The sequence below is a fragment of the Mesorhizobium sp. M0633 genome (assembly GCF_040320645.1).
Taxonomy (GTDB): domain Bacteria; phylum Pseudomonadota; class Alphaproteobacteria; order Rhizobiales; family Rhizobiaceae; genus Mesorhizobium.
On record NZ_JAMYQC010000012.1, the window covers coordinates 1 to 115,343 of the forward strand.

Annotated in this window: 95 protein-coding genes and 4 pseudogenes (1 of these 99 running past the window's edge); 51 read left to right on the forward strand and 48 right to left on the reverse strand. The window is 63.6% G+C overall.

Going from position 1 to position 115,343, the window contains the following annotated elements; all coding sequences use genetic code 11:
* A pseudogene (locus tag NKI47_RS14875) lies at positions 1-479 on the forward strand (ATP-binding protein); the annotation flags it as partial.
* A 232-nt stretch (positions 480-711) separates the two neighbouring features.
* Here NKI47_RS14875 and NKI47_RS14880 read toward each other — a convergent pair.
* The 3 genes and pseudogenes from NKI47_RS14880 to NKI47_RS14890 all read right to left on the reverse strand — a co-directional run.
* Positions 712-3,216, reverse strand: coding sequence for an adenylate/guanylate cyclase domain-containing protein (locus tag NKI47_RS14880; RefSeq protein WP_352591062.1), 2,505 nt, complete (start codon positions 3,214-3,216; stop codon positions 712-714).
* Positions 3,217-3,258: 42 nt separating this feature from the next.
* Positions 3,259-4,353: a branched-chain amino acid ABC transporter substrate-binding protein gene (locus NKI47_RS14885; protein WP_352591065.1), complete on the reverse strand. Its 1,095-nt coding sequence runs from the start codon at positions 4,351-4,353 to the stop codon at positions 3,259-3,261.
* A 283-nt stretch (positions 4,354-4,636) separates the two neighbouring features.
* Positions 4,637-4,942 (reverse strand): annotated as a pseudogene (locus NKI47_RS14890) (ABC transporter permease); the annotation flags it as partial.
* Positions 4,943-5,059: 117 nt separating this feature from the next.
* Between NKI47_RS14890 and NKI47_RS14895 the strand changes: the two are divergent.
* Both NKI47_RS14895 and NKI47_RS14900 read left to right on the forward strand, forming a co-directional pair.
* Entirely contained in the window at positions 5,060-5,659 is a 600-nt protein-coding gene (locus NKI47_RS14895; RefSeq protein WP_023676288.1) for an ANTAR domain-containing response regulator, read from the forward strand.
* 2 nt (positions 5,660-5,661) lie between these two features.
* The gene (locus tag NKI47_RS14900; protein WP_352591068.1) at positions 5,662-6,900 is read left to right on the forward strand and encodes a CmpA/NrtA family ABC transporter substrate-binding protein; all 1,239 of its coding nucleotides are present in this window, start codon (positions 5,662-5,664) and stop codon (positions 6,898-6,900) included.
* 243 nt (positions 6,901-7,143) lie between these two features.
* On the opposite strand, the gene NKI47_RS14905 is transcribed toward NKI47_RS14900, so the two are convergent.
* Positions 7,144-7,272 (reverse strand): hypothetical protein, encoded by a 129-nt coding sequence (locus NKI47_RS14905; protein ID WP_352448433.1) that lies wholly within the window; start codon positions 7,270-7,272, stop codon positions 7,144-7,146.
* Between NKI47_RS14905 and NKI47_RS14910 the strand changes: the two genes are divergently transcribed.
* The 9 genes from NKI47_RS14910 (at position 7,259) to NKI47_RS14950 (ending at position 18,728) form a co-directional block, all read left to right on the forward strand.
* Positions 7,259-8,575 (forward strand): CmpA/NrtA family ABC transporter substrate-binding protein, encoded by a 1,317-nt coding sequence (locus NKI47_RS14910; protein WP_352591070.1) that lies wholly within the window; start codon positions 7,259-7,261, stop codon positions 8,573-8,575. The two genes, NKI47_RS14905 and NKI47_RS14910, sit on opposite strands and share 14 nt — an antisense overlap.
* An 84-nt stretch (positions 8,576-8,659) precedes the next feature.
* A complete protein-coding gene (gene ntrB, locus NKI47_RS14915) occupies positions 8,660-9,556 on the forward strand; it encodes a nitrate ABC transporter permease (RefSeq protein WP_352591073.1) in 897 nt (298 codons plus the stop codon).
* An 11-nt stretch (positions 9,557-9,567) separates the two neighbouring features.
* A complete protein-coding gene (locus tag NKI47_RS14920; RefSeq protein ID WP_352591076.1) occupies positions 9,568-10,365 on the forward strand; it encodes an ABC transporter ATP-binding protein in 798 nt (265 codons plus the stop codon).
* Between the two features lie 393 nt (positions 10,366-10,758).
* Positions 10,759-10,956: a twin-arginine translocation signal domain-containing protein gene (locus NKI47_RS14925; RefSeq protein WP_352591079.1), complete on the forward strand. Its 198-nt coding sequence runs from the start codon at positions 10,759-10,761 to the stop codon at positions 10,954-10,956.
* A gap of 58 nt (positions 10,957-11,014) precedes the next feature.
* The gene (locus NKI47_RS14930; protein WP_352591082.1) at positions 11,015-12,316 is read left to right on the forward strand and encodes an MFS transporter; all 1,302 of its coding nucleotides are present in this window, start codon (positions 11,015-11,017) and stop codon (positions 12,314-12,316) included.
* Between the two features lie 19 nt (positions 12,317-12,335).
* Positions 12,336-14,786, forward strand: a complete 2,451-nt coding sequence (gene nirB, locus NKI47_RS14935) for a nitrite reductase large subunit NirB (RefSeq protein ID WP_023676296.1) — start codon at positions 12,336-12,338, stop codon at positions 14,784-14,786.
* A gap of 65 nt (positions 14,787-14,851) precedes the next feature.
* A complete protein-coding gene (gene nirD / locus NKI47_RS14940) occupies positions 14,852-15,181 on the forward strand; it encodes a nitrite reductase small subunit NirD (protein WP_023676297.1) in 330 nt (109 codons plus the stop codon).
* Positions 15,182-15,184: 3 nt separating this feature from the next.
* Positions 15,185-18,139 (forward strand): nitrate reductase, encoded by a 2,955-nt coding sequence (locus NKI47_RS14945; protein WP_352591085.1) that lies wholly within the window; start codon positions 15,185-15,187, stop codon positions 18,137-18,139.
* Between the two features lie 103 nt (positions 18,140-18,242).
* Positions 18,243-18,728 carry a hypothetical protein gene (locus tag NKI47_RS14950; RefSeq protein WP_023676299.1) on the forward strand — a complete coding sequence of 162 codons (486 nt, stop codon included), beginning with the start codon at positions 18,243-18,245 and terminating at the stop codon, positions 18,726-18,728.
* Between the two features lie 25 nt (positions 18,729-18,753).
* On the opposite strand, the gene NKI47_RS14955 is transcribed toward NKI47_RS14950, so the two are convergent.
* Complete coding sequence (locus tag NKI47_RS14955; RefSeq protein ID WP_352591088.1) at positions 18,754-19,785, reverse strand: hydroxyacid dehydrogenase; 1,032 nt, start codon at positions 19,783-19,785, stop codon at positions 18,754-18,756.
* 177 nt (positions 19,786-19,962) lie between these two features.
* Between NKI47_RS14955 and NKI47_RS14960 the strand changes: the two genes are divergently transcribed.
* Together NKI47_RS14960 and NKI47_RS14965 are read left to right on the forward strand one after the other, a co-directional pair.
* Positions 19,963-21,399 (forward strand): aldehyde dehydrogenase family protein, encoded by a 1,437-nt coding sequence (locus tag NKI47_RS14960; protein ID WP_352568562.1) that lies wholly within the window; start codon positions 19,963-19,965, stop codon positions 21,397-21,399.
* Positions 21,400-21,436: 37 nt separating this feature from the next.
* Positions 21,437-22,018 (forward strand): DUF1349 domain-containing protein, encoded by a 582-nt coding sequence (locus NKI47_RS14965; protein WP_023676303.1) that lies wholly within the window; start codon positions 21,437-21,439, stop codon positions 22,016-22,018.
* Positions 22,019-22,059: 41 nt separating this feature from the next.
* Here NKI47_RS14965 and NKI47_RS14970 read toward each other — a convergent pair whose 3' ends face one another.
* A complete protein-coding gene (locus NKI47_RS14970) occupies positions 22,060-22,812 on the reverse strand; it encodes an SDR family NAD(P)-dependent oxidoreductase (RefSeq protein ID WP_023676304.1) in 753 nt (250 codons plus the stop codon).
* Between the two features lie 328 nt (positions 22,813-23,140).
* On the opposite strand from NKI47_RS14970, the gene NKI47_RS14975 reads away from it, so the two are divergent.
* The gene (locus tag NKI47_RS14975) at positions 23,141-24,412 is read left to right on the forward strand and encodes an O-antigen ligase family protein (protein WP_023676305.1); all 1,272 of its coding nucleotides are present in this window, start codon (positions 23,141-23,143) and stop codon (positions 24,410-24,412) included.
* 127 nt (positions 24,413-24,539) lie between these two features.
* Here NKI47_RS14975 and NKI47_RS14980 read toward each other — a convergent pair whose 3' ends face one another.
* Positions 24,540-25,751 (reverse strand): polysaccharide biosynthesis/export family protein, encoded by a 1,212-nt coding sequence (locus NKI47_RS14980; protein ID WP_084641075.1) that lies wholly within the window; start codon positions 25,749-25,751, stop codon positions 24,540-24,542.
* 207 nt (positions 25,752-25,958) lie between these two features.
* Positions 25,959-26,636: a sugar transferase gene (locus NKI47_RS14985; protein WP_023676307.1), complete on the reverse strand. Its 678-nt coding sequence runs from the start codon at positions 26,634-26,636 to the stop codon at positions 25,959-25,961.
* A 549-nt stretch (positions 26,637-27,185) separates the two neighbouring features.
* Between NKI47_RS14985 and NKI47_RS14990 the strand changes: the two genes are divergently transcribed.
* From NKI47_RS14990 to NKI47_RS15025, 8 genes are all read left to right on the forward strand, one after another.
* A complete protein-coding gene (locus NKI47_RS14990) occupies positions 27,186-27,515 on the forward strand; it encodes an exopolysaccharide production repressor protein (protein ID WP_245274682.1) in 330 nt (109 codons plus the stop codon).
* 455 nt (positions 27,516-27,970) lie between these two features.
* Complete coding sequence (locus NKI47_RS14995) at positions 27,971-28,993, forward strand: glycosyltransferase family 2 protein (protein WP_023676309.1); 1,023 nt, start codon at positions 27,971-27,973, stop codon at positions 28,991-28,993.
* Between the two features lie 269 nt (positions 28,994-29,262).
* Positions 29,263-29,664, forward strand: coding sequence for a hypothetical protein (locus tag NKI47_RS15000; RefSeq protein ID WP_352591091.1), 402 nt, complete (start codon positions 29,263-29,265; stop codon positions 29,662-29,664).
* Between the two features lie 132 nt (positions 29,665-29,796).
* The gene (gene exoK / locus NKI47_RS15005) at positions 29,797-30,663 is read left to right on the forward strand and encodes an endo-1,3-1,4-beta-glycanase ExoK (RefSeq protein WP_023676311.1); all 867 of its coding nucleotides are present in this window, start codon (positions 29,797-29,799) and stop codon (positions 30,661-30,663) included.
* 85 nt (positions 30,664-30,748) lie between these two features.
* Positions 30,749-32,080 (forward strand): UDP-glucose dehydrogenase family protein, encoded by a 1,332-nt coding sequence (locus tag NKI47_RS15010; RefSeq protein ID WP_023676312.1) that lies wholly within the window; start codon positions 30,749-30,751, stop codon positions 32,078-32,080.
* Between the two features lie 31 nt (positions 32,081-32,111).
* Positions 32,112-33,191 (forward strand): glycosyltransferase, encoded by a 1,080-nt coding sequence (locus NKI47_RS15015; RefSeq protein WP_023676313.1) that lies wholly within the window; start codon positions 32,112-32,114, stop codon positions 33,189-33,191.
* A gap of 70 nt (positions 33,192-33,261) precedes the next feature.
* Positions 33,262-34,548, forward strand: a complete 1,287-nt coding sequence (locus NKI47_RS15020) for a glycosyltransferase (RefSeq protein ID WP_352591094.1) — start codon at positions 33,262-33,264, stop codon at positions 34,546-34,548.
* Positions 34,545-36,008, forward strand: coding sequence for a lipopolysaccharide biosynthesis protein (locus NKI47_RS15025; protein WP_023676315.1), 1,464 nt, complete (start codon positions 34,545-34,547; stop codon positions 36,006-36,008). Before NKI47_RS15020 ends, NKI47_RS15025 begins: the two co-directional genes overlap by 4 nt.
* A 222-nt stretch (positions 36,009-36,230) precedes the next feature.
* Here the strand turns inward: NKI47_RS15025 and NKI47_RS15030 are convergent.
* Positions 36,231-37,283, reverse strand: a pseudogene (locus NKI47_RS15030) (polysaccharide pyruvyl transferase family protein); the annotation flags it as partial.
* A gap of 302 nt (positions 37,284-37,585) precedes the next feature.
* Here NKI47_RS15030 and NKI47_RS15035 point away from each other — a divergent pair.
* The 6 genes from NKI47_RS15035 (at position 37,586) to NKI47_RS15060 (ending at position 45,194) form a co-directional block, all read left to right on the forward strand.
* Complete coding sequence (locus NKI47_RS15035) at positions 37,586-38,758, forward strand: glycosyltransferase family protein (protein WP_352591097.1); 1,173 nt, start codon at positions 37,586-37,588, stop codon at positions 38,756-38,758.
* A gap of 11 nt (positions 38,759-38,769) precedes the next feature.
* Complete coding sequence (locus NKI47_RS15040; RefSeq protein WP_352591100.1) at positions 38,770-39,762, forward strand: glycosyltransferase family 2 protein; 993 nt, start codon at positions 38,770-38,772, stop codon at positions 39,760-39,762.
* On the forward strand, positions 39,762-40,712 hold the full coding sequence (locus tag NKI47_RS15045; RefSeq protein ID WP_352577813.1) for a glycosyltransferase family 2 protein: 951 nt from the start codon (positions 39,762-39,764) through the stop codon (positions 40,710-40,712). The genes NKI47_RS15040 and NKI47_RS15045 overlap by 1 nt, the downstream gene beginning before the upstream one ends.
* Positions 40,702-41,652, forward strand: a complete 951-nt coding sequence (locus NKI47_RS15050) for a glycosyltransferase family 2 protein (protein ID WP_352591104.1) — start codon at positions 40,702-40,704, stop codon at positions 41,650-41,652. The genes NKI47_RS15045 and NKI47_RS15050 overlap by 11 nt, the downstream gene beginning before the upstream one ends.
* A 75-nt stretch (positions 41,653-41,727) precedes the next feature.
* The gene (locus tag NKI47_RS15055) at positions 41,728-42,624 is read left to right on the forward strand and encodes a UTP--glucose-1-phosphate uridylyltransferase (protein WP_023676320.1); all 897 of its coding nucleotides are present in this window, start codon (positions 41,728-41,730) and stop codon (positions 42,622-42,624) included.
* Positions 42,625-42,773: 149 nt separating this feature from the next.
* Positions 42,774-45,194, forward strand: coding sequence for a polysaccharide biosynthesis tyrosine autokinase (locus NKI47_RS15060; protein ID WP_352591107.1), 2,421 nt, complete (start codon positions 42,774-42,776; stop codon positions 45,192-45,194).
* Positions 45,195-45,209: 15 nt separating this feature from the next.
* On the opposite strand, the gene NKI47_RS15065 is transcribed toward NKI47_RS15060, so the two are convergent.
* Together NKI47_RS15065 and NKI47_RS15070 are read right to left on the reverse strand one after the other, a co-directional pair.
* On the reverse strand, positions 45,210-45,911 hold the full coding sequence (locus NKI47_RS15065) for a metallophosphoesterase family protein (RefSeq protein ID WP_352591110.1): 702 nt from the start codon (positions 45,909-45,911) through the stop codon (positions 45,210-45,212).
* A 193-nt stretch (positions 45,912-46,104) separates the two neighbouring features.
* Positions 46,105-48,012, reverse strand: coding sequence for a propionyl-CoA synthetase (locus NKI47_RS15070; RefSeq protein ID WP_352591113.1), 1,908 nt, complete (start codon positions 48,010-48,012; stop codon positions 46,105-46,107).
* Between the two features lie 170 nt (positions 48,013-48,182).
* Between NKI47_RS15070 and NKI47_RS15075 the strand changes: the two genes are divergently transcribed.
* A complete protein-coding gene (locus NKI47_RS15075; protein ID WP_023676324.1) occupies positions 48,183-48,974 on the forward strand; it encodes a DUF2259 domain-containing protein in 792 nt (263 codons plus the stop codon).
* Positions 48,975-49,258: 284 nt separating this feature from the next.
* On the opposite strand, the gene dhaK is transcribed toward NKI47_RS15075, so the two are convergent.
* From dhaK to NKI47_RS15145, 14 genes are all read right to left on the reverse strand, one after another.
* Positions 49,259-50,245, reverse strand: a complete 987-nt coding sequence (dhaK, locus tag NKI47_RS15080) for a dihydroxyacetone kinase subunit DhaK (RefSeq protein WP_023676326.1) — start codon at positions 50,243-50,245, stop codon at positions 49,259-49,261.
* Positions 50,246-50,271: 26 nt separating this feature from the next.
* The gene (locus tag NKI47_RS15085) at positions 50,272-50,694 is read right to left on the reverse strand and encodes a hypothetical protein (RefSeq protein ID WP_023676327.1); all 423 of its coding nucleotides are present in this window, start codon (positions 50,692-50,694) and stop codon (positions 50,272-50,274) included.
* Positions 50,695-50,702: 8 nt separating this feature from the next.
* Positions 50,703-52,319, reverse strand: coding sequence for a phosphoenolpyruvate--protein phosphotransferase (ptsP, locus tag NKI47_RS15090; protein WP_352591116.1), 1,617 nt, complete (start codon positions 52,317-52,319; stop codon positions 50,703-50,705).
* Positions 52,303-52,605, reverse strand: a complete 303-nt coding sequence (locus tag NKI47_RS15095) for an HPr family phosphocarrier protein (protein WP_023676329.1) — start codon at positions 52,603-52,605, stop codon at positions 52,303-52,305. The genes ptsP and NKI47_RS15095 overlap by 17 nt, the downstream gene beginning before the upstream one ends.
* 22 nt (positions 52,606-52,627) lie before the next feature.
* Complete coding sequence (gene dhaM / locus NKI47_RS15100) at positions 52,628-53,017, reverse strand: dihydroxyacetone kinase phosphoryl donor subunit DhaM (RefSeq protein ID WP_352448466.1); 390 nt, start codon at positions 53,015-53,017, stop codon at positions 52,628-52,630.
* Positions 53,014-53,616 carry a dihydroxyacetone kinase subunit DhaL gene (dhaL, locus tag NKI47_RS15105; protein ID WP_023676330.1) on the reverse strand — a complete coding sequence of 201 codons (603 nt, stop codon included), beginning with the start codon at positions 53,614-53,616 and terminating at the stop codon, positions 53,014-53,016. The genes dhaM and dhaL overlap by 4 nt, the downstream gene beginning before the upstream one ends.
* Positions 53,617-53,697: 81 nt before the next feature.
* A complete protein-coding gene (locus NKI47_RS15110; protein WP_352591120.1) occupies positions 53,698-55,341 on the reverse strand; it encodes a dihydroxyacetone kinase subunit DhaK in 1,644 nt (547 codons plus the stop codon).
* A 67-nt stretch (positions 55,342-55,408) separates the two neighbouring features.
* Entirely contained in the window at positions 55,409-56,422 is a 1,014-nt protein-coding gene (locus tag NKI47_RS15115; RefSeq protein ID WP_352591123.1) for an ABC transporter ATP-binding protein, read from the reverse strand.
* The gene (locus NKI47_RS15120; RefSeq protein WP_352591126.1) at positions 56,415-57,527 is read right to left on the reverse strand and encodes an ABC transporter ATP-binding protein; all 1,113 of its coding nucleotides are present in this window, start codon (positions 57,525-57,527) and stop codon (positions 56,415-56,417) included. The genes NKI47_RS15115 and NKI47_RS15120 overlap by 8 nt, the downstream gene beginning before the upstream one ends.
* Positions 57,528-57,530: 3 nt before the next feature.
* Complete coding sequence (locus NKI47_RS15125; RefSeq protein WP_023676334.1) at positions 57,531-57,731, reverse strand: hypothetical protein; 201 nt, start codon at positions 57,729-57,731, stop codon at positions 57,531-57,533.
* Positions 57,728-58,678 carry a carbohydrate ABC transporter permease gene (locus NKI47_RS15130; RefSeq protein WP_352591129.1) on the reverse strand — a complete coding sequence of 317 codons (951 nt, stop codon included), beginning with the start codon at positions 58,676-58,678 and terminating at the stop codon, positions 57,728-57,730. Before NKI47_RS15130 ends, NKI47_RS15125 begins: the two co-directional genes overlap by 4 nt.
* Positions 58,675-59,622: a carbohydrate ABC transporter permease gene (locus NKI47_RS15135; protein ID WP_031211681.1), complete on the reverse strand. Its 948-nt coding sequence runs from the start codon at positions 59,620-59,622 to the stop codon at positions 58,675-58,677. The genes NKI47_RS15130 and NKI47_RS15135 overlap by 4 nt, the downstream gene beginning before the upstream one ends.
* A gap of 110 nt (positions 59,623-59,732) precedes the next feature.
* Positions 59,733-61,064, reverse strand: a complete 1,332-nt coding sequence (locus tag NKI47_RS15140) for an ABC transporter substrate-binding protein (RefSeq protein WP_352454682.1) — start codon at positions 61,062-61,064, stop codon at positions 59,733-59,735.
* A gap of 212 nt (positions 61,065-61,276) precedes the next feature.
* On the reverse strand, positions 61,277-61,966 hold the full coding sequence (locus tag NKI47_RS15145) for a PIG-L deacetylase family protein (protein ID WP_352591132.1): 690 nt from the start codon (positions 61,964-61,966) through the stop codon (positions 61,277-61,279).
* 27 nt (positions 61,967-61,993) lie between these two features.
* Here NKI47_RS15145 and NKI47_RS15150 point away from each other — a divergent pair, with 27 nt between their 5' ends.
* The 5 genes from NKI47_RS15150 (at position 61,994) to nhaA (ending at position 68,905) form a co-directional block, all read left to right on the forward strand.
* Entirely contained in the window at positions 61,994-62,884 is an 891-nt protein-coding gene (locus tag NKI47_RS15150; protein WP_352591135.1) for a DMT family transporter, read from the forward strand.
* A gap of 75 nt (positions 62,885-62,959) precedes the next feature.
* Positions 62,960-65,578, forward strand: coding sequence for an ATP-dependent helicase HrpB (gene hrpB / locus NKI47_RS15155; RefSeq protein WP_352591138.1), 2,619 nt, complete (start codon positions 62,960-62,962; stop codon positions 65,576-65,578).
* Between the two features lie 89 nt (positions 65,579-65,667).
* Positions 65,668-66,993 (forward strand): ActS/PrrB/RegB family redox-sensitive histidine kinase, encoded by a 1,326-nt coding sequence (locus NKI47_RS15160; RefSeq protein WP_352448476.1) that lies wholly within the window; start codon positions 65,668-65,670, stop codon positions 66,991-66,993.
* A gap of 63 nt (positions 66,994-67,056) precedes the next feature.
* Positions 67,057-67,620 carry an ActR/PrrA/RegA family redox response regulator transcription factor gene (locus tag NKI47_RS15165; RefSeq protein ID WP_023676342.1) on the forward strand — a complete coding sequence of 188 codons (564 nt, stop codon included), beginning with the start codon at positions 67,057-67,059 and terminating at the stop codon, positions 67,618-67,620.
* 91 nt (positions 67,621-67,711) lie between these two features.
* The gene (gene nhaA, locus NKI47_RS15170; protein WP_352591142.1) at positions 67,712-68,905 is read left to right on the forward strand and encodes a Na+/H+ antiporter NhaA; all 1,194 of its coding nucleotides are present in this window, start codon (positions 67,712-67,714) and stop codon (positions 68,903-68,905) included.
* Positions 68,906-68,922: 17 nt separating this feature from the next.
* On the opposite strand, the gene NKI47_RS15175 is transcribed toward nhaA, so the two are convergent.
* The 7 genes from NKI47_RS15175 to NKI47_RS15205 form a co-directional block, all read right to left on the reverse strand.
* Positions 68,923-70,350, reverse strand: a complete 1,428-nt coding sequence (locus NKI47_RS15175; protein WP_352448478.1) for a gamma-aminobutyraldehyde dehydrogenase — start codon at positions 70,348-70,350, stop codon at positions 68,923-68,925.
* Between the two features lie 25 nt (positions 70,351-70,375).
* Entirely contained in the window at positions 70,376-71,191 is an 816-nt protein-coding gene (locus NKI47_RS15180; RefSeq protein ID WP_023676345.1) for an ABC transporter permease, read from the reverse strand.
* Positions 71,181-72,131 carry an ABC transporter permease gene (locus NKI47_RS15185; RefSeq protein WP_352454675.1) on the reverse strand — a complete coding sequence of 317 codons (951 nt, stop codon included), beginning with the start codon at positions 72,129-72,131 and terminating at the stop codon, positions 71,181-71,183. Before NKI47_RS15185 ends, NKI47_RS15180 begins: the two co-directional genes overlap by 11 nt.
* Before the next feature lie 14 nt (positions 72,132-72,145).
* On the reverse strand, positions 72,146-73,141 hold the full coding sequence (locus tag NKI47_RS15190; protein WP_352591146.1) for an ABC transporter ATP-binding protein: 996 nt from the start codon (positions 73,139-73,141) through the stop codon (positions 72,146-72,148).
* A gap of 188 nt (positions 73,142-73,329) precedes the next feature.
* Positions 73,330-74,484, reverse strand: a complete 1,155-nt coding sequence (locus NKI47_RS15195) for an ABC transporter substrate-binding protein (protein ID WP_352591149.1) — start codon at positions 74,482-74,484, stop codon at positions 73,330-73,332.
* Positions 74,485-74,776: 292 nt separating this feature from the next.
* Positions 74,777-75,703, reverse strand: a complete 927-nt coding sequence (locus NKI47_RS15200) for a LysR family transcriptional regulator (protein WP_023676350.1) — start codon at positions 75,701-75,703, stop codon at positions 74,777-74,779.
* Positions 75,704-75,781: 78 nt separating this feature from the next.
* Entirely contained in the window at positions 75,782-76,558 is a 777-nt protein-coding gene (locus NKI47_RS15205; RefSeq protein WP_352448483.1) for a DeoR/GlpR family DNA-binding transcription regulator, read from the reverse strand.
* A 435-nt stretch (positions 76,559-76,993) separates the two neighbouring features.
* Between NKI47_RS15205 and NKI47_RS15210 the strand changes: the two genes are divergently transcribed.
* Positions 76,994-77,878, forward strand: a complete 885-nt coding sequence (locus NKI47_RS15210; protein ID WP_352591294.1) for a phosphotransferase — start codon at positions 76,994-76,996, stop codon at positions 77,876-77,878.
* On the forward strand, positions 77,875-80,328 hold the full coding sequence (locus tag NKI47_RS15215) for a GcvT family protein (RefSeq protein ID WP_352591152.1): 2,454 nt from the start codon (positions 77,875-77,877) through the stop codon (positions 80,326-80,328). The genes NKI47_RS15210 and NKI47_RS15215 overlap by 4 nt, the downstream gene beginning before the upstream one ends.
* Before the next feature lie 18 nt (positions 80,329-80,346).
* On the opposite strand, the gene NKI47_RS15220 is transcribed toward NKI47_RS15215, so the two are convergent.
* Positions 80,347-80,979, reverse strand: a complete 633-nt coding sequence (locus NKI47_RS15220) for a class I SAM-dependent DNA methyltransferase (RefSeq protein ID WP_352568327.1) — start codon at positions 80,977-80,979, stop codon at positions 80,347-80,349.
* Positions 80,980-81,082: 103 nt separating this feature from the next.
* On the opposite strand from NKI47_RS15220, the gene NKI47_RS15225 reads away from it, so the two are divergent.
* The gene (locus tag NKI47_RS15225) at positions 81,083-81,985 is read left to right on the forward strand and encodes a phosphotransferase (RefSeq protein WP_352591155.1); all 903 of its coding nucleotides are present in this window, start codon (positions 81,083-81,085) and stop codon (positions 81,983-81,985) included.
* On the opposite strand, the gene NKI47_RS15230 is transcribed toward NKI47_RS15225, so the two are convergent.
* The 3 genes from NKI47_RS15230 to ilvD all read right to left on the reverse strand — a co-directional run bounded on the left by NKI47_RS15230 (position 81,982) and on the right by ilvD (position 86,367).
* Positions 81,982-82,902, reverse strand: coding sequence for a DMT family transporter (locus NKI47_RS15230; protein ID WP_352591158.1), 921 nt, complete (start codon positions 82,900-82,902; stop codon positions 81,982-81,984). The two genes, NKI47_RS15225 and NKI47_RS15230, sit on opposite strands and share 4 nt — an antisense overlap.
* Positions 82,903-83,017: 115 nt before the next feature.
* Positions 83,018-84,292 (reverse strand): amidohydrolase family protein, encoded by a 1,275-nt coding sequence (locus NKI47_RS15235; protein ID WP_352568322.1) that lies wholly within the window; start codon positions 84,290-84,292, stop codon positions 83,018-83,020.
* 230 nt (positions 84,293-84,522) lie between these two features.
* A complete protein-coding gene (ilvD, locus tag NKI47_RS15240; protein ID WP_352591161.1) occupies positions 84,523-86,367 on the reverse strand; it encodes a dihydroxy-acid dehydratase in 1,845 nt (614 codons plus the stop codon).
* A 288-nt stretch (positions 86,368-86,655) separates the two neighbouring features.
* On the opposite strand from ilvD, the gene NKI47_RS15245 reads away from it, so the two are divergent.
* Positions 86,656-87,129: a VOC family protein gene (locus NKI47_RS15245; protein WP_352591164.1), complete on the forward strand. Its 474-nt coding sequence runs from the start codon at positions 86,656-86,658 to the stop codon at positions 87,127-87,129.
* Between the two features lie 169 nt (positions 87,130-87,298).
* Here NKI47_RS15245 and NKI47_RS15250 read toward each other — a convergent pair whose 3' ends face one another.
* From NKI47_RS15250 to NKI47_RS15265, 4 genes and pseudogenes are all read right to left on the reverse strand, one after another.
* Positions 87,299-88,897 (reverse strand): peptide chain release factor 3, encoded by a 1,599-nt coding sequence (locus tag NKI47_RS15250; protein ID WP_502893745.1) that lies wholly within the window; start codon positions 88,895-88,897, stop codon positions 87,299-87,301.
* Between the two features lie 83 nt (positions 88,898-88,980).
* Complete coding sequence (locus tag NKI47_RS15255) at positions 88,981-89,343, reverse strand: hypothetical protein (protein WP_352458662.1); 363 nt, start codon at positions 89,341-89,343, stop codon at positions 88,981-88,983.
* Positions 89,344-89,609: 266 nt separating this feature from the next.
* Positions 89,610-90,527 (reverse strand): annotated as a pseudogene (locus NKI47_RS15260) (haloalkane dehalogenase).
* Positions 90,528-90,531: 4 nt separating this feature from the next.
* Positions 90,532-91,122 (reverse strand): TetR family transcriptional regulator C-terminal domain-containing protein, encoded by a 591-nt coding sequence (locus NKI47_RS15265; protein WP_352591167.1) that lies wholly within the window; start codon positions 91,120-91,122, stop codon positions 90,532-90,534.
* A gap of 117 nt (positions 91,123-91,239) precedes the next feature.
* On the opposite strand from NKI47_RS15265, the gene NKI47_RS15270 reads away from it, so the two are divergent.
* Positions 91,240-92,316 carry an NAD(P)/FAD-dependent oxidoreductase gene (locus tag NKI47_RS15270; RefSeq protein WP_352591170.1) on the forward strand — a complete coding sequence of 359 codons (1,077 nt, stop codon included), beginning with the start codon at positions 91,240-91,242 and terminating at the stop codon, positions 92,314-92,316.
* Here NKI47_RS15270 and NKI47_RS15275 read toward each other — a convergent pair.
* Together NKI47_RS15275 and NKI47_RS15280 are read right to left on the reverse strand one after the other, a co-directional pair.
* On the reverse strand, positions 92,310-93,683 hold the full coding sequence (locus NKI47_RS15275) for an amidase (protein WP_352591173.1): 1,374 nt from the start codon (positions 93,681-93,683) through the stop codon (positions 92,310-92,312). The genes NKI47_RS15270 and NKI47_RS15275 overlap by 7 nt on opposite strands.
* A gap of 172 nt (positions 93,684-93,855) precedes the next feature.
* On the reverse strand, positions 93,856-94,071 hold the full coding sequence (locus NKI47_RS15280) for a DUF6356 family protein (protein ID WP_023717932.1): 216 nt from the start codon (positions 94,069-94,071) through the stop codon (positions 93,856-93,858).
* A 115-nt stretch (positions 94,072-94,186) separates the two neighbouring features.
* Here NKI47_RS15280 and NKI47_RS15285 point away from each other — a divergent pair, with 115 nt between their 5' ends.
* The 3 genes from NKI47_RS15285 to NKI47_RS15295 all read left to right on the forward strand — a co-directional run bounded on the left by NKI47_RS15285 (position 94,187) and on the right by NKI47_RS15295 (position 95,883).
* Complete coding sequence (locus tag NKI47_RS15285) at positions 94,187-94,657, forward strand: Lrp/AsnC family transcriptional regulator (RefSeq protein WP_352591176.1); 471 nt, start codon at positions 94,187-94,189, stop codon at positions 94,655-94,657.
* Between the two features lie 84 nt (positions 94,658-94,741).
* On the forward strand, positions 94,742-95,227 hold the full coding sequence (gene dut / locus NKI47_RS15290; protein WP_023717930.1) for a dUTP diphosphatase: 486 nt from the start codon (positions 94,742-94,744) through the stop codon (positions 95,225-95,227).
* Positions 95,227-95,883 (forward strand): HAD family hydrolase, encoded by a 657-nt coding sequence (locus tag NKI47_RS15295; protein WP_352570216.1) that lies wholly within the window; start codon positions 95,227-95,229, stop codon positions 95,881-95,883. The genes dut and NKI47_RS15295 overlap by 1 nt, the downstream gene beginning before the upstream one ends.
* Positions 95,884-95,916: 33 nt before the next feature.
* Here the strand turns inward: NKI47_RS15295 and NKI47_RS15300 are convergent, their stop codons facing one another.
* The gene (locus NKI47_RS15300) at positions 95,917-96,501 is read right to left on the reverse strand and encodes a TetR/AcrR family transcriptional regulator (RefSeq protein ID WP_352591179.1); all 585 of its coding nucleotides are present in this window, start codon (positions 96,499-96,501) and stop codon (positions 95,917-95,919) included.
* Positions 96,502-96,583: 82 nt separating this feature from the next.
* Between NKI47_RS15300 and NKI47_RS15305 the strand changes: the two genes are divergently transcribed.
* The 4 genes from NKI47_RS15305 (at position 96,584) to NKI47_RS15320 (ending at position 99,820) form a co-directional block, all read left to right on the forward strand.
* Entirely contained in the window at positions 96,584-96,994 is a 411-nt protein-coding gene (locus NKI47_RS15305) for an SRPBCC family protein (RefSeq protein ID WP_352591182.1), read from the forward strand.
* A gap of 77 nt (positions 96,995-97,071) precedes the next feature.
* Positions 97,072-97,929, forward strand: a complete 858-nt coding sequence (locus NKI47_RS15310) for a hypothetical protein (RefSeq protein WP_352591185.1) — start codon at positions 97,072-97,074, stop codon at positions 97,927-97,929.
* Positions 97,930-98,006: 77 nt separating this feature from the next.
* Complete coding sequence (locus tag NKI47_RS15315; protein WP_352591188.1) at positions 98,007-98,807, forward strand: isocitrate lyase/PEP mutase family protein; 801 nt, start codon at positions 98,007-98,009, stop codon at positions 98,805-98,807.
* Between the two features lie 14 nt (positions 98,808-98,821).
* On the forward strand, positions 98,822-99,820 hold the full coding sequence (locus tag NKI47_RS15320; RefSeq protein ID WP_352591191.1) for a proline racemase family protein: 999 nt from the start codon (positions 98,822-98,824) through the stop codon (positions 99,818-99,820).
* Here NKI47_RS15320 and NKI47_RS15325 read toward each other — a convergent pair.
* Positions 99,751-100,512 carry a sulfate transporter family protein gene (locus NKI47_RS15325; RefSeq protein WP_352591194.1) on the reverse strand — a complete coding sequence of 254 codons (762 nt, stop codon included), beginning with the start codon at positions 100,510-100,512 and terminating at the stop codon, positions 99,751-99,753. The two genes, NKI47_RS15320 and NKI47_RS15325, sit on opposite strands and share 70 nt — an antisense overlap.
* Before the next feature lie 213 nt (positions 100,513-100,725).
* On the opposite strand from NKI47_RS15325, the gene NKI47_RS15330 reads away from it, so the two are divergent.
* Positions 100,726-101,718 (forward strand): adenosine kinase, encoded by a 993-nt coding sequence (locus tag NKI47_RS15330; RefSeq protein ID WP_352591197.1) that lies wholly within the window; start codon positions 100,726-100,728, stop codon positions 101,716-101,718.
* 183 nt (positions 101,719-101,901) lie between these two features.
* Here NKI47_RS15330 and NKI47_RS15335 read toward each other — a convergent pair whose 3' ends face one another.
* The gene (locus NKI47_RS15335) at positions 101,902-104,181 is read right to left on the reverse strand and encodes an NADP-dependent malic enzyme (RefSeq protein ID WP_023676376.1); all 2,280 of its coding nucleotides are present in this window, start codon (positions 104,179-104,181) and stop codon (positions 101,902-101,904) included.
* Between the two features lie 203 nt (positions 104,182-104,384).
* On the opposite strand from NKI47_RS15335, the gene mutS reads away from it, so the two are divergent.
* Positions 104,385-107,072 carry a DNA mismatch repair protein MutS gene (gene mutS / locus NKI47_RS15340; RefSeq protein WP_352591297.1) on the forward strand — a complete coding sequence of 896 codons (2,688 nt, stop codon included), beginning with the start codon at positions 104,385-104,387 and terminating at the stop codon, positions 107,070-107,072.
* Positions 107,073-107,167: 95 nt separating this feature from the next.
* Here the strand turns inward: mutS and NKI47_RS15345 are convergent, their stop codons facing one another.
* The 3 genes from NKI47_RS15345 to NKI47_RS15355 form a co-directional block, all read right to left on the reverse strand.
* Positions 107,168-108,013, reverse strand: coding sequence for an aldo/keto reductase (locus NKI47_RS15345; protein WP_352591200.1), 846 nt, complete (start codon positions 108,011-108,013; stop codon positions 107,168-107,170).
* A gap of 109 nt (positions 108,014-108,122) precedes the next feature.
* Entirely contained in the window at positions 108,123-108,509 is a 387-nt protein-coding gene (gene copM, locus NKI47_RS15350) for a CopM family metallochaperone (RefSeq protein WP_352591202.1), read from the reverse strand.
* A 43-nt stretch (positions 108,510-108,552) separates the two neighbouring features.
* Entirely contained in the window at positions 108,553-111,057 is a 2,505-nt protein-coding gene (locus NKI47_RS15355; RefSeq protein WP_352591205.1) for a heavy metal translocating P-type ATPase, read from the reverse strand.
* Positions 111,058-111,284: 227 nt separating this feature from the next.
* On the opposite strand from NKI47_RS15355, the gene NKI47_RS15360 reads away from it, so the two are divergent.
* The gene (locus NKI47_RS15360) at positions 111,285-114,083 is read left to right on the forward strand and encodes a [protein-PII] uridylyltransferase (RefSeq protein ID WP_352591208.1); all 2,799 of its coding nucleotides are present in this window, start codon (positions 111,285-111,287) and stop codon (positions 114,081-114,083) included.
* Positions 114,084-114,129: 46 nt separating this feature from the next.
* Positions 114,130-115,343, forward strand: partial view of a murein biosynthesis integral membrane protein MurJ gene (gene murJ, locus NKI47_RS15365; RefSeq protein WP_352591211.1) — the 5' portion only. 385 nt of this gene lie beyond the right edge of the window; 1,214 of the gene's 1,599 nt are visible here — the first part of the coding sequence; it begins with the start codon at positions 114,130-114,132; the stop codon falls past the right edge of the window.

Below are 115,343 nucleotides of genomic sequence, written 5' to 3' on the forward strand. Positions count from 1 at the left end.
TGCTGGCGCAACCCGACGCCGGGTTCCGCGTCATCGGCGTGCTCTATCAGGAGTTCGTGGTCCGCTGCCGCATAGAGGGCCTCGCCGCGGTCGTGCCGGATCTGCCCGCGTTCCGCCGCATGCTGACGCGCGCCCGCGCCGGCCTCGGCTCCGACATGGCAGGCGACGATGCCTGGCAGGACGTCTCGACGCGCGCCTCGCTGCTGCCCGAGGATATGCAGGGTGTGTTCATGATGATCGCCCGCGCCGCTAAGGAGGGCTGGCCCTGCCCGAGCGACGCGGCAATCGCCCGCGCCTACGGCTCGCACTCGCTACGCCGCGCGCGGCGCCTGCTGACCTATATCGAGGAGCAGGGGCTGATCGTCTGCCAGCTCGACGGAGCCGGACGGCGGACGGTGACGCTGGTGGAGCTGGCCTGGGCGACGGCGCCGGGCGATCCGAATGCGGCGGAGGCGGAGCAGGGGAGGGTGGCTGTTTGATTGGGATGGTTTAGGCCAAAACTGACGTTACTCAACATCAGCAAAGCGCCATATCCGGACCTTGCCAGTGATGCCGTGAATGTTAAGTCTCGGCTCCGATGCGGACGTTCCGCCCGAGTTCGAAGACTGACCGCGACCGTTCTGCGGCCTTCGCATCGATAGCGCCAATGAGCGGCGTCCCACATACCACTCCTTGTGTCCATTGGGAGGGGTCGTTGTGGACCAAGCCCTACTACCCGGGCTTGTGACGAAGCCGATCCAGCGCGTCTCGAAGTGCATTGGCGGCATCGCCACGCTCGTCAGGGGCCATCAGCTCCGGTTCAAGTTCCAACCTGAAGTGCGGCAGCTCGGTTCGAACAGCACGACGAGCGGCCGCCAGATTGGCCTTCAGATCGATGACGCGGTAGGTGGCGACGGGATAGGCGATCCCCTTGACCTGGACTTGCCCCAGTTCCTCACAGTCGATTGCGTCCTTCACTTGCGCAAACGTCTCGTAGGAAATGAGGATGGCCCCCGGCGGCGCCTCCTGCTCCAGGCGCGAGGCGAGATTCACGGCGCCGCCGATTATCGTGTAGTCCATCCGGTCCTCGCTGCCGAAGTTACCGACGGTGCAGTAGTCGGTATGGATGCCGATGCGACAGCGCAGCGGTGTTTCGATCCCCATGTCCCGCCAGACTTCGGCAAGCTCGCTAATCCGCTTTTGCATTGCAAGTGCCATCTGCGCGCAAGCCAGCGCGTCCTCCTTGACGCCGCGAGTCTCGGGATCGCCGAAAAACATCAGGATCGCGTCGCCGACATATTTGTCGATCGTCGCGCCGTGATCCGAAGCAATTTTCGACATTTCCGTCAGATAGTGATTGAGGAGTTGGGTGAGATCCTCGGATTCCATTTTGTCTGTGGTCTCGGTAAAGCCGGCGATATCGGAGAAGCATATTGTCAGTTTCTTCCGCTGGCTGGCGATCCTGACCTCCTGGCGGCCGGTGAATATCGAGCGATACACCTGGGGCGCCAGATACTTCGCCAGCTTGCTGGAAAGCGCCTCCAGAACCACGGATTTCTCGGCGAGGTTCTCCTCCCTTTGCTTCAGCTCAGTGATGTCCGAATAGACGGCGACCGTGCCGCCGGCGCTGATCCGCCGCTCGCTGACCATGACCCATCGCCCGTCGCCTCGCCTCTGCACCCAAGGTTCGCCAGGGTTGCGGTGCCGCGAGAGGCGCTCGGCGACCCACTCCTCGACCCGCCCCTCGGCGTCCCTGATGTAGCCGCGCTCAGCGGATCGGCGAATGATTTGCTCGAATGTCGTGCCGGGCGTCAGTTCGCTCTCCAGACCGGTGTAGAGCAATTCGCGGTAGCGGCTGTTGCTGAGGACGAGCCGGTCCTCCCAGTCGTACAGAGCGAATCCTTCGGAGATGCTTTCGATGGCATCGATGAGCCGCTGACGAGCTTCCGCAACGTCGCGCAGGTTCTTTTCCTCGACCTCGACAGCAGTATCCCGGAAGAGTCTCAGCGCTTCGGCCATGCGCCCGATTTCGTCGCTGCCCGCGGCTGGCAGCGGCGCACGAAGATTGCCCCCCGCAATCGCGAGCATGCCTTGGCTCACGGCCCCCAGTCGGGCGAGGAGGCTGCGGTCGACATAGAGCCAGACAACCAGAACCGAACTCAGGAGGCTGAGAAAGGCGGAGCCGAGTACAACCGCGGTGCCGTAGCGCTGGACGAGCGCGGCTTCGCGACCGGACGCAGCGATCTCCTGATCTGCCGTGGCGACCAGGCGATCGACGCCAGCGGTGAGATTGCGCGACAGTCGATTGTTCTCGGCCAGAAGCCTTTCGCCCTGTGCCAGGACAGCAAACTCGTCCTCCCGCACCTTGGGGATGCTGTCCTCGCCGTCGGTCAAACCCCTGAACTCGTCAACACGCTGCCGGAAGCGGGTCCGCAGCTTTTCGTCGATCTCCGTGGAAACCTTTTCAAGAGCAGTGAGCGAACGGCGTAGCGGAAAAAGGATCAACGCCAGGTCGCCCGGCGTCGGCGCGTTCGCGACCTTCACCAGCGCGTCGTTGACCGCGGAGATCTCCAGCTGCGCCTTCTGCTGGGGAATGTAAGCCGCAATCGCCTGGACCAGGTCGGCCATCGCCGCTGCGCGTCGATCGGGCGACAGCGACGTGTCGGCCGCGACCGCCCGCCATTGCGGGAGCCTGGAATCCATTACTAGGATGCCGGTGGCCACAAGGCGCTGGCTTCCGGTCGTCGTCGCGGCGAGGCGGTTCAGGAGCTCCTCCTTGCGGGCGACCACGTCGAGCCGGGCGACAACAAGAGAGTCGAGCTCCTTCAGGTTGCGCCTCAGAACAATCGCGGCTTCCTCGATCTCGGCCAAAGGCACTGTGCCCAACGTGGCATCCCGGAGGTCCGTGCGCAGGGCCTCGAGGCGGGACATCTCGAGCGCGACGGCAGCCGAGACCTCGCTGTGCTGAGCCCTGCTTGTCGCTGCCAGCACCGATGGCGCGGCAGCAGCGACCCGTTCGGCCTGGCGCGACAGCTGGAGGGAGGCGAGCGCCGACGGCACTCGATCCGTGGTAATTCGGTCCACGACGTCGCCAACTTGGAGGAAGGCATAAAGCGCCGCAGCGGTTGCCAGCACCGCAAGGGCGCTGATCCCGAAAAAGGCGAGCAACAGCCGGCCGCGTATGCCGAGGCGTTCAAGCTCGGCGAGTCGGAACAGTCCGGCCACACTGGTCTGCATCAGACTAGACATCTCAGCCGGCACGCCGGCGATCAGCGAACCCTATTCAACCGGCACGTACTCTCCGCCGCGCCAGACGTACCAAACCCAACTCTGCTTCGTGAGGTCGCCCTTGTCGTCGAAATCGACCCGGCCGATGACGGTGTCGAATTCCTGTTCGTGCAGTGCCGCAATGATGGCCTTCTGCTCCAGCGAACCTGCCTTCGAGACTGCCTGGGCCCAAACCTGGACCGCGCAGTAGCTCAACAGCGTGTAGCCCGCGGGTTCGAAATTCTCCGCACGGAACTGCTCAACGACCGCGGCCGCTTCGGGGCTTCGCCTCGGGTCCGCCGGGAACGTGAAGAGGGTCCCCTCCGCCGCGGGGCCGGCGATCAGGGCAAATTCCTCGGTCGCCAAAGCATCTCCGGATATGAGCTGAACCGTGTAGCCACTGTCGTGTGCAGCGCGAGCAATCAGCGCAACCTCGGCATGATACCCACCCACATATAAGGCGGAGACGCCGGCGGTCTGCAACGTAGCGACCTCGGCCGAATAGTCGTCCTTCCCGGGAATGTATGCGTCGTAAACGGCCTCAGTCACGCCCCGCTTGTTCAGCTGCTTCCTGGTCTCGTCAGCGAGACCCTTCCCATAGGTCGAATTGTCGTGGAGGATCGCAATCTTCTTGTTGCCCCAGCGATCGGCAAGGTAGTTGCCGGCGATGAAACCTTGCGCGTCGTCGCGGCCAATGGTGCGAAAGACATTGGCACGGCCCTGTTCGGTCAGCTGCGGATTGGTCGAGCCTGGGGATATCTCAACGACGCCCGCCTCCTCGTACACTTTTGATGCGGGGATCGAGGCCCCGGAGCAATAATGCCCGACGACGAGCACGACCCCGTCAGCCACCAGCTTCTTGGCGGCCGCCACAGCTTGCTCGGGATCGCAGAAGTCGTCGACCGAGATGAGCCTCACCTTCTGGCCGAGCACGCCGCCCGCCGTGTTGACGTCGGCCACTGCCATCTCCGCGCCGCGCTGTCCCTGCTCGCCGATCCAGGCGAGCCGTCCCGTCATCGCAGCCGAGACACCGATCAGCACCTCCGCCCGCGCTGAGCTGAACGCGGCCGCGAGAACTAAGATCGCTATGGCGATGATGCGGTGCATGTGTGCACCCCCTTAACTGCAGCTTACGCCAATCCCGTCAGAGCCGACAGCCCCTTCCGCAAGCGCGGCTGTCTCGGGCTGCTATTGCAGCGCACACCCCAATTTGGCGAAGCAATCATACACTGGAATGGCGTGTCATAACTCGTTCGCTGAGGTCGGAATCGCGCGCGTTACCACTGACCGGAGTGAGCGTCGTGATTGGGTCAAAGCAGCCCCCCGCCTCAGCTTCCCCCTATCTCTCCTCCACAATCCGCAAATAAGCCGCCGTCACAAACAGCACGATTTACCCAAACAATATCCACCACGCCCCTTCCGGCATCTGCAAAATCGTCAGCAGCGTCGTCAGCGCGGTGGGGATCAGCGCCGTTGATTGTGCCGGTGCAGCCGCCGCGGCCGCCGAAGATCGAGGTGCCGCCGACGACGGCGGCGGCCACCCAAGGCAGCACCAGCGGGTCGGCGAGCGACGGCCTTGATCAGGCCGATGTAGTGCAGTGCCGACGAGCACGCTCGAGATAACGTAGAGCGCCGTGATCACCTGCCAGCAGCGGACGCCGGACAGGCGCGTTGCCCGTTCGTTGTCGCCGACCGCCGCCCGCGACGCTGGCCGTCGCGTCCAATTCCTCAGGCGGCGCCTGGACGCCGGCTTTGTTTCCGTGAATCTCGCGATGCCGCATTGCACAATCGTCTCGCCTGCGCAAAATGCGGCATGATCCGCAAATCCCTCACTGTCCTGGTGATCGATGAGAACCACATCCGCGCTTCGATAATCGAAGCGGGATTGCGGGAGGCCGGGCATCAGCAGGTCACGGTCATCCATGACGTCGCCGGCATAGCGCGGCGGATCGCCGAGATCGAACCCGACGTGATCGTCATCGATCTCGAAAATCCCAACCGCGACATGCTCGAAAACATGTTCCAGCTTTCGCGCGTGGTGAAGCGGCCGATCGCCATGTTCGTCGACCGCTCCGATCAGGCTTCGATCGAAGCAGCGGTGGAAGCCGGAGTGTCGGCCTATGTCGTCGACGGCCTGCGTCAGGAGCGGGTCAAGCCGATCCTCGACATGGCAATCAGCCGCTTCAATGCGTTTTCGCGCATGGCGCGCGAACTGGAAGAAGCCCGCAGCGAATTGGAAAGCCGCAAGGTGATCGATCGAGCCAAGGGCATCCTGATGAAGTCGCGCGGCCTGTCGGAGGACGCGGCGTATACGCTGCTGCGCAAGACCGCCATGAACCAGAACCGCAAGATCGCCGAGATCGCCCAGAGCCTGGTAACGGCGGCAGGCCTGCTGGATCCCGAGGAGAGTTGAGAATGGCGGCCGAGCACCGGATCAATGCTGGCTTCATGCCGCTCTTCGACAGCGCTGTCCTAGTCGCGGCGAAGGAAATCGGCTTCGCCCTGCGTGAAGGCATCGACCTGACGCTCAACCGGGAAACATCCTGGGCCAACATCCGCGACCGCATCGCCATCGGCCATTTCGACCTGGCGCATATGCTGGGGCCGATGCCGATCGCCTGCAATCTGGGGCTGACGCCGCTCGCCTCCGATACGGTCGTGCCGTTCTCGCTCGGCCTCGGCGGCAATTGCGTGACGGTTTCGAACGAGGTCTGGGCCGGCATGGCCGCGCACGGCGCCCAACCCGATCTCGATCCGGCGCGGGCCGGCAAGGCATTGCGAGCGCTGATTCGCGAACGGGCGAATGGCGGCGGCGATCCGCTGCGCTTCGCCGTCGTCCATCCGCATTCCGGGCACAATTACGAATTGCGCTACTGGCTCGCCGCCTGCGGCATCGACCCGTCGCGTGAAATCGAGATCGTCATCGTGCCGCCGCCATTCATGGCCGACGCGCTCGCCGCCGGCAGGATCGACGGCTACTGCGTCGGCGAACCCTGGAACAGCGCCTCGGTCGTCGCGGGCACCGGCCATATCGCCACGGTCAAGGCGGCCATCTGGAAGACCAGCCCCGAGAAAGTCGTCGGCGTGCGCAAGGCATGGGCGGAAAGAGAGCCGGACGCGCTTTCAGCCCTGCTGCGTGCGCTTCATCACGCGGCGCGCTGGTGCCAGGATCCGGCAAACCGTGACGAACTCGCGGCCCTTATGGCGCAGCCGGCCTTCCTCGGGCTTGCGCCGGCGCTGCAGATGCCGATCCTCAGCGGGCATCTGGCGCTCGGCGGCGGCGCCGAACTGAGTGTCGGCGACTTCTTTCTGCCCTTCAACAAGGCGGCGAACTTCCCGTGGAAGAGCCATGCGCTGTGGTTCTACACGCAGATGGTGCGCTGGGGGCATGTCGCGCACACGCCGGAAAACCTCGCTATTGCCCGCGACTGCTACCGCCCCGATCTCTACCGCTCGGCGTTGAAGCCGCTTGGCGTGGCGCTTCCCGGTGCCAATGCCAAGGTCGAGGGCGCGCTGAAGGCCGCGACTCCGGTCGGTTCGGCGGGGGCAAGCCTGGTGCTCGGTCCCGATGGTTTCTTCGACGGCCAGATCTTCGATCCCGACGAGATCGACGCCTACATTGCCGGCCAGAAATTGGCGCGCGCCGAAGTCTGATCATTTCGGCGGCATTCTTGTGCGCTGCACAAAAAATGTGCGTGCAACTGCGCTAATGAACAATCTTTGGCTTGCTCGCCCAGCGGGCCGGCGCGCCGACGATTTTGGCATGTCGTTGATCTCGTTGATGTTTGTCATCCATTCCGAAACTGGCACGGTTCCTGCGTTGCAATAGGCAGACTCTTCTCGGGTCACGGAATAGGCGTCCAATGGCGGGCGCTACAGGCAACGCTGCCGCTCAGGTCAACACGCGATCCCGGATGGACGGACGCGCGCGGCCTGGCCGGCGGCTTTTTTGTTTTGGTCGAACACGCAATCGACGGCGCCGATCCCAAGCCGCGCCCAACCGGAGATGACGATGACGAAAAGCACCAATAGCCATTCCGCCCAAACGGCGATCGGCCGCCGCGATTTCCTGAGGATCAGCGCGGCCACCGCGGCAACGCTGGCCGCGGCGCGTGCGCTGCTGCCCTCCGGCGCCTATGCGGCGCCCGCCGCGCCGGAAGTCACCGGCGCCAAGCTCGGCTTCATAGCGCTGACCGATGCGGCGCCGCTGATGATTGCCAAGGAGAAAGGCCTGTTCGAGAAATTCGGCATGCCCGATGTCGAGGTGCTCAAGCAGGCCTCCTGGGGGGCGACGCGCGATAATCTGGTGCTCGGCGGCGAAGCCAACGGCATTGACGGCGCCCATATCCTGACGCCGATGCCTTATCTGATGCACACCGGCAAGGTGACGCAAAACAAGCAGCCGCTGCCGATGGCGATCGTGGCCCGGCTCAACTACGACTGCCAGGGCATTTCTGTCGCCCAGGAATATGCCGGCACCGGTGTCGGCCTCGACGCCTCCAAGCTGAAGGACGCCTTCGCTGCGAAAAAGGCCGCAGGCAAGGAGGTGAAGGCCGCCATGACCTTCCCGGGCGGCACGCACGATCTTTGGCTGCGCTACTGGCTGGCTGCCGGCGGCATCGATCCCGACAAGGACGTCTCGACCATCGTCGTGCCGCCGCCGCAGATGGTCGCCAACATGAAGGTCGGCAACATGGACGTGTTCTGTGTCGGCGAGCCGTGGAACGAGCAGCTCGTCCACCAGGGCGTCGGCTTCACCGCCGCCACCACTGGCGAACTGTGGAAGGGCCATCCGGAAAAGGCGCTCGGCCTGCGCGCCGCCTTCATCGACAAGTATCCGAACGCCACCAAGGCGATCCTGATGGCCGTCATGGAAGCCCAGCAATGGTGCGAAGCCAAGGAAAACAAGGACGAGATGGCCGCCATCATCGGCAAGCGGCAATGGATGAACGTGCCGACCGCCGACATCATCGGCCGCCTCAAGGGCGACATCAATTACGGCAATGGCCGCGTCGCCAACGGCACCGATCTCTACATGAAGTTCTGGCAGGGCGGCGTGTCCTATCCCTTCAAGAGCCACGACTCCTGGTTTCTCGCCGAAAACATCCGCTGGGGCAAGTTCGCGCCGACCACCGACATCAAGGCGCTGGTCGCTCAGGTCAATCGCGAGGATCTGTGGCGAGAAGCGGCCAAGGATCTTGGTGTCGCCGCGGCCGATATCCCGGCGTCTTCATCGCGCGGCGTCGAGACCTTCTTCGACGGCAAGGTCTTCGATCCGGAGAACCCGTCCGCCTATCTCGACAGCCTGAAGATCAAGGCATCGGCCTGAACGGTGCAAACGGCGCTCGCGCCGTTTGTCGCCACAAGCGCAACGGCGCCGCTTGTCGCCAAATGCCAAAGGAACGTTCGAGAAATGTCTATCCAAGCCATCGAGGACCGCAAGGTGAAGCCGTTCCCCGCGCCTGCCAAGCCCGCCGAAATCATCGTCTTCACCGCCAGGGCGCGGCGCCGCTTCGACCCGGCCGCGATCGCAGGCAAGCTGGCCAGCACGCTGGTGCCGCCGGTCATCGTCATCACCATCATGCTCGTCGTCTGGCAGGTCGCCTGTTCGTCGCCCACAGCCAGCCTGCCACCGCCGAGCCAGGTGTGGAACGAGGCCTATGACCTGATCGCCCATCCGTTCTTCAACAATGGCCCGCAGGATATCGGACTCGCCTGGCGGGTGCTGATCTCGCTGCAGCGCGTCGCCATCGGCTTTGGCCTTGCGGCTGTCGTCGGCGTCGCGCTCGGCGCGCTGGTTGGCCAGTCGATCTGGGCGATGCGCGGCCTTGATCCGGTGTTCCAGATCCTGCGCACGGTACCGCCGCTCGCCTGGCTGCCGCTGTCGCTGGCGGCGTTCCGCGATTCCAGCCCGTCGGCGATCTTCGTCATCTTCATCACCTCGATCTGGCCGGTGATCATCAACACCGCCGTCGGCGTCCGTAACATTCCAGAGGACTATCGCAACGTCTCCCGCATCCTCAGGCTCAACCAGCTCGAATTCTTCGTGAAGATCATGGTGCCGGCCGCGGCACCTTACATCTTCACCGGCCTGCGCATCGGCATCGGTCTGTCCTGGCTCGCCATCGTCGCCGCCGAAATGCTGACCGGCGGCGTCGGTATCGGCTTCTTCATCTGGGATGCCTGGAATTCGTCGCGGCTGCCCGACATCATCGTCGCACTCGCCTATATCGGCGTCACCGGTTTCTGCCTCGACCGCCTGGTCGCGGCGGTCGGCGCCTTCGTCACCCGCGGCACAACGGCAAAGTGAGGAGAGGGACGATGACGGCCTATCTGAAACTCGACCACATCGACAAATCCTTCGCCCGCGGCAGCCAGGTCAGCGACGTGCTGAAGGACATCCGGCTGACCATCGACAAAGGCGAATTCGTCTCGATCATCGGCCATTCCGGCTGCGGCAAGTCGACCTTGCTCAACCTGATCGCCGGCCTGACCAAGGTCTCGGCCGGCGCGGTTCTGCTCGAAGACAAGGAGGTCGATAGTCCCGGCCCGGAACGCGCCGTGGTGTTCCAGAACCACAGCCTGCTGCCATGGCTCACCGTCTACGAAAACATCAATTTGGCAGTCACGAAGGTCTTTGGCCGGAGCAAGAGCCGGGCCGAGCGGCATGAATGGATCATGCGCAATCTCGATCTCGTGCAGATGGCGCATGCCAAGGACAAACGTCCGGCCGAGATTTCGGGCGGCATGAAGCAGCGCGTCGGCATCGCCCGGGCGCTGGCCATGGAGCCGAAGATCCTGCTGCTCGACGAGCCGTTCGGGGCGCTCGACGCGCTGACGCGCGCGCATCTGCAGGACGCGGTGATGGATATCCATTCGAGGCTCGGCTCGACGACGATCATGATCACCCATGATGTCGACGAGGCGGTGCTGTTGTCCGACCGCATCGTCATGATGACCAACGGCCCGGCGGCCACCATCGGCGAGGTTCTTGCCGTGCCGCTGGCCCGGCCGCGCCGGCGCATCGAGCTTTCCTCCGACCGCACCTTCCTGCGCTGCCGCGAGGCGGTGCTGAAATTCCTCTACGAACGCCACCGCTTCGTCGAAGCCGCGGAGTAAGGCCATAACGGGAAAACTCGTCATCATCATTGGCAATCTGCATCGGCAATGGGCAATCTACCGCATTGCACAAATATTATGCTGCTGTGCAAGGCATTTTGACTAATCTTTGATCCGCTGCCGAGCTTGGTCAAAAGCCGCGCGGCTGCGGTTCATATTGATTTCATTCGATAATTAAGAGCGCTGTCGAATTGGCACGCTTCCTGCTTTCCAAAATGTAGGGTCCGCAAGGGCCAAGTGAAACGGCGTCCAATGGCGGGCGCCACAGGCAAAGCTGCCGCTCAGGTCCACACGCGCTCCCGGAACCCCGGACGCGAAGACCTGGCCGGCGGCTTTTTTGTTTTGACGCAATCGACGGCGCTGGTCCCAAGCGGCGCCCAACCGGAGACGACGATGACGAAACGGATCGGAACTGGCGCGTCCCTAGCGGACTTCACGCGCCGCGATTTTCTGGCCGTCAGCGCGCTGACGGCGGCGCTGTTCACCGCCGCGCTCCTCCTCTTTCCCGCCGGCGCCAAGACTGACGGCAAGGGTCTCGAAGTGACCGCGCAAAGGTCGGTTTCAACCAGTTCGCCGATGCTGCGCCGCTGACAGTCGCGAACGAACAGACAAGGGCGGTGCCTCCCACGCCGCAAACCGGAGCCAGAAAATGACCGCAAATCTCCCAGCCGCGCCCAGCCAGGACAGCGCTCCCCGGCAGGCGCTTGCCATGTCCACCATCGCCTTCACCGTCTGCTTCGCGGTGTGGACGATCTTTTCAATCATCGGCGTGCGCATAAAGCAGGAGCTGGGGCTGAACGAGACGGAGTTCGGCCTGCTCGTCGGCACGCCGATCCTCACCGGCTCGCTCGTGCGTATGGTGCTCGGTGTCTGGACCGACCGTTTTGGCGGACGGCTGGTATACACCGCGACCATGCTTGCGGCGGCGGTCGCGACCTTTCTGCTCGCTTTTGCGCACACCTACGGGCAGATGCTGGTCGCCGCACTAGGCGTTGGGCTCGCCGGCGGTTCCTTCGCCGTCGGTGTCGCCTATGTCTCGCGCTTCTTCCCGGCCGGCAAGCAGGGTACGGCGCTTGGCATTTTTGGTGTCGGCAATGTCGGCGCCGCGGTCACCAAGTTCCTGGCACCGTTCGTGCTTCTCTCCTGGGGCTGGCAGTCGGTCGCGCTGATCTGGGCGGCAGCACTCGTCGTCATGGCCGCCGTCTTCTGGTTCACGACCGGCGACGATCCGGTCATCCGCGAGCGCCGCGCCGGCAAGGCAGCGCCCGCGAGAAGCTTCTTGCAGGAATTCGCACCGCTCAAGAACCTGCAGGTCTGGCGCTTCGCCTTCTATTATTTCTTCGCCTTCGGTGCATTCGTGGCGCTCTCGTTGTGGCTGCCCCGCTACCTGATCGGCGTCTACGGCTTCGGGCTTGCGACCGCCGGCATGATCGGGGCGGCCTATTCAATTCCGGCAAGTATTTTCCGCGCCTATGGCGGCGTGCTTTCCGACCGGATCGGCGCCCGCACCGTGCTCTACTGGACCTTCGCTGTCAGTGCCGCCGCGACTCTCGTTCTGTCTCTCCCCTCGGCAGATTACGTCGTGCGCGGTGTCAGCGGGCCGATCGCCTTCCATTTCGAGGTCGGCCCGCTCGCCTTCATAGCCGTTGCCTGTGTGCTCGGCTTCTTCATGAGCCTCGGCAAGGCTGCCGTCTACAAGCACATCCCGGCTTACTATCCGCAGAGTGTCGGCGCGGTCGGCGGCGTTGTCGGCATGATTGGCGGGCTCGGCGGCTTTATCCTGCCAATCGTCTTCGGAGCGCTCAACGACCTCACCGGCGTCTGGTCGAGCTGCTTCATGCTGCTCTTCGTCATCGTCGCCACCTGCTTTGCCTGGATGCGTTTTTCCATCCGGCGGATGGAGCGCACGGCGTCTGACGAAGCTTCAGGCCTTTCCTACGCGGCTGAGTGAGACCGGAGTGGATCAGGACATGACCGAGAAACTCGTCATCATCGGCAACGGCATGGCCCCCGGGCGCATGCTGGAGCACCTCCTGGAAAAGGCGCCTGGGCGCTACCAGGTCACCATCTTCAACGCCGAGCCGCGCGTGAACTACGACCGCATCATGCTCTCGCCGGTTTTGTCGGGCGAAAAGGCCTATGAGGAGATCATCATCCATGGCGACGGCTGGTACATCAAGCACGGCATCACCCTCTACAAGGGCCACAAGATCGTCGCCATCGACCGGCAGGCAAAGACCGTCACCTCCGATCATGGCGTGACCGAGCCCTACGACAAGCTCGTCATCGCCACCGGCTCGGTGCCGTTTATCATTCCGGTGCCAGGCCATGATCTGCCCGGCGTGCTCACGTATCGCGATCTCGACGACGTCCGGGCGATGATGCTTGCCGCCCAGTCGCGGGCCAAGGCGGTGGTCATCGGCGGCGGCCTGCTCGGCCTGGAAGCGGCTGCGGGTCTGAACGCGCAAGGGATGGACGTCACCGTGCTGCACGTCATGCCGACGCTGATGGAGCGTCAGCTCGATCCGGCCGCCGGATATCTCCTGCAGCGCGCCGTCGAGCAGCGCGGCATCAAGGTCATCACCAAGGCCAACACCCAGGCGATCACCGGCAACGGCAAGGTCGAGCGGGTGGAGCTTGCCGACGGCACAGTCATTCCCGCAACGCTCGTCGTCATGGCGGTGGGCATCAGGCCGAATGCGGCGCTGGCGAAGGAAGCCGGCATTGCGGTCAATCGCGGCATCGTCGTCGACGCCGGCATGCGCAGCAACGATCCCGATATCTACGCAATCGGCGAATGCGCCGAGGTCAACGGCCAGGTCTACGGGCTGGTCGCGCCGCTCTACGAGATGGCGCGCGTCGCCGCCAGCCATCTGGCCGGCAATGAGGCGGCGGCTTTCGTCCACATGGACACGCCGACCAAGCTCAAGGTCACCGGCATCGAGCTGTTCTCTCTCGGCGACTTCGCCGAGGGCGATGACCGCCAGGAGATCGTGCTGCGCGATGCCGCGGCCGGCGTCTACAAGCGCCTGGTACTCAAGGACGACCGCATCATCGGCACCGTGCTCTATGGCGAGACGGCGGACGGCGCCTGGTTCAACGACCTCAAGAAGAAGCAGACCGACATATCCGAGATGCGCGATACGCTCATCTTCGGCCAGTCCTACCAGGGAGGCGCCCCCCTGGACCCTATGGCGGCCGTTGCAGCCTTGCCGGATGATGCGGAAATCTGCGGTTGCAACGGCGTATGCAAGGGAAAGATCACCGGCGCGATCACGGCCAGGGGCTTGACCTCGCTCGACGATGTGCGCGCCCACACCAAGGCGTCGGCCTCCTGCGGCTCCTGCACCGGGCTGGTCGAAAAGCTGATGGTGCTGACCATCGGCGACAAATACAACCCCGCGGCGGTCCAGCCGATGTGCAGCTGCACCGCGCTTGGCCATGACGAGGTCCGCCGGCTGATCAAGGCCAAGGGCTTGAAGACCATTCCCGCCGTCATGCAGGAACTGGAGTGGAAGACCTCCTGCGGCTGCGCCAAATGTCGGCCGGCGCTCAACTATTATCTCGTCTGCGACTGGCCCGACGAATACGCCGACGATTACCAGTCGCGCTTCATCAACGAGCGCGTCCACGCCAACATCCAAAAGGACGGCACCTATTCGGTAGTGCCGCGCATGTGGGGCGGCGTCACCAACGCCGCCGAATTGCGCGCCATCGCAGACGTCGTCGACAAGTTCGAGATCCCGATGGTCAAGGTCACCGGCGGCCAGCGCATCGACATGCTCGGCATCCGCAAGGAAGACCTGCCGGCGGTATGGGCCGATCTCGGCCAGGCCGGCTTCGTCTCCGGCCACGCCTATGCCAAAGGACTGCGCACGGTGAAGACCTGTGTCGGCTCGGACTGGTGCCGCTTCGGCACGCAGGATTCGACCGGCTTGGGCATCCGTATCGAAAAATTCATGTGGGGCTCGTGGACCCCGGCCAAGGTCAAGATGGCGGTGTCGGGCTGTCCGCGAAACTGTGCCGAGGCGACCTGCAAGGATGTCGGCGTGATCTGCGTCGATAGCGGCTACGAGATCCATTTCGCCGGCGCCGCCGGTCTCGACATCAAGGGCACCGAAGTGCTCGGCCTGGTCAAGACCGAGGACGAGGCGCTGGAGCATATCGTGGCGTTGACGCAGATGTATCGCGAGCAGGGCCGCTATCTCGAGCGTATCTACAAATGGGCCAAGCGCGTCGGCATAGCTGAGATCAAGCGTCAGATCATGGACGATGGCGAGAAGCGCAAAGCCTATTTCGACCGCTTCGTCTTTTCGCAGAAATTCGCCCAGGTCGACCCATGGTCGGAACGTGCTTCCGGCAAGGACAAGCATGAATTCCGGCCGATGGCTTCGGTCGGCTTTGCCCAGGCGGCGGAGTAGGCGCGTGTTCCCGAAAAGTGGAATGCGTTTTCGGACAAGAACACGCGCAAAAGAGGAATAGCCACATGAACTGGGTATCGATAGGCACGCTCTCGGACATTCCGCGTCGCGGCGCGCGCTGCGTCGCCACGCCCGAAGGCAAGATCGCCGTCTTCCGCACGGCCGACGATCAAGTCTTCGCCATCGACGACCATTGCCCGCACAAAGGTGGGCCGCTCAGCCAGGGCATCGTCCATGGCACGGCGGTGACCTGTCCCTTGCACAATTGGGTGATCTCGCTGGAGACAGGCAAGGCGCTCGGCGCGGACGAGGGCGCGGTGCGCACCATTGCGGTGCGGATCGACGGCGAGCGGCTGTTCATTGCGCTTGAAGCGCTGGCCAGCCGCGCGGCGTGAACCATGCAGATTGATGAAGCGCGCGAGGTGAGGACCACCTGCCCCTATTGCGGGGTGGGTTGCGGCGTGCTGGCGAAGGTCGCCGCGGACGGTGAAATAACCGTTCGTGGCGACCCGGACCACCCGGCGAATTTCGGCCGGCTCTGCTCCAAAGGCTCGGCGCTGGCTGAGACCATCGACCTCGACGGCAGGTTGCTATACCCGGAGATCCACGGTCGCCGCACCGACTGGGACGAAGCGCTCGACCTTGTCGCTTCGACCTTCTCGCAAACCATTGCCGAACACGGCCCCGGTTCGGTCGCCTTTTATGTTTCCGGCCAGTTGCTGACCGAGGACTATTACGTCGCCAACAAGCTGATGAAAGGCTTTATCGGCTCGGCCAATATCGACACCAATTCGCGCCTGTGCATGGCCTCGTCGGTCGCCGGCCACCGCCGCGCCTTTGGCTCGGACACCGTTCCGGGAAATTACGAGGATCTGGAACTTGCCGACCTGATCGTGCTGGTCGGCTCCAATCTCGCCTGGTGCCATCCGGTACTCTACCAGCGCATTGCCGCCGCCCGGGAAAAGCGGCCCGAGATGAAGGTGGTGCTGATCGACCCTCGCCGCACAATGACCTCAGACATCGCCGACATGCATCTGGCGATCGCGCCCGATGGCGACGTCGCTTTGTTCACCGGGCTGCTCGCCTATCTCGGCCAGCACAACGCGCTGGACCGCACCTATATCACGGCGCACACGACCGGCTTCGGGCAAGCGCTTTTCGCCGCCTCGGCGCTCGATCTTGCCGGCATCGCGGCTGCCACGGGTCTCAGTGAGGACGAACTGGCCCGCTTCTACAGCCTGTTTGCCGCGACGGCGAAGACGGTGACCGTCTACAGCCAAGGCGTGAACCAGTCGTCTTCGGGCACCGACAAGGTCAACGCCATCATCAACTGCCATCTAGCCACCGGCCGCATAGGCAAGCCCGGCGCCGGGCCGTTCTCGGTGACCGGCCAGCCCAACGCCATGGGCGGCCGTGAGGTCGGCGGCATGGCCAACATGCTGGCCGCCCACATGGAGATCGAAAACCCCGAGCACCGCGAACGCGTGCGGCGCTTCTGGAATGCCCCAACCGTCGCCGAAAAACCCGGCCTGAAAGCGGTCGAGATGTTCCAAGCGGTGGCCGACGGACGCATCAAGGCGCTGTGGATCATGGCCACCAACCCGGTCGATTCGATGCCGGATGCCGATGCCGTCGAAGCGGCGATCAAGGCCTGCCCGTTTGTTGTGGTCTCGGACGTGCTGGGCGAGACCGACACGGTCCGCCACGCCCATGTCCGGCTGCCGGCCACCGCATGGGGCGAAAAGGATGGCACCGTCACCAATTCGGAGCGCCGCATCTCGCGCCAGCGGGCTTTTTTGGCCAGGCCCGGCGGGGCAAGGCCAGATTGGTGGATCATCGCTGAAGTTGCCAAGCTGATGGGCTTCGGCGAGGCGTTTTCGCATGTGTCGCCGACCGACATCTTCGCCGAGCACGCGGCGCTGTCGGGCTTCGAGAATGACGGCGCGCGCGATTTTGATATAGGCGCGTATGGCGATATCGGTGCAGAGGCCTATGAGGATCTTCTGCCGTTCCAATGGCCAGCGCCGGCCTCACCCTCCCCCTTGAGGGGAGGGTCGGCACGCGCGTTGAGCAAAGCGAAACAAGCGGGACGGGGTGGGGTCGGTGGTGAAGTCTCGACCTCTCCGGGTCGCCCCACCGAGGTGGAGGCCGTCGCAGATGACCCCCTCTGGCCTGCCGGCCATCTCCCCCTCAAGGGGGGAGATCAGCCTGCTGCTCGGCTGTCGCCAGTCTCCCAGGTTGATGAGTGGGCGCAGCCGGCAAAACCGCCAATCTCCCCCCTTGAGGGGGAGATGGCCGGCAGGCCAGAGGGGGGTGTTCAGGCTGGACATAGCTCAGCCAGCATCCGCTTCTTCGCCAATGGCGGCTTCTACACGCCCGACGGCAAGGCGCGCTTCATTGCCATCCGCCCAGCCGCACAAACCCGCACCAACCCGGACTACCCGCTCGTCCTCAACACCGGGCGCGTCCGCGACCATTGGCACACCATGACGCGGACCGGCAAGAGCCCGCGCCTGTCGCAGCACATGGCCGAACCGTTCGTCGAAATCCACCCGGCGGATGCGCAGCACTATGGTATCGGCGATGCCGACATCGTGCGCGTCTCGACTGGCCATGGCGAGGTGCTGGTCCGCGCGCTGGTGACGGTGCGCCAACGCCAAGGCTCTGTATTCGTTCCGATGCACTGGACCGATCAGATCTCCGCCCGCGCGCGTGTCGATGCACTGGTCCCGCCGACGACCGATGCGATTTCAGGTCAGCCGGCCTCGAAGAACGTTGCCGCCCGCATCCAGCGGTTCGCCGCCACTGCCTTCGGCTTCGCCGTGCTTGCCGAACGACCCGCATCGATCGACGCCGATTACTGGAGCCTCGCCCGCTGCCCCGCCGGCTGGCGCCTTGAAATTGCGCTGCAGTCCGGCCGTGACTGGACCGGGTTTGCCGCCTCGCTGTTCGGCCTCGAAGGCGAGACGCTCGCCTATCACGACATCGCCGGCGGGCACCATCGCTTCGCCCGTTTCGCAGGCAATCGGCTGGTCGGCGCGTTCTATCTTGCGCCTACCCCGGTAGCGGTGTCGCGCGGCTGGGCGGTCGAACAACTTGGTGCTGACCATGCCGATCGGCAGGCGCGGCTGGCGATTGTCGCCGGGCGGCCGGGCGGCAACAGCGTCGACCGCAGTGCCATCGTCTGCGCCTGTTTCGGGGTCGGTGCCAACCAGATCGCGGAAGCGGTACGCGGCGGCTGTACCAGCGTCGCGGCAATCGGCGCCGCCCTTCACGCCGGCACCAATTGCGGCTCTTGCCGCGCCGAGATCAAGACCATTATCGACGGGCGGCGTCTGCAAGCTGCGGAGTGATGCGCCGAGGAACTCTGCCGCGCCGCTGCATGATGCTTACTAGCAATTTACAAACCATGGGCTACCAACGTTCTGACTTCGATTCGCTCGGAACGGGAGCCTCATGAGCAAAGCCCTGACCTCATTCGCGCTTGCCGCCGTGCTGACGGCCTTGCTGATGGCGCTCAGCCTGGCGGTGGCCAGGCATGGCTATCCCTATGGCGCGATCGGCGCCAAGCGCTTGAGCGACGTCGCCGATGCGGGGACGTTCATTCCGCTCGCGGCGATCTATTTTTTCAGCGCACTGCTGATGATGGTTCTGCCGATCAGGCTCGCTGGCATCGTCCTGACACATGCCGCCGATGCGATCTTCTGGACGGTCATCGTGTTGTTTGCGCTCATCGTTGGATGTCTCGCCGCGAGATTTGCTTTCGGTCAGCGCGATGTGCTCTCCGCACTCCTGAACTGGCGCTTCCTGTTTGTCGCAGGCGTCGTCGGATGCCATCTGTTCATCAACGAGCTGCGCCGCAACATCTTGTTGAGAAGCCTGTTCTTCGTCATCTTCGCCGCAGCGACACTGGCCTGCCTGTTTTGGTCCTTCACCGTCTGAGCATGTGCGACCGTCGGCAGGCGGCTTAATTCTTGTCGACCGGCTTCGAACGCATTCGCGAAACGGTCTCACGCTCGGCCCGCTTCGAACGCATCGGCGGCAGGCCGCGGTCGATCAGGTCCATGTCTTCCAGCACCATGTCGCCCATCCGCTTGAAGGCGATGTCAAGCGCGCCGGCCCGGTGGGCGGAGCGCAGGAACCCCGGCAACGTACGGACCGGGTGATCCTGGGCCAGAGGCTCCTCAGGAAAAACATCGCTGGCGGCGACGATATGGCCGCTGCGGACGACGTCCATCAGTGCCGGGAAATCGACCACGCCGGCTCGGCTGAGCAGGATGAAAGCGGCTCCCTTGCGCATCCTGGCAAACGCCTCGGCGCCGAGGAAGCCCTGGTTTTCGCTGGTCACCGAAGCGACGACGAAGACGAAATCGCTGTTCGACAGAACGTCGTCAAGAGAGGCCGGCTCGACGCCGTTTTCGATCAGGATCGACGGCGGCAGCCACGGGTCGAAGACTTTTGTCCGCGTGCGAAAGCCTGACAGCAGCCGGTTGAGCGCACGGCCAAGATCGCCGAAGCCGATAATGCCGACATCCGCGCCGGAAAGAAGCCGCGCCGTCCGGTTGCCGTCGCCGCCCCACAGCTCCTTGCCGTGACGGAAAGCGAGATCGGCGTCGACGATGCCGCGGGCGAGGTTGAGCGCCATGGCAAGGCCGAGCTCGGCCACCGGCTCGGCAAACACCAGCCCGGTGGTGACGACATGGATGCCGCGCGAAAACAGCGCCTCGTACGGCATGTTGTCGATAAGGTTGCTCTCGACATTGAAGACGCAGCGCAGCGCCTTCATTTTCTCCAGCGTCTCCGGCGTGATCGGCGGCTGGCCGACGATGTAGCGGGTTTCGGCAAGCACATCAGCCGGCAAGGCTGCGACATCTTCGGGCGATGTTTCGACGATGCGGTATTTCGATCGAAATTTCGCCAGCGCAGCCGGCGTGAAGATCAGGTCGAGCGTGCGCGGTTCGGGTGCGCTGATCACCAGCGGCAAGGCGCTGTCGGACATGATACTTTACCTCCCGTGCGATCCGCGTCGCATCACACCAGAATCGTCTTTTCCCGCCCCCGACACCTATCACATGCCTGTCGAGAAGGAGAAGTTTGCCTTCTTCGGCCTTGCGGTGCGTCGGTCGGTGGTCCAGATAGACGGCGATCGAAGGACGACAAGGAAGACAGCAACATGATCCCGTTTCGAAAGAACCTCATCGATGGCGAGTGGGTAGGCGATGCCGGCTCCCGCAACATCAACCCGTCCAATCTCGACGACGTGGTCGGCGAATATGCATCGGGGGGCGCGGAGCACGCCCGGCAGGCCATCGCGGCGGCGAAAGCGGCATTTCCGGCATGGTCCCGATCGGGCCTGCTGGCACGCCATGCGGTGCTGAGGAAGACGTCGGACGAGATCACCGCGCGGAAAGATGAAATCGGCCAGGCGTTGGCGCGCGAGGAAGGCAAGACGCTGGTCGAGGGCATCGGCGAGACTGTGCGGGCCGCCCAGATATTCGACTTCTTCGCCGGCGAGACGCTGCGCCTGTCGGGCGAGCTGGTGCCGAGCGTGCGGCCCGGCGTCGGCGTCGAGATCACCCGCGAAGCGGTCGGTGTCGTCGGCATCATCACGCCATGGAATTTCCCGATCGCCATCCCGGCTTGGAAAATCGCTCCGGCGCTGGCCTACGGCAACACCATCGTCTTCAAGCCGGCGGAACTCGTTCCGGAGAGCGCCTGGACTATTGTCGACATCCTGCACCGCGCCGGCCTGCCCAAGGGCGTGCTCAACCTGGTCATGGGCAAAGGTTCGGTGGTCGGCCAGGCGATGCTCGATAGCCCCGACCTCAACGCCATCACCTTCACCGGCTCGGTCGGCACCGGCAAGCGCGTCGCCGCCGCCAGCGTCGAGCACATGCGCAAGTTCCAGCTCGAAATGGGCGGCAAGAACCCGCTTGTCGTGCTCGACGATGCCGACCTTGCCGTCGCCGTCGAATGCGCAATCAACGGTGCCTACTTCTCGACCGGCCAGCGCTGCACGGCGTCGTCCCGCCTGGTGGTGACGGACGGCATCCACGACCGCTTCGTCGAGGCGCTCAAGGACCGCATGGCCAAGTTGGTCGTCGGCGACGCTCTCGATGCCAAGACGCAGATCGGGCCGGTTGTCGACCAGAGCCAGCTCAAACAGGACGAGGACTATATCGCCATCGGACGTCAGGAAGGTGCCGATCTCGCCTTCGGCGGCGAGCGGCTCGATCGCGAAACCCGCGGCTTCTATTTGCAGCCTGCGCTGTTCACCGAAACCACCAACGCCATGCGCATCTCGCGCGAGGAGATTTTCGGCCCGGTCGCCAACGTCATCCGCGTCAAGGATTATGACGAGGCGCTGGCGGTGGCCAACGACACGCCGTTCGGGCTGACGTCCGGCATCTGCACCTCGAGCCTCAAGCATGCCACGCACTTCAAGCGCAATTCGGAAGCCGGCATGGTCATGGTCAACCTGCCGACGGCCGGCGTCGACTTCCACGTGCCTTTCGGCGGGCGCAAGGGATCGAGCTACGGCCCGCGCGAGCAGGGCCGCTATGCCGCAGAGTTCTACACCATGGTGAAGACCGCTTACACGTTTGCCGGCTAAGAAAAGGCGGCAGACCAGCCAGGCAGCGAGCAAGTCGATGGCATCTGAGAATACGGACCTGACCTGGCTCAATCCGCCGCCGCACCACGCCTTCGGCAACAATACGGTGCATGTACGGACCGGTGAGGAGACCGACTTCTGGCGCGAGACGTTCTACGGCTTCTGGCGCGACAATGGCCATTTCCTCTATCGTGAGGTCGAGGGCGATTTCAGCGCCGAAGTCACGGTCAAGGGGCACTATGAGGTGCTTTACGATCAGGCCGGGCTTATGGTCCGCCTGAGCGAGACGCACTGGATCAAGGCCGGCATCGAATACACCGACGGGCTGATGTATTTTTCCGTCGTCGTCACCAACGATGCCTCCGACTGGTCGCTGGCCAGCATTCCGGCCGATCCGGACGGGGTCAGGATCCGCATGACCCGCCATGCCGAGACGATCCGCGTCCAGTATCGCGACGCATCTGACAAGCACTGGAAACCGGTGCGGCTTGCCTATTTCCCGCCGTCGAAAACGGTCGATGTCGGCATGATGTGCTGTTCGCCGCAGCGCGAGGGCTTCGAAGTGACATTCAGCGATTTTTCGATCGGCCCGCCGATCTCGCGGGAGCTTCACGACTGAGGCGCCGCGATCCGGTCGGGCGGTTTGCGTCCGGCCCCGCCTCAGTAGGTCGCCCGGCCGCCGGAGACGTCGAAGACGGCCGCCGTCGTGAACGAGCATTCCTCGGACGCGATCCAGCAAATCAGCGCCGCCACCTCCTCGACCTCGCCGAACCGCGCCATCGGTATTTTGGACAGCATGAAGTCGATGTGTTGCTGGCTCATCTGCTGGAAGATCGCGGTGCGCACGGCCGCCGGCGTGACGCAGTTCACCGTTACTTTGGTCTTGGCCAGTTCCTTGCCGAGCGATTTGGTCATGCCGATCACCGCCGCCTTGGAGGTGCTGTAGGCCGAGGCGTTCGGGTTACCTTCCTTGCCGGCAATCGAGGCGATGTTGATGATCCTGCCGTAATTGCGTTCGAGCATATGCGGGACGAGCGCCTTGTTGCAGAAGAAGACGCCGTTGATGTTGATGTCGGTGACCCGGCGCCAATCCTCCACCGAATACTCCCAGGTCGTCATGTTCGGCCCGGTGATGGCAGCACTGGTGACAAGGACATCGACCGCGCCAAGCGCTTCGATCGTCTCTCCGGCGGCGGCTTCGACCGCTATGGGGTCGGCGACGTCTAAGGTGACGCTGTGCAGGCCTGGAACAATGGCCTTGGCCTGCTCGATCTGGGCGGCATCGCGATCCCAGACCGAAACACGCCCGCCTTCGTCAGTGATCCTTTGCGCGACGGCCAGGCCGATGCCTGAGGCGCCGCCGGTGATAACAGCAGATCGTCCGGCAAATCGTCCCGCGAAACTCATCGGCATGTGGTCTTCCTCCCAATGGGCGGCGAATGTGAAGTCAACGGCGGACAAGTTCAAGCGCGGACTTGCAACCTCAGAACAGCTTATGATGGGCCAGCACCGGTCAATTGTACGGCACTGCCTTCTGGCCAAATCGTCTCGCCCGGTATGGAGAGAACGGCTGGAACGACGCGCCCGGTTGGCATCCGGGTGACAGGCGGCGCCGGATGGGTTATATTGCACTGCACAATGCGAGCGCCTGCAGGCGAGGCTCCCATCGATCCGACGAATCGGCCCACGAGCGGCCCATGAAATCGGCATTGAGCTGCAAGGACGGAAAACCGCTATCGAGATGAAGATTCCAAAATCTCTGTTGATCGATCCGGACAAGAACACGGTCTATGGCAGCTTTGCCGTTGCCGTCTCGATCTGGGCGTTCTCCTACTCGACCATTTTCGGCCAGGCCATGATCCTGGCTTATTATGCGGTCTGGCTACCGCTCATCCTGGTCGACTACCGCAAGATATTAAGGCACGCTTCCAGCGCCTGGCTTCCGCTGGCCTTTGCAACCTATGTCTGCTTCTCGGTGTTCTGGTCGGCGGCTCCCGGCACCACGGCAAGAACGGCCGTCCAATATTGCTCCCATATCGCCTGCGCCTACATTGCCGCGCGCACCGTCAGCGTCCGGACCTTGACCATAGGCGCCCTGATCGGGATTTTCGTCGTTCTGCTCTACTCGCTCAAGGTCGCAAGTTATTCCTACGACGTTCTCGACGGGACATACAATTTCGTCGGCGCTTTCAGCTCCAAGAACCAGATCGGCTTTGTCGCATCGCTCGGCATTTATTTCTGCGTTGTCTACCTCGCCTTTCTCAGGCGCGGACGCATAAGCTTTTTGTTGATTGTACCGATCGTCCTTCTGTCGGGCTATCTGCTGGTCGTGTCGCATTCGGCCACTTCGATGGCGTCGACCCCGGCGGTTCTCGCTCTGGTCGCCCTGCTTTCCATCGGCAAGCTGCTTTCGCTCCGCCATCGCCGGGTGATTTTCATAATCGGTGCGGGCGGGCTGGTCGCCTGCACCGTGATTGCGCTGAATCTCGGGCTGATGGACTTTGTCCTTGGCCTTTTCGGCAAGGATTCGACGCTCACCGGACGAACCTACCTCTGGCAACAGGGCTGGAATGCCGCGCAGCAATCGCCCATCCTCGGCGTCGGCTACGCGGCTTATTGGGTGCAGGGCTTCTCCGAGGCCGAGCGGCTGTGGAACGAATTCTATATCGCCGCGCGAAGCGGCTTCCACTTCCACAACACCTACATCGAGACCTTGGTGGAACTCGGCTTCGTCGGCGCGACACTGCTTTCGCTGATCATCCTGCGCACGCTCTGGGGTCACGTCTCGGCGCTGATATTCAGGACATGGCAAGCCGACTCCGTGATTCTTGCCGGCGTCATGGTGCTTCTGTTCATCCGATCCTTCGTCGAGGTCGAGACCCTCAATCCCTACATCATGGGATCGTTCCTGCTGTACTACAGCTACTTCAAGCTGGTGAGGGTGCCGGCCGTCGCTCCTTCCCGGTGGAGCGCCGTGAACCATCTCGAGGAACCGGACGCCGTGCGAGGCTAGAGCGGGCGGATCCAGGCGGTTCGTTGCCCGAAGGCCGCCTTGTTTTCTGACCCATAAGATCCCAAACGCAAAAACCCCCCGCAGACCGCTGCCTGCGGGGTTGGTGCTTTGCTCCGGTGGAAAGAAGCTACTGGATGGCCATGGGCGCCGGTTTGACCTTGATCACGTCCCCTGGCAGCACCGGCGTGTCTTCATCGGCGGTGATTTCGCTGGTCTTGCCGTCGACCACCCGCACCAGGGAAAATGACAAGGCCGCTGGTTCGTTGTTGCCGTAGAATTGCGGCATGGGGCTGCCCGACAAGGCTTCGGACATCAAGGCCTTTTCCATATTCAGCTTCAGCGTCACCTCGTTGAGATCGGCTTCCGTCTGTTGCCGGTCGGTCGCGAGGCTGGAGTTCTGGGTGTTCTCGAGATCGATGGCGTCCTGGGTGGCCTTGCTGATCGACTGCTTGGCCGTGAGAATCGCCGTTTCGTAATCCAGGATCTGGCCCTCGAGGTCGGCGATGGTTTGCTGCGAGTTCAAAACCCGCGTGTTGACGACCAGCCCCTTTTGCGCCAGCGAGCCGATGCCGTTGAGCTGCTCCTTCGCCAGATCAACCTGCTTCTGCTGGTTGACGATCTTTTTCTGCAGCGAATCGATCTCGCTTTGCAGCAGTGCCTTCAAATCGTCGAGCGCCTGCAAGCGCAGCTTGAGTTTCTTCTGGTCGGCCGCCAGGATCGCCGTCTCATCGGCAACGATGCTGGGCAGCTTCGGATCGTCGGCCACCTCTTTCGGCACCGCGAATGTCGGCTTGTCCGCTAGTTCCGCTTCGATGCGGGCGCGCTTGACGGTCAGCCTGACCAATTGGTCTTGTAGTACGTCGAAATTGCCCTTGGCATTGATCAGGTCGCGGTCGTAGCGCTGTCCGCTCTCCGGGTTCCGCCGGGCTCCGCCGGCAATGCTCATCGCTTTCAGCACGGACAACCCAGGCACACAAGGATACTGGCCGGGCGATTGCACCTCGCCAGAGATGTAGAATGGCCGGTACTGCGCCATTTCGACGGAAGCCTCCGGCTTGTCGGCCAGAGCGAGCTTGCGCTGCAGCGCCTCACCGAGCGATGCCGCGATCTCCGAAGTCGTCTTGCCGGATGCGGGCATCTCGCCGACGAAGGGAACCGACAAGGTTCCAGCGGGGCCGACCGTGTATTCTCCATTGATGGCCGACCAGTCACGGAACGTGCCTTCGACGGTCTGCCATTCCGCCACGCGGATGGTCAGCTTGTCCTGTGCTCCTAGGCGATAGTCGTCGGCGAAGGCAAACTGTGGCAGGGCTAGCGACAGCGTCAGGCCGGTCGCCATTGTAAGGCAAGTCGTCAAAAGCCGTACTCGCCGCATGCGTCTGGAGAGAATGCCGGTGCAAAAGATATCGATTATATCTGCTTTCAACTGAGCGTTTCCGATCTGGTTTGCCCCGCCCGATGAGCTGCCGATGCCTGAGTTAGGGGCCTGAGTTCTGGGCCCGAATTCTGGACAGTCGCTCCTCGATGCACGGCCAGCAAGCGGCCGTCAGTAGCAGCCTCGCGACATCCAGACCGCAGGTACGGTCTTGATGATGATGCGAATGTCTTCGAACATCGACCAGTTCTCGACATAGTGCCTGTCGAATGCGACGCGGCTGTCATACGAAACATCGTTGCGTCCGCTGACCTGCCAAAGCCCGGTGAGGCCGGGGCGCGATTTCAGGTAATAGACGGCCGAATTGCCATATATCTCCAGCTCATCGCGCACCACGGGACGAGGCCCGACCAGGCTCATATCCCCCTGCAGGATGTTGATGATCTGCGGCAACTCATCGAGGCTGAGCTTCCTCAGCACCGCTCCGACGCGCGTGATCCGCGGGTCGTTCTTCAACTTGCGGGTCGCTATCCATTCGGCGTTGGCCTCCGGATTCGCGGCGAGATAGGCAGCAAGCACCCGCTCGCCGTCTGGAACCATGGTGCGGAACTTGAGGCACGGAAAAATCCGTCCTCCGCGGCCGATTCGGCTGTGACCATAGAAAATCGGCCCGCCATCGGAAAACCTGACAAGCAGCGCTATCATTACGAACAGCGGGCTGAGAGCGACCAGGCCGATCAGCGAACCGACAATATCGAAGCTGCGTTTGAGCAGGCCGCCAATCGGTGGCGGAAAATCGACGCCGGCCTGCGAAAAATCCGCATCGGCCGGCTTGGCTACGTCCCTCATGCGTAAACTCCATACGTTGAACGGATGGTTTACCGCACGATACCAAAAAAATGTTGCAGCGCAACACACAATTTCTCAGACGGCTGTAATAGTCGCGTCATGAACTGACTAAATAATAAACTCGTCCTGCACAAAATTTCCCATTTATGTCGCAAAAGAGACAGATTATGGGCAATTTTGGAAAAGCTAGTCCAATTTTTGGGCTGATTTTAGGCGAATCGCTCTTTATACCCTCCTGTGGAGCTTTGCCGTCATTTAGAATTTCAAGATAATGACTGATGTTATGATAAAATACTATTCAATATTATGAATCATACTGGAGCGAGTCGATATCCGGCAATCACTGGTGATGCCGACGTGTGCGTTGCACCATGGCAGAGTCGATCCCGAGGATTCGTTTAAAATTTATTCCGCAGCTGCCCTTGCCGCCTATTGCGCGGCTCAATAGAGTTGTAAATTGTTTCTGTCGGACTATGGACAGATTGGGCTAGGCCGGAAGCAACCGGCCAGACGCGGGCAACCTAAATAAGCTCGCAGAGTTTAAGGGAGGTGCTCGGGGTGGGCTTGTCGACATTTTTTCCCGAGCCGGTTGATGGGCTATCGGGTATGTCACTGCCAAAGTTCATTATCGGAATGTGTTTTGCGCTGGCGATCGTGATCGTCTGGTCCTATTTGGGCGGCGCCTCGCTCGGTACGACGCTGTTTCGCGTCATCGGCTGTGCCATAGTCATCCAACTGGGTTATTTTCTGCTGGTCTTTGCCATGGTCGCCAGAAATGCCCCGACCCCGGCCGACAAAATTCGCGACGCTGAACGAAAGCTGAGTTCGAACGAAGCGGCCGAAGGCGAGAAACTCAGCGCCAGGAGAGGCCTTCACTGATTTCGGGCCTGGCCGCGGTCTGCGATGTCCATATGACCTGTGGTTAAGCTCGCCGGTCCTCTGACGAATTGCTCGCCTCAACAACACCGGCAGTCGGCATTCCTGTTCTTTCAATTCCTTGACACTGCGGGCCTCGACGCGCTCGCTCCGCCCCGCCGCCGTCCGGTCGGCGAGGATCAGCAACTGGTTTCTGCCAGTCGAGCGCTCTATAGAGCGTGTAGGAACGGCTCTGCCAAAGCGGCGCATTTCTGGAGCCATCCCGATTGAGGCTCGCCGCCTGCCCAACCGGGCCATGACACCCAGCAAAATGAAAAACTGGACGGCGCCGATGATTTTGGCGATGCTTGCTTCGCACTTGCAGCATAGGCGTTTGGGCCGATGCATTTCAGAATGGGCGGTGGGGCATTGAGCGGACGGGGCGAGGAAATCCGCAACGACTTCTGCAATCGAGAGGCATGTCCATGACATCATTCCAGGTCTGCGTGATCATCGCCGCCCGCAATGCGGCGCGGACAATCCCGGCTGCCATTGCATCGGCATTACGCGAGCCTGAGGTTGCGGAAGTTGTCGTCGTCGACGACGCGTCCACCGACGATACCGCGAAAGTCGCCCACGCGGCCGGCGACGGCACGGGCCGCCTTTCCGTCATCCGCTTCGACGTCAATCGCGGCCCATCCTTTGCACGCAACGCCGCGATAGCCGGTTCCAGGTCGCCGTTCATCAGCATTCTGGACGCTGATGATTTCTTTTTCGAAGGCAGGTTTCACAGACTGTTCGCCAGCACCGATTGGGATTTCGCCGCAGACAATATCATGCTTGTCAGGGATGACGCGGCAACCGACGTTTCGAAAATCGTTGCTCCACCGTTCTCGCCCGAGCCGGAATTCCTCGATTTCGAGGGTTTCATCGACGCCAACATCTCCAGGCGCCGTGTGCAACGCGGGGAACTGGGCTTCCTCAAGCCAGTGATCAGCCGCGCCTTTCTCGATCGGCATGGGCTGCGCTACGACGAGAAGCTGCGCCTGGGTGAAGACTATGAACTCTATGCGCGCGCGGTTGCCCATGGCGCGCGCTTCAAGGTCATCAAATCCTGTGGCTACGGCGCGATCGTGCGCGCCGATTCGCTGAGCGGACGGCACAAGACCCAGGACCTGAAGCATCTGGCCGATGCCGACCTGGCACTGCTTGCGATCGACAGTTTGCCGGAGGCATCGAAGGCTGCGCTGAGAAGGCACGAGCGGCACATCCGCGACAAATACCGGTTGCGGAAGTTTTTAGACGTGAAGGCTGAGCGCGGGCTGGCGCCGGCCGCGGCCTACGCCTTGGCCGGCTCGTCCAACCTCACAGCCGTCGTCCGCGGCGTCGCCTCCGATAAGCTGGATGCGCTGTTTCGCCGCGCCGGCCTCGCCGCGAAGCGTCAGCATGTGCCGCCGCTGCGCTTCCTCATGGCCGGAACCAGCACGGCCAGCGAAAGCTAGGCCCGTCAACGTGCGACGGCGGTAGCTACTCCCTTACCCTTCGGTCGGCTCGGACGGTTTCAACGAGATTCATGAGTTTACGATCTAGGTGGTTGCCTATCCGCGCAGGGAATGGCAATCTATGTTGCGGTGCAGCAATTTTGGACGGCCAACCGAACTGGCCCAAGATATCCCCCTGTCAGAGGAGCTGGACGATGAAGAAATGTCTTTTGAACGCGGACGGGCGCCAAGGCCGGTCACCAGCTCGACGATGATGGGGCGCTGACTGCATGGCCTCGATCTTTCGCTTCCGATCGAGAGATCCGGCGCGCGACACGCAGACCGACACCTCGCGCCTCGATCGCTTGGCAAAGCTGCTGGACCAGATCTCGGCCGAGGTCGAGGCAGAGAAGAACGGGCTTGAGAACCGCTACAGGACAACGGCTACCAATGCCGCCTTCCTGGTCGAGGCCATGGAGAACGGAGCGGTCTCCTCCCGCAAGTCCTCCGAAGTCGGCGAACTGACCAGGTCGATCCTGAATTGCGAGCGACGCATCGCGGCGCTCTCGCGCCAGAAGCAGATGATGAAGGATCTCCGTCATTCGCTGGATGAAATCTTCGATGAGAATCGGCAGAACGGCCCCGACATAAGGACCGATTTTGTGAAGCCCGCCGATTTCGGCACAGGCTGAGCGAACACCCCGAGTCGGCGCAATGGTTTTAGGCACAACACGGAGCTTGGGAGCGACAGAGGTCAAGATCAGGTTGTTTCGTCACGGTTCGAACGATCGCTTTGGGGGCGCACAGCACAAGGTGAGTTTGATATGAACGCAGATCCTAAAAGCACGCCCGCCCCGGCAACCCGAGGCACCCCGTTCACGCGCCCGATCCCAGGCAAGCTGCGGCGGCTCCGTTCAGACGGCGCGTTTCTGCTGGTCGTTCTCGGCAGCATGGTTGCGGGCCTGGTCCCCGTGCGCGCCCAGGATCTCCCAACCGCGCCGTCCTTTGTCGATGATTTCACCAGCCTCAGTCGCGCGCGCTGGTACATTTCCGACGGCTGGACGAACGGCAAGCATCAGAACTGCACCTGGTCCAAAAGCCTGATCGGGCTTTCCGACGGCATGCTGACGCTCGGTTTCGAGAAGCGCAAGCTGAAGGATCGCGAATTCGCCTGCGCCGAGATCCAGACCAAGCAGCGCTTCGGCTACGGCACTTACGAGGCGCGGATGAAGACCGACACGGGCTCCGGCGTCAACGCGGCATTCTTCAGCTTCGTCGGCGATGCCGACAAGCAGCCGCATGATGAAATCGACTTCGAGGTGCTGACCAAGGACACGTCCAAGGTTCAGGTCAACGCCTACATAGCCGGCAAAGGCAAGAACGAGAAACTGGTCGACGTCGCTGGCGGCACCGACAAGGCCTTCAACGACTACGCCTTCGTCTGGGAAAAGGACCGGCTGCGCTGGTACGTCAACGGCAAGCTTGTCCACGAGATCACCGATCCGGCGAAGCTGCCCACCCATTCGCAAAGGATCTATTTCAGCCTTTGGGGCAGCGATACAATGAAGGGCTGGATGGGGCCGTTCTCCGATCCCGGCCGCAAGCTCACCATGCAGGTGGATCGCGTTGCATTCACCGCACTTGGCCAGCCCTGCCAATTCCCCGAATCGCTGGCATGCAACACAAACTAGAAGCGCATCTGAACCGGCCGGGCCGAAGGTGGTCGGAAAACCGAAGCTCGAACAGGCCCGAAACCTTGAACAGGAATGAAACCGAATGAATTTGACTGTCTTTGGAATCGGCTATGTCGGTCTTGTACAGGCGGCGGTGCTTGCCGAAGTCGGCCATCAGGTGGTCTGCGTCGACATCGATGCAAAAAAGGTCGAGCGGCTCAACCAGGGTCATGTCCCGATCTTCGAGCCTGGGCTCGAAAGCATGGTCAAGGAGAACCATGCCGCCGGCCGCATCAAGTTCACCACCGACGCCGCCGCGGCGATCAAGCATGGCCAGATCCAGATGATCGCCGTCGGCACGCCGCCGGGCGAGGATGGTTCGGCCGACCTCAAATATGTGCTGGCCGTCGCCGAGGCCATCGGTCGTGAGATGGACGAGCCCAAGATCGTCGTCGGCAAGTCGACCGTGCCCGTCGGCACCTGCGAAAGGATAAAGGCCAGGATCGCCGCAACGCTGAAGGCGCGCGGGCGCGAGGATCTGGCTTTCGACGTCGCCTCCAATCCGGAATTCCTCAAGGAAGGGTCCGCTGTGAGCGACTGCATGAAGCCCGACCGGATCATCGTCGGCACCAGCAACGAGGACACCGAGGCGGTGATGCGCGAGCTCTACGCGCCGTTCAACCGCAACCACGAAAAGATGATCGTGATGGATGTGCGCAGTGCCGAGTTCACCAAATACGCGGCCAATTGCATGCTGGCGACCAAGATCAGCTTCATGAATGAAATGGCCAACCTGGCCGAGCAACTGGGCGCCGACATCGAGGAGGTCCGCAAGGGCATCGGCAGCGACCCGCGGATCGGCTACCACTTCATCTATCCGGGCCTCGGCTATGGCGGCTCGTGCTTCCCGAAGGATGTGCGTGCCCTGATCAAGACTGCCGAGGCCGTCAAGTTCGACGCCAAGCTGCTGCGTGCCGTCGAGGAGCGCAACAACCAGCAGAAGTCGGTCCTGTTCGAGAAGGTGGACCGCTATTTCAAGGGCAATCTCAAAGGCAAGACATTTGCGCTGTGGGGCTTGGCCTTCAAACCCAATACCGACGACATGCGCGAGGCCCCGGCCCGCACGCTGATGGAAGCGCTCTGGGCCGCTGGTGCCAATGTGCAGGCCTATGATCCGGAGGCGATGCAGGAATGCCAGGCGATCTACGGGCTGCGCGACGACCTGCAACTGTGCGGCACCAAGGAGGCCGCGCTGCGAGGCGCCGATGCGCTCTTGATCGTGACCGAGTGGAAAAGCTTCAGCGCGCCGTCTTTCGATGCGCTGAAGAACGCGCTGACCACGCCCGTCATCTTCGACGGACGCAATCTCTACGACCCCAAGGTCATCGCCCGCCACGGCATCGAATACCACAGCATCGGCAGAATGGCGGCGTGACGCTAGGGCGGTCCAGCAAGGAGCCAGGTCCATGAAAGTTCTGTTTGCGGGCGGCAACGGCTACACGCCGCAGTTCAGCGGTGGCGTTCAGTCGAGCACGCATCATCTGGTCGAGCAGCTGCGCGAGCACGGTCATGACGCCTCGGTTCTGGCGGCGCTGTTCGGTGACGGCATGTTCGGCTTCAAGGCGCGCGCCAAGATGAAGCTGCTTCGCCAGCGAGCGGTCATCGACAGCTATCCCGGCTATCCGGTCGTGCGGGCATGGTTTCCCTGGGAGGCGGCGCGCTTCGCGGTCGAACGGCTCGATCCCGATGTCGCCGTCGTGCAGTGCCACAAATCGGTGCCGATCGGAAAGGCGCTGCAGGCGCTCGGCGTGCCGCTGGTGGTCTATCTGCGGAACGTCGAATTCCACGAACTGGCCGGCGACCTGCGCGAATTGCATTCGGCGCTTTATATCGCCAACTCCGAATTCACTGCGCGCACCTATAAGGAAAGGTTCGGCATCGATTCGACCGTGATCCCGCCGACCATCAATCCCGGGCTCTACAGCACGCCGACCACCGGTGAATTCGTCACGCTGATCAATCCTTACAATGAAAAAGGGTTCGAACTCGCCGTGCGCATCGCCGGCCAATGCCCCGAAATTCCGTTCCTGTTCGTCGAAAGCTGGAAGCTCGACGACGACCACCGGGCGCAGATCGAACGGATCATCGCGCCGCTGCGCAACGTCAGGCTGGAAAGCCGCACCAGCGACATGAAGACCGTCTATGGCCGCACCAAGATCCTGCTGGCGCCCAGCAAATGGGAAGAAGCTTGGGGGCGGGTGGCATCCGAGGCCCATTGCAGCGGCATTCCAGTCGTCGGGTCCCGTCGCGGCGGCCTGCCGGAAGCGATTGGCGCCGGCGGCGTGGTGCTCGACTATGACGCACCGCTCGACGACTGGGTCGCCGCGGTCAGGCGACTATGGAGCGACAAGGCCGAGTACGATCGGCTGTCGGCGGCGGCGCAGCTGTTTTCGGAGCGGCCGCAAATGAACCCCGACAGCCAGTTCGCGACCTTCCTCCGCGTTCTCGACAACGCCAGGCAAGGCGCGCTGGAGCGTGCCGCCTGATGCATTTCGTCCAAAACCATGCACGTTGCCCAAAAGCCGGCTCTCGCGCCTGACCGGGGTGGGAGCTGCCTTGGGACAACGACACGCACAACACCAGACGCTTGAGGCGCCTCGCACGGTAGCGACGGGCGTCAGCCCTCATCCGCGCGAGCAGATCGCCGACCGGCCTCGAAAGATCGTCCATCCGATGAAGATTTGCTTCGTAGTTGATAAGTTCCCCTCTTTGTCGGAGACCTTCGTCCTCGACCAGATAGAAGGGTGCCTCGAGCGCGGCATGCAAGTCGGCGTCGTCTGCAACGAGACGTCCTTCGGCAAGGACAGCAACATCGACGATCGCCGCTGGCAGGCTCTCCCTGGCAAGGTCGTCTGCTGGTGGGGCGGGCTGGGGCGCTTTCGCCCGACGCTCAGGAGATGGTCGGGCAGGTTCTGGGATAAGCTCTCGACCGCTATCGACATCGCTTTTGCGCGCAAATTGCAGGACGCCGATGTGATCGTCGCGCATTTCGGCAATAACGGCATGCGCGTCGCCCGCGCCATGAAACGAGGCCGGATTTCCGCTCCGCTGGTGACCATATTCCACGGCCGCGATGTTGGCGAACCGCTGCATGACAACACGCTCACGCGCTACAAGGTTGTCTTCGACAAGGGCGTTCTCCAGCTCCCGGTGAACGCGTTTTTCCGCGACGCCCTGATCGGCGTCGGCGCCCCCCCCGCGCAAGTCATGGTTCACCATATGGGCGTGCGGCCCGGTGAGATCGGCTACCATTGGCGTTCCTGGGACCGGGACACGCTGTCCTTCATCTCGGTCTGCCGGCTGACCGAAAAGAAGGGCATCGAATTCGCCCTTCGGGCGCTCGCCAGCCTGCCGCGGCGCGACTGGGTCTATTCGGTGATTGGCGGCGGCGAATTGCTGGAAGAGTTGAAGAAGCTCGCCGCAAATCTCGGCATTGCCGACCGGGTGACTTTCCTCGGGCCGCGTCCGCACGCCGAGGTCAAGCAGCGCCTGCGCAATGCCCACGTATTCCTGCTGCCTAGCGTTGCCGCGCGAGACGGCGATCTCGAGGGTATTCCGGTGGCGCTGATGGAGGCTATGGCCGCCGGGCTGATCGTCGTCAGCACCTATCACTCGGGCATCCCCGAACTGATCGAGGATCAGGAGACAGGCTTCCTCGCACCGGAGCGAGACGTTGCGGCGTTGGCCCGCAAGCTTGTCTGGGTGGCCGAGAACCCGGACAAATGCGAGCGCATCGCACGTGCGGCGCGCCGCAAGATCGAGCAGGATTTCAACGCGGACGTACTCAACGAACGTTTTGCGCAGATCGTTGCTCAACTGGCCGAAGCCAGGCAGCCGGCATGAACGCCAACCCGCCCCCCCAGTTCGGTCGCGTCGCCCTGCGCGGCGGCGTGGTGACGATCGGCGCGCAAGGCTTTAAGATGGCGATCCAGTTTCTCTCCGTCATCGTGCTTGCGCGTCTGCTCGTGCCCGAGGATTTCGGCCTGGTGGCTTCCGTCGGGCCGATCGTGGCCTTTGTCGGGCTGCTTCAAAATCTTGGCCTGCAACAGGCCGTGGTCCAGCGCAAGGATATCAGCACCGAGCAGCTCAACCAGGTATTCTGGATCAGTGCGCTGGTGGGGATAGGCAGTGCCGTGGTGGTTGCATGCCTGGCGCCCGCCATCGCTGCCTTCTATGGCGATCAACGCATGGTGGGGATCACCATCGGCTCTGCCTTGCCGCTGCTGCTTGGCAGCCTCGCCGCGGTGCCGCTGGCGCTGATGAACCGTCACTTGCGCTTTGGCCAGCTCGCGCTGAACGACGTGATAACCGCTGCTGCCGGACTTGCGACTACCGCAATCGCCGCCTATGCGGGGCTGGGCTACTGGTCGCTGGTCATCGGCCCTGCGGTATCGGCCGTTGTCGCGCTGGCCGCGGCATGGCAGGTGGCGCGCTGGACGCCGTCGCGGCCGGACCTGAAGGTCGATACCGACATATTGTCTTTCGGCGCCAATCTGACCGGCTTCAATCTGGCCAACTTCTTCTCGCGCAATCTCGACAACATCCTGATCGGAAAATATTCGGGCGCGATCGAGCTCGGCTATTATGACCGCGCCTACAAGCTCCTGCTGTTTCCGCTGCAGAACATCAACCAGCCGCTGACACGCGTGATGGTGCCGCTGCTGAGCCGCATCCATGAGGACAAGGCGCGGTTTCGCGACATCTATGTGCGAACCAATTGGATGCTGGCGGCCATCACTATGCCCGGCATCGCGGCGCTGACGCTGACGTCGGACCAGGTCGTCGGGCTTCTCTTCGGCGAGCGCTGGACGGCGGTGGCGCCGATCTTCGCCTGGCTGGGCATCGCCAGCCTGATCCAGTCCGTCTCGAGCACCACCGGCTGGATCTTCATCTGCCAGGGCAAGACCAAGACCATGTTCCACTGGGGCATCTACTCGTCGCTGACGACGGTCGCCGCCTTCATCATCGGCCTGCACTGGGGCGCCGTCGGTGTCGCGGCGGCCTATGCGATCAGCGGCTATGTGCTGCGCGTCCCGGTGCTTGCCGTTCTTGTCCACCGGGTCGGCCCGGTGACCGCAGCCGACTTCCTGGTCATGCAGGGGCTTTTCATCGCGTCATCGCTGCTTGCCTGGTCCGTGTACCGGGAGTTGCCGGCATCGCTGACCAGCCAGTCAGACCTGCTCGCGGTGGTCCTGGCGGTTGCCCTCAATTATTCGATCGGCCTGGTCCTCATGCTTGCCCTTCGCCAGTCGCGCAGCGCCCTGTTCACCACGCTTTCCAGCGCCATGCGCAACGCCCGCTAGGCCGGCAATCACCGGCCTCAAAAGCTCACCTGCCGACATCGCCGACGCATGCTCCTCAAGCACTGCCTGAAGGCTCGTCCTGCGATAGAGGTCGAGATTGGCGGTAAGTCTGCCGAGCTTCTCGCTCGCTTCCTCGGGCGTCACCGTGTCGATGTCGAGCAGCAGGTCGGCGACGCCGATCCGCTTGGCAAGTTCCTTGGTCTTGAATTCATAGGCGATCGGCAGCACCGGCGTGCCGACGCAGAGCGACATGATCATCATGTGCATGCGCGTTGCGACAACGAAGTCGAAGCCTTTCACCAGTGCCATCAGTTGCTCCGGCGTGTGGAACGAAGCGTCCACGCTGACATGCTTGGCGATCTCCGGATCGAGTTCGGCAACGATAGCCCGCGCCGTCTTGGAATCGTCATGGGCGTATTCCGGCACGCCCTGGCAGGTGGAGACGAAGGTGACCTCCTTGGCGTGGTCCCTGACCAGGATGGTCGCGATCGCACGGATCGAGTCGATGTAGCGGCGCATGCCGCCCTCGCCGTCGCTGACATAGTTCCAGTGACGGACGGAAATGGCGACGCGGCCGGTGACGGTCGCCGACTGGCCGGAGGCCAGAATTTTTCCGATCCTGTCGGTGTCGGCCAGGGCAAAGACGGCGTCGGCCACGACGTGGCATTTGCCGGGGTCTTTCACCATGTCCACAATGTGGCCTCGCGAACGTTCGTCGCGCAGCAGGATGAGCGGGCTCCGATCGAAGATTGGGCTCAACTCCTGGCGATTGTAACTTTTGTTGAACGGGCCGAGCGATTGCGTGAAGAAGACGGGGTCCTTGCCCAGAATCGCGTCGATCCGGAATTGATTGAGTCGCCGTTCCAGATTGTAAGTCTCGACAAGATAGGTTCCGCCTGTCGTGACCACGAGGTCGGCGCCTTTGTAGATCTCGAGACCACGGCGATTGCTTGAGCTGAACAAACGCCCGAGAACGCCGCGGATGCCGAACCGCCGCAGGGCATTGAGGACGAGCCGATTGTAGATCGGCTTGAACAGGTTCTTCAGCCCGCTGCCGTATTTGTAGCGGAACAGCGATTCCGACAGCAGCTTGTGGAATTCGAGATCAGGATACTCTTTCTTCGTGTAGAGCCTCGCCGCCACCTCCGGCTGGCTGTCGAAGACGCAGAACTGGATATCGTCTTGCACGATCGTCTTGAAAACATGGCGGATCGCCAGGAGAATCGCTGCATCCCCGGTATTCAGGCAGACGGTGTTTTCAACCGCGATCTTCATGGAATGACCTCATTTCGTGAGTAGTCCCGTGCTTCCATCGACGGGTGCGAAGGGGCGGATTGCAGGCGGGTTGGCCGAAAATGCTGCACGCCAAGGATGGTCCTCGCGTCGTGATTATTGGCGCGCAGCCCGATGGCAGGCCAACGCGCGGTCCATGTGGCCCAAGCAGAGCGAGATTAACCCATCGATTTTGCAGTGCAACAAAAAACGGGGATCTTTGCTACGCTGCAACCAAAAATGTTGCGATGCAGCAAGAGCTGTACTAGCATTGTCGCGGGCGGGCCAACAGCGGTCGAGTTTTCATGCTGCATGTCTTGTACTTGGTACACGACGTCTCCGACCCGGCAGTGCGCCGGCGGATCATAATGCTCAAGGCAGGCGGCGCCCAGGTTACGCTGGCGGGCTTTCGTCGTACGGCAAGCGCAGTTGCTGATGTCGAGGGCTTGCAGCCGATCGATCTCGGCCCGACTCGTGATGGCCGATTCGCCCAACGTCTGGCCGCGATCATGAAGGCAGTCGTCTCGACCGGCTCGAAGCTGGGCTCAATGCCACGGCCCGACCTCATTATCGCGCGCAATCTGGAAATGCTGGCGCTTGCCCGCCGCGCCAGGTCGGCTTTCCAGGCAACGGTGCCGATCGTCTACGAGTGCCTGGATATCCATCGCCTGCTGCTTCGCGACGATCCGCTGGGCTGGGCGATGCGCGGCGCAGAACGCTTCCTGGCCAGGGATGTGAAGCTTCTGGTGACCAGCTCTCCGGCCTTCATCGCCAACTATTTCAAGCCGTTCGGACAGATTGCCGCCCCGGTCGAACTGCTCGAAAACAAGTATTTCGAGCCAGCCGCGGCCTCGCTGGATGACCGCGCGGCGCCGGAGAACCCCGTAGCGCCGCCTTGGCGGATCGGCTGGTTCGGGGCGCTTCGCTGCCGTCGCTCCCTGGAGCTTCTGGCCGAATTTTCGCGCCGCCTCGACGGCCGCTTTGAAATCGTCCTCAGGGGGCGCCCGGCGCTGTCCGAATTTCCCGATTTCCACGGTTTCGTCGAATCGGAACCCTGGCTCTCGTTTGGCGGGCCCTACCGCAATCCCGAGGATATGGCGGCGATCTACCGCGAGGTCCACTTTTCCTGGGCCATCGACTTTTTTGAGCAGGGCCTGAACTCCGAATGGCTGCTGCCCAACCGGCTCTATGAGGGCTGCCGCTTCGGAGCCGTGCCGATTTCGATGGGAGCCACCGAAACCGGCCGGTTCCTCGACCGGCAAGGCATAGGGGTTCTTTTGCCAGAAGCCGCGCCCGAGGCGCTCGAAGCCGCCGTCGGCACGATGGAGCAGCATCGGTTCGGGACATTGAGGGCGCGTGTTCTCGCCCGCAATCCGCGCACCTGGAGCTACGACCGCGCCGATTGCCGGGCGCTCGTCGAAAAGCTCCGCGGGCTGACTGCGGCTCCCGGTCCATATGCTGCCGAAGCATTGGCATAGAAGGACTGCCGATGACGCAAACCGAAATTCCATCCTGCATGATCGTGGTTCCGTGCCTGAACGAAGCGGCCCATATCGGCGCGTTGCTTCGAGAGCTCCGCCCTGCGGCCGAGAGGCTGGGCGCCGTGATCATCGTTGCCGATGGCGGCAGCACGGACGGCACCAGGACGATCGTCGCGGACATCGCCGCAAAAGATCAGCGGGTGATCCTGCTGCACAATGAAAAGCGCTTGCAGAGCGCGGCAATCAATCTCGCCGTCGCCAGGTTCGGGGAAGGCGTCGACTATCTCATTCGCATCGACGCGCATGGCGGCTATCCTGCGGATTATTGCGACCGGCTGGTCGAAGAAGCGCAGGCCACCGGTGCGGATTCGGTCGTCGTCTCGATGCTGACCAGTGGCAGCGGCATGGTTCAGAAAGCAGCGGCAGCGGCGCAGAACTCCAGGCTCGGCACCGGCGGCTCCAAGCACCGGCATCTTTCGGCGGGGGAATGGGTCGATCATGGCCACCACGCACTGATACGGATATCGGCCTTCACCGCGGTCGGCGGCTATGACGAAACCTTCAGCCACAATGAGGATGCCGAACTCGACTATCGGCTCCGCCAGGCCGGCTACCGCATCTGGATGACCGGCAAGACGCAAATGGTCTACTACCCGCGCTCCTCGCTGAAGGGCCTCTATTTTCAATATCTCGGCTATGGCCGTGGCCGGGCGAAGAACGTCCTCAAGCACCGCATGATCCCGAAGATCCGGCAGATGGTGCCGCTTCTGGTGTTCCCCGTGGTTCTTCTCGCCGCCTTTTCCTTCGTCCACTGGCTGGCGGCCGTGCCGCTTTTGCTATGGGCGTCGGTCTGCCTCGGCTACGGCTTTTGGACCGCCGTCAGCCAGCGCAAAGCCGACATTGCGCTTGCCGGGATCTCGGCAATGGTCATGCATTTCGGCTGGTCGGTCGGTTTCTGGCTGCAACTGCTCGCACCGCGACCGCAGCGCGGGGTAGCGTGATGGACCCGGTCAGGAAAAATCGAAGCATCGATATCTGCGTCTGCACATTCCGCCGGCCGGAGCTTGCCGACACGCTTCGCTCCATAGCGGCCATGGACATGCCTGCGGGGTTCGACGTCGGTATCGTCATCGCCGACAACGACGATACGCCGACGGCCGAAACGCTGGTCGCCAAGCTGGCGGGGGAGTTGAAGCTGCCGGTGACCTACCGGCACGCCCCGGCCCGCAACATCTCGATCGCGCGCAACGCTTGCCTCGATACCAGTGCGGCGGATTTCGTCGCCTTTATCGACGACGACGAGACGGCCACCGCTGGCTGGCTTGCCGAACTGGTGGCGACGGCAGAAGCAACAGGTGCTGCGACGGTGCTTGGGCCGGTGCAAGCCCGTTACCTGCCGGATGCGCCCGCCTGGATGCGCAAAGGCGATTTCCACTCGACCTTGCCGGTCTGGGTGAGCGGCGAAATCCGCACCGGCTACACCTGCAACGTCCTGCTCAGGATTGGCGCTGAGAGCCTGCGCGGCCGGCGCTTCAGCCTGGCACGTGGCCAGACCGGCGGCGAAGATACGGAATTCTTCGACCAGATGGTCAAGGCCGGCGGCCGCATCGCCTTTTCGCCGGAGGCTTGGGTCGACGAAGCGGTGCCACCTGCCAGGGCGGCATTCGACTGGCTCGGCCGCCGCCGGTTCCGGGTTGGGCAGACGCACGGTCATCTTCTGGGGCGCAACGCACACGGCCTTGCCCGGCTCAAGCAGGTCGGCATTGCCGCGGCAAAGGCCGCCTACAGTTTCCTGTCGGCAATTCCGGTCGCCATCGACCCCGTACGCCGGAACCGCAGCCTGCTTCGCGGCATTATGCATGTCGGCGTCGTCAGCGGCCTCGTCGGGGTTCGTGAAATCCGCCAATACGGCCTGTCTTCGCCGCAGCAAGGGGGCAAGCGTGCAGCCTGACGTGAGCTTCGTGATTGCCGCCTACAATGCCGAGGCGACCATCGATCGGGCGATTGCCAGCGCCGTCGCCCAGCGCAATATCAGCGTCGAGGTCATCGTCGTCGACGACAAGTCGCGCGACCGGACGCTCGACCTGGCGAGATCCTACCCCGAAGACATCGTACGCGTTGTCGCGCTCGAGCAAAACCGTGGCCCCGGCGGCGCCAGGAATGCGGGCCTTGAGCTTGCCCGCGGCAGGTGGGTCGCGGTCCTAGATTCGGACGACGCGGTCTATCCCGGGCGAATCTGCACCATGATCGAACGCGCGGAGAAAGCGGGCGCCGAGATCGCGGTCGATAATCTGCAGGTCGTTCGCGAGGATGGCGTTGCCGAAGAGACGATGTTCCCGGCCGACTATCTGGAAGGGCTCGGTTCAATCTCGCTGGCGGATTTCATCGGCGGCAATGTCCTCTTCGAATCGAGGTTCAATCTCGGCTACCTCAAGCCGATCTTCCAGCGCCGGTTCCTGAACGAGAACGGGCTTCGTTACGATGAAAGCCTGATCATTGGCGAAGACTATATCCTCCTGGCCAGTGCTCTGGCCAAGGGGGGCAAATGCGTGGTCGAGCCGACGACGGGCTATATCTACCACATTCGCACCGGCTCCATCTCCCGGGTGCTCGAACTTCATCACGTCGAGGCGATGCGCAGGGCCGATGCCACCTTCGCCGCGGCCCATTCCATGGATGCTGCGGCCGAGGCGGCGTTCGCCAGGCGCGCTCGCAGCCTGCGGCGGGCGGCATCATTCCTGTCGCTGGTCCAGCACATCAAGGCGCGGTCGCCGCTCAAGGCGATATGGACGGCGCTCAGCGATCCGGCGGCGGTTCGGCATATGAGCATGCCGATCGCCGTCCGGTTGCGAAGGGTAGCGGCACAGTTTGCCGTAGTGGCGGGGAGGTGAAGGGCTGCAGGTGAATGAAGACAGTTTCGCCGCCTGCGACAGGGTTGAAATCGATCTCCTCAGAAGGAACATGCAATGAAAAAAGTCAGGAAGGCAGTCATACCGGTGGCGGGGCTCGGAACGCGGTTCCTGCCGGCGACCAAGTCCATGCCGAAGGAAATGCTGCCGGTGGTCGACAGGCCTGTCGTGCAATATGCGGTTGACGAGGCGTTCGAGGCCGGCATCGAGCACATCGTCTTCGTCACCGGCCGCAACAAGGCGGTGATCGAAGACTATTTCGACCTGCATCCTGAACTGATCGGAACCCTGGAGCAGAGCGGCAAGAAGGCGCAACTCGAATCGCTTGAAAGCCTGCTTCCCGTCGCCGGCGCGACGAGCTTCATCCGCCAGCAGTCGCCGCAAGGCCTCGGCCATGCCGTCTGGTGCGCGCGCGAAGTCATCGGTGACGAGCCCTTCGCATTGCTTTTGCCGGACATGGTGTCCTTCGGCGGGCGCGGGTGTCTCGCCGAGGTCGCCGATCTTTATGCGCAGACTGGCGCAAACGTTATCGCCGTCGAGCGTTGCGATCCGACCGAGACCAGCAAATACGGCATTGTCGGGCGCGGCGCTGATGTCGGCACGGGCTTCGAGGTGACGGCCATGGTCGAAAAGCCGGCTCCTGCCAACGCGCCATCGAACTTCTACATCAACGGCCGCTACATCCTGCAGCCCGAGATATTCTCGTTGCTGGCCAGCCAGCAGCGCGGCGCCGGCAACGAGATACAACTGACCGACGCAATGGTGCGTCTCGCACAGACCCAGGCCTTCTTCGCCCAGCCTTTCGACGGCCGCATGTTCGACTGCGGTTCGAAGGAGGGTTTCATTCAGGCCAATGTCGCTTTCGCGCTGGCGCGGGAGGACATGAAGGGCCCGATCTTCGAGATGCTGCAGGAATTCGTCCGGTCGCATCAGCGTCGGGAAGAAGCCGCATAATGTCCATTTTTTCGAGGCATTGTGGGTGCGGCTGATGACGCAGGACAGGCCGTTGCGCCGCGCGTAACGCGCACTGTCCGGCGCAAGGTTTGCACCCTATGTCCCGACCTTCGAGGCGGTAGCGCCTGCAAACTAGAATTGGACCGAAGATGAACTATGCCAATTTTCCTGTCGACAAGAGGACGCCATTGCCGGCTTCAAATGTGGCAAACGCCGAAGACTTCATCGACATCGAGCGCCTGCTTGGCATGGCCGCGCGGCAGGCGAAAGTGGTTGCCGCCTGCGCCGTCATCGGTCTCTTTCTTGGCGTGCTCTACTTGCAGACAACGCCTCCTACCTATGTGGCGACGAGCAGCGTGCTGATCGACGAAGGATTGAACAAGGTCGTCGACGACATTTCGGCGGCGTCGGTCAGCATGCAGACCGACTCCGCCGTTCTGAGCCAGATCGAAATACTACAGTCGGCCAGGCTGGCTGGGGTGGTCGTCGACAAGCTGAAGCTCGATCAGAACGACGCTTTCATGAACCCTCCGACATCGGCCCTGTCGAAGGTTGCTGGCTTTGTTCGCGGTATCATCCAGTCTGTCCGCCCCAAGCGCGCCGCTAGCACAACCGATGTCACTCAGCTTGATGCTGCGACGCGTGACGCGATCACCGCATCGTCGTCGCCCCGCGACTATGCAATCTTCAAACTGCAGAACCAACTCGACGCCGAGCGGATCGGCCGAAGCTTTGTCATCAGCATCTCCTTCCAGGCGACGGATCCGGCGCTTGCGACCGCCATCACCAAGGCCTATGCCGACGCCTATCTCGCCGATCAGCTCGATGCCAGCTTCGACGCGACCGAGCGGGCGGCGGTCTGGCTGCAAGGCCGGCTGACCGAGCTTCGTGAGAGCTCCCAGGCGGCCGCACTAGCGGTCGAAAAGTTCAGGGCCGAACACGGATTGGCCGTCAATGACGGCCAGCTGATCAGCGACAAGCAATTGTCCGATCTCAACACCCAGCTGATCGTCGCGCAGGCCGATACCGCACGTGCCGGCGCCCGCTATCAGCAGTACAAGTCGATCGTCGAAAGCGGCTCGGACAATGCATTCAAGGACGCCGCGATATCGAACGACCAGCCGAGCAGCTCCGTCATCACGACGCTGAAGAACCGCTATCTCACCGTCGCCAAGCGGCAGCAGGACGTCGAAGCCAATTTCGGCCCGCAACATCCGCAGGCCGTCGCGCTCGCCAAGGAGAAGGCCGACATATCGGCGCAGATTTTCGGCGAGCTGAAGCAACTGACCGAAAGCTACCGCAACGAATACGAGGTCGCTCTGGCGCGCGAAACCGCGCTCCGCGCAAATGTCGCCTTGGCGGCTGGCAAGAGCTCCATCGACAACCAGTCGCAGGTCAAGCTGCGTGAGCTGGACCAAAAGGCGACGGCGCTGTCGACGCTCTACCAGACGTTCCTGAACCGCTATGAGGAGGCCGCCCAGCAGCAATCCTTCCCGGTCGGCAAGATCCGGGTCATCTCGGACGCGACGATGCCGCAGTCGGCCGCAACCCCGCGCACGGCCATCGTGCTGGGGCTTTCGCTGGCGCTTGGCATAATGATGGGCGCAGGGGTTGGTGGCCTGAATGAATTCAGGGAACGCTTCTTCAGGACCGGCGAGGATGTCCGCGACCGTGTGGGCCTCAAATTCCTCGGCTACCTGCCGGTCATCGGCAAGGCTGGCAAGGATGACCAGCGCAATGGCGGTCAGCCTGACGTCAAAGTCGTTGAATCCAAGACCGCCAAGTCCTCCAAATCCCAGCCCTCCAAAACATTGTCGGCAGCCGAAAAACGTGCGCGGATGCGGGTAACCGTCGATGCCCCGGCATCGATGTTCTCCGAGACGCTGCGCAACGCCAAGATCGCCTTCGACGTCGTGATGGAGGGCCAGGGCAGCCGGGTCATCGGCGTGGTCTCGGTGCTTCCCGGCGAGGGCAAGTCGACGGTGGCGGCCAATCTTGCCGGGCTGCTTGCCGTCAACGGATCGAAAACGCTGCTGATCGATGGCGACCTGCGCAATCCCGGCCTCAGCCGCAGCCTCGGTATGGAGGCCGAGCAGGGCCTGATGGAAGCTGTGGTGAGCGGGCAGACATGGCAGTCGGTCGGCAAGATCGACCGGCAGACCAAGCTGGCTATCATCCCGGCCGTCCTGCGTGGCCAGTTTTCGCATACCAGCGAGCTTCTGTCTTCAGCCGGCATGCGGCGTTTCATCGATAACGCCAAGGAAACCTTCGAATACATCATCGTCGATCTGCCGCCGCTCGGGCCTGTCGTCGACGCCAAGGCCTTCGCTCCGCTTGTCGACGGCTTCGTGCTGGTCACCGAGTGGGGACGCACGCCGCGTGCGATGGTGCAATCCATGCTCAGCTCGGAGCCCTACATCGCCAAGAAGATCATTGGCGCGGTGCTGAACAAGGTCGAACTGAAGAAGCTGGCCAAATATGGCGCGATCGGCGGCTCGGAAAAATTCTTCGACAAATATTCGAGCTACTATCTGGAAAAATCGGAAGCGCGCACCAGGGCAGCCGCCTGAGCGACGACATCGCGCTCAGGAAAATATCAACCTGGCGCGGTTGTCGACGATCCTGAGGGCGGTCAGCTGGCCGGTTTGGAAGGCGCCGGTGTCTATGCCAAGCCGGCGTCCCTCGAGCTTCGGAGTGTCGACCGGCGTATGTCCGTGCACGACATAGCGGTCGAGAAGATGCGCAGCGTCGAAGAAGTCCGAACGGATATTCAGCAGGTCGTCCTCGTCCTGCGCGGCCAGCTCGATGCCGGGCCTGATGCCGGCATGGACGAACACGAATTTCGCCGAACAGACCATGACCGGCAGCGCGCGCATGAAGCTAATGTGGTCGGCTGGAATGACTTCCCGAATGCGCTTGTCGACCTCCTCGCTTGACCCATAGAGATCGGCCATGCGCGACGGGTCGACGCCGTAGGAAAACAGCGTTTGCAGGCCGCCTATCGCCAGCCACGACTCTCTCGAAATGATCCCGTCGACGTAGTTCAGCATCACGACTTCGTGGTTGCCGGCAAGGCAGATGCGCTGGAAATCACGGAGCGGTGGCGCCAGCAGATGATCGAGCACACGCGCCGACTGGGGTCCACGATCGACGTAGTCGCCAAGCATGATTATGAGCTTGCGCCCTTCGAAGGGCGCCGAATCGAGCACGATCTTCTGCTCCAGGGCGCGGAGTTCCTTGTAGCAGCCATGCACGTCGCCGATCGCATAGACGACTGCGCCCCGCATATCGATCTCCAGCCGCTGGCGTGCCGCGGCCTGGGGCTTTCTCGATCGCTGGAACAGGGTCACGTATGGCGTCTCGCATGGCTGTGGGTGCGTCTCGATTCCGAAACAACATGACGACACCGCGCGTGGATACCACGTCCGGCGCCGGTCGTTCCATACCGGAGCTTCGGACGCAACTCGGCTTCGGCGCCCATTACAGGCCGATGCCGCGGCGGTTCAGCGCGGCGGTGATCTCGTCGAGGATGGCCGGGTCGTCGATCGTTGCCGGCATGGTCCATTCCTCCTTGTCGGCGATCTTCTGCATGGTGCCGCGCAGGATCTTGCCGGAGCGCGTCTTCGGCAGGCGCTTGATCGTCACCACCGTCTTGAAGGCAGCGACCGGGCCGATCCGTTCGCGCACCAGGGTGACAACCTCGTTTTCGATGATGCCGGCGTCGCGGTCGACGCCGGCATTCAGCACGACGAAGCCGAGTGGAACCTGGCCTTTCATAGCATCGGCAATACCGACGACGGCGCATTCGGCGACGTCGGGATGCGCGGCCAGAACCTCCTCCATGGCGCCGGTCGATAGCCGGTGGCCGGCGACATTGATGATGTCGTCGGTGCGAGCCATGACATAGAGATAGCCGTCCTCGTCCATCATGCCGGCATCCGCGGTTTTGTAGAAGCCGGGGAACTCGTCGAGATAGGCTTGGCGAAACCGCTCGTCGGCATTCCACAGCGTCGGCAGGCAGCCGGGGGGCAACGGCAATCTCACCACGACATTTCCAAGCGTACCACGCTTGACCTCATGCCCGGCATCGTCGAGCACGCGGATGTCATAACCGGGCATCGGCACGCCGGGCGAGCCGTATTTGACCGGCAGCAGGCCCAGTCCGGCGGGGTTGATGGTCATCGGCGAGCCGGTCTCGGTCTGCCACCAATGGTCGATCACCGGCACGGTCAATTTCTGCTCCGCCCATTTGATGGTTTCCGGATCGGCGCGCTCGCCGGCGAGGAACAGCGTCCGGAATTTGGACAGGTCGTATTTCGGGACGAATTCGCCCTTCGGGTCCTGTCCTTTGATGGCGCGAAAGGCGGTTGGCGCGGTGAACAGCGCGACGACGCCATGCTCGGCGATCACACGCCAATAGGTGCCGGCATCGGGCGTGCCGACCGGCTTGCCCTCGAACAGGATCGTTGTGCAGCCATGCAGCAGCGGGCCGTAGACGATATAGGAATGGCCGACCACCCAGCCGACATCGGAAGCCGCCCAGAACACTTCGCCCGGCTTGACGCCGAACTCGTTTTCCATCGACCATTTCAGCGCGACCATATGGCCGCCATTGTCGCGCACGATTCCCTTCGGCTGGCCGGTCGTGCCCGACGTGTAGATGATGTAGAGCGGATCGGTGGCAAGCACCGGAACACAGTCGACATTGGCACCCGCGGCCCGCTCCCGCGCCACGGCGTCGGCATAGTCGATATCGTGGTTTTCCCTGAGTTCGCAGCGCAGTTGGTCGCGCTGCAGGATAAGGCAGCTTTCCGGCTTGTGCCGCGACATCTCGATCGCCTTGTCGAGCAGCGGCTTATAGGCAACGACGCGCCCTGGCTCCAGGCCGCAGGAAGCGGAGATGATCAGCTTCGGCTTGGCGTCGTCGATGCGGGTGGCGAGCTCATGCGAGGCAAAGCCGCCGAAGACCACCGAATGCACGGCGCCGATCCGCGCACAGGCAAGCATTGCGAAGGCTGCTTCCGGTACCATCGGCATGTAGATGATGACGCGATCGCCTTTTTGGATGCCACGATTCTTGAGCACCGAGGTCAGCGCGACCACCTCGCGCTTCAACTCGGCATACGTGAATTTCCTGATTGTGCCCGAAATCGCGCTGTCATGGATCAACGCGATCTGGTCGGCACGGCCGCCCGCCACATGACGATCGACGGCATTGAAGCAGGTGTTGCACGAGGCGCCAACGAACCACCTGCCATAGACGCCGGCATTGGCGTCGAACACCGTCTCGAAGGGCGAGAACCAGTCGATTGCGCCGGCGGCATCGGCCCAGAATTTTTCCGGGTCGCGTTTCCAGCCGTCATAGACCTCGTGGTAGCGTGACGCCATCCAGCTTCCTCCCCAGGAATGTTTGCTGTCCTTGAAATAGCGTATGCTGGTTTGTGTAACCATGTATTTGTGCGTTTCGTTTGCTGTCGTTCTAACTTGGCCGCAAGTGCGGGTCATGGTGGTCTGGGGGCCGGTATCGTTCGAATTTTCGGCATTAGGGGCAGGGCGCGATGAAATTGCGATATGAGCTTGGGTTTGCCGCGGTTGCGACGCTGGCGGTGGTGCTCGCTTCAGCTGCTCAGGCAGGCGACGCGGCGGCCCGGCGCGTCATCGGCTTTTCGCCAGACGGCAACTACTTCGCCTTCGAACAGTACGGCACGCTCGATGCCGGTGCTTCGGATTCGGGCTGGTCGGAGATCGAGATCATCGACACGCGGACCGATGAGTTCGTCGGCGGCAAGCCGATCGTCATCGCCGACGAGACGGAGGATTCGACATTGACGCTTGCGCAGGCGAGGGCACAGGCCGCCGAACTGGCGGCGCCCTTGCTGGCCAAATATGCCATCGCGCCGCGCGGCGAGCGGACTGCCTTGGACAGGTTCACCTTTCCCGACGACATGGTCGCCTACAATGACATTGCGCGCCTCGAGCAGGTTTCGCAAAAATGGCTTTCGCCGGCCTATGACGAGCTTGGCACCATCCAGCTCGAGCAGATCCGTGCCGACAGCACGGCGGATTGTTCAGCGAGTTTCGACGCGACGCAGCAAGGCGAAACGACCGGCAAGGCGCTCGGCTTTCGCCTGACGCTGCAGGGTCAGGACGGCAAGCCGATCAAGCTGCTGCATGAGGACAAGGCGGTGCCCGGTTCGAGGAATTGCCCGACTTCCTACAGCCTGTCGGAATCTTACGCATTCACCCCGGATGGAAAACCGGGCGTGCTTGCGGTGCTCGTGCAGCGCTTCAGCCAGGGATTTGAAGGGCGCGACCGCCGTTTCATCGCCGTGACTGGCCAGGCGCACTGAGGCAACGCGCTGAGACGTAGTCCGCTACCCGAGTTTGTTGTCCCTAAAGCGGGAGGGCAGCGAGCATAAGTCCGACCCCGCCGACGATCAGCAAGGCGGCTGCCAGCACCTTTCCATGGCGCTCGAAACCCGTCGGCGCCCGATCCCAATTGTAACGCATGCTCGAACTCCCCAAACCCGCAGATTCTTTATCTTACGCGGGGTGAGGAGGGCAACTGTCTGGCGATGCGCGGCGTTGCCGATACCGGTCTTGTCACCGACTATTTCTGGGGCATTCTCCGCCGCTACATGCCCCAGCGCAGCGCGGCCGTATGTACCGGTGCATCCCACCAAACAGCCGCCTCGTCGTCGAGCATGCTCAGCGTGATCGAACAGCCGGCCATGTCGAGCGAGGTCACATAGGACCCGACCAGCGACCGGGTCACCGTCACGCCGTGCTTCTCGAAGATTTTGCGGGCGCTGTTGTACATCAGATAAAGCTCCATCAACGGTGTGCCGCCAAAGCCGTTGACGAAGAGTAGCGCCTGGCCTCTGGCACCGTCGCCCAGGTCACCCAGGATTGCGGTACAGATCTCCTCGGCGATAGCATCAGCGCTTTTCAATGTGTCGCGCCGCCTCCCAGGCTCGCCGTGGATGCCGACCCCGAACTCCATCTCGCCATCGCCGATATTGAAGGTCGGCTTGCCCGCCGCCGGCACGGTGCAACTGGTCAGCGCCACGCCCATCGAGCGCGTCGCGCCGTTGACGCGCTCGCCGAGCGCCTTCAACGGCTCCAGTGCCATGCCTTGTTCGGCCGCCGCGCCGACGATTTTCTCGACCACCAGCGTGCCGGCGACGCCGCGCCGGCCGGTGGTGTAGGACGAGTTTTCGACCGCAACGTCGTCATTGGTCACGATTTGCATCACGCCTTCCGACATTTCAGCGGCCATGTCGAAATTCATCACGTCGCCCTCGTAGTTCTTGACGATGAACAGGCAGCCGGCGCCCGTATTGACGACTTCGGCCGCCGCCATCATCTGGTCAGGCGTTGGCGAGGTGAATACCTGGCCGGGGCAGGCCGCATCCAGCATGCCGTGCCCGACGAACCCGCCATGTAGCGGCTCGTGACCCGAGCCGCCGCCGGAGATCAGCGCCACCTTGCCCGGTGTGAGCAGCTTGCGGCGGACAAATTTGTGTTCCTCGCCAAGCGCCAGGATATCGGCATGCGCGGCAACGAAGCCGTCGAGGCTCTCGGTCAGCACCGTATCGACCGAATTCAAAAATTTCTTCATGGCCGTCCTCCCGAAATAGCCCAGCGTCAGCTGCCCTTGCCGGCGATGCTGGTGATCTTCTGGATGAAATCGTTGACCGCCCGGTCGAGCGCCGCGTTCTGCTTGTCGTCGCCGAAATCGGGAACGATCAGCGAGACATGGCGTGTCTTGCGCAAGCCTGCGGCCAGCGACATCTTTCCCGGATGCGCCCGATGGTAGGCCTCAAGGAAATGATCGCGTTCGGCCGGGCTGAAATGGCAGACGGAGAAGATAGCCGGCAAATGCTTCGACGGGATCGGCGTCGAATAGGCCGGGCTGGAAATCTGCGTGACGAAGCTGCGATGCTTGCCCAGCGCATCAGCGAGGCGCTGGCGCATGCCGGACGGGCGCTGGTCGATCACCTGCGACAGGATCGTCTTGTAGGCGCGGATCGCCTCTTCGGGGCCGGATTGCGACGCCTTGTCTGCCATACCGGGGCCTAGATCGAAACGTCCGCGATGGCCGCCTTGGCCATCGCGAGTTGGGCGGGAGCGACGGAGAGGTCACGCAGGCCGGTTTCGAGCAGCGCCGGGATCGAGGCGGGGTCGCCGCCGGCATCGCCACACAGGCTGACCGGGATATTATGCTCGCGGCCGAAGGCGGCAACCGAGGCGATCAGCCGGAGCACGGCTGGGTGCCTGACGGAATTCAGATGTGCGACCGACGCATTGTCGCGCGCGGCGGCCATCACGTATTGGGTCAAATCATTCGAGCCGATCGAGAAGAAGGCGGCCTTGGCGAATGCCTCCGGTGCGATGGCCACCGACGGCACCTCGACCATGATGCCAAGCGGCGGCATTTTGTGCGCGATGCCGCGCGCCAAAAGGTCAGCCTGCTCCTCAGCGAACAGCGCGGTGGCGTGTTCATACTCTTCCGGAACGGCGATCATCGGGAACATCACCTTCAGATTGCCGTGCATGGCAGCACGTAGCAAAGCGCGGATCTGCACACGAAAGACCGCCGGACGCATCAGTGACAGCCTGATCCCGCGCAGGCCAAGGAATGGATTACCTTCCTCGACGGTCAGGCCCGGCACAGGTTTATCGCCGCCCGCATCGACAGTACGGATCGTCACCGGCCTGTCGCCTGCCCATTCCAGCACTCTACGGTAGGCGCGATATTGCGTCTCCTCGTCCGGCAGCGTCTTGCCGAACAGGAATTCGGTCCGCATCAGCCCGACACCGTCGCACGCCGCAGCATCGATGCGGTCGACATCGGACGGATCGGCAATATTCACCTGCACGTGGACCGCTATGCCGGTCTTCGTTGCTGCCGGCCTTGTCAAATAGGCTGCCGCATTGTCGCGATGCGCCGCGAAAGACGACGACGATCGCCGGAATGCCTCGATCTCCGCTTTCGAAGGCGCCAACACGATGCCGCCATGTTCGGCATCGAGCAGTGCGATTCCGACAAGCTGAGCCGGCGAAGCACCGGGCCCGGCTACCCCACGCGCTACGAGCCCCAACCCCACCACCATTGGCACGCCGCGTGAGCGTGCCAGCATTGCGACATGACTTGCGGCACTTCCGGCCGTAAGTGCTATGCCGCCGCCGGCACTCCAGTCGGTTTCGAGGAAGCGCGTCGGTGCGATATCCTCGCCGTAGAAGATCGCACCTGCCGGCGCGGCAATGTCGCCGCCCCCGGCAAGCGCGCGTAGCACCTGGTCGCGTATGTCGCGCATGTCGGCCGCGCGCGCCCGGAAATAGTCCTGCTCGGATGTTTCATAGCCGGCTATCTCGGCGTCGAGCGCTTTTCGCCAAGCCACATCAGCAGCCATGCCCTCGGCAATTCGCGCAAAGGCCGGGCCGGTCAGCGCGTCGTCCTCCAGCATGGCGAGCTGGAATTCGAGGATCCCGGCCGCCTCGCTGTCGCTGGTTTCGATCAATGTCGCGAGCCGGCCTGCGGCAATGGAGATGGCGGCCTCAAGCGCCGCCTTCTCGTCCGCGGCAGTCGCCTTGCGGACATAACGCACAGCAGCCTGGCCCAGATCGAACAGCGGCCCCTCGGCATAGCCGGCCGATGCCGAAATGCCCTGCAGCCTAAGCGGTTCGGGCATGGTCCTTGCCTTCGTCGAAATCGCGCCGCACCAGCTCGACCAGTGCGCCGACCGCCTCGCCGGCGCCGTCCCCTTTGGCTCTGATATGCAGGACAGTGCCTTTCGGCGCTTTCGCCGCCATCACCTTGACGATGCTCTTGGCGTCGAACCATGGCCCGTTGGCGGCGAGCGCAATCTCGACGTCGGCCGAAAACGTCTTGGCAAGCTTGGTGAACTTCACCGAAGGACGCGCATGCAGTCCCACCTCATGGGTGATCAGGACGCTGGCTTCGGCTGCTGCGGACATGCTTGTCAAAATTCCCGTTCGTTCACGACGGCGACAATTCGTGCGCCGTCGCCACCACTTCCCTGAGCGAGGCGCCGCCGGAAGCCTCGGTCGCCGCCATCACCGCGCCTTCGACGATCGGCGCATTGCAGACGATGATCTTCTGGGCGCGTGGTTCGCCGATCATCTCGACCGCCATCTCGCTATTGGTCTCGGCACCGCCGAGATCGACGAGGATCGCGACCCCCGCCTCCGACCAGGCCTTGTCGATGGCGCCCATGATCGCCTCGACATTGGTTCCCAGCCCGCCATGGCCGTTTCCGCCGCACCATGCAAGCGGCACTTCGTTGCCGACCATCTGCCGCACCATGTCGGCGGTGCCTTCGGCGACCAGCGGCGAATGCGATACGATGACGATGCCGACATTGCTCATGCGCGCCTCTCGATTGCCTCGGCTACGGCTCGCACCAGAAGCGCAGTCGAGCGTGCGCCGGCATCCATATGACCGATCGAACGGTCGCCAAGGAATGAGGCGCGCCCACGCAGCGCCTTCATCGGCACGGTCGCGTCGGCCGCGTTGTCGGCGATCTCGACGATGTCCGCTGCCGTCTTTCCCTGCAGCAGGGCCTCATGCACCGGCTGCAGCACGTCGAGCATGGTTTTTTGCCCGGCCTGCGACTTGCCTCTGGCGGCAACCGCTTCGATCGCCTTGCCGAAGGCCGCCGCCAGGTCGGCGCGACCCGGCGCGGCGGAAATCTCCTTGCCGAGCGCCATGAACAGCGTGCCGAACAAGGGACCGGAAGCTCCGCCGACGGTCATCACCAGTTTGGTGCCGATCGCCTTCAGCGCCTCGGGCAACGGCTTTGCCGCAAACGCGCCGGCCTCGGCCCGCACTGCCTCGAAGCCGCGTTTCATGTTGAGCCCATGGTCGCCGTCGCCGATGGCCTGGTCGAGACTGGTCAGCTCTTCGGCATGTGCGGCGATCGTGTTTGCCGCCGCCTCGATCAGCCTGGAAATATCCGCTGCCGCCATATCACCCATGCTCCTGGCCCCTGCGCTGCCGGCAGTACGAGAAAATTGCATATCCGGCAATTGAAGCATTCTTTTCCCCAGTCAAGCGGGTTCGAGCAACGCAGCGAGGGCAGTGAAGACCTCGGCGACGGCAAAGGCGCCGGGGTCGACCACGCCGTCGAGCTGGCTGCCAATATAGGCGGACCGCCCGGCCTTGGCCCTGCGCATGGCAGCGGTGGCCTCGGCTCCGCGTTGCGCCGCGACCGCCGCATCTTCCAGACTCCCCCTATCCAGCGCCCTCAAGGCGGGTTCCAGGGCATCGATCATCGTGCGATCGCCGACCCTCGCTCCACCATAGAAGGACATCCGATCGAGGCCGGCGAGAAGCGCCTTGGGAAGCGTTTCGCCAGACTCCAGCGCCTGCGCGGCGGCGGTGAAGAAGATCGACAACAGCACGCCGCTAGAGCCGCCCATGCTGGCGCTCAGGATGTCGCCGACGGCGGCGAGCGTTGCGGCAGGGTCAGCGAGCGGCAGTGTCGCAATGCGGCCAAGCACGCTGCGCGCACCGGCCGCCACAGTCGATCCGGTGTCACCGTCTCCCGCCTTGGCATCCAGTCCGTTCAACGCGCCTTCAAGCGAGATCAGCCGTTCGCAGACCGCGACAACCAACCGGTCGGTGCGTGCGTCCTTGCTGGCTTTCGACGCGTTGTTCGGGCCGGCGGCTTTGGCCATCGGCACGACGCTGGCTTGGCGAACGGCTCTTGCCGGCAGCCAGGCGTGAGGGCCTACCGGCGCCCGCAACGCCGCTTCGCGCGACGCATCGAGCCGGATCAGCGACAGGGAAAAGCCGTTCATGTTGAGCGCGGTCATAAGCTGCCCGGGCCCGATTGTCAGCGTCACCTTTTGTGCCAGCGGTGAAGCCAATACCGCATTGGCGACAAGCAACATTTCCAGCGGTGGCACCGAACCGAGATTATTGATCAGCAAGGCGTAGTCGCTGACCGGATCGAGCCGCGCGGCAAGGCGCTCCGACATGATCGCAACCAGCCTTTCGGCACTTTGCACCGCAATCCGCTCAACGCCCGGTTCGCCATGGATGCCGAGGCCGAGTTCAGCGTCGTTGGCGCCAAATCTTTCGTCATGGCTCTGGCCGGGGATCGAGCACGATGACAGCGATATGCCGAGTGAAACGATATCCGCCACCGCGGCCCGCGCCGCAGCGGCAACCGTCGCCAGATCGTTGCCGGCTTCCGACAGGTGGCCGGCGATCTTGTGCACGAACAAGGTGCCGGCAACGCCACGCGGCTGGGCAATATCAGGCAGGGCAATGTCGTCCGCGACGATCACCATCTCGACGGGGAAGCCTTCGACGCGCGCCTTCTCGGCGGCCAAGCCGAAGTTGAGGCGATCGCCGGTATAGTTCTTGACGATCAGCAGGCACCCGGCGGGACCGGTCACTGCGCGGATGGCGGCCAATACCGCTTCCACGCTCGGCGAAGCAAAGATCTCGCCCGAAACCGCCGCCGTCAGCATGCCAATGCCGACAAAGCCGGCATGGGCAGGTTCGTGCCCGGCCCCGCCGCCGGAAATGACCGCGACCTTGGTCTTATCCCAGTCCGCGCGGAGAATGACCTTGATCTCGGGATAGCCGTCGAGGCGAGCGAGATCGCCGGCGCCGGTCGTACCGAGGAAGCCGTCCAGGGCCTCAGTTACGATCGTATCCCTGCGATTGAAAAAATGCTTCATCGAATTGGTCCAGTCCGGTGCCCGAAATTGCCGGTTGAAAGGTGCCAGGAAAACACTCGCGCAGCACTCACATCAGCCGTCGCCCATCGGCGCCGAAATACAGCGGCGAGCGATAGCGGATCATGATCTTGTCGCCCTGCGCCAGGTCGGTGTCGGGGTCGGTTAGCGTCACCAGCTTCCTGGTCCCCACCGTCACATGCAGATGGTTCTGGTCGCCGAGATGCTCGACCCAATCGACGACGCCGTCGGCATGGCCGTTCGCCGCCTTCTCGATCGAAAGATGTTCGGTACGAGCACCGATCGTCTTTGTTCCCGCCGGCGCGCCACCATCCGGCAGCAGTCCGACCGGCAACAAATTGATTGCCGGTTGGCCGAGCCTTGCGGCGACGTGAAGGTTTGCCGGCTCAGAATAGATCGTGCGCGGGGAACCGACCTGCACCAGCACGCCGTCGGCGAGAATGCCGATGCGGTCGGCCATGGTCATCGCTTCGATCTGGTCGTGCGTGACGTAGAGCATTGTGGCGCCGAGTTCCGCCTGGATGCGCTTCAGCTCGAGCCTGAGATCGGCGCGCAGCTTGGCGTCGAGCGACGACAGCGGCTCGTCCATCAGGTAGATCGACGGCTTGCGCACCAAAGCGCGGCCGATGGCGACGCGCTGCATCTCGCCGCCAGAGAGTTTGGTCGAGCGATTATTCAGCTTGTGGTGGATGCGCACCATCTTGGCCACGTCCTCGACGCGGCGGCGGATCTGATCCTCCGGCATTTTCCGTGCTGGCGAGCGCAGCGGAAAGGCGAGGTTGTCGTAAACCGACAGATGCGGATAGAGCGAATATTGCTGGAACACGAAAGCGGTGTCGCGCTCGGCCGGCGACAGCGTCGTCGTGTCGTGGCCGGCAATATGGATCGAGCCCGCTTCCGGACGCTCCAGCCCGGCGATCAGCCTGAGCGTCGTCGTCTTGCCGGCGCCGGTCGGCCCGAGCAGTACGACGAATTCCCCGTCGGCGATATGCAGGTCGAGATTGTCGACGGCGACATGCTCGCCAAAAGCCTTGGTCACGCTTTTGATGTGAACGTCAGCCATGATGTGCTCTCCCCTGGGAGGCCGAGTCATGGATTTCGGTGCGCACCGCACGGCCGGATCCTTTTGCGAACAGCGACAGCCGCGCGCTGCTCAGCGCCAGGCCCACATGATCGCCCGGATTGAGCCGGATTTCGGCCGGCACCCTGGCCTTGATGATGCCGTCTGCTGTCTCCACCGCCACGATCTGAGTGGTGCCGAGATATTCCGTGCCGTAAATGGCACCGCGCAGCTTCGAAGCGTCGTCGAAGCGGATGTGCTCCGGTCGGATGCCAAGCGCCATCTCGGCCGGCGCGACGTCCTCGCGGATCTCCGGCACGGCCACCTTCGCGCCTTGCACAACAATTTCCCTGGCGCCCTTTGAAAGCCCGCCGCCGAAGCCGAGGAAATTCATCGGCGGCGAGCCGATGAAGTCGGCGACGAACATCGTCGCCGGCCGGTCGTAGATCTCGCGCGGCGTGCCGAACTGCTCGATGACGCCGTGGTTCATCACCGCGATCTTGTCGGCCATCGACATCGCTTCCATCTGGTCATGCGTGACATAGACGGTGGTGGCGTGGATGCGGTTGTGCAGTTCTCGCAATTCATGGACCATCAGGTCGCGGAATTCGGTGTCGAGCGTGCCGAGCGGCTCATCCATCAGGAAACATTTTGGCCGCCGTACGATGGCGCGGCCGAGCGCCACGCGCTGGCGATCGCCGCCGGCAAGCCCGGAGACCGATTTGTTGAGCAGATGGTCGATCCGCAAAAGCTTCGCCGTCTCCTCCACTCGGCTCCGGATTTCAGCGCCTGGCATGCCTTGCGCCAGCAGTGGAAAGCCGATGTTCTTCTGCACATTCATGTGCGGATAGAGCGCGAACAGCTGGAAGACGAAGGCGATGTCGCGCTCGCGGGCACGCCGCATGGTGACGTCCTCGCCGCCAAGCAGGATCTTGCCGCCGGTCGGCAGTTCGAGCCCGGCGATCATGCGCAACGTCGTCGTCTTGCCGCAGCCGGACGGCCCCAGCATGACGAAGAATTCGCCGTCCTCGACGACGAAGTTGGAATCCTGCACGGCGACGAAATCGCCGAATGCCTTCCTCAGATGTTCGACCCTGATCTCGGCCATCGTCTACTCCGGAAATTTCGAGACGATGATGAACATCGCCGTGCCCGCAAGCATGGTGATGAAGGAATAGGTGTAGAGCACCAGTGCGAAGGGCTGGAACAGCATCAGGAAGCCGATGGCGATGATCGCGGTGGCGACGTTTTCCATCAGCCCGCGCCTGGCCCAGACGGGCCAGCGCGATTTGCGTTTTGCGGTCATGCTCATTTACGCACCGCGCCAAAGGTGATGCCGCGCAGCAATTGCTTGCGAAGCAGGATGGTGAAGACCAGGATCGGCACCAGGAAGATCGTCGTGCCGGCCGCGACCGCCGGCCAGTCCTGACCGCCTTCGCCGATGATGGTCGGGATGAAGGGCGGCGCGGTCTGCGCCGTGCCCGAGGTCAGTAGCGAAGCGAACGCATATTCGTTCCAGGCAAAGATCAGGCAGAAGATGGCGGTTGCGGCAATACCGGTGGTCGCCTGCGGCAGTACCGTGCGCCAGAACGCCTGCAGCCTGGTGTAGCCGTCGATCATCGCCGCTTCTTCATATTCGCGCGGGATCTCGTCGATGAAGCCTTTCAGCAGCCACACCGCCAAGGACACGTTGACCGCCGTATAAAGCAGGATCATGCCGAGAGCCGTGTCCGACAGGCCAAGCTCCCGGTACATCAGGTAGATCGGGATGGCGACGGCGATCGGCGGCATCATCCGCGTCGACAGGATGAAGAACAGAAGGTCGTCGGCGAGCGGCACCTTGAAGCGCGAAAAACCATAGGCCGACAGCGTGCCGAGGAACACCGCGCAAAACGTCGAGCCGAACGCGATGATCAGCGAATTGACGAAGCGCGGCATGAAGTTGGACGGGCCGGCGATCACCATGTTGCGCTTGCGCACCGTCTCGTCGCACAGGCCCGTCGCCGGTCCCAGCGAGTTGATGTATTCCGGTGTTTGCCGAGTCCGGGTCGAGAACAGGTTGCAGTAGCCCTCGAGGCTGGGCTGGAACAGGATCTTCGGCGGATAGGCGATCGAATCCGGCGGCGTCTTGAAGCTGGTGGCGAAGATCCACAGCAGCGGCACGATCGAGATCAGCGCGTAGGCGACGATGATCGTGCCGGCGACGCGCTTCGACGTGGCCGACGGCGCGACAACGGAATGGGCTGACGTCAGGCTCATCTCTGCTTCACCTTGTTGAGCGCCTTGACGTAGATGTTTGCGAGGCCAAACACTGCGACGAACAGGATGATGGCGAAGGCCGAGGAATAGCCCGTCCGCCAGCTTTCGAAGGCCTGCCGCTTCAGCGTGATCGAGGCCACTTCGGTGGTTGATCCCGGCCCGCCGCCGGTGAGCAAATTGACCATGTCGAACATCTTGAAGTTCTCGATGCCGCGAAACAGCACCGCCAGCATGATGAAGGGCAGCGCCATCGGCAGCGTGATCGACCAGAACTGCCGCCAGTTGGAGGCGCGGTCGACCTCGGCCGCTTCGTAGATGTATTCGGGGATCGAGCGCAGGCCAGCGAGGCAGATCAGCATCACGTAAGGCGTCCACATCCAGGTGTCGACGATGATGATCGACCATGGCGCCAGTGACACGTTGGAGAGCATGCTGATTTCGGTTGCCGGAATGCCGGTGACGAACGAAACGGCGTAGGCGAACAGCCCGATCTGCGGCTCGTAGAGGAAGCGCCAGAAATTACCGACCACCGCCGGCGACAGCATCATCGGCACCAGGATGATTGTCGTCCAGAAGGCGTGGCCGCGAAACTTGCGGTCGATCAGCCAAGCCAGCGTGAAGCCGATCAGCGTCTGCAGCAGGATGGTCCAGAACACGAAATGCGCCGTCGTCTGCATGGCGATCCAGATGTCCTGGTCGGCGAGGATGCGCTTGTAGTTTGCCAGCCCAAGGTTCTTCACAACCTCGTTGGGCCGATTGGCGCGAAAATTGGTGAAGGACAGATAGATTGCCCAGAACAGCGGAAAGATGTTGATAGCTAAAAGCAACAGGATCGTCGGCGAGATGAACAGCCAGGCGAGGCCCTTGTCGCTGATGCCCCGGACCTTGCGGGCCAACGGCTCGGGCGTAGCCCGGGCAACGCTGTCCGCCGTCCGATTGAGCATGGTCAGTCCTGCTTCGGTCACTTGGCTCGTCTCGACAATGGAATTTATCTGAACTGTGTCCCGTGCCAAGTGGCACGGGACGGTTCGGTCATGGGCTCGGGAGGAGCCGTTTACATCTTGCCATCGTCCTGGAAGACCTCGGTCCAGTCCTTGACGAGGCCGTCGAGCGCATCCTTGGCCGAGCCTTGCCCGGCAACGACATAGTCGTGGAAGCGCTTCTGCGATGCCTGCAACAGCGGGGCATAGCTCGGCTCGGCCCAGAAGTCCTTCACGATGGCCATCGAGTCGAGGAAGGTCTGCGCGTAGGGCTGGCTGGCCGGGAAGGCCGGGTCCTTGACGACCGCGTTGAGGCAGGAATAGCCGCCGAGCGACCACCATTTGGACTGCACGTCCTTGTTGGCGAACCATTTGATGTATTTGAGCGCGGCTTCCTGCTTGTCGGAATAGGAGACCACCGAGATGCCCTGGCCGCCGAGCTGGGCGAACTGGTCCCCGTCCGGACCTTTGGGATTGACGAAATAGCCGATCTTGTCGCCGCCGACATTCTCGTCCTTCTGCAGGCCTGGCCAGGTGAAGGCGAAGTTCATGTGCATCGCCACCTGGCCGGATTTGAACGCATCGACGCCTTCGCCCATGTAGCTGTTCGAGGCGCCGGGAGGGGTGCAGCAATCGTAGAGGGCTTTGTAGAACTCCAGGCCCTTCACCGATTTATCGGAGTTGACGAAGCCTTCCATCTCGTAGGGCTTTTTCGGGTTTTCGTACTGGAAGCCGAAGCTGTAGAGGACGTCCATGGCGCCCATGGTGATGCCTTCCGAGCCGCGCTCGGTGTAGATCGACGCGCCATAGACGGTCTTGCCGTCGATGTCGCGCTTCTGGAAGAATTCGGCGATCTGCTTCAATTGGTCGAAGGTCGTCGGCGGGCCGAGATCCCAGCCGTACTTTTCCTTGAATTCCTTCTGCAGCTCCGGCTTGGAGAACCAGTCCTTGCGGTAAGTCCAACCGACGACGTCACCCATGGCCGGCAGCGCCCAGTAATTCGGCGAGTTCTTCGGCCATTCCGAATAGCCGACGACGGTCGCCGGCACGAAATCGTCCATGCTGATCTTCTCCTTGTCGAAGAAGTCGTTCAGCTTGACGTAATGGCCGTTCTCGGCGGCACCGCCGATCCACTGGCTGTCGCCGATGATGAGGTCGCACAGCTTGCCGTGCGAATTCAGCTCGTTGAGAAAGCGATCGGCATAGTTGGTCCACGGCACGAATTCGAATTTCATGCCGATGCCGGTTTCCTTGGTGAAGTCCTTGGACAATTCCACAAGCGCGTTGGCCGGGTCCCAGGCTGCCCAGCAAAGCGTCAGATCTTCTGCCTGCGCGACATTCGAAACGGCTGTCGACGCAAAGAGTGTCGATGCCAGTCCCAACGCCAATTTCAAGGTCGATTTCATGCCTTCCTCCCATTTGCGAAACGCGTCCGGATGACGGTTTCAAGAGCCCGCTAAACCCCTCCTCGGGGGCCCAAACACAACGACGCGGCGGCGCACCGGATGTTTAGTAATTTGTTTAGTGATGCAATTTTTACTAAACAAGGCAAGCGAATTCGTTGCTGCATCGCAGCATGCTGGATAGGAAAGCAACGTGAGAAGTTGCGGCGACCTGCCTAGGTCACCGTCTTGTTGCTGACGGCCACCGGACGGATCACTGGGGCCGGCGGCAGCAGCGCGCGGATATCGGCGAAGGGGAAGACTGGCTCGAAGCGGAAGGCCTCGGCGAACGATCCGGCTGGGCCGTTGCACTGGCCGGCGCGAAAGGCGTTCTGCGTGCGCGCCGCGTCGACGAAACGCTCGGGATCCTGCGACTGGTGCGCCCGGATCGCCTCCGCCTTGAGATCGAAATGCCTGGAGGTATCGACGTAGTGCGTTGGCGAAAACCCGGTGCCGCCGAACGTGTCGGCATGTAGCACCGGCACCGAGAATGACGCTGCGATGCGCACGCCATCCGACAGCGCGCGGTGGTCGCCATGATAGTCGTTCGGCGCATGCGTTATCACCAGATCCGGCCCTATCTCGCCGATCAGTGCTTTGAGCGCCCCGATCAGCGCGGCATCCGCGACCAGCCCGCCATCGGGAAAGTCGAGGAAGCGCGGCGTCACGCCAAGCAGGCCGGCCGCCGCCGTCGCCTCCTTGCGGCGCGTGCGGGCAAGTGCGGCCGGATCGCCATAGCCGCCCCTGGTGCCATCCGTGGCTATGGCAAAAAAGAGTTCTGCGCCTTGCGCGGCATAGGCCGCCATCGTACCGAACATGAAGATCTCGATGTCGTCCGAATGCGCGCCAAGCGCCAATATCTTCACTCTCATCTCTCCCGGAAATGGAAAAACGTGCCCAACGGAATTCTGCTCGCGCTCATCGCCTATGCAAGCTATTCGTGCAGCGACGCTGTTGTCAAAAGCCTGGGCGGGCAGTTCAACGTCTTCGAGATCGGCTTCTTCTCGACATTGTTTGCCGGCTGCTTTCTGCTCTTTACCAGGCCGGCAGGCGAGCGCTGGCTCGATTTCTGGCGCACCAACCGGCCCTGGGCGGTACAGGCCCGGGCCTGGGCCGGCATCGCCTCGGGCGTGCTCAGCGTCTATGCCTTCACCACCATCCCGCTGGCGGAAGTCTATGCGCTCATCTTTCTGGCGCCGCTGTTCGTCACTATCCTGGCCACGCTGGTCCTCAAGGAAAAGGTCGGCCCATGGCGGTGGCTGGCGGTCGTCGCCGGCTTTGCCGGAGTCATGCTGGTCGTCAGGCCTGGTTTTCGCGAGTTGCAGCTTGGCCATCTGGCGGCGTTCATCATCGCCTTCCTGGCCGCCACCAATGTCATCCTGATGCGTTCGCTCGCCGCGCAGGAAAAGCGCACAACGATGCTCGGCGTGCTGATCGGCTACGGCCTGCTCTTCAACGGCGTCGGTGCGGCGGCTACCTCGTTCTCGCTGCCGGATGGCAGGCAATGGGCCTGGCTGGTGCTGGCCGGCGCCTTTACCGCCGGCGGCCAGCTGCTGCATCTGCTGGCGGTCAAATACGCGCCGGCCAACCGCATCGCGCCGACGCATTACTCGCAGATCGTCTGGGCGGTGGTTCTAGGTGCGCTGTTCTTCAGGGAATATCCGGATTTTCTGTCGCTGGTCGGCTTGGCCGTGGTCGGCGGTTCCGGCCTGCTGACGATGGTGCGCGAGGAGGTGCGGCTCGGCACGGTGCGCTGGAACCCGTTTTTGCGGACCAGGCTTTGAGTCGGCGCCGAGGTTGCGCCGCGACCGCCACCGCTGATATGCGGTCGCTGCCAACTGGCTGCACAGCATAGCACAATGACGACAAAACCCTTGCCGGACCTGCCGGTCTCCGTTGTCTTGCCGGCGCTCAATGAAACGCTGAGCCATGGTAACAGCGCCGTGCTGGTGGCGCCGCCCGGTGCCGGCAAGACGACGCTGGTTCCACTGGCGCTGCTCGACGCTGAATGGCTCGGCGGCGGAAAGATCATCCTGCTCGAGCCTCGCCGCCTCGCCGCCCGCGCTGCCGCCCGCCGCATGGCCGAATTGCTCGGGCAAGAGCCCGGCGAAACCGTCGGCTATGCCATGCGCATGGAAAACCGCAGTTCCGCAAAGACCAGGATTCTCGTCGTCACCGAAGGCGTGCTGTCCCGCATGATCCTCGACGACCCGGAACTGCCTGGTGTCGCGGCGGTGCTATTCGACGAGTTCCACGAACGCTCGCTCGACGGCGATTTCGGGTTGGCGCTGGCGCTCGACGTGCAGGGTGCGCTGAGGCTCGAACTCAGATTGCTGGTGATGTCGGCAACGCTCGACGGCGCGCGTGTCGCAAAATTGCTGTCCGGCGCGCCGGTGATCGAGAGCGCAGGCCGCGCCTTCCCGGTCGACATCCGCTATGACGAGCGGCCGGCCGGCGTCACCATCGAGGACGCCATGGCCAAGGCGATCCGCTCGGCGCTTGCCGGGGAGGAGGGCAGCGTGCTCGCTTTCCTGCCCGGCCAGCGCGAGATCGAGCGCACCGCAGAGCGGCTGGCGGGCAAGGTCGGCGCCGATACCGACATCGTGCCGCTCTATGGTATGCTCGACAACAAGGCGCAGGACGCGGCGATCAAGCCGGCGCCGCTCGGCCGCCGCAAGGTCGTGCTGGCGACGTCGATCGCCGAGACCTCCATCACCATCGACGGCGTGCGCGTCGTCATCGATTCCGGCCTGTCGCGGCTGCCGCGCTATGAGCCGGCGAGCGGCCTGACGCGGCTGGAGACGGTACGTGCTTCCCGCGCTTCCGCCGACCAGCGCGCCGGCCGTGCCGGGCGCACGCAGCCGGGCGTCGCCATCCGGTTGTGGCGGGCCGAGCAGACGGCGGCCCTGCCGGCCTTCACGCCGCCGGAAATCCTCGAGGCCGATCTTTCCGGCCTGTTGCTCGATAGCGCGGCGTTCGGCGTCGCCGATCCGACCAGCCTGTCCTTCCTCGACCCCCCGCCGGCTCCGGCGCTCACCGAGGCGAGGGTACTGCTACGTGCGCTCGATGCTGTCGATGCGGCAGGACGCCTGACGGATGCCGGTGCCGCGATGCGGAGGCTGGCGCTACCGGTGCGGCTCGCCCACATGGTCGCCGAGGCGGCAAGGACCGGAGAGGCGCTCGAGGCGGCGATGCTCGCCGTATTGTTGACCGAGCGTGGCCTTGGCGGCGATGGTGCCGATCTCGAACGGCGGCTGCTGCGCTTTCGCGCCGAAAGATCGCCGCGCGCCACCGCCGCCCGGCAGCTGGCTGAGAGGCTGGCAAAGCAGGCTTCACCCTCCCCCTCGAGGGGAGGGTCGGCGAGCGAGCCGAGCGCAGCGAGACGAGGGAGACGGGGCGGGGTCGTCGATGGCGTGCCCGAACCGACCCCACCCCGATCCGCTACGCGGATCGACGCGCCGGGGCGAGCCACGGGTCTCGCCCGTCCTTCCGACCCCCTCAAGGGGGAGGGCAGCACAGCCGGCGCTCTCCTCATCCATGCCTGGCCGGATCGGGTCGCCAAAGCGCGCGGCGAGCGTGGCCGCTTCGTGCTTGCCAACGGCTCGGGCGCCATGCTCGACGCCTCCGATCCGCTGGCCGGCGAGACCTGGCTCGTCGTCGCCGACCTGCAGGGCAAGGCGCAGAACGCCCGCATCACCGCAGCGGCAGCCATCGATGAGGCCGACATCCGCACTGCGCTGGCGGAAAAGATCGAGACCCGCCGCGAGGTGAGCTTCGACCGCGACAGGCGCGCGGTGCGGGTGCGCGAAACGGTTCGCCTCGGCGCCATCACGCTGTCCGAACGCATGCTGCCGGCGCCGACCGGTGCCGACGCGGATCGCGCCATCCTCGACGCCTTGCGCGAACACGGCCTGTCCCTGTTGCCGTGGAACAGGGAGGCGGAGACGTTGCGGCAGCGGCTCGGCTGGCTGCATCGCGGCCTCGGCGCGCCATGGCCCGATGTCTCCGATGCCGCGCTCGTCGAGCGCCTCGACGACTGGCTGCTGCCATTCCTTTCCGGCGCGGCATCCTTTGCGGCAATCGATCCCAGCATGCTCTCGCAAGGCCTGATGACGCTGGTGCCGCACGAATTGCAGCGCAAGATCGACACATTGGCGCCGACCCATTTCGACGCGCCGTCGGGCAGCCGGCTGCCGATCCGCTATGACGGCGAATGGCCGGTGCTGGCGATCCGCGTGCAGGAACTGTTCGGCTTCGACCGGCATCCGGCGATCGCCAACGGCACTGTGCCGCTGACGCTCGAATTGCTGTCGCCGGCTCACCGGCCGATCCAGACGACGCGCGACCTGCCCGGCTTCTGGCGCGGCTCCTGGGCCGATGTGCGGGCAGAGATGCGCGGCCGCTATCCCAGGCATGTCTGGCCGGAGAACCCGCTTCTCGCCGCCGCCACCAGCCGCGCCAAGCCGCGCGGTACCTGATGCTTCCAGACTGTCATCCCGAACCGAGGGCCGGCTTCGGCTGTTTTCGGAAAAGACCTCCGGCTGTTTCCCCTCTATAATCACTGGCCATGATAAACATCCTGCACGCACCCGACTTCCAGCAAAGCCAGCGGCTGCGCCTCAACACGCTGATCAGGTTGCGCTGGCTTGCCATCGTCGGCCAGAGCCTGACCGTGCTTGTCGTCGCTTACGGGCTGAAATTTCCGCTGCCGGTCAGCATGTGTTTTGCGCTGATCGCCTGTTCGGCCTGGATGAACCTTTTGCTGACCTTCCGCTATCCGGCGGCGCATCGGCTTACCCCGTTCTCGGCCTTCGCCATCCTGACCTTCGACAGCCTGCAGCTTGCCGGCCTGCTCTACATGACCGGCGGCCTTACCAATCCGTTTTCGCTGCTGATGACCGTGCCCGTCGTCGTCTCGGCGACGTCGCTGCCGCTGCGGCTGACCGCCATGCTCGGCGCGCTGGTGATCGTGGCGGCGACGCTGCTGGTCTTTTACCACCTGCCGCTGCCATGGCATGAGGGCGCGCCATTGGCGATGCCGTTCATCTATGTCGCAGGCATGTGGATGGCGGTGTTCTGCTCCATCGCCTTTACCGCGATCTATGCCTTCCGGGTGGCCGAGGAGGCGCGGCTGCTTGCCAACGCGCTTGCCGCCACGGAATTGGTGTTGCAGCGAGAGCAGCATCTCTCTGCCCTCGACGGCCTCGCCGCGGCCGCCGCGCACGAGCTCGGCACACCGCTCGCCACCATCACACTTGTCGCCAAGGAAATGGAGAAGGCGCTTGGCGAAGATCCGAAATACGGCGAGGACGTGAAGCTGCTGCGTTCGCAGAGCGAGCGCTGCCGCGAAATCCTGAAGCGCCTGACCAGCCTGTCCTCCGAGAGCGAGGTGCACCTCTCGCGCCTGCCGCTGACCTCGCTGGTCGAGGAGGTGACGGCGCCGCACCGCGATTTCGGCATTTCGATCAAGCTTCGGCCGGGCGAGCGCATCGGCCCGGAACCGGTGGGCCGGCGCAACCCCGGCGTCATTTACGGCCTCGGCAATCTGGTCGAGAACGCGGTCGACTTCGCCCGCAACAGCGTGACAGTGCGCTGGAACTGGAATGAGGCCGCCGTCAGCTTCTCGATCATCGACGACGGGCCGGGCTTTCCACCGGAGATCATCGACCGTATCGGCGAACCCTATATGTCGACGCGACAAGGCACCGAAGCCGGCGGCGGCCTCGGCCTCGGCCTATTCATCGCCAAGACCTTGCTCGAACGCTCCGGCGCGACGCTCGATTTCCGCAATTCAAGCGAGCCCGGCGAGGGCGCTATCGTGCAGATATCGTGGCCGCGCAGCGTCTTCCTCAATCCCGAGCAGGCTTCGGCCACCATGTTCGACACGGCCTAAATTGGACAATAGCGTTGCGAAACTATATTTGCGTAAAAATCAGGCAGCAGGATTTTCAGCACGATGAGTACTGACGAAACGATTGGCGCAATGGTCGAAGGCGAGGATACCTCGCTGCTGATCGTGGACGACGACAAGCCGTTCCTGACGCGGCTTGCCCGCGCCATGGAAACCAGGGGTTTCGTGGTCGAGACGGCGGAGAGCGTCGAGGAGGCGGTTGCCAAAGCGCGCGCCAATCCGCCGGCCTATGCGGTGGTCGACATGCGGCTGGCCGACGGCAACGGCCTCGACGTCGTCGCCGCGATTCGCGAGAAGCGCGACGATGCCCGCGCCATCATCCTCACCGGCTACGGCAACATCGCCACTGCGGTGACGGCGGTAAAGCTCGGCGCCATTGACTATCTGTCGAAGCCGGCCGATGCCGACGATATTTTTGCCGCCCTGACCCGCACCGCGGGCGAACGCGCAGCGCCGCCAGAAAATCCAATGTCGGCCGATCGCGTGCGCTGGGAACACATCCAGCGCGTCTACGAAATGTGCGACCGCAACGTCTCGGAAACCGCACGCCGCCTGAACATGCATCGCCGCACGCTGCAACGCATCCTCGCCAAGCGCGCGCCGCGCTAAAGGGCTCTCATTACAGGCTTGCCCGGTCAGCGCTGTTTGCGCATCATCGCTTGGCGGTGTCGGACCTTGCCGCTGATACGACGGAGGCGACATGCAGGACGAAAAGCGGCTGGTCTCCATGCTGCGCGAATTCCTCGACAGCGAGGCGGCCGGCGGCCTCATTCTGATGGCTGCGGCGGCCTTGGCCCTGATCGTCGCCAATTCGCCGCTGGGCGAGGCTTATTTCTCCGCCCTCCATGCCTATCTCGGACCGCTCAGCGTCTCGCACTGGATCAATGACGGCCTGATGGCGGTGTTCTTCCTGCTGGTCGGTCTCGAGATCAAGCGCGAAATGCTTGACGGCCAGCTGTCGACCTGGCCGCGCCGCGTGCTGCCCGGCATCGCCGCCGCCGGCGGCATGGCAGCGCCGGCACTGGTCTACGTCGCCATCAACCGCAACAATCCAGCCGCTCTGTCCGGCTGGGCGATCCCAACCGCCACCGATATCGCCTTTGCGCTCGGCGTGCTGTCGCTGCTCGGCAGCCGCGTCCCGGGCTCGCTGAAGATATTCCTCACGGCGCTCGCCATCATCGACGATCTCGGCGCGGTGCTCATCATCGCGGTGTTCTATACCAGCGGCCTCTCGCTCGCCTATCTCGGCGCAGCCTTCGCCGTGATCGCGCTGCTGGTGGTGCTCAACCGCATGCGGGTGCTGACGCTGCTGCCGTACATCTTGCTCGGCATCGTTCTGTGGGTTTTGGTGCTCAAATCGGGCGTCCATGCGACGCTCGCCGGCGTCGCGCTGGCCCTCACCATACCGCTGAAGATATCGCCGGGCAGCGGCCATGATCTCGACCATTCGCCGCTGCACCGGCTCGAACACGACCTGCACAAAGTCGTCGCCTTTTTCGTCATCCCGATTTTCGGCTTTGCCAACGCCGGCGTCTCGCTCGCCGGTCTCAGCGCTGCCGCCCTGGCCGAGCCGCTGACGCTCGGCGTCGCCGCCGGCCTCGTCTTGGGCAAGCTGGTCGGCGTGTTCGGGTCTTCCGCGCTTGCCATCCGGCTTGGCTTCGCCGATCTGCCGGTCAATGCCGGCTGGCTGCACATGGTCGGCATTTCGCTGCTCTGTGGCATCGGTTTCACCATGAGCCTATTCATCGGCCTGCTCGCCTTCGCCAGCGACGCCGCCCTGCAGGACGCGGTCAAGGTCGGCATCCTCGCCGGCTCCTTCATCGCCGCGCTCCTAGGCGCCGCTGTGCTGCTGGTGGCGCCGGCCGCAGGCGAGGCGGAGGGGGCGGAAGAATAGGCGTCTCCTCGCGGGCGCTACCCGTGAGCGACCATGACGTGGCGGACGGCGGTATAGTCCTCCAGCGCGTAGAGCGACATGTCCTTGCCGTAGCCGGATTGTTTCAACCCGCCATGCGGCATCTCGTTGGTCAGCATGAAATGGGTATTGATCCAGGTGCAGCCATATTGCAGCCGGGCCGCCGTCGCCATGGCGCGCGAAACATCCTTGGTCCACACCGACGACGCCAGGCCGTAGTCAGAGTCATTGGCCCAGTTCACCGCTTCGTCGACTTCGGAAAAGCGGGTGACCGAGACCACCGGACCGAACACTTCGCGGCGCACGATCTCGTCCTCCTGCAGCGCGCCGGCGACGACGGTCGGCTGGTAGAAGAAGCCGGAGCCCTCGCCCGGCTTGCCGCCCGTGGTGATCTCGATGTGCTTGAGCTCAGAGGCGCGCTCGACGAAGCTCGAGACGCGGTCGCGCTGGCGACGCGAGATCAGCGGGCCGATCTCGTTTTCGGTATCGTCAGGACGATCATACTTGATGGTCGAGACGGCAGCGGAGAGGTCGGCGACGAGCTTGTCGTAGATCTTCTTGCCGGCGTAGATGCGGCAGGCGGCGGTGCAGTCCTGGCCGGCATTGTAATAGCCGAAGGCGCGCAGGCCGTTGACCACCGCGCCGAGATCGGCGTCGTCGAAGACGATGACCGGCGCCTTGCCGCCGAGCTCGAGATGCGTGCGCTTGACCGATTTGGCGGCAGCCTGCAGCACCTTCTTGCCGGTGGCGACGTCGCCGGTGATCGAGATCATGTTGACCTTCGGGTGGTTGATCAGCGTGTTGCCGACGCTGTCGCCGCGACCGAGCACGACGTTGACGACGCCTTCCGGCAGGATCTCGGCAAGGATTTTCGCCAGCTTCAGCGCGGTCAGCGGCGTCTGTTCCGACGGCTTGAAGACGACGGTGTTGCCGCCGGCAATCGCCGGCGCCAGCTTCCAGGCCATCATCATCAGCGGATAATTCCACGGCGCGATCGACGCGACAACGCCGATGGCGTCGCGGCGGACCATCGAGGTGTGGCCGGGAATGTATTCGCCGGCGACCTGGCCGGGCATCGAGCGGACCGCGCCGGCAAAGAAGCGGTAGCAGTCGACGATCGCCGGGATCTCGTCATTGAGCACGGCATTGATCGGCTTGCCACAGTTCAGCGCCTCGAGCGCCGCGAAATCCTGTGCAGCAGCCTCGATGCGATCGGCGATCTTCAGGAGATAGCCGGCGCGCTGCGCCGGTGTTGTGCGGGACCAGGTGACGAAGGCTTTTTCGGCAGCAAGCACGGCCGCCTCGATCTGCGCTGGGCTGGCCTCAGGCAGATTGAGGATGGTCGCCCCGGTCTTCGGGTTGAGGATCGGCTCCTCGGTCTCGGTGCCTTTTTCGAATTTCGAGCCGATCAGCATCTGCGTGTCCATGGAAGTCTCTCCCTTATGAACGAGATCATTTGCCCGAACCGGCGATCTGGTCGCCGTCGCGGGTCAGGTAATAGGCAGCGAGGATGGGGAGCAGCGTCACCAGCACTACCACCATCGCCACGACATTGGTGACCGGACGCTGGCGCGGACGGATCAATTCTTCGAGCATCCAGATCGGCACCGTCTGCTGCTGGCCGGCGGTGAAGGTGGTGACGATGACCTCGTCGAAGGACAGCGCAAAGGCAAGCATGCCGCCGGCCAGCAGCGCGGTTGCGATGTTGGGCAGCACGACATGCCGAAAGGTCTGGAAACCATCGGCGCCGAGATCCATCGACGCCTCGATCATCGAGCCGGACGTGCGGCGGAAACGGGCGACCGCATTGTTGTAGACGACGACCACGCAGAAAGTGGCGTGGCCGAGCACGATCGTCCAGAACGAGAACGGGATTTCGGCCAGCGCGAAGGCCGAGCGCAGCGCGATGCCGGTGATGATGCCGGGCAGCGCGATCGGCAGGATGACCAGCAGCGAGATGGTTTCGCGGCCGAAGAACTTTGTGCGGGACACGGCGGCTGCGCACAGCGTGCCGAGGATCAGAGCGATGGCAGTCGATATCGCCGCGACCCGCACAGACAATGACAGCGCCTGCCAGACGTCGGGGCGGTTCCAGGTGACGGCGAACCATTGCGTGGTCAGGCCCGGCGGCGGCCAGACGAAGCTCTTCTCCTCGGTGGTGAAGGCATAGACGAAGATCAGCAGGATCGGCAGGTGCAGAAAGAGCAGGCCGCCGGTGGCAGCGAGCTTCAGGCCGATCGGCGCGGATGGGCCACGGTCAGAGCGCATCGAAAGCCCCCATGCGCTTGGCGCCCCAGAGATAGAAGCCCATGATGACGATGGGCACCACGGTAAAGGCGGCGGCGAGCGGGATGTTGCCGGCGGTGCCTTGCTGCGAATAGACGGCCTGGCCGATGAACAGCCGCGAGGTGCCGATGATCTGAGGAATGATGTAGTCGCCGAGCGTCAGCGAGAAGGTGAAGATCGAGCCAGCAACGATGCCGGGCAGCGCCAGCGGGAACAGCACGTTGCCGAAGGTCTGGCCGGGCGAGGCGCCGAGATCGGACGAAGCCTCGACCAAATTGCCCGGCACGCGCTCGAGTGCGGCCTGCACCGGCAGGATCATGAATGGCAGCCAGACATAGACGAAGACGATGAAGGTGCCGGTTGAGGAGACCGACAATGAGTTGCCGCCGACGATCGGCAGCGATAGCCAGGCATCAAGCAGCCAGAGAAGATGCAATTTGGCCAGCAGCCATGTCAGGATGCCTTCCTTGGCCAGGATCAGCTTCCAGGCATAGATCTTGACCAGGTAGCTCGACCACAGCGGCAGCATGACGCCGAGATAAAACAGCGCCTTCCAACGGCCGCGCGCATAGCGCGCCGCGTAGTAGGCGATGGGAAAGGCGATGACCGCCGCAGCCAGCGTCACCAGCGCCGCCATCGTCACCGTGCGCAGGATGATGTCGAGATTGGCGGCCTGCAGCAGGTCGCCATAAGTCTTCAGCGTGAACTCGCGGTTGATGAGGCCGGAGAACTCATCGATCGAAAAGAAGCTCTGCAAAAGCAGCGCAAACAGCGAGCCGATATAGACGATGCCGAGCCAAAGAACCGGGGGTAGCAGCATCAGGAGCAGCAAGAATTGCGGCCGGCGCCAGAAGAGATCGGAGAGCCCGCCGCGTACGCCGCCACTACCCGGCAGGATGGCGGGGGCCGTGGCCCGCGGCATGGCAGCGTCCAGGCTCATCCTAGCTCGTCCATCAGATGCAAATGCTCGCGGTTGAAGGTGAGCACCACCGCCTCGCCTTCCCGGGGCAAGGCAGCACCCGCCGGCACGATGGCATGCAGCCGCAAGCCCTCTGCATCGAGCGCCAGTCTTGTCGTGGCGCCGAGATAGTTGGTCGAGACCAGGCGGGCGGCAACCCCTTCGCCGTTGGCCCGGCCAATACGGATGGATTCGGGCCGCAGGCTGCCCCAGCGATGCTGGCCGGCATAGCGCTGGACGAAATCCGGCGGCAGCACGTTGGACGAGCCGACGAAATCGGCGACGAAGCGGGTCTTGGGACGCTGGTAGATGTCTTCCGGCGTGCCGATCTGCATGATCTTGCCGTCATTGAAGACGGCCACGCGGTCGGCCATCGACAGCGCTTCGCCCTGGTCGTGGGTGACGAACACGAAGGTGATGCCGAGCGCCTTCTGCAGCGATTTCAACTCCTCCTGCATGTTTTCGCGAAGCTTGAGGTCGAGGGCGCCGAGCGGCTCGTCGAGCAACAGCACCTTGGGCTGGTTGACCAGCGCACGGGCGAGCGCGACGCGCTGGCGCTGGCCGCCGGAAAGCTGGCCAGGGCGACGGGCGCCGTAGCCGGGAAGCCGCACCAGCGCCAGCGCTTCTTCCGCCGCCTTTTGCCGCTCCGGTCTGCCGACGCCCTTGACCATCAGCCCATAGGCGACGTTGTCGAGCACGTTGAGATGCGGGAACAGCGCATAATCCTGGAACACGGTGTTGACGTTGCGGCGATAGGGCGGCACGCCCTCGGCGCGTTCGCCGAAGATCGAGATCGAGCCCGCCGTCGGCTGCTCGAAACCGGCGATGAGGCGCAGGCACGTCGTCTTGCCCGAGCCGGAAGGCCCGAGCATGGCGAAGAACTCGCCCGGCACGATGTCGAGATCGACCGCGTCGACGGCACGCACGCTGCCGAAATGGCGAGAGACGTTTTGGAAGGAAACGGCGGAGGTCATGGGGCTGTCCTGATCTGTCAGGCTCATCAAATTTCAGGCGGTAGCGCTGCCTCTCATCCGCCTGCCGGCACCTTCTCCTCGTATAGTGGACGGGGAGAAGGGAGGCGCTCCAACGCTGGCGACCCCCCGTTCTTCACGGGGAGAGGGTAAGGTGAGGGGCAGCGCCGAGCTTCGTAGGTGAGGCGAACTCACCGCCCGCCGATGACGCCGATATAGTCCGACACCCAGCGGTAATAGGGTACGCACTGGTCGTTCTGGGTGGCGCATTTCGAGACCGGCGTCTTCCAGAACTTGATCTTGTCGAAATTGTCGTACCCGTTGGTCTTGCACCCTTCTTCGCCGAGCAGTTCGTTGCCCTTGCAGGCGGCGGGCACCACCGGCAGCGAGCCGAACCAGGCGGAGACGTCGCCCTGCACTTTTGGCGACAGCGAATGCTCCATCCACATGTAGGCGCAGTTCGGGTGGGCAGCATCGGCCTCCATCATCGTGGTATCGGCCCAGCCGGTGACGCCCTCCTCGGGGATAGTCGAGGCGACCGGCTTCTTGGCCGCGATCAGCGTGTTGACCTGGTAGGGCCAAGAACCGGAGGCGACGACGCCTTCGTTCTGGAAATCGTCGACCTGGATGGCGGCGTCGTGCCAATAGCGTCCGACCAGCGTACGCTGGACCCGCAACAGGTCGAGCGCCGCCTTGTACTGATCCTCGGTCAGTTCGTACGGATCCTTGATGCCGAGCTCCGGCTTGTGAGCCATCAGGTAATTGGCGGCGTCGGCGATGTGGATCGGCCCGTCATAGGCCTGGACGCGGCCCTTGTTCGACTTGCCGTCGGGAAGCTTCAATTCCTCGAAGACCACGTTCCAGCTCTTCGGCGCCTCCTTGAACACTTCGGTGTTGTACATCAGCACGTTCGGCCCCCACTGATAGGGGACGCCGTAATGGACTCCGCCGACGGTGAACCAGGGCGCATCCTTCAGCCGGTCGTCGACCGTCTTCCAGCTCGGGATGAGGTCGGTGTTGATCGGCTGGACGCGCTTGCCGGCGACCAGACGCAGCGAGGCATCGCCCGAGGCGGTGACCAGGTCGAAACCGCCCTCGTTCATCAGCGAGACCATCTCGTCGGAGGTGTTAGCGGTCTTGACGTTGACCTTGCAGCCGGTTTCCTTCTCGAAGGACGTGACCCAATCATAGCCCTTGTCGGTTTCGCCGCGCTCGATATAGCCCGGCCAGGCGACGATATTGACCTCGCCTTCGCCTTTGCCGAGCTCCTTGACCTGGGCGATGGCCTGGCCGGAGAAGCTCAGCGCGACCGTCATGGCAGTGCATGATTTCAGCAATGAATTCATCGTCGATCTCCCATTTTTTGCATGACCTCGAAACCGGAAGAAGATCATGCGCCCGTTCAAAAACGTTGGATGCGCGGCTCTGAAGGGCCGTGCTCCTCGCATCGGCCCGAAAATCGGAATCGATTTTCGGAAAGCCCGATGCGAAAATTGAAAGTCTTAGAGCGTACTATGTGCGTCCAATTGGATGCACGTCGCTCTAACAGCAGCTTTGTTCCCTGACCGAAAAGTGCTGCGAAATTTCCGGTTTCGCAAATTCATTTATCAGAAACCCGATATCGATTTTTCCGATACATCAGCGGCCGATCTTCTCGGGCCGTTGGCGCACCATGCGCTGCGACTGGGCAAGTCCGATGAAGTCGCGAGCCGCCTGCGGCAGGCCGGAGCCGCGCCGCCAGACCATGCCGACCTGGACGACTGGTAACGACCCCGAAATATCGCGCGATTCGATGCGGTCGCCTTCCAGCGACCATGGCCGGTAGACGAGGTCGGGCAGCAGCGCCACGCCGGCGCCGGTAGCGACGAGGCTGCGCACCGCTTCGACCGAGCGGGTGCGGAAGGCGACATGCGGCTTGGCGCCGATTGCCGTCAGCAGCTTTCCGGTATTCTCCTCGATCTCGTCGACGGTCAGCATGATCAGCGGTTCCGAGGCGATGTCGCCGATGCCGATGATGTCGGCACCGGCCAAGGGATGGCCGAGCGGCAGCCACAGCCGGTAGGCCGAGACTTCGAGGATTTCGGACTGCAGTGCCGTGCGGTCGCGCAGGTTCGAGGTGACCATGACGGCAATGTCGAGCTTGCCGCCAATTAACAGGTGCTCGAGATAGTCGCCATTGTCCTCGATCGCCGAGACCTCGACACCCGGATAGGCGCGGCGGTAGCGGGCAAGAAGATCGGAAAGCACATAGCCGGCGACCAGCGAGGTGACGCCAAGTTGCAGCCGCCCGCTTGCCGCGGCCTGTTCGCCGAAGAAGGCGCGGCGCGCATCGGAAACGTCGGCCAGGATCTTTCTCGCATGGCGCAGGAACTGGTGGCCTTTGTGGGTGATGTTCAAGCCGCGCGGGTGGCGCTCGAACAGCTCGACGCCGAGATCGTGCTCCAGCTCCTTGATCGCCTCGGTGACCGAGGATTGCGAGATCGACAGGTTCTGGGCGGCGCCCGACACTGTGCCCTGCTCGGCGACGGCGATGAAGAACTGCAATTGGCGGATGGTGAAAGCCATGGCCGGACTAAACACGGCAGAGGCGGCGCTGGGAAGTGGGTGCTGGCGCAGATCTCCCGATAGAGCTCCCGATAGAGCTCAGCCCTCGCTTCCGCCATCGGCAATGCTGAGCCGTGCGCCGGCCTGGGCAAGGGCGGCGGCGATGTCGTGCGGCGGCGGACGGTCGGTCGCGAGTTCGGAAAAGCCGCCGAAGCCGCAGACCTGAACAAGGCCCTGGCGGCCGAATTTGCTATGGTCGGTGACGACAAGCGAACGCTGGCCGCGCGACAGCACCATGCGGGCGAATTCGGCCTCTTCCAGATCATAGTCCATGACGCCGGTGACGGCATCGACCGCACCGGTCGATATCACTGCATGGCTGACGGAAAAGCGGCTGACGAATTCGATGGCCGAGACGCCGAAGGCAGCACCGGAATCGCTGCGCAGCTCGCCGCCGGCCATGTAGACCTTATTGCCGTTGACGGTGGCCAATGTGCGGGCGATGTCGGAGGAGTTGGTGACGACCGTCAGCCGCCGGTGGCCGAGCAGTTCCCGGGCCAGGAAAGAGGTGGTGGTGCCGGTGTCGAGCATGATCGATTCGCCGTCGCGGATGGTGGCGGCGACCATGCGCGCTATTGCCCGCTTGGCATCGGCGTTCTCGCGCATGCGCCGCTCGAACGGCGCTTCGCCGGCAATCGACGGCAGGCCGACGGCGCCGTGCATCTTGAGGATGGAACCGTCGCTGGTCAGTGGCTTGACGTCGCGGCGTACTGTCTCCAGCGAGACGCCCAGCCGGTCGGCCAGGCTCGCAATGGTCACGGTGCCTTCCTCCTTGAGGAGGCGCAGGATTTCGCCATGCCGCTTCGAGTGGACCATCGGTTCCATCCGGTCGGATTGTTGCACCGCTGACCGTTTCTACGGCATAAATGCCACTAACTCCAAGGAATTTAGCAAAATTCGGGCAAAAAACCAGAAAATACCACAATTTCGCGTTGACAACACCTCCAGCGTGGCGCGACATTATCGCTGTGACAGGCTCGGAACGGAGGACGACGGCTGAGCCGCACGAAAAATCGCTTGCCCGAACGCCCGGGAGATCGTCGGGTGCAAGGGTACCGAAATTCAGGATCCGCGGGGGCGGATGCCGGCGTCGAAGAACCCGGCACAAAGGGGCTCGTCGGTGCGGTGCGGGATACCGATCCCGAGATCTGCACCGACGAGATCTTCGCGTTGCCTCCATTCCTCCGTCCGATTGTCATCGCTGGCCAGCCGTGACATGCGTGGAAAATTGACCCAATGTTGGACGAGATCGTGACTGTCGAAGACCGCATCCGTGCGCTGCCTTGCTGGACCGGCAGCATCGACATCGCGCCGCTGCCGGGCGGGCTGAGCAATGCCAATTATCTGGTCAAGGACGCGGCCGGGCGGCACGTCGTGCGGCTCGGCCAGGACTATCCGTTCCACCATGTCTTTCGCGAGCGCGAGATGATGACGGCGCGGGCAGCGCACGCGGCAGGCTTCGCTCCGGCCGTCCACTACACTGGACCCGGCGTCATGGTGACGGAGTATCTCGGCGCCAAGGCCTATGTCGCGCAGGACGTGCGCGCCGATCTCGGCCGCGTTGCCGCGTTGCTGCGCGGTTTCCACCGGGAGATGCCCGGTCATGTCTCCGGCGCCGGCTTCATGTTCTGGGTATTCCATGTCATTCGCGACTATGCGCGCACGCTGGAGGAAGGCCGCAGCCGCAAGCTGGGCGAACTGCCGCGCCTGCTGACGCTGGCGAACGAGCTCGAGCGCGCGCAAAAGCTGCTGCCGATCGTCTTCGGCCATAATGACCTCTTGCCGGCTAACATAATCGACGACGGTCACAGGCTGTGGCTCATCGATTTCGAATATGCAGGCTTCAACACCGCGATGTTCGACCTTGCCGGCGCGGCGTCGAATGCAGGCATGAGCGACGAGGAGTCCTTCGCCTTCCTGACCGCCTATTTCATGAAGGAGCCGGACCCGGCGATACGGCGCTCGCATGCCGCCATGCAATGCGCGTCGCTGCTGCGTGAGGCGATGTGGGGCATGGTTTCCGAGCTTTACCTCGACGCGCCCGGTGTCGACTACGCCGCCTACGCCGACGAAAACCTGGCGCGGCTCGAAGCCGCCCTGGAAAACTACAGGACAAAATACGGGACGCGGACATGACCTTGCCCGCCCAGGCCGGCATCGTCGTCATCGGCGGTGGCATCATCGGCTGTTCGACGGCCTATCATCTGGCGCGCGACCACAAGGCCGAAATCGTGCTGCTCGAACAGGGCAAACTGACCTCGGGTTCGACCTGGCATGCTGCCGGGCTGGTCGGCCAGCTACGCTCGTCGGCGTCGATCACGCGCGTGCTCAAATATTCGGTCGATCTCTACAAGGGGCTGGAAGCCGAAACCGGCCTGGCCACCGGCTGGAAGATGACAGGCTGCCTGCGCCTCGCCACCAATGCCGACCGCTGGACCGAGTATAAGAGGCTGGCGACGACGGCAAAGAGCTTCGGCATGGATATGCATTTGCTGTCGCCGGCCGAGGTCAAGGAAATGTGGCCGCTGCTGGAAACCGGCGACCTCGTCGGCGCTTCCTGGCTGCCGAGCGACGGTCAGGCAAGCCCTTCCGATATCACCCAGTCGCTGGCCAAGGGCGCGCGCATGCATGGCGCAAAATTGTTCGAGGAGGTGCGGGTCACCGGCTTCGAAATGACGAACGGCCGGATCGTCAAGGTAAGGACGAACAAGGGCGATATCGCCTGCGACAAGGTGGTGAACTGCGCCGGGCAATGGGCGCGGCAGGTGGGTGCGCTGGCCGGCATCAACGTGCCGCTGCAGCCCGTGAAGCACCAATACATCATCACCGAAAGGATCGACGGCTTGGCGGGTGACGCGCCGACGATCCGCGACCCCGACCGCCGCACCTATTTCAAGGAGGAGGTCGGCGGGTTGGTGATGGGAGGCTATGAGCCGAACCCGCAGGCCTGGACGACCGATCTGCCCGGTGGTGATGTGCCGGACGATTGGGAGTTCCGGCTGTTCGACGATGATTACGATCATTTCGAGCAGCATATGGGCCAGGCGATCGAGCGTGTCCCGGCGCTCGCCAATGTCGGCGTCAAGCAGATGATCAATGGACCGGAGAGCTTCACGCCGGACGGCAATTTCATCCTCGGCGTGGCGCCGGAATGCCCGAATATGTTCGTCGGCGCCGGTTTCAACGCCTTCGGCATTGCATCCGGCGGCGGCGCCGGCTGGGTGCTGGCGCAATGGGTGGTCGACGGCGAGGCGCCGCTCGATTTGTGGGTGGTCGACATCCGCCGCTTCTCCAATCTGCACCGCGACCGGCAATGGGTCCGCGACCGCACGCTTGAAGCCTATGGCAAGCACTACACGATCGGCTTTCCGCATGAGGAATATGTCAGCGGCCGGCCGCGCATCGTTTCTCCACTCTATGAACGGCTGAAAGAACATCGCGCCGTGTTCGGCTCGAAGCTCGGCTGGGAGCGGCCGAACTGGTTCGCGCCGGAAGGGTTCGAGCCTAAAGACGTCTATTCGATGGGCCGGCAGAACTGGTTTTCGCCGGTCGGCGACGAACACCGCCACGTGCGCGAAAAGATCGGCATCTTCGACCAGTCATCCTTCGCCAAATACGAAATGACGGGCGCGGACGCGCTGAAGGCGCTGGACTGGATCTGCGCCAATGACGTCGCCAAACCGGTCGGCCGGCTGACCTACACGCAGCTCCTCAACACGCGCGGCGGCATCGCGGCCGATTTGACCGTGGCGCGGCTCGGTGAGGAGAAATTCTACATCGTCACCGGCACCGGGTTCCGCACGCATGATTTCTCCTGGATTGCCGATCATATCGGCAGGGAGTTCGACGTGACGCTGACCGACGTCACGGAGGATTTTGGCACGCTGTCGCTGATGGGGCCGCGCGCCCGCGACGTGCTGTCCGATGTGACCGACGCGGATGTGTCGAATACAGCTTTCCCGTTCGGCCATGTTCGCGAGATCGCCATTGCCGGCCACATCGTGCGGGCACTGCGCGTCACCTATGTCGGTGAGCTCGGCTGGGAATTGCATGCGCCGATCGCGGCGACGGGCGAGGTTTTCGATGCGCTGATGGCGGCGGGCGAGACCTACGACATCCGCCCGGTCGGCTACCGGGCGCTGGAATCACTGCGGCTGGAAAAAGGCTACCGCGCCTGGGGCTCCGACATCACGCCCAACGACACGCCGCAGGAGGCCGGCCTCGGCTGGGCGGTGAAGCTCAGAAAAAACACCGATTTCCTCGGCCGGCGGGCCTTGGAGAAGGTCGACGGTTCGCCGCCCAGGAAACGTTTTGCCGGCTTCACGGTCGACGATCCGGACATCGTCCTGCTCGGGCGCGAGACCATCCTGCGCAACGGCGAGGCGGTCGGTTATCTCACCAGCGGCGGCTATGGCTACACCATCGGCAAGAACATCGGCTACGGCTATGTGCGCAATGCCGATGGCGTCAACGATGATTTCCTCACTTCCGGCAACTACGAGCTGGTGGTGGCAATGGAACGGACGCCGGCTAAGATACACCTCGAGCCGCTTTACGATCCGGCAGGAGCAAAGGTGAAGGCGTAGAGCCTTCCGGTTTCAGCCTCAGTTCACGATGAGCACCAGCCCCCGGCTCGGCACGGTATCGGCCTCGCCTGGCATCGAAACATAGGGCAGCGTCTCTTCGGCGCGCGTGACGGTGGCTTGCGCCTCGAGCTCGGCGATCCGCGCGGCAAACCCGGCATCCCACAGCGTGTTCTTCACTGTCAGCACGATCACCCCGCCCGGCCGGCAGATGCGGATCAGCTCGTCCAGACCCTCGGCCCCGACATGGCCGGACGTGAAGACGCCGGCTGAGATGATCCCGGCATAGGCGTCGTCCACGAAGGGCAGCGGTCCGCCAAGCGCCAGGCAGTGAAGCGCCGAATAGACGCCCTTGCGCGCGGCTTGCGCCAGCATGCCTTCCGAGATGTCGAGCGCCTCGACCTGCGGATAACCGGTAATGGCAAGCCATTCGCCGATGAGCCCGGTGCCCGCGCCGGCATCGAGCAGAGGAGCGGCGCCGCGCGGCAGATGGCGGGCCAGCAAGGCAAGGCAGATGGTGGGATGGCGATAGCCAGCCGCCGACATGTCGGCGTCATAGGTGCCTGCCCAACTGTCGTAGAGCGCCGCGACGTCTTCCGGCCGCTTCGCCGCATAGGCTGCGGCGAGTGCGCTCTGCTGATTGCTGTCCGTCATCGCTTTCCGTCGCCTGGTATCGATCCGCAACGCGATCATAGCCAAACGGCGAAAACTGTGGAACCGTCGTCGTCCCAATAACACGGGGAAAGGAGCGAAATCCATGGCGGACGACCGGGCGCGCGCCGCACTTGCGGCCATTCCGATGCTGGCCGGCTATGACGGCCCTCTGGAACGGCTCGGCGGTCTCACCAACCTCGTCTTCAGGGGTAAGGATTTCTGCCTGCGTATCCCCGGCAAGGGCACCGAGGAATACATCAACCGCGCCAACGAGGCAGTGGCGGCGCGGGAAGCGGCGAAGGCCGGCGTCAGTCCCGAAGTGCTGCATGTCGATGCCGAGACCGGCGTGTTGGTGACCCGCTTCGTTGCCGGTGCCGAGACGATGTCACCGGAAAAGTTCAAGACTCGGCCGGGCAGCCCGGCACGCGCCGGCAAGGCCTTTCGCAAACTGCACACATCCGGCGCGGTGTTCCCCTTCCGCTTCGAGCTGTTTGCGATGATCGACGATTATCTGAAAGTGCTGTCAACCAAGGACGTCGCGCTGCCTGCCGGCTACCACGATGTGGTCCGCGAGGCGGAGGCAGTGCGCTCAGCACTTGCGGCTCAACCTCTGCCGATCGTCGCCTGCCACTGCGACCCGCTCTGCGAAAACTTTCTCGATACGGGCGACAGGATGTGGATCGTCGACTGGGAATATTCCGGCATGAACGATCCGCTCTGGGATCTCGGCGACCTCAGCGTCGAAGGGCAATTCGACGCCGCGCAGGACGAGGAGATGACGCTGGCCTATTTCGGCGGCGAGCCGAGACCGGCGGAGCGCGCCCGCATCGTCATCTACAAGGCGATGTGCGACCTGCTGTGGACGCTGTGGGGACTGATCCAGCTTGCCAACAAAAATCCGGCCGACGACTTTCGCGCCTATGCCGACGGCCGGTTTGCGCGCTGCAAGGCACTGATGGAGATGCCGGAATTTTCGCGGCATCTCGCAGCGGTGCGCCGGGGTTAATTCACACCCTTCGGCACGTTTTCCGGCGGCACGGTGTCGACCACCTTCTGGCGGTGGAAGATGAACAGGCCGGCCAGCACGACGATGGCCGAGCCGACCAGGATGCGCGGCCCAGGCACATCGCCGAAGAAGGCCAGGCCGAAGACCACTGCCCACAACAGCAGGCTGTAATGCAGCGGCGCCAAGGTCGAGGCAGGGGCAAGCTTCAACGCCCGGGTGATCATCAGGTGCGCGCCGCAGGAGACGACGCCGAGAAGCAGCATGGCGCCGAAATCGAGCGATGACGGCGTCTTCCAACTGCCTATGGTCAACGCAGCGCCGACCAGCAGCGTGCCGATGGTCTGCCAGGTGACCAGCGAAGTGTCGCTGGTGCCGCGCAGCCGCCGGTTGAGGATGATAGCGAAGGCAAATGAAATGCTGCCGGCGAGCGCGAACATCGACGACAGGGAGAACGCGGCCGAGGATGGCTTCAGCATGATCAGCACGCCGCAGAAGCCGACCAGGATCGCCGCCCAGCGGCGCCAGCCGACCCTTTCGCCGAGCAGGAAATGCGACAGCGCCGCCACATAGATCGGCCCGGCCATGTAAAAGCTCATCACATCGGCGAGCGGCAGATAGACGACCGCCGCGTAGAACAGCGCCGTGTCGAGCGTCGTCATCACCACGCGCAGCAGCTGCAGCTCCGGCCGCTCCATGCGAAACAGCTTGGCCGCACCCTGATGTGCAATCATCGGCCCGAGTATGAAAAACGCGCCGATCGAGCGGATCAGCACGACCTGGCCGACGGAAAAACTGGCGACCAGCCACTTGCCCATCGCGTCGTTCAGCGCAAACAGGAAGTCGCCGGCGAGCATCAGCAGGATGCCGGCCAGCAGCACGTTCATGATCGTTGAGTACTGGGCTGCGGGCTGCGCCATTCCGTTACCGGTTCCTCGCCGTGGGGTACGGTGACCCGCGTCGTAGTCGCAAGCTGCGGCCATGACGAGGCGAAAATCGAGAATTCGGTAAGACCAGCGCGGGAAATCGGCTGGACTAAGCGTGGCGCCGGTTCACCGTGCCCGGCCTTCCGGCGATCGAAAGCCGCGTGTCCTGCCGGCTGCGCTCGGCCACCACCTTGCCCCTGGCGATGACGCAGAGACGCTCTGGGCGCAGCCGCAGCGCCTCGACTGGGTTGCCGGCATCGAGAACGACCAGGCTGGCGCGCTTGCCGACCGCCACGCCAAGGTGGTCGAGGCCCATGATGGCGGCATTGACGTTGGTGACCATGTCGAAGCAGCGCGCCATCTCGGCCGGGCTCGACATCTGCGCGACATGCAGGCCCATGAAGGCGACGTCGAGCATGTCTGCGGTGCCCAGCGAATACCAGGGGTCGAGCACGCAATCCTGGCCCCAGCCGACGCGGATGCCTTGCGCCAGCATCTCCTTGACTCGCGTCAGTCCGCGGCGCTTGGGAAAGCTGTCGTGGCGGCCCTGCAGCATGATGTTGATCAGCGGATTGGGGATCGCCGAAACGCCGGCCTCGGCAATCAGCGGCAATAGCTTCGAAACGTAGTAATTATCCATCGAATGCATCGATGTCAGGTGCGAGCCGGCCACTCTGCCCTGCAACCCGAGCCGCTGCGTCTCATAGGCAAGCTGCTCGATGTGGCGCGACAGCGGATCGTCCGTCTCGTCGCAATGCAAGTCGACCATCAGGCCGCGCTTCGCCGCGATTTCGCAGAGCTCGGTGACGGAGCGCGTGCCGTCGGCCATTGTGCGCTCGAAATGCGGAATGCCGCCGACGACATCGACGCCTATGTCGAGCGCCCGGATGGTGTTGTCGCGCGCCGTCGGCGAGCGGTAAAACCCGTCCTGCGGGAAGGCGACCAGCTGCAGGTCGATATAGGGGCCAACCGTCTTCTTCACGTCGAGCAGCGCCTCGACCGCCAGCAGGCGGTCGTCGCAAACATCGACATGGGTGCGGATGGCGAGCAGGCCCATCGACACCGCCCAGTCGCAATAGGCGAGCGCACGGTCGCGCACCGCTTCGTGGGTCAGAAGCGGCTTCAACTCGCCCCAAAGCGAGATGCCTTCGAGCAGCGTGCCCGAGACATTGATGCGCGGAATGCCGAGCGAAAGCGTGGCGTCCATATGGAAATGCGGATCGACGAAGGGCGGCGAGACCAGATTGCCATGGGCATCGATCGCCGTGCCGGCGCTGACGTTCAGCTCGGGCTCTATCGCTGCGATCGTTTCGCCGACGATGCCGATATCCGCGATCCTGCCGTCGGGCAGCGTCCCGCCGCGCACCACAAGGTCAAAATCCATCTAGCGCCACCTCGTTCAAAAAAGCCGTTTCTTTCCATGCAGCGTGCTGCCGCAAGGCGGAACCTTCAGGCGCGCCCCTTCCCTTCTCCCTTGTGGGAGAAGGTAGCCGCGAAGCGGCCGGATGAGGGGTGTTCCAGCTTGGCGCCGACGACACTCCGTCCAGCACCCCTCAACCGTCTTGGCGCTGCGCGCCAATCCACCTTCTCCCACAAGGGGAGAAGGAAAAGCCTCTATTCCGGCACGTACCGCACCGCCCCCTTGGCGGCACTTGTCGCCATCGCCGCATAGGCGCGCAAGGCCGTCGTCACCTTGCGCTTGCGCTTTTCTTCGGGCTTCCAGGCAGCCGTTCCCCTGGCCTCCATCGCGGCGCGACGGGCGATGAGTTCGGCGTCGTCGACAGCAAGCCTGATGGTGCGGTTGGGGATATCGATCTCGATCGTGTCGCCTTCCCTGACCAGCCCGATCAGACCGCCTTCCGCGGCTTCCGGCGAGACATGGCCGATCGACAGGCCGGAGGTGCCGCCGGAAAAACGACCGTCGGTGATCAGTGCGCAGGCTTTGCCGAGGCCTTTCGATTTCAAATAGCTGGTCGGGTAGAGCATTTCCTGCATGCCGGGTCCGCCGCGTGGCCCTTCATAGCGGATGACGACGACATCGCCGGCCTTGATCTCGTTCGACAGGATCGCCTTGACGCTGGCGTCCTGGCTTTCGAACACTCTTGCCGGACCGGTGAATTTCAGGATCGATTCATCGACGCCCGCCGTCTTCACGATGCAGCCATCGAGTGCCAGATTGCCTTTCAGCACGGCAAGGCCGCCATCCCTGGAGAAAGGATGTTCGGCCGAGCGGATGACGCCATTCTCGCGGTCGAGATCGAGATCGTCCCAGCGGCGGTCCTGGCTGAACGCGACTTGCGTCGGCACGCCGCCGGGTGCCGCCAGGAAGAAATCGCGGACATTCTGGCTGGTGGTGCGTGAAATATCCCAATGATCGAGCGCTTCGCCAAGGCTTGCGGTGTGCACCGTCGGCAGGTCGCGGTTGATCAGCCCGGCGCTATCCAACTGGCCGAGGATGGCCATGATGCCGCCGGCGCGGTGGACATCCTCCATATGGACGTCTGCCTTGGCCGGGGCCACCTTGCACAGCACTGGCACCCGCCGCGACAGCCGGTCGATGTCCTCCATGGTGAAGTCGACCTCGCCCTCATGTGCCGCAGCAAGGATGTGCAGCACGGTGTTGGTCGAACCGCCCATGGCAATGTCGAGTGTCATGGAGTTCTCGAAGGCGCCCTTCGAGGCGATGCTGCGCGGCAGCGCGGTGTCGTCGTCCTGCTCGTAATAGCGCTGGGCAAGATCGACGATCAGGTGGCCGGCCTCGACGAACAGGCGCTTGCGGTCGGCATGCGTCGCTAGCGTCGAACCATTGCCGGGCAAGGACAGGCCGAGCGCCTCGGTCAGGCAGTTCATCGAATTGGCGGTGAACATGCCGGAGCAGGAACCGCAGGTCGGACAGGCCGAGCGTTCGATGGTCCTGACGTCCTCGTCGGACACCTTGTCGTCGGCGGCCGCGACCATGGCGTCGACCAGATCAAGCGCCTGGCTCTTGCCGGCGAGCACCACCTTGCCGGCCTCCATCGGCCCGCCGGAGACGAAGACGGTCGGGATGTTGAGGCGCAGCGACGCCATCAGCATGCCGGGCGTGATCTTGTCGCAATTCGAGATGCAGACCATCGCGTCGGCGCAGTGCGCGTTGACCATGTATTCGACCGAGTCGGCGATCAATTCGCGTGACGGCAGCGAATAGAGCATGCCGTCATGGCCCATGGCGATGCCGTCATCGACGGCAATGGTGTTGAACTCCTTGGCGACGCCGCCGGCTTTTTCGATCTCGCGGGCAACCAGCTGGCCGAGATCCTTCAAATGGACATGGCCCGGCACGAATTGGGTGAAGGAATTGACCACGGCAATGATCGGCTTGCCGAAATCCGAATCCTTCATGCCGGTAGCGCGCCACAGGCCGCGGGCGCCGGCCATGTTGCGGCCATGGGTGGTGGTGCGGGAACGGTAGGCGGGCATTGAACTGTCCTTGCTGTCTGCGTCGCGCCCAAAGGTGCGGAAAACCGGAATTGAGCCGCAGGCCTTATAGACGCCACACTCTGGTCTGGCCACAATTTTGCGCTGCGCCAGGGTGCGGAACGAGCGGCCAGCCAAAGACGCAGCCGGTCCAGGCCGTAAAAAAGTCAGAAGTGCTGTCGGATCGTGTTTTGCTCGAGCGTCCTTGAGCAGACGGCGGGACCGGGCATCAATTGCCAGCCGGCCGTTTTGCGAGTGAAACAAGCCAAAACCAGCCCGAGGAGCAAGAGAATGCAAAAGATCACCCCCTGCCTGTGGTTCGACGACCAGGCCGAGGAGGCCATGAACCATTACATCTCCATCTTCAAGAATTCGAAGGTGCTGAGCGTGATGCGCTGGCCCAAGGGCAGCGGCGATAATGAGGGCAAGGTGCTGATGGTCTCATTCGAGCTCGACGGCGTTCAGTTCCAGGCGCTCAACGGCGGCCCGCAATTCAAGTTCACCCAGGCAGTCTCGCTCTCCATCGACTGCAAGACGCAGGAAGAGGTCGACTATTTCTGGGACAGGCTCATCGCGGGCGGTGGCCAGCCCAGCCAGTGCAGCTGGCTGAAGGACAAATTCGGCCTCTCCTGGCAGGTCGTTCCCGAACAGCTGCCCAGGCTGCTGCTGGACCCCGACACGGAAAAGGCCGGCCGCGTGATGCAGGCGATGATGCAGATGAGCAAGATCGACATCGCCAAGTTCGAAGAGGCAGCGAAAGGGTGAACGAACGCGATCTTTCCTTCTCCCCCTGTGGGAGAAGGTGGATCGGCGCGAAGCGCCGAGACGGTTGAGGGGTGCTGGACGGAATGAGACGTTGGTGTTTCCTGGAACACCCCTCATCCGTCGCCTTCGGCGACACCTTCTCCCACAAAGGGAGAAGGGAAGGGGCGCATCAAGCCGCTCTGTCGCGGACCTGATAATCCTTGACCGCGGTGAAGCGGATCGCCTTCCAGCGCTCGGCCTCGTAGTTGAGCGAGAAGGCGTGCTGGGCGAGGAACACCGGATCGTTGTCGAGATCGCGCGCGATGTCGCCGCGATGCGCCTCGATGAAGCGCTGGAGTTCGGCCCTGTCGTCGGCCGATATCCAGCGGCAGACGGAAAAGCGCGACATCTCGAAATCGACCGGCAGTGTGTATTCGAAGTTTAGCCGCTCCTTCAAGACGTCGAGCTGCAGGGCGCCGACGACGCCGACGATGGCTGGCGAGCCGTCCTCCGGCGAGAACAATTGCACGACGCCTTCCTCGGCCATCTGGTGCAGCGCTTCCTTGAGCTTCTTGGCTTTCATGGCATCGCCGAGGCGAACGCGGCGCAGGATTTCAGGCGCGAAATTCGGCACGCCGCGAAACAGGATCTCCTCGCCTTCGGTCAGCGTGTCGCCGATGCGCAGCGTGCCGTGGTTGGGGATGCCGACGACATCGCCGGCGAACGCCTCGTCGGCCGTGACGCGGGTGCGGGCGAAGAAGAATTGCGGTGCCGACAGGCTCATCGGTTTTCCCGTGCGCACCAGCTTGGCCTTCATGCCGCGCTCGAGCTTGCCGGAGCAGACGCGGACGAAAGCGATGCGGTCGCGATGGTTGGGGTCCATATTGGCCTGGATCTTGAAGACGAAGGAGGTCATCTTGTCCTCGGTCGCCTCGACCTTGCGGCTGTCGGCCTCCTGCGCGCGCGGCGGCGGCCCGTAGGCGCCGAGCGCCTCGATCAGGTCGCGCACGCCGTAATTGCGCAGCGCCGAACCGAAATAGACCGGCGTCAAATGGCCCTCGCGGAAGGCATCGAGGTCGAGCGGGCGACAGGCCGCGCGCGCCAGCTCCAGCTCCTCGATGAAGGCCTCCCGCTCGTTCTCCGGCAACAGGCCGGCAACGCGGTTGGAATCGGGACCGTTGACCGGCGTGCGCTCCTTTTCGGCGTCGCCCTTGCGCACCGCGTTCAGCGCCAGATGGTAGGTCCCGGAAAAGGTCTTGCCGCGGCCGATCGGCCAGGTGATCGGCGCTGTATCCAGTGCCAGCTTCTGCTCGATCTCATCGAGGATGTCGAATGGGTCTCGGCTTTCGCGGTCCATTTTGTTGACGAAGGTGATGATCGGGATATCGCGCAGCCGGCAGACCTCGAACAGTTTCAGCGTGCGCGGCTCGATGCCCTTGGCGGCGTCGATCACCATGACCGCGCTGTCGACCGCCGACAGCGTGCGATAGGTGTCGTCGGCGAAATCCTCGTGGCCGGGCGTGTCGAGCAGGTTGAAGACGGTGTCCTCGTATTCAAAGGTCATCACCGAGGTGACCACCGAAATGCCGCGCTCGCGTTCGATCTTCATCCAGTCCGAGCGGGTCTGGATGCGGTCCTTCTTGGCCTTGACCTCGCCGGCAAGCTGGATGGCGCCGCCGAACAAAAGCAGTTTTTCGGTGAGCGTCGTCTTGCCGGCGTCGGGGTGGGCAATGATCGCGAAAGTGCGGCGGCGCGATACCGCTTGTTCGATGTCTTCAGCCAATTTCATGGAATCCTGTCTGTGGCGCGGGCTTCTAGCAGCGCTTTTCCGGCCTGTCGAACGGAAACACCGCTGATACCCCGGCAGCAGGTTCAGTCTCTGACGATAGCCGCCTGCGTGACCGAGCCAGCGTCATCCAGGCGCATAACCAGCCATTCAGAGTCGATCGAAAAAAATCCTCTTTCCGAACCAAGAATATAAACCAGACTCCAGTCCTCGAAATAGTCCGTCTTCGGCGGCTCGCCGAGCATGGCAACAACTTCTGCCCGCGATTTCCCAACCAACGCCCCGGTCAGCACCAAACCGTCAGCAATGCGATGGCGCTTATGCAAAGGATCCAGCCAGTTGTCGTCCTGCCACCAAGATCGAACGATCGGCAGCGGGCCGAAGAAGACGGCATAGACAATGGCGGCTCCGGCTGCAGCAAAAACCAGCCCTTTTATCCAGCGGCGCAAATGACCCTCATGTGATTGAGCTGAACGTTTCCAGTGAGGCGATCGTCATCGACCCGCTTCGAGAGCGGTCCCGGCAACGCTCTTGGCAAGTCTGTAGCATGGTGGCAATCAAGGCAAGAAGTCCTGGGCGTTTGAAGGTACACGGCCGCGAGCAAGAACATCATCGTCATTGGATACGGCATCATTGGCGCCTCCATCGCTTGGCACCGGCAGAGCTAAGCTGTCGACCTCTCCGCCGGCCGCGGCCGCCGGTTCACGTCCCGACGTCAGGCCGCATGGCTCTCGAACGCTATCTCGGGAATCCACTCGGCAATGGCGGCGCCGATCCTGTCGGCATGATCCTCCTGCAGATAATGCGCGCCGGGTCCGAGATCGATCAGGCGGCAACTCTTCAGGCTCGCCGCGAATTCCCGTGCCGCCTGCGGCGAGACGAGGGCCCCCGGATCGCCTGAGAAAAGCAGCTTCGGGTAGGAGGAGAGCCGGAGCGCCCGATGGTCGTGCTCGCTGATGGCACCGACATCGGCGGGCTGGCCTTCAATCGGCAGGTCGCGCGGCAGCCGCAGGATCGGCTTGCGCGATTGCGGCGTCGGGAACGGTGCCCGGTAGGAGGCCATTTCCTCATCGCTCATCGTGCGCAGCACCGCAGCCGGCAGCACCTTTTCGACGAAGACGTTGTCTTCCAGGACAAGCTTCTCACCGACGCCAGGCGTGCGCATTGCCTTGAACAATTCGCGCGCCTGCGGACGCTGGTGAAAATCGTCCCAACTCTCGAAGGGGCGGATGAATTCCATGAAGGCGAGGCCGAGGATCCGCTGCGGCCGCCGGGCCGCGAGATGGAAGGCGAGCGCGGTGCCTCAGTCCTGCGCGACGACCACCACGTCGGTGATGCCAAGCGTCTCGATGAAGGCGTCGAGATAGCGGACGTGGTCGAAGAAGCGATAGTCGATGTCCGGCTTGCCGGATTGGCCATAGCCGATCAGGTCGGGCGCAATGCAGCGGCCGAACGGCGCCACATGCGGGATGATGTCGCGCCAGATGTAGGACGACGTCGGGTTGCCGTGCAGGAAGAGTACCGTCGGACCGGCAGTACCTGCCTCGACATAGGAGATGGTGGAATCGAGTACCGCGACTTGCGAGCGCGGCACCGTTGTGCGGGATTGCTGCTTTTCGAGTTTCGGGTTCATCGGATCAGCTCCTTTTTGCGAAGACTGTTTTGAAGACGATATTCTTGAAACGCTCGAGCGGTTCGGGACTGCGCTCCACCTTCATGCGCAGCATCGCGCCTTGCCAGGAACTCAACAGGAAATCGGCGAGGTCCTCGGCATCGAACGCGTCGGTGATGTCGCCAGCCGCCTGGCCCTCGGCGATGCATTCGGCAAAGGGCTTACGCCAGCGTTCGAAAATGGCGACGAGTTGCAGCCTCAGCGCCTCGCTGTGAGCCGCCGTCTCGAGGCTGAGATTGCCGATCATGCAGCCCCGTGCCCAATCATGCGCCTCCAGCTTCGACGTGATGATTTCGAGATAGCGGCGCAAGCGCCCGACCGGGGGCGTGCCGTCCCGAGCAAGGGCCTGCTCCACCAAACCGCTCACATAGGCGAAATAGCGGTCCAGCACCTCGCCGGTGAACGCCTCCTTGGAGACAAAATGATTGGTGAAGGACCCCGGGCGGGCATCGGCCGCGGCGACGATGTCGCGTACGCCGGCGGACGAATAGCCGGAATTCCAGATGGTTTTGAAACCGGCGTCGAGAAGTTTTTCGCGAAGTGAATGTCTAGCCATGCCGGTATAATACGTACGTACGTATTAAAGTCAAGAAGCATATTTTATACCGCGCGCTCTTGGCAGAACCCACGGGCAATGGCATCGCAGTGGTGGCGTTGGAACGAGGAGTGAAGCATGACAGCGGCGAAACAAGTCATCGTCATCGGCGCCGGCATCATCGGCGCCTCCATCGCCTGGCACCTGACCAGGGCCGGAGCAAAGGTGACGGTCATTGCCGACAGCGGCGCCGGCGGCGTCGCGACACCGAATTCCTTTGCCTGGATCAATGCCAGCTGGGGCAATCCGGAGGTCTATTTCCGCCTACGCATTCGGTCGATGGCCGAATGGACGCGGCTGGCGAACGAGGTGCCCGGCATCCCGTTGCAGTGGTGCGGTGGCTTGTGGTGGGACCTGCCACGTCCCGAACTTGAGGCCTATGCGGCCGAGCACTCCGCATGGGGCTACGGCATCGAGCGTGTCGACCGTGCCGGAGCGGCGCGTATCGAGCCCAATCTGGCCGAACTTCCCGATTTCGCCCTTTATGTCGCCGAGGAAGGTGTCGCCGAGCCGGTCGCCGCCACGCAAGCACTGCTGGCCGACGCCGAACGGCGCGGCGCGCGAATTGTAGCCGGGACGACCGTCACCGCTCTGGTGCAAGCCAACGGCAGGATTGCCGGCGTCGATACATCCGGCGGGCGGATTGCTGCCGACGAGGTGGTGATCGCGGCCGGAGCCGGCTCTCCGGCACTAGCGGCAATAGCCGGGATAGAACTGCCGATCGAGACGCCACCCGGCCTGATCGTGCATTCGCGCCCCTACGAAAAGCTGCTCAACGGCCTGGTGATCGGCGACCGCCTGCATATGCGCCAGACGGCGGAAGGCCGCATCATCGCGGGCTCGGATTTCGGCGGCGCCGATCCCGGCATGGATGCCGCGGCCACCGCCGGCGACCTGTTTGCGGCGATGAAGGCGATGCTACGCGGCGCGGATGAGCTGGAACTCGATTTCCACACCATTGGCTACCGGCCGACGCCAGTCGATGGCTTTCCGATCATTGGCCGCGCCGAAGGCACGAGCGGCGTCTACGTCGCGGTCATGCATTCCGGCATCACGCTGGCACCGGCCGTCGGCCTGTTCGCCGCCCGCGAAATCCTCGACGGCGAGCGCGATCCGCTGCTTGATCCCTACGGGCTGGCGCGGTTTACTCAATAACCGGGCGGGCGGCGAAAGCCGCCGGCCAGCGGGTCGATTGCCCTGGCGATCCCGAGCAGGCGCGACTCCGACCAGCGTTTGCCAACAATCTGTAGTCCGATGGGCAGGCCATTGCTGTCCTGTCCGCAGGGCAGCGACAGTGCGGGGTGGCCGCTGTAGTTGAACACCGCGCCATAGGCCGGCAGCATCCAGTAGCTTTGCTCGCTACCGTCGACCCCGATCGGCGTTCCTGGCTCGCAATGCGGGAAGGCGGTGGCCATGGCGACCGGGCACAGCAAGGCGTCGCAGCCGTCGAAGAACCGTTCCCACGCCAGGATGGAGCGGTCGCGGCGGGCGAGCGCCTCGAACCAGCGCGAGACCGGTGTCGGCTTCTCCCGCGGTTCGGGCTGGGCCGCCTCCAGCATCATGCCGATCAGCGCACCGCCTTGTGCTAGGTCGTCGTGCAGGTCGAACTCCGGCAACTTAGCTTCCTCGACGATGGCGCCCGCGGCCTGAAGCTCTTTTGCCAGACTTTCGACCGCCGCGCTGATCTCGCCGGCCACCGGAAAGCCCGGAAAGGACGGCGCGACGGCAATCCGCAAATTTCTGAGATCCAGCTCCGGCATGGTTTCGACCGGTACCGGCGCAAGGTCGGTATCGCTTCCATCCGGCCCGGCAATGAGGCCGTAGATCGGTGCCAGGTCCTCGACGCTGCGCGCCATCGGTCCGAGGCAGGAGATCAGCCTCACGCTGCGCGGCGCCCCGCCTGGATCGGGGAAGGCGCCGGCGAGCGAGACGCGGTGCTCGGTCGGCTTGAGGCCGTAGACGCCGCAAAAGGCAGCGGGCAGCCGGATCGAATCCTGCATGTCGGTGCCGACCTCGAACGGCGTCATTCCGGTGCCGAGCGCCGCCGCCGCACCGCCACTGGAGCCGCCGGCGGTGCGCTGGAGATTCCAGGGGTTGCCGGTGCGGCCGAACAGCGGATTGCTCGACTGCCAGTCACCGAGCATTGTCGCCACGTTCGTCTTGCCCACCAGTATGCCGCCTGCCGCCTTCAGCCGGGCAACGACCGGACTGTCTGCCCTCGGGGCATAGTCGGCGAAAGCCGGGAAGCCGACAGTGGTTCTCATGCCGGCGGTTTCGTGCGTGTCCTTCAGTGTGAACGGCACGCCGTGTAGCGGCCCAAGGGCCTCGCCGCGCGCCTGGGCTTCGTCGGCCTTGCCAGCGCGTTGCCGCGCACCTTCCCGATCGAGGGTTACGACTGCGTTGACCGCCTCATTGTGCCTGTCAATTTGCGTCAGATGCGCGTCCAGCGCTTCCACAGCGGAAATCTTGCGGTCGCGAATGGCGGCAGCCAATTCTGTCGTCGGGGAAAAGACGATATCCATCGTGGATGCTCCGGGCTATCGCGCCGCGCTCCTCAAAATGGCGGATTGCGGCGCGGCTTCAAGCCTGGCTCGACATTTCGACGATGGCGGCGCTTGATCGGGATTGCGCTGCCGGGATCCGTTGAGCGTTGGCGCCGTCCAGCGGCCTCGCCGCGCTCGGTACCTCTACGGCTTACCGTCCTCTGTTATGCGTCCGCTCATAGAGCTCACGGATGATGCCGCTTGCCGTGGTCTCGAACAGAAACGGCAAGAAAGCATGAATGAGCGCGGCAAAGGCCGCCATGAACAATCGCGACGAGAACCATGCGGCGAAAGCCATATGGCCGAAATAGCTCTCGCCGACCGCGGCCGGGTGAGAGGTGAAAAGTCTTGCGAGCCGTGCCGTCATGTCGATCCCTCCTGCCGGCATGAAGAGCCGGCGATGAGTATACTGGCATGGGTGTTCGGTTCATCGGTCTCAAATTGTCCTTGTGAAAGGCTGAATTTTGGGACAAACATCTCACATGACGCCGGAAATCGACGAAATAGACCGGAGATTGCTGGCCGAGCTGCAACGCGACGGCACGCTATCCGTCGACCAGCTCTCGGCAAGAATATCGCTGTCGCGCAATGCTTGCTGGCGCCGGGTCAAGCGGCTGGAGGAAGACGGCGTCATCACCGGCCGGGTGGCGCTGGTCGACGCCGACAAGCTTGGGCTCGGCCTTTCGGTGTTCATCCTGATCCGCACCTCGAACCACGATCCCGGCTGGCTGCAAAGATTCCGAGCGGCGGTGACCGGCTTTGCCGAGATCACCGCCGCTTACCGCATGTCCGGCGATCTCGACTATGTCCTGCGCGCCCGCGTCGCCGATGTGAAGGCCTATGACCGGCTCTATCAACGGCTGATCGCCAAGGTGGCACTATCGGACGTTTCGGCCTCCTTCGTCATGGAGGAGATCAAGGAGACCACGGTCGTTCCGATGGAACTGCGCTGAAGCGGAACTGTGCTGAAAGAAAGCCGTTGATAGCATTGCCGCCGAGTTGACTGAACCGGCGTTCGCGACGATAGGATCAGCCTCATGCGCGCAGCACTTTATCCTACCTCCGTCATCGGTCCGGCTGTCGGCTTCGTCAGGCTGCCGCATGGCGAGGGCTTGCCGCTTCCGGCCTATGAAAGCTCGGGCGCCGCCGGCATGGACCTGCGCGCCGCCGTCCCGGACGACAGGCCGCTTTTGATCCTGCCGGGAAAGCGCGCGCTGGTGCCGACCGGGCTGGTCCTGGAAATTCCGGAGGGCGTCGAAGGCCAGGTCCGGCCGCGTTCGGGCCTCGCCTTCAAGCACGGGCTCACCTGCCTCAACACGCCGGGCACCATCGACAGCGACTATCGCGGCGAGGTCAAGGTGCTGCTGATCAATCTCGGCGACGAGGATTTCGCGGTGACGCGCGGCATGCGGATCGCCCAGATCGTCTTCGCCCCGGTGACGCAGGCGACCGTCGAGGAGCGCACATTGGCTGGCGGCACAACGCGCGGCTCGGGCGGCTTCGGATCGACCGGCACGGCCTGATGAAAATACCCAAGCTCGTCATCTTCGATTGCGACGGGGTTCTGGTCGACACCGAGAACCTGGCCAATCGGCGCCTCGCCGAATGGCTGACCGCGGCCGGCTTTCCGGCCAGCTTCGAATATTGCCGCAAGAATTTCTCCGGCCGCAGCATGGTCTCGGTGCAGAAGGAAGTCGAGGCGACCGGCGTCAGCCTCGGCGCCGATTTCGTCGAGCGCTGGAACGCCGGCCTGCCGGACCTGTTCGCGCATGGCGTCGAGGCCATCCCCAACGTTCGCGAGTTCATCGAAACCGTGCACGCCGCCGGCATCGCCACCTGTGTCGCCTCGTCGGCACGGGTGTCCAAAATGCACATCACGCTCGGCCAGACCGGGCTGCTGCCGCTATTCGAGCATGCGCTGTTCAGCTCGACCATGGTCTCGCGCGGCAAGCCGTTCCCCGACCTCTTCCTGCATGCGGCAGCGACGATGGGCTTCGCGCCCGCCGACTGCATCGTCATCGAGGACAGCGTCGCCGGCACGGCAGCCGGCATCGCCGCCGGCATGCGCGTCTATTCCTACCACGGCGACCCGCTTTCCGACCGCGATGGACTGATCGAAGCCGGAGGCATCCTGTTCGACGACATGCGTAAACTGGCCGGGCTGGTGCCGATCCACTGATCGCCTTTGCGCAGGCTGCATGCGCGCCAGATCTCAGACCGGGCGCGGCGCCCCAAGTACTCGGTCGACCGTGTCGCGTATGAGAGTGCGCAGATTGGCCGGCCTGTCGAGATGACTGACGACAAGCAGGCCGTCGGCCGCCACTGTTAGCGCGTCCGCGGTGCGGTCCGGATCGGGATTTGCGTCAGCGATCAGCAGATCCCTGAGGATGCCCCACTTCCAGTGACGATGCTTATCGATTGCCTCGCGAACCGGGCTCCTCGGGTCGGGGTATTCGGCCGCGGCATTTTGGAACGGGCAGCCGCGGTAGCCCGGCTGATCCGCCGCATCGGCAATGAGATCGAATACGGCAAGGATCATCAGGCGAGGTGGCCGCCGGCCAAGGCTCGCGATTGCCGCCCGTCCTCCCTTGCTGATCTCCTCGATATAGGCGCGGACGAGGTCGTCCTTGGCCGCGAAGTGATGATAGAACGTCGCCTTCGCAACGCCGGCCTCGGCGATGATGCGGTCGATGCCGACTGCACGGACCCCCTCCAGAGAAAACAGCGCGGTCGCCGTATCGAGGATGCGGCGGCGCGCAAGACTTTCGGGACGATCGTTGATTCGGGCTGCGGACATGCCTTGACCGTATAGCAGACAGGTCTGTATACATCCATATGTAGACAGACAGGTCTACCTGTTAACGAAGGGAAGGCGAAACATGGCTTCGATAGTCAGGGAAATCATCGTAGATGCTTCACCGGAAAGCGTATGGGCGACGGTGGGCGACTTCGCCGGCGGCGCCCAACGGATAGCCCCAGGCGTTTTCGTCGACTGCCGGGTGGATGAGGGCGACGTACGGGTCCTTACTTTCGCCGACGGCAAGATCGTGCGAGAGCGGCTCATCGCCCGCGACGAGCAGGGCCGGCGGATCGTGTGGGGATGGCTCGTCGACGAGGTCACTCACGATAACACCTCCATGCAGGTCTTTGCCGAGGGCGAGGGCCGGAGCCGCCTGGTCTGGATTCACGATACTCTGCCCGACGAACTCGGCACGTGGCTCGCAGCCGCCATGGATCAGCTGGTGCCGGTTTTCCAGCAGACCCTGGCGAGCCAAGCCAAGCCAACATAGTGAGGCAACGCCAGGTGTTTCCTCTTGGCCGCAAAATGCTCTAGCTTGCGCGCGCCCGACATAACGAGCGCGCGCGCATGACCTTCTCCCTGCTTCGTTTCATCTTTGCCTGCCTGCTGCTGCCCTGTCTTTGGACGACGGCTAGCGCGGAGGCCGTCAGCTTCCCGGAGCTCGGCAGCGCTGTCCCCGGCCACGGCGATGTCACCTATCTCGATCTCGCCAGGATGGTCATTCCCGATCTGGCGGCGGACAAGGACGGCTTTTTCCGGGGTTCGATTCCGATCGAGATGCGCCACATCGCTGGACCGGACTACGACGGCTCGCCGCCGGCGACGTCGGGTCTTTCCAGCGGCGACGTGCTCGACATCAAGGCCGGCGGCAAGGACCGGCTGGCGATGCTGCTCGACCTCGGCGACTCGCCTGACAGCGCCGAGGGCTATGCAGTGCTGGCACTCTACGACATCACCGGCAAGCCGGCCTTGCTCGACGCGGTCAATGTTGCCGTCGACCGCAGCACCTACTTTCGCGATCCGGGCAAGCTGTCGATCGGGCCCGGCGATGACGTCATCATCACCACGAGCACGCATTTCAATTCGAGCCAGGGCTATGTGATCGCGCCGCTGGTCATGGTCCGCAACGACAGGTTCGAGCTGATCGACATGATCTATACGTTCGACGAAAACCTCTGCACCAACCGAAGGACGCAGAATGCGGCCTTCCAGGCGACGGCCGACGGCCAGCCCTATGCAGCCATCAAGGTTACGGTGACCGACGCGACAGTGCCGGGCGATGAAAGCTGCGACGGCCAGCCGCCGCCAGAGGCGTCTTCGCGCGACATTTCCGTCACCTATCATTGGGACAAAAACGCTTCGCGTTACGTCAAGGATTCCGATGCGCTGGACCGATTGGCAGGAGAGAACGCCAAACGCTTCTGAGCCAACCGCAATTATTTGCCCGGCGCGTTCCGCCGGGCTAGAATTTCCTTCATAATCCGCACCGGAGGGGAGCATCCATGGATAAGGGCAAGATTTTTCGCGACCTGCATACATCGATCTTCGTCATGGCCAATTCATGGGACGTCGGCACGACCAAGCTCTTGGCCTCATTCGGCTTCAAGGCGCTGGCCACGACCAGCGCCGGCTTTGCCTTTTCGCGCGGCCTGCCGGACGGCGCGGTGACGTTCGAGGCGATGATCCATCATTGCCGTGAAGTGTCAGCGGCGACCGGGCTGCCGGTTTCGGCCGACCTCGAAAAGGGCAAGGGCGACAGCGCGACAAGTGCCGGCGAGACCATCTTCGCCGCCGAGGCGGCTGGCCTCGCCGGCTGCTCGATCGAGGACCATACCGGCGAGCCCGCCAAGCCGATCTATGATTTTTCGCATGCCGTCGATCGCGTCGCGGCGGCGGAAGCGGCACGGGCACTGAAACGCGATTTCGTCTTCACCGCGCGGGCCGAGAATTTCCTGTGGGGCAAGCCCGATCTCGACGACACGATCAAGCGGCTGCAGGCTTTCGAGAAAGCCGGCGCCGACGTGCTCTATGCACCGGGCCTGGGCGACATCGAGATGGTGCGAACCGTCTGCTCGGCGGTGACCAAGCCGGTCAACGTCATGGCCAGGCCCGGCTTCACCATCGCCGATCTTGCCGTGGCGGGGGTAAAGCGCATCTCGCTCGGCCCATGGCTGACCAATTTCGCCTTCGGCATGCTGGAGACCGCGGCGCGCGAGATCCAGCAGGATGGCACCTTCGGCTTCACCCGCGCCGCCATGCCGTTCGGCAAGCTGCAGGCGCTGTTTGCCAAATCTTCAGCCTAGGTCGGGCCCGGCGAATGACGCTCACCGTCGTCGACATGCACACCGGTGGCGAGCCGCTGCGGATCGTCACCGGCGGCTACCCCGACATTCCCAAGGGCACGATCCTCGAAAAGCGTGCCTATGTGCGCGACCATCTCGATCATCTCAGAAAGATCCTGATGTTCGAGCCGCGCGGCCATTACGACATGTATGGCGCACTGCTGGTGGAGCCCGACCTGCCGGGCGCCGACCTCGCGGTGCTGTTCATGCACAATGAGGGCTATTCGACGATGTGCGGCCACGCCATCGTCGCGCTCGGCCGCTACTCCGTCGACGAGCGGCTGGTGGCGCCACGCGAGCCGATGACGACCGTCAATATCGAGGCGCCATGCGGGCTGATTTCGGCTGCGGTCGAGGTAAAGGATGGCAAGGCCGGCGCGGTGTCCTTCGAAAGCGTGCCGGCGTTTCTGTTCACCGGCGACCAGCGGATCGAGCTGCCGGGCTATGGTCCGGTCGGCTTCGACATCGCCTATGGCGGCGCCTTCTATGCACTGGCCGACTGCCGCCAGTTCGGGCTGGAATTTGGCAGGAACCGCGTCCGCGATTTCGTCGATGCAGCGACCGCGCTGACCGATAAGCTGAAGGCCGAATTGCCGCTGTCGCATCCCGACCATGCTGATCTCGCCTTTCTCTACGGCACCATCCTGACCGACGGACAGGATGCGTTCTCCGATACGCCGACCAAAAACATCTGCGTTTTCGCCGACGCCGAGGTCGACCGTTCGCCGACCGGCTCCGGCGTCACCGCGCGGCTGGCGGCCATGCACGCCAAGGGCCAGATCGAGATTGGCCGGACGCGGCTGTTCGAGAGCATCGCCGGCTCGCGCTTTTCCGGCGCCGTCGTACGCACGGCCACAGCCGGGCCGCATGACGCCATCATCGCCCGCGTCGGCGGCCGCGCCTATTACTCAGGGCGGGCCGAATTCATCGTCGAGGACGACGACGAACTGGGCAGGGGTTTTCTGCTGAGATAGCTCCCTTCCCGTGCCGAGATCGCCTTGTGCAGGTGCACCATCATGACGGCGGCGAACAGCGGCGTCAGAAGATTGAGTAGCGGCACGGCGAGGAAAGCGGCGACCACCAGCCCGGCCAGGAACACGGTGATGGAGTGCTTTCTGCGCAGCGCCTTGGCCTCGGCCTCCGGGCGAAAGCGCATGGCGGCGAATTCGAAGAACTCGCGTCCGAGCAGATACCCATTGACGATGAAGAAAGCGGCGATGTTCACGCCCGGCACCAAGAGCAGCAGCAGGGCGACGATGTTGCCGAGGATAACGACGCCGAAAAATCGGATCGCCAGCACCAGCGAGCGCAACGCCGGCACGGCGCGGCCGGGCGGGTCGTTTGGATAATCCGTGCGCTCGACCACTTCGGCGACGTCGTCGAGGAACAGGCCGGCGATGATCGCCGTCACCGGCGCGATGAGCAGCGCCAAGCCCAGCGCAAGGCCGATGCCGGCGACGACGGCGCCCAGCCATCCGGCCCAGGAGGGTAGGGCGGGGAGCCATGCATCGATCCACGGCCAGGCCAGCCATTCGAACAAGCTCTTGATCCCGAACCAAAGCGCCGCCAGCGCCAGCAAGGTCAGCCCCAGCGTCTTCAGGAACACAGAACGGAATTCGGGCGAGAACAGCCGGCTCAAGGCGGCACGGGCGGCGTCGAGGATCACGGCGTTTCCAATTCCATGTCAAACGAGGCCCATGGGCGATATTTCGGGATAGGCGGAGACAGGTCGCGAGACAAGCGCAAACCGCGCGATACGAAGCATGCGTTCTGCCCGGATTTATAACTCGCGGCCTAGGCAAAGCCGCATCAAACCGCTAGACCCGCCCGCGCCCGGCGTGGCAGAAAGCCGGTGGGTTTTTGGCGGAGACATGAATTGATGCCGGACTATGACGTGCTTTGTGTCGGAAATGCCATCGTCGACATCATCGCCCAGTGCGACGAGGCGTTCCTGGAGACGAACGGCATCATCAAGGGCGCGATGAATTTGATCGACACGAGGCGCGCCGAACTGCTCTACAGCCGCATGGGCCCGGCCATCGAAGCCTCGGGCGGCAGCGCCGGCAACACGGCGGCGGGCGTCGCCTCCTTCGGCGGCCGCGCCGCTTTCTTCGGCAAGGTCTCCAACGACGCGCTCGGCGAAATCTACGCGCATGACATCCATGCCCAGGGCGTCGCCTTCGACACCCGGCCGCTCAGCGGCGAGCCACCGACGGCGCGCTCGATGATCTTCGTCACGCCGGACGGCGAGCGCTCGATGAACACCTATCTCGGCGCCTGCGTCGAACTCGGCCCGGAGGACGTCGAGGCCGACAAGGCGTCGGGCGCCGCCGTCACCTATTTCGAGGGCTATCTGTGGGACCCGCCGCGCGCCAAGGAAGCGATCCGGCAGACGGCGAAACTCGCCCACGCCGCCGGGCGCGAAGTGTCGATGACATTGTCGGATTCGTTCTGCGTCGACCGCTACCGCGACGAGTTCCTCGATCTGATGCGCTCCGGCACCGTCGACATCGTCTTTGCCAACAGCCACGAGATCAAGTCGCTCTACCAGACCGCGTCGTTCGACGAAGCGCTGGCGCGGATCCGCAAGGACTGCAAGATCGCCGCCGTCACCCGCTCGGAAAAGGGCTCGGTGATCGTGCGCGGCGACGAGACCGTGACCATAAATGCGACCAGGATCCGCGAGCTGGTCGACACCACCGGCGCCGGCGACCTCTATGCCGCCGGCTTCCTCTACGGCTACACGCAAGGCCGCAGCCTGAAGCAGTGCGGCGATCTCGGCTCGCTGGCAGCCGGGCTGGTCATCCAGCAGATAGGCCCAAGGCCACGCCAGAATTTGCGCAGAGAGGCCGAGCAGGCCGGGCTGCTGTAGCGGCATCTCTTCCTTCTCCCCCTGGGGGAGAAGGTGGATCGGCGCGCAGCGCCGAGACGGTTGAGGGGTGCTGGACGGAGTGCTGCCGGTGCCAAACTGGAGCACCCCTCATCCGACCGAGCTTCGCTCGGCCACCTTCTCCCACAGGGGGAGAAGGAAAGAGGTGCTGCCGCTACGCGCTCCTCAAGCCCCCGCGCTATACGCCGCAATCGCCGCCATGTTGACGATGTCTGAATCCTTGGCGTTGAGCGAGACGATCTGAACCGGCTTGTTCAGGCCGACCAGCAGCGGGCCGATGACGGTCGAGCCGCCGAGCTCCTGCAGCATCTTGGTCGAGATCGAGGCCGAGTGGAAGGCCGGCATGACCAGCACGTTGGCGGGGCCGGTCAGCCTGATGAACGGGTACTGCGCCATGGCGCGGGCGTTGAGCGCCACGTCGGCGGCCATCTCGCCGTCATACTCGAAATCGACGCGGCGCTTGTCGAGGATGCGCACCGCTTCCTGGACGCGCTCGGAGCGCTCGCCCTGCGGATGGCCGAAGGTCGAATAGGCGAGCATGGCGAGCCTCGGCTCGTAGCCCATGCGGCGGGCGAAGCCGGCGGCTTCCTCGGCGATGTCGGCGATCTCGACGGCATCCGGCATGTCGTGCACCGCGGTGTCGGCAACGAGGACGGTGCGACCGCGCGCGAGCACGATCGACACGCCGATGACGCAATGGCCGGGCCTTGCGTCGATGACGCGGCGGATGTCGTCGAGCGCCGTCGAATAGTTACGGGTAACGCCGGTGACGATGCCGTCGGCATCGCCCAGCGCCACCATGCAGGCGGCGAAATGGTTGCGGTCGTTGTTGATCAGCCGCTGGCAGTCGCGGAACAGAAAGCCTTTGCGCTGCATGCGCTCGTAGAGATAGTCGGTGTAGACCGAGTTGCGCCGCGACAGCCGCGCATTGATGATCTCGATGCCTTGCTTGCCGAGGTCGATGCCGGCGTTCCTGGCGTTTTCCTTGATGATGTCGTCGCGGCCGAGCAGGATGGCGGTGCCGAGCCGCTGGTTCACATAGGAGACGGCGGCGCGCATCACCTGCTCCTCCTCGCCCTCGGCAAAGACGATGCGCTTGGGCTGGCGGCGCACCCGGTCGTAGATGCGCTGCAGCGTCGAGGCGATCGGGTCGCGGCGGGCGGAAAGCTCCTGCGCGTAGCGGTCGAGATCGAGGATCGGCTTGCGCGCGACGCCGGAGTCCATCGCCGCTTTGGCCACCGCAATCGGAATGGCCGAGATCAGGCGCGGGTCGAACGGCACCGGGATGATGTAGTTGGGGCCGAATTTCGGCCGCATGCCCTGGTAGGCGGCGGCGACGTCGTCGGGCACGTCCTGGCGCGCCAGTTCGGCGAGCGCTTTGGCCGCGGCGATCTTCATGTCGTCGTTGATGGTGGTCGCCCGCACATCCAGCGCGCCGCGGAAGATGTAGGGGAAGCCAAGCACGTTGTTGACCTGGTTGGGATAGTCGGACCGTCCCGTCGCCATGATGGCGTCGGTGCGGATCTCGGCGACTTCCTCCGGCGTGATCTCGGGGTCGGGATTGGCCATGGCGAAGATGATCGGGTTCTTGGCCATCGACTGCACCATTTTGGTGGTCAGCGTGCCTTTGGCCGAGAGGCCGAGGAACACGTCGGCGCCGTCCAGCGCCTCGGCCAGCGAGCGCGCGCCGGTTTTCACGGCGTGCGCCGATTTCCACTGGTTCATGCCTTCGGTGCGACCCTGGAAGACGACGCCCTTGGTGTCGCAAAGGATGATATTCTCAGGCGCAAAGCCCATCGCCTTCATCAATTCGATGCAGGCGATGCCGGCAGCACCGGCGCCGTTGCAGACCATTTTCGTGGTCTTCATGTCGCGGCCGGTGATTTCCAGCGCGTTGATCAGGCCGGCGGCCGAGATGATGGCGGTGCCGTGCTGGTCGTCATGGAAGACCGGGATGTCCATCAGCTCGCGCAGCCGCTGCTCGATGATGAAGCACTCCGGCGCCTTGATGTCCTCGAGGTTGATGCCGCCGAAGGAGGGGCCGAGAAAGCGCACGCAGTTGATGAATTCGTCGGCATCCTCGGTATCGACCTCGAGGTCGATGGAATCGACATCGGCGAAGCGCTTGAACAGCACCGCCTTGCCTTCCATCACCGGCTTGGAGGCCAGCGCGCCGAGATTGCCGAGGCCGAGGATAGCGGTGCCGTTGGAGATGACGGCGACCATGTTGCCGCGAACCGTGTAGTCGAAGGCGCGGCTCGGGTCCTCGGCGATGGCGAGAACCGGCACGGCGACGCCCGGCGAATAGGCGAGGCTGAGATCGCGCTGCGTCGCCATCGGTTTTGTGGCGACGATCTCCAGCTTGCCCGGACGGCCCATGGCGTGGAATTCCAATGCCTCCTGGGCGCTGACGGAGGGCCCGTTGCTTTCGGTTTTCTTGGCCATGGTACTTTTGGTTTCCTCGCCCGTACGGCACCGCTTGAGATGGGTGCGCATGCTTTCTTTTGTGGAAGGTTCGGGATTAAGGCTACACTTCGCCGCTGTAAACCGCCAAGCATGGCTTGGAAAATTTTGGAAGCAGCTTCTTGAACGACGAGACGCCCATTCGAAGCGACAACGCCACGCCAGCCTTCGCGCCGGCGACGCCGATGATGGAGCAGTATATCGAGATCAAGGCGGCGAACCCGGATTCGCTGCTGTTCTACCGCATGGGCGATTTCTACGAGCTGTTCTTCGACGATGCCGAGAAGGCGAGCCGGGCACTCGGCATCGTGCTGACCAAGCGCGGCAAGCACCAGGGGCTCGACATCCCGATGTGCGGCGTACCGGTGCATGCCGCCGACGATTATCTGCAGAAGCTGATCGGCCAGGGGTTCCGCGTCGCTGTCTGCGAGCAGATCGAGGATCCGGCGGAGGCCAGGAAGCGCGGCGGCAAATCGGTGGTGCGCCGCGACGTGGTGCGGCTTGTAACGCCCGGCACCATCACCGAAGACAAATTGCTGGCGCCGTCGGAATCGAGTTTTCTGATGGCGCTGGGACGGGTCAAGGGCGGCAGCAGCGATACAAGAGGCGGGGAGCGCGGCAGCGCGACAGGGAACCAAGGAAGTTTCGCCCTAGCCTGGATCGAGATCTCGACCGGTGTCTTCCGCGTCGCCGAGACAACCGCCGACCGGCTGCTCGCCGATGTCTTCCGCGTCGATCCGCGCGAGCTGATCGTCGCCGAACCGGTGTTTTACGACCGGGAGCTGAAACCGGTCTTCGACGTGCTCGGCCGCGTCGCCAGCCCGCAGCCGCCGTCGCTGTTCGATTCGGCTTCGGCCGCCGGCCGCATCGCCCGCTTCTTCGACGTGGCAACGCCGGATAGTTTCGGCGCGTTTTCGCGCGCCGAACTGTCGGCGATCTCAGGCGTCATCGCCTATGTCGAGAAGACGCAGAAGGCCGAACGGCCACCGCTGTCGCGGCCGGAACGCGAGGAGCAGGGTTCGACGCTGTTCATCGACCCGGCGACGCGCGCCAATCTGGAGCTGCTGCGCACGCTGTCCGGGAGCCGCGACGGGTCGCTGTTCAAGGCGATCGACCGCACGGTGACCGGTGGCGGCGCAAGGCTGCTCGCCGACCGCTTGATGGCGCCGCTGACCGACCCGGCGGCAATCGCTGCAAGGCTGGACTCGGTGTCGTTCTTCCGCTCCGAGACGCGCCTTTGCCAGGCGGTGCGGGCAAGCCTGAAGAGCGTCGCCGACATGCCGCGGGCGCTGTCCAGGCTGGCGCTCAACCGCGGCGGCCCGCGCGACCTCGGCGCGCTGCGCGCCGGTTTCGAAGCGGCCGGCGCCATCGCCGAACTGTTCGGCCAAACCGCATTGCCGGCCGAACTGACCGCGGCGTTGGGAGCTATCAAGGCACTGCCCAGTGATCTGGCGACGCATCTGGCACAGGCGCTCAGCGACGAGCTGCCTTTGCTGAAGCGCGACGGCGGCTTTGTCCGCGGCGGCTACCACGCCGAACTCGACGAGATGCGGGCACTGCGCGACGAGTCGCGAAAGGTGATCGCCGGGCTGGAGCGTTCGCTGATCGACGAGACCGGCATCCGCTCACTGAAGATCAGGCACAACAATGTGCTCGGCTATTATATCGAAGTCACCGCTAACCACCATGCGCTGATGACCGGCAGCGACGGCGCCAAGGCGCGCTTCATCCATCGCCAGACCATGGCCAACGCCATGCGCTTCACCACCACCGAACTCGCCGAACTGGAAACCAAGATCGCCAACGCCGCCGACCGGGCGCTGGCGATCGAGCTTGCCGCTTTCGAGGCGCTGACGGCGGAAGTGGTCGGCCAGGCCGACACGATCCGTGCCGGCGCCGAAGCGCTCGCCGTGCTCGACGTTTCGGCCGCACTTGCCTTGCTTTCCGAGAGCGAGGCCTGGTGCCGGCCGCTGGTCGATGCGAGCCTTGCCTTCGAGATTTCGGGTGGACGTCATCCGGTGGTCGAACAGGCGCTGCGGCGTTCCGGCGAAGGCCCGTTCGTCGCCAATGATTGCGATCTGTCGCCGCAAGGCGATGCCAAGGCCGGCGCGATCTGGCTGCTGACCGGCCCCAATATGGGCGGCAAATCGACCTTCCTCAGGCAAAACGCGCTGATCGCCATCCTTGCCCAGACCGGCTCCTTCGTGCCGGCGGCATCAGCCCATATCGGCGTCGTCGACCGGCTGTTTTCGCGGGTCGGCGCCTCCGACGATCTGGCGCGCGGCCGCTCGACCTTCATGGTCGAGATGGTAGAGACGGCGGCGATCCTCAACCAGGCAGGCGAGCGCGCACTGGTCATCCTCGACGAGATCGGCCGCGGCACCGCCACTTTCGACGGGCTGTCGATCGCCTGGGCGGCGGTCGAATATTTGCACGAGAAAAACCGCTGCCGGGCGATCTTCGCCACGCATTTCCACGAGATGACGGCGCTGGCCGGAAAACTGCCGCGGCTCTCCAACGTCACCATGCGGGTCAAGGAATGGGAGGGCGACGTGGTCTTCCTGCACGAGGTCGGCAAGGGTGCGGCCGACCGTTCCTACGGCGTCCAGGTGGCGCGGCTGGCCGGCCTGCCGGAAGCGGTCGTCGGCCGGGCCAAGGAAGTGCTGCACCAGCTTGAAGCAGGCGAGGTCTCGGGCAAGGCCAACCGTCTGGTCGACGACCTGCCGCTGTTTTCCGTGGCAGCGAAGCGGGAGGCGTCGAAGCCGATGAGTTATGGGCTGGGTTTGGCGCTAGCGGAGATCAATCCCGACGAGATGACACCAAGGGAAGCACTGGAGGCGTTGTACCGGCTGAAGGGGATGGCTGGGAAGTAGTGCTCATCGGATAGCGCTCTACGGCACCCCCTCTGTCCTGCCGGACAGAGGGGGTGTGACGGAACGCTGCTTTGGCTTGCCTTCCGCCCCACCCCTCAAATCATCGCCAGGCCCGACTTCCGCCTCGGCGGTGGGAAGGCGCGGTCAATTTCGGCGAAATCTTCGCTCGTGAGCTCGATCTCCAACGCCGCGACATTCTGCCGGACATGCTCCGGGCGGCTGGCCTTCGGAATGGCGATCACCCCCTCCTGCGCCATCACCCATGCAAGTGCGATCTGCGCCGGCGTCGCACCGTGGCGGGCGGCGATAGCATCTAACCTGGCGTTGCGCGCCAATACCCCCTGATCGACCGGCGAATAGGCCATCAGCGGCATGCCGCGTTGCCGGCTCCACGGGGCGAGGTCGAACTCGACGCCGCGCTGCGACAGATTGTAGAGCACCTGGTTGGTCTGGACGTTGCCGCCGGCCGGCAACCGGACCAGCTCCTCCATCTCGCCGGTATCGAAATTGCTGACGCCCCAATGGCGGATCTTGCCGGCCGCCTTCAACGCTTCGAACGCCTCTACCGTTTCCATCAAAGGCACGCTGCCCGGCCAATGCAAGAGATAGAGATCAATGCGGTCGGTGGCGAGATGCCTCAGGCTGTTCTCGCAGGCCCGTTTCACGCCGGCGCGTGAGGCATTGGACGGCAGCACCTTGGAGACCAGGAAGACCTCGTCGCGGCGCCCGGCGATGGCCTCCGCCACCACCTCCTCGGCACCACCGCTGGCATACATTTCGGCGGTGTCGATCAGCGTCATGCCGAGATCCAGCCCGAGCTTCAGGGCATTGGCCTCGTCGCCACGGCGGCGGCCGTCTTCGCCCATCTTCCAGGTGCCCTGGCCGAGCACCGGCACAGCTTCGCCGCAGGGCAGGGTGGTCGTTCTTATCGTCGATGGCATGGCATGCTCCAGTCCGAGGCCCGGATAGCACCATAGCCGCCAAGGCAAATCCAGGTGAAGCAGAAATCCAGGTGAAGCCTCTCGCCCCGATTCCCCGACAGCGTGACGCCTACTTCACCGGATGGGCGGTGAGCCAGTCCTGCATCTGCTTGATCTCGGCTTGCTGCGCGGCGATCACTGCTTCCGCCAGCTTGCGGATTTCCGGGTCCTTGCCATTGGCGAGCTCGATCTTGGCCATGTCGATGGCCGCCTGGTGATGCGGGATCATGCCGCGGGCGAAATCGACATCGGCATTGCCGGAATATTCGATTGCCATCATGTCGGTATGCATCTTGTCCATCACCGCCTTGTAGCCCTCGGTCGAGGGGCTCTGCGCGCCCATTGCGCCCATGTCGTGCTTCATCTCCTCGGCTTGTGCCGGAACGCTTTCGAGGAAAACAGCAAGCAGCATTCCCGCCGCCATCATCAGCAGCACGATCTTCTTGGCCAACGTCATTCGTCGTCTCCTTTTTTGAACAGGGTCTATCTGGAAGTTTTACTCAGAGTTTCAACGTCCTGAGCCGCAATGCGTTGGCGATCACCGAAACCGAAGACAGGCTCATCGCCGCCGCCGCAATCATCGGCGACAGCAGCGTGCCGGTGAGCGGATAAAGCACGCCGGCAGCAACCGGCACACCAAGCACATTGTAGAGGAAAGCGAAAAACAGGTTCTGGCGGATGTTGCGGATCGTCGCGCGGGCCAGCGTCCTCGCCCTGACGATGCCGTTGAGATCGCCCTTGACCAGCGTAATTCCCGCACTTTCGACCGCAACATCGGCGCCTGTGCCCATGGCGATGCCGACATCGGCGGCGGCCAGCGCTGGCGCATCGTTGACGCCGTCGCCGGCCATGGCGACGCCGGCGCCGTTTGCACGCAATTCCTCGACCAGCGCACCCTTCTGCTCGGGCAAAAGCCCGGCACGCACCTCGTCGATGCCGAGCTTGGCTGCGATGGCCTTGGCGGTGCGCTCATTGTCGCCCGTCGCCATGACGATCTTCAGCCCGCTGTCATGCAGCGCCTTGATCGCCTCGGCGGTGGTCGCCTTGATCGGGTCGGCAACGGCGACGAGACCGGCGAGCTTGCCTGCGACAGCGACGAACATCACGGTCTTGCCATCGGCCTGCAGCGCCTCGGCGCTGGCCAGGACCGAAGCCGTCTCGATGCCGAGATCGACCATCATCGCGGCATTGCCGAGCGCTACCTTCTGCCCCGAGACCGTGCCGGAAACGCCCTTGCCGGTGACGGCCTCGAAACCGCCGGCGTCGGGGACCTTCACGCCGCGTTCGCGGGCGCCTTCGACGATCGCCTCGGCCAGCGGATGCTCCGAGCCTTTTTCGAGACCGGCGGCGAGCGCCAGCAGCTCGTCCTGTGCCATGCCTTCGACCGCGATGACGTCGGTCAGTTTGGGCCGGCCTTCGGTCAGCGTTCCCGTCTTGTCGACGATCAGCGTATCGACCGAGGCAAAGCGCTCGAGCGCCGCCGCTTCCTTGATCAGCACGCCGGCATGCGCGCCGCGCCCGGTGGCGGTCATGATCGACATTGGCGTGGCAAGGCCGAGCGCACAGGGGCAGGCGATGATCAGCACCGAGACCGCCGAGACGATGGCAAACACCAGGCTGGGTTCCGGTCCGACGATCGCCCAGGCGACAAACGCAATGATGGCAATCAGAACGACGGCCGGGACGAAGTAGAACGAGACGCGGTCGGCCAACCCCTGGATCGGCGCGCGTGAACGCTGCGCCTTGGCGACCAGCTCGACGATGCGCGCCAGCGTCGTCTCGGCGCCGATCTTTTCGGCGCGCATGATCAGCGAACCGTTCTTGTTGAGCGTGCCGCCGGTGAGGTTGTCGCCTTCGGTCTTTTCGACCGGCAGCGGCTCGCCTGTGATCATCGATTCGTCGATGGACGAGCGCCCTTCGAGCACAATGCCGTCGACCGGCACGGCGTCACCGGGGCGGATGCGCAGGCGGTCGCCGGCCTTGACGGTTTCGAGCGGCACGTCGTTTTCGGAACCGTCCGCGCCGATCTGCCGCGCCGTCTTCGGCGCCAGGTCGAGCAGCGCGCGGATCGCCGAGCCGGTTTTCTCGCGGGCGCGCAATTCCAGCACCTGGCCAAGGAACACCAGCGCGACGATCACCGCCGCCGCCTCGAAATAGACCGGCACGGTGCCGTCATGGCCGCGGAACTGGTGCGGAAAGAGGCCTGGAAACAGCGTGGCGACGACGCTGTAGAGATAGGCGGCACCGACGCCGAGCGAAATCAGCGTCCACATATTGGGGCTGCGGTTGAGGACCGAGTTCCAGCCGCGATGGAAGAACGGGAATGCCGCCCACAGCACCACCGGGCTGGCCAGCGCCAGCTCCAGCCAGACCTTCGCGCGGTCGTCGATGAAGGCCTGAAACGTCAGGCCGAGCATCGGCGCCATGGCGATGAGCAGCAACGGCACGGACAGCACCGCGCTCACCCAAAAGCGCCTGGTGAAGTCGACCAGTTCGGGGTTAGGTCCCTCGTCGCCGGTCGGCACGCCCATCGGTTCGAGCGCCATGCCGCAGATCGGGCAGGAGCCGGGCTTGTCGCGGATGATTTCCGGATGCATCGGGCAGGTGTATTGCGTGCCCTTGGGCATCGGCTGCGGCGCCGGCCTGTCGCCGAGATATTTTGCCGGCCCGGCTTCGAACTTCGCCTTGCAGCCGGCCGAGCAGAAATAGAAGCCCCGGCCCTCGTGCCGCAAAAAGTGCTTGGCCGTGGCGCGATCGACGCTCATGCCGCAGACGGGATCGGTTGCGGTCAGGTATTTTTCCGGCTCGGCGACGAATTTCGCGCGGCAGCTCTCGCTGCAGAAATGATAGCGATGGCCGTCATGCTCGGCCGTTGGCTTGCCGGCAGCCGGATCGACGGTCATGCCGCAGACCGGATCGCGGACGACGGCGTCCGCAGCAGAGGAGACGCCTTTTGCCGAGCAGCAGCTGCCATGGGCGTGATGATGGTGATCGGAATGCGTCATGCCGAAAGCCCCTGTAGTTCGGTGTTGCGGCGGAGGTAGTGCTTCCAGTAACTGGAAGGTCAAGGGCTGATTTCGATTTTTCGTGGCCAGGCCCAAACTGCACCGGCCGCGGGCATGAGACGATCGTCCCGTTCCACGGCTGCGGAGAACGCGTCCGTCCGCCCCATACCCAGCGCCGCGAAAACGCGCTATAGACGCCGCCGAAACGGCGAGGCCGAACGGCATTTATGGCAAGAATATCCCTGAAGCTCGAGGAACTGATCGACGGCGAAGCCTTGCGCCGCGAGATGACCGAACTGACCGAGGCGACGGCAGGCGACGGCTCCGGCAAGGCCGCGCGCAGCGGCGTTCTCAAGCTTCTCAAAAGCCGGCTCGCCGACGGCCGCACGGTCGCCGAACGCATGCTGATGGACGATGGCAGCGGTACCGCCTGCGCCGCCCGGCTGTCGCATCTGATGGATGAGATCATCCGCGCGCTCTACGACTTCGCCGCCACCCATGTCTATCGCGTCAAAAACCCGTCATCGGCCGAGCGCATGGCGGTCGTGGCCGTCGGCGGCTATGGCCGTGGCACGCTGGCGCCCGGGTCTGACATCGACCTGCTGTTCCTGCTGCCCTACAAGCAGACGCCATGGGGCGAGCAGATCGTCGAATACATGCTCTACATGCTGTGGGACCTGGGGCTGAAGGTCGGCCACGCCACCCGCAACATCGACGAGTGCCTCAGGCTGTCGCGCACCGACATCACCATCCGCACCTCGATCCTGGAGGCGCGCTTCCTGTGGGGCGAGCAAAAACTCTACGACGAGCTTTTGCAGCGCTTCGACCACGAGGTGGTGCGCACCACCGGCCCCGAATATGTCCAGGCCAAGCTCGCCGAACGCGACGAGCGCCACGCCAAGGCCGGCGAGAGCCGTTACCTGGTCGAACCCAACGTCAAGGACGGCAAGGGCGGCCTGCGCGACCTGCAGACGCTGTTCTGGATCGCCAAATATTTCTACCGCGTGCGCACCGGCGAGGAACTGGTCGACAAGGGCGTCTTCACCGACGCCGAATACAGGGAATTCCAGAAGGCCGAGGATTTCCTATGGGCGGTGCGCTGCCACATGCATTTCCTCACCGGCAAGGCCGAGGAGCGGCTGCATTTCGACATCCAGCGCGACATTGCCGAGCGGCTGGGCTACACCACCCATCCCGGCCTGTCGGCGGTCGAACGCTTCATGAAGCACTACTTCCTCGTCGCCAAGGATGTCGGCGACCTAACCCGCATTTTCTGCGCCGCGCTCGAGGAGGAGCAAGCCAAGCATGTGCCGGGCTTCAACCGCATCTTCCTCACCTTCTCGCGGCGCAAGCGCAAGCTCGCCGGCACGGCCGATTTCATCGTCGACAACCACCGCATCAACATTGCCGACGACGAGGTGTTCGAGCGCGATCCGGTTAACCTGCTCAGGCTGTTCTGGTTTGCCGACAAGCATGGCCTGGAATTCCACCCCGATGCGCTGAAGCTTTTGACCCGTTCGCTCGGCCTCGTCGGCAAGGCGCTCAGGCGCGACGAGGAGGCCAACCGGCTGTTCCTCGATATCTTGACCTCGGACCGCAATGCCGAGCTCAATCTGCGGCGCATGAACGAGGCCGGACTGCTGGCAAAGCTGATCCCGGATTTCGGCAAGATCGTCGCCATGATGCAGTTCTCGATGTACCACCACTACACGGTGGACGAGCACCTCATCCGCTGCATCGGGGTGCTGGCCGAGATCGAGCGCGGCGACGGGGAAAAGATCCATCCACTCGCCCACTCGCTGATGCCGGGGCTGAAGAAGAGCCGCGAGGCGCTCTATGTCGCCGTGCTGCTGCACGACATCGCCAAGGGCAGGCCGGAGGACCATTCGCAAGCCGGCGCCAGGATCGCCCGGCGCATCTGCCCGCATATGGGGCTCTCGCCGGCCGACACCGAAACGGTCGCCTGGCTGGTCGAGAACCACCTCGTCATGTCGATGACGGCGCAGACCCGCGATCTCAACGACCGCAAGACGATCGAGGATTTTGCCGCCATCGTGCAGTCGGTCGAACGGCTGAAGATGCTGCTTGTGCTTACCGTCTGCGATATCCGCGGCGTCGGGCCTGGGGTCTGGAACGGCTGGAAGGGCCAGCTGCTGCGTACGCTCTATTACGAGACCGAGCTTTTGTTGACCGGCGGGTTTTCGGAGGTGTCGCGCGCCAAACGGACGGCGGCGGCGCGCGAACAACTGGCCGAGGCGCTTGCCGACTGGCCGGAAAAGGCCCGCAAGCGTTATGTCGGCCAGCACTACGAGAACTATCTGCTGGCGGTCGATCTTCCCGACCAGCTCCGCCATGCCGAATTCATCCGCGAGGCCGATCACGCCGGCAAGAAGCTCGCCACCATGGTGAAAACCCACCAGTTCGAGGCGGTGACCGAGATCACGGTGCTGGCGCAGGACCATCCGCGCCTGCTCTCGGTGATTGCCGGCGCCTGTGCCGCGGCCGGCGGCAACATCGTAGACGCGCAGATCTTCACCACCTCGGATGGTCGGGCGCTCGACACCATCCTGATCTCGAGGGAGTTCGACCTCGACGAGGACGAGCGCCGCCGTGCCGAGCGCGTCGGCCGGCTGATCGAGGACGTGCTGTCGGGCAAGAGCTGGCTGCCCGAAATGATCGAGAAGCGGACCAAGCCGCGGCGCGGCGCCAAGGTTTTCCGTATTCCGCCACGCGCCGAGATCCGCAACACGCTGTCGAACCGTTTCTCGGTGATCGAGGTCGAGGGGCTGGACAGGCCGGGCCTTCTGTCGGAGATCACCGGCATGTTGTCGGACCTGTCGCTCGACATCGCCTCGGCCCACATCACCACCTTCGGCGAAAAAGTCATCGACACGTTCTACGTCACCGATCTCACCGGCCAGAAGATCGACAGCCCGTCGCGTACGGCGACCATCCGCAACAGGCTGATCGCGGTGCTCGAGGGCACGGCGTCCGAGCGCGGCAAGACCAAAACGGCCGCCGAGTGACTGTTACCTTCCATTTGCCCCAATCGCACAGGCAGTCTTCAAGCGCATGAGCCTTGTCAAGAAATTCGCCACGGTCGCTTCCGGCACGCTGATGAGCCGCGCCCTCGGTTTCGGCCGCGAGATGCTGATGGCTGCCGCACTCGGCACCGGGCCGATCGCCGACGCCTTCAACGCCGCCTTCCAGTTTCCCAACACCTTTCGCCGGCTGTTCGCCGAAGGCGCCTTCAATGCCGCCTTCGTGCCGCTGTTCGCCAAGGAGATCGAGACACACGGCACCGACGGCGCCAAGCGCTTTTCCGAAGAGGTGTTCGGCGTCTTGTTCACGGCGCTTCTGGCGCTGACCATCGCCATGGAACTGGCGATGCCGCTGATCGTGCGCTACCTGGTGGCGCCGGGCTTTGCCGACACGCCGGGAAAATTCGAGACGACGGTGGCGCTGGCGACCGTCATGTTTCCCTACCTGATCTGCATGTCGCTCGGCGCCATGATGGCCGGCATGCTGAATTCGCTGCGCCGCTATTTCGCCGCCGCGGTGGCGCCGGTGTTCCTCAACGTCATCCTTATCGCCGTGCTTGCCTATGCCTGGTACAAGGGTTCGGACGCCCGCACCGTTGGTTTCGGCTTGGCCTGGGGCGTGCTGGCGGCCGGCCTGGTGCAGCTGGCGATCGTCTGGGCGGCGGTGCGCCATGCCGGCATTTCGATCGGCTTCCGGCGGCCGAAGATGACGCCGAACGTCAAGCGGCTGCTGATCCTGGCGCTGCCGGCGGCGATCACCGGCGGCATCACCCAGATCAACCAGCTGATCGGCACGGCGATCGCGTCGGCGCAGGACAGCGCGGTGTCGTCGCTGGCCTATGCCGACCGCGTCTACCAGCTGCCGCTGGGCGTCGTCGGCGTCGCCGTCGCCATCGTGCTTTTGCCGGAACTGTCGCGGGCGCTGAAATCAGGCAATCTGGTCGAGGCCGCCAATCTGCAGAACCGCTCGGTCGAGTTTACCCTTTTCATGACCTTGCCGGCGGCGGCCGCGCTGCTGGTCATGTCCGAGCCGATCGTGCGGCTGGTCTATGAGCGCGGCGCCTTTGCCGCCAACAATTCGACGCCGACGGTCGCGGCAATCCTGGCGATCTTCGGCCTCGGCCTGCCGGCCTTCGTGCTGATCAAGGCGTTCACCCCAGGCTATTTCGCCCGCGAGGACACGCGCACGCCAATGATTTTTGCCGCCATCTCGGTGGCGGTTAACATTACGACGGCGCTGACGCT

What these genes read in the sequence shown, in the direction of transcription:
- NKI47_RS15345 (WP_352591200.1), bottom strand. Translation starts at nt 108,013, where the DNA reads ATGCCATCGACGATAAGAACGACCACCCTGCCCTGCGGCGAAGCTGTG.
- NKI47_RS15095 (WP_023676329.1), bottom strand. Translation starts at nt 52,605, where the DNA reads ATGTCCGCAGCAGCCGAAGCCAGCGTCCTGATCACCCATGAGGTGGGA.
- NKI47_RS15115 (WP_352591123.1), bottom strand. Translation starts at nt 56,422, where the DNA reads ATGGCTGACGTTCACATCAAAAGCGTGACCAAGGCTTTTGGCGAGCAT.
- NKI47_RS15015 (WP_023676313.1), top strand. Translation starts at nt 32,112, where the DNA reads ATGAAAGTTCTGTTTGCGGGCGGCAACGGCTACACGCCGCAGTTCAGC.
- NKI47_RS15055 (WP_023676320.1), top strand. Translation starts at nt 41,728, where the DNA reads ATGAAAAAAGTCAGGAAGGCAGTCATACCGGTGGCGGGGCTCGGAACG.
- NKI47_RS15190 (WP_352591146.1), bottom strand. Translation starts at nt 73,141, where the DNA reads ATGACCTCCGCCGTTTCCTTCCAAAACGTCTCTCGCCATTTCGGCAGC.
- NKI47_RS15135 (WP_031211681.1), bottom strand. Translation starts at nt 59,622, where the DNA reads ATGCTCAATCGGACGGCGGACAGCGTTGCCCGGGCTACGCCCGAGCCG.
- NKI47_RS15215 (WP_352591152.1), top strand. Translation starts at nt 77,875, where the DNA reads ATGACCTTGCCCGCCCAGGCCGGCATCGTCGTCATCGGCGGTGGCATC.
- NKI47_RS14955 (WP_352591088.1), bottom strand. Translation starts at nt 19,785, where the DNA reads ATGTCCGACAGCGCCTTGCCGCTGGTGATCAGCGCACCCGAACCGCGC.
- NKI47_RS15130 (WP_352591129.1), bottom strand. Translation starts at nt 58,678, where the DNA reads ATGAGCCTGACGTCAGCCCATTCCGTTGTCGCGCCGTCGGCCACGTCG.
- NKI47_RS15160 (WP_352448476.1), top strand. Translation starts at nt 65,668, where the DNA reads ATGATAAACATCCTGCACGCACCCGACTTCCAGCAAAGCCAGCGGCTG.
- NKI47_RS15065 (WP_352591110.1), bottom strand. Translation starts at nt 45,911, where the DNA reads ATGCGGGGCGCAGTCGTCTATGCGATCGGCGACGTGCATGGCTGCTAC.
- NKI47_RS15075 (WP_023676324.1), top strand. Translation starts at nt 48,183, where the DNA reads ATGAAATTGCGATATGAGCTTGGGTTTGCCGCGGTTGCGACGCTGGCG.
- NKI47_RS15315 (WP_352591188.1), top strand. Translation starts at nt 98,007, where the DNA reads ATGGATAAGGGCAAGATTTTTCGCGACCTGCATACATCGATCTTCGTC.
- NKI47_RS14945 (WP_352591085.1), top strand. Translation starts at nt 15,185, where the DNA reads ATGCAGATTGATGAAGCGCGCGAGGTGAGGACCACCTGCCCCTATTGC.
- NKI47_RS15180 (WP_023676345.1), bottom strand. Translation starts at nt 71,191, where the DNA reads ATGCGCTCTGACCGTGGCCCATCCGCGCCGATCGGCCTGAAGCTCGCT.
- dut (WP_023717930.1), top strand. Translation starts at nt 94,742, where the DNA reads ATGCGCGCAGCACTTTATCCTACCTCCGTCATCGGTCCGGCTGTCGGC.
- NKI47_RS14980 (WP_084641075.1), bottom strand. Translation starts at nt 25,751, where the DNA reads ATGGCGACCGGCCTGACGCTGTCGCTAGCCCTGCCACAGTTTGCCTTC.
- NKI47_RS14930 (WP_352591082.1), top strand. Translation starts at nt 11,015, where the DNA reads ATGACCGCAAATCTCCCAGCCGCGCCCAGCCAGGACAGCGCTCCCCGG.
- NKI47_RS15225 (WP_352591155.1), top strand. Translation starts at nt 81,083, where the DNA reads ATGGCGGACGACCGGGCGCGCGCCGCACTTGCGGCCATTCCGATGCTG.
- NKI47_RS15175 (WP_352448478.1), bottom strand. Translation starts at nt 70,350, where the DNA reads ATGGACACGCAGATGCTGATCGGCTCGAAATTCGAAAAAGGCACCGAG.
- NKI47_RS14985 (WP_023676307.1), bottom strand. Translation starts at nt 26,636, where the DNA reads ATGAGGGACGTAGCCAAGCCGGCCGATGCGGATTTTTCGCAGGCCGGC.
- NKI47_RS15070 (WP_352591113.1), bottom strand. Translation starts at nt 48,012, where the DNA reads ATGGCGTCACGCTACCACGAGGTCTATGACGGCTGGAAACGCGACCCG.
- NKI47_RS15025 (WP_023676315.1), top strand. Translation starts at nt 34,545, where the DNA reads ATGAACGCCAACCCGCCCCCCCAGTTCGGTCGCGTCGCCCTGCGCGGC.
- NKI47_RS15285 (WP_352591176.1), top strand. Translation starts at nt 94,187, where the DNA reads ATGACGCCGGAAATCGACGAAATAGACCGGAGATTGCTGGCCGAGCTG.
- NKI47_RS15040 (WP_352591100.1), top strand. Translation starts at nt 38,770, where the DNA reads ATGACGCAAACCGAAATTCCATCCTGCATGATCGTGGTTCCGTGCCTG.
- NKI47_RS14885 (WP_352591065.1), bottom strand. Translation starts at nt 4,353, where the DNA reads ATGCACCGCATCATCGCCATAGCGATCTTAGTTCTCGCGGCCGCGTTC.
- nirB (WP_023676296.1), top strand. Translation starts at nt 12,336, where the DNA reads ATGACCGAGAAACTCGTCATCATCGGCAACGGCATGGCCCCCGGGCGC.
- NKI47_RS15245 (WP_352591164.1), top strand. Translation starts at nt 86,656, where the DNA reads ATGCAAAAGATCACCCCCTGCCTGTGGTTCGACGACCAGGCCGAGGAG.
- dhaL (WP_023676330.1), bottom strand. Translation starts at nt 53,616, where the DNA reads ATGGCGGCAGCGGATATTTCCAGGCTGATCGAGGCGGCGGCAAACACG.
- NKI47_RS15195 (WP_352591149.1), bottom strand. Translation starts at nt 74,484, where the DNA reads ATGAATTCATTGCTGAAATCATGCACTGCCATGACGGTCGCGCTGAGC.
- mutS (WP_352591297.1), top strand. Translation starts at nt 104,385, where the DNA reads ATGATGGAGCAGTATATCGAGATCAAGGCGGCGAACCCGGATTCGCTG.
- NKI47_RS15310 (WP_352591185.1), top strand. Translation starts at nt 97,072, where the DNA reads ATGACCTTCTCCCTGCTTCGTTTCATCTTTGCCTGCCTGCTGCTGCCC.
- NKI47_RS15305 (WP_352591182.1), top strand. Translation starts at nt 96,584, where the DNA reads ATGGCTTCGATAGTCAGGGAAATCATCGTAGATGCTTCACCGGAAAGC.
- NKI47_RS15185 (WP_352454675.1), bottom strand. Translation starts at nt 72,131, where the DNA reads ATGCCGCGGGCCACGGCCCCCGCCATCCTGCCGGGTAGTGGCGGCGTA.
- NKI47_RS15085 (WP_023676327.1), bottom strand. Translation starts at nt 50,694, where the DNA reads ATGGCAGACAAGGCGTCGCAATCCGGCCCCGAAGAGGCGATCCGCGCC.
- NKI47_RS14995 (WP_023676309.1), top strand. Translation starts at nt 27,971, where the DNA reads ATGTCCATGACATCATTCCAGGTCTGCGTGATCATCGCCGCCCGCAAT.
- NKI47_RS15010 (WP_023676312.1), top strand. Translation starts at nt 30,749, where the DNA reads ATGAATTTGACTGTCTTTGGAATCGGCTATGTCGGTCTTGTACAGGCG.
- NKI47_RS15165 (WP_023676342.1), top strand. Translation starts at nt 67,057, where the DNA reads ATGAGTACTGACGAAACGATTGGCGCAATGGTCGAAGGCGAGGATACC.
- NKI47_RS15000 (WP_352591091.1), top strand. Translation starts at nt 29,263, where the DNA reads ATGGCCTCGATCTTTCGCTTCCGATCGAGAGATCCGGCGCGCGACACG.
- dhaK (WP_023676326.1), bottom strand. Translation starts at nt 50,245, where the DNA reads ATGAAGAAATTTTTGAATTCGGTCGATACGGTGCTGACCGAGAGCCTC.
- NKI47_RS15060 (WP_352591107.1), top strand. Translation starts at nt 42,774, where the DNA reads ATGAACTATGCCAATTTTCCTGTCGACAAGAGGACGCCATTGCCGGCT.
- NKI47_RS15205 (WP_352448483.1), bottom strand. Translation starts at nt 76,558, where the DNA reads ATGGTCCACTCGAAGCGGCATGGCGAAATCCTGCGCCTCCTCAAGGAG.
- hrpB (WP_352591138.1), top strand. Translation starts at nt 62,960, where the DNA reads ATGACGACAAAACCCTTGCCGGACCTGCCGGTCTCCGTTGTCTTGCCG.
- NKI47_RS15280 (WP_023717932.1), bottom strand. Translation starts at nt 94,071, where the DNA reads ATGACGGCACGGCTCGCAAGACTTTTCACCTCTCACCCGGCCGCGGTC.
- NKI47_RS15230 (WP_352591158.1), bottom strand. Translation starts at nt 82,902, where the DNA reads ATGGCGCAGCCCGCAGCCCAGTACTCAACGATCATGAACGTGCTGCTG.
- NKI47_RS15295 (WP_352570216.1), top strand. Translation starts at nt 95,227, where the DNA reads ATGAAAATACCCAAGCTCGTCATCTTCGATTGCGACGGGGTTCTGGTC.
- NKI47_RS15265 (WP_352591167.1), bottom strand. Translation starts at nt 91,122, where the DNA reads ATGGCTAGACATTCACTTCGCGAAAAACTTCTCGACGCCGGTTTCAAA.
- NKI47_RS15335 (WP_023676376.1), bottom strand. Translation starts at nt 104,181, where the DNA reads ATGGCCAAGAAAACCGAAAGCAACGGGCCCTCCGTCAGCGCCCAGGAG.
- NKI47_RS15045 (WP_352577813.1), top strand. Translation starts at nt 39,762, where the DNA reads ATGGACCCGGTCAGGAAAAATCGAAGCATCGATATCTGCGTCTGCACA.
- ptsP (WP_352591116.1), bottom strand. Translation starts at nt 52,319, where the DNA reads ATGCCCGAACCGCTTAGGCTGCAGGGCATTTCGGCATCGGCCGGCTAT.
- NKI47_RS15250 (WP_502893745.1), bottom strand. Translation starts at nt 88,897, where the DNA reads ATGAAATTGGCTGAAGACATCGAACAAGCGGTATCGCGCCGCCGCACT.
- NKI47_RS15300 (WP_352591179.1), bottom strand. Translation starts at nt 96,501, where the DNA reads ATGTCCGCAGCCCGAATCAACGATCGTCCCGAAAGTCTTGCGCGCCGC.
- NKI47_RS15355 (WP_352591205.1), bottom strand. Translation starts at nt 111,057, where the DNA reads ATGACGCATTCCGATCACCATCATCACGCCCATGGCAGCTGCTGCTCG.
- NKI47_RS15035 (WP_352591097.1), top strand. Translation starts at nt 37,586, where the DNA reads ATGCTGCATGTCTTGTACTTGGTACACGACGTCTCCGACCCGGCAGTG.
- NKI47_RS15140 (WP_352454682.1), bottom strand. Translation starts at nt 61,064, where the DNA reads ATGAAATCGACCTTGAAATTGGCGTTGGGACTGGCATCGACACTCTTT.
- NKI47_RS14900 (WP_352591068.1), top strand. Translation starts at nt 5,662, where the DNA reads ATGGCGGCCGAGCACCGGATCAATGCTGGCTTCATGCCGCTCTTCGAC.
- NKI47_RS15125 (WP_023676334.1), bottom strand. Translation starts at nt 57,731, where the DNA reads ATGAGCATGACCGCAAAACGCAAATCGCGCTGGCCCGTCTGGGCCAGG.
- NKI47_RS15120 (WP_352591126.1), bottom strand. Translation starts at nt 57,527, where the DNA reads ATGGCCGAGATCAGGGTCGAACATCTGAGGAAGGCATTCGGCGATTTC.
- NKI47_RS14925 (WP_352591079.1), top strand. Translation starts at nt 10,759, where the DNA reads ATGACGAAACGGATCGGAACTGGCGCGTCCCTAGCGGACTTCACGCGC.
- NKI47_RS14910 (WP_352591070.1), top strand. Translation starts at nt 7,259, where the DNA reads ATGACGAAAAGCACCAATAGCCATTCCGCCCAAACGGCGATCGGCCGC.
- copM (WP_352591202.1), bottom strand. Translation starts at nt 108,509, where the DNA reads ATGACGTTGGCCAAGAAGATCGTGCTGCTGATGATGGCGGCGGGAATG.
- NKI47_RS15220 (WP_352568327.1), bottom strand. Translation starts at nt 80,979, where the DNA reads ATGACGGACAGCAATCAGCAGAGCGCACTCGCCGCAGCCTATGCGGCG.
- NKI47_RS15275 (WP_352591173.1), bottom strand. Translation starts at nt 93,683, where the DNA reads ATGGATATCGTCTTTTCCCCGACGACAGAATTGGCTGCCGCCATTCGC.
- nhaA (WP_352591142.1), top strand. Translation starts at nt 67,712, where the DNA reads ATGCAGGACGAAAAGCGGCTGGTCTCCATGCTGCGCGAATTCCTCGAC.
- ntrB (WP_352591073.1), top strand. Translation starts at nt 8,660, where the DNA reads ATGTCTATCCAAGCCATCGAGGACCGCAAGGTGAAGCCGTTCCCCGCG.
- NKI47_RS14965 (WP_023676303.1), top strand. Translation starts at nt 21,437, where the DNA reads ATGGCATCTGAGAATACGGACCTGACCTGGCTCAATCCGCCGCCGCAC.
- NKI47_RS14895 (WP_023676288.1), top strand. Translation starts at nt 5,060, where the DNA reads ATGATCCGCAAATCCCTCACTGTCCTGGTGATCGATGAGAACCACATC.
- exoK (WP_023676311.1), top strand. Translation starts at nt 29,797, where the DNA reads ATGAACGCAGATCCTAAAAGCACGCCCGCCCCGGCAACCCGAGGCACC.
- NKI47_RS14920 (WP_352591076.1), top strand. Translation starts at nt 9,568, where the DNA reads ATGACGGCCTATCTGAAACTCGACCACATCGACAAATCCTTCGCCCGC.
- NKI47_RS14970 (WP_023676304.1), bottom strand. Translation starts at nt 22,812, where the DNA reads ATGCCGATGAGTTTCGCGGGACGATTTGCCGGACGATCTGCTGTTATC.
- NKI47_RS15270 (WP_352591170.1), top strand. Translation starts at nt 91,240, where the DNA reads ATGACAGCGGCGAAACAAGTCATCGTCATCGGCGCCGGCATCATCGGC.
- NKI47_RS14975 (WP_023676305.1), top strand. Translation starts at nt 23,141, where the DNA reads ATGAAGATTCCAAAATCTCTGTTGATCGATCCGGACAAGAACACGGTC.
- nirD (WP_023676297.1), top strand. Translation starts at nt 14,852, where the DNA reads ATGAACTGGGTATCGATAGGCACGCTCTCGGACATTCCGCGTCGCGGC.
- NKI47_RS14950 (WP_023676299.1), top strand. Translation starts at nt 18,243, where the DNA reads ATGAGCAAAGCCCTGACCTCATTCGCGCTTGCCGCCGTGCTGACGGCC.
- ilvD (WP_352591161.1), bottom strand. Translation starts at nt 86,367, where the DNA reads ATGCCCGCCTACCGTTCCCGCACCACCACCCATGGCCGCAACATGGCC.
- NKI47_RS15235 (WP_352568322.1), bottom strand. Translation starts at nt 84,292, where the DNA reads ATGGATTTTGACCTTGTGGTGCGCGGCGGGACGCTGCCCGACGGCAGG.
- NKI47_RS15330 (WP_352591197.1), top strand. Translation starts at nt 100,726, where the DNA reads ATGCCGGACTATGACGTGCTTTGTGTCGGAAATGCCATCGTCGACATC.
- dhaM (WP_352448466.1), bottom strand. Translation starts at nt 53,017, where the DNA reads ATGAGCAATGTCGGCATCGTCATCGTATCGCATTCGCCGCTGGTCGCC.
- NKI47_RS15360 (WP_352591208.1), top strand. Translation starts at nt 111,285, where the DNA reads ATGGCAAGAATATCCCTGAAGCTCGAGGAACTGATCGACGGCGAAGCC.
- NKI47_RS15110 (WP_352591120.1), bottom strand. Translation starts at nt 55,341, where the DNA reads ATGAAGCATTTTTTCAATCGCAGGGATACGATCGTAACTGAGGCCCTG.
- NKI47_RS15320 (WP_352591191.1), top strand. Translation starts at nt 98,822, where the DNA reads ATGACGCTCACCGTCGTCGACATGCACACCGGTGGCGAGCCGCTGCGG.
- NKI47_RS14880 (WP_352591062.1), bottom strand. Translation starts at nt 3,216, where the DNA reads ATGCAGACCAGTGTGGCCGGACTGTTCCGACTCGCCGAGCTTGAACGC.
- NKI47_RS15200 (WP_023676350.1), bottom strand. Translation starts at nt 75,703, where the DNA reads ATGGCTTTCACCATCCGCCAATTGCAGTTCTTCATCGCCGTCGCCGAG.